The organism is Paraburkholderia phytofirmans (genome assembly GCF_046028095.1).
Classification (GTDB): Bacteria; Pseudomonadota; Gammaproteobacteria; order Burkholderiales; family Burkholderiaceae; genus Paraburkholderia; species Paraburkholderia phytofirmans_A.
On record NZ_JAQQDJ010000004.1, the window covers coordinates 115,343 to 230,685 of the forward strand.

Genomic DNA, 115,343 nt, shown 5'->3' on the forward strand with positions numbered 1-115,343 from the left:
CGTCGTTATAGGAATTGGCGACTTCGTAGTTAAGAACGGCATTGCCCGCGAGCGCCACGACAACGATGGCAACGCATAGCGCGACGACGCGTGCACGAATGGAGGAGAACATGTCGATAAGTCTCTGGGAGATAAGCAGTTGTTCGCAAGGCAACGGGTTTTGTCGCGGCAAGGATGCATTCGTGGGAGCACCGAAAGAACCGCGATCAGTCGTTTGCGCCCCCGAGCGCACTAAAGCGTGTCAGTCTCGACCGACCAGAAAACGTACGATAGAAACACGTGCATGCATACGCCGAGTAGCCGCTTGTAAAGCACCGATGCGTTAATCCGAAATCGCTCTGAAGCACAGTGACCTCGGCTCGCAAGGAGATCGCCCGGTTGCGCAGGCTGGCTGGTCGGCTCGTTCTGCCGCTCATCGCCTTGCCTTCTGGATGGTGTTGTCATGTTGAGGTGATCATGCTGTTGCATACCGCGCCGCAACGTTCAGGAGACAGCCGCTCTCTCCGTTTTCGGTCACTGCTGCGAGCGACCGCCAGGTCGCTCGCAGCACTAAACGCGGGAGGCCAAAACAACAAACCGCGCAGCGGCCTATTTCAGAACCTGTGGCGAATACCAACCCGTACGCCCGACTGGACATCGGAACTCGACGGGTCGCCTAAAGCCGCTTGAACTTGTGCGCCAAAAGCATGATCGTGGGCGAGTGCCGCGACCGCATAGACGTCGGTCCTCTTCGACAGGTTGTAGTCCGCCGTCAGCGTCAGCTGGTTTGCGCTAGCCAGATTGTTGTTCCGTTTCTGGAATTGCAGACCACCTCCTAACTGGAATGCAGGCGTCAGTCGATAGGTCGCGCCCGCTTCCGCTGTCGTCGCGCGAGGTTGATTGCCGCCGCTGAGTCTGACATCCGTTACCAGGCCGAAGATTCGTGCCTGCCCGATGACGTAGGCGGCGCCACCGGCGAACTCTCGCGAATTGCCGCCGCCTGCGACGTTGTGTTGCCCGTAATAGGCGAGTGACGCCATGAAAAATCCGTTGACATAGTTGACGATGAAGCTGGACGTGCTGTTGGTAGCAACGGAGCCGGGCGTGTTGCCGAACCCGAACATGGCACCCGCGGAGAAACCCGCGAACGTGGGCGTTACGTATTTGACAGCGTTGTTAGTCTGGTTGCCCCATACGCGGTTATCCAGTGCATATCCTCCGGCTGCATAGGCTGGCAAGCTCCACGCGAGAAGACCTGCCGGAGTATTCGATGCGACAGCATATGCGGGCATCTGGTCGCCAATAAAGTCGTATTGCCGGCCAAGTGTCAATGCGCCCCACGGGCCGGACAGTCCTACGTAGGCCTGCCTGCCAAATTCCAGGCCACCTTGACCGAGTGCTCCGTTTGACAGCTGGAAACCATTTTCCAGCACGAAATCGACATGCTGTTGTCCGCCAATATCCTCCGTACCTCTCACGCCCCACCGGTCCCCCTGCGCGGAGCCAGACACGAACTGCATGTTCGCGCCGTGCGAGCTATTGTTCTGGACGTTGTTGGTATAAGTGATACCCGCGTCCATCAGACCATACAAGGTCACGGACGATTGGGCAGAGGCGACGCCGGAAACGGTCGAGAAGAAAAAAATTGCAGCGGTCTTTTTCATAGTATGCCTAAACAAGTGGTTTGATTATCGAGGTTGCGAAACTGCCAACATTCATTGTTCGAAGTCAGTTACATCTTTTCGGCTTCGATAAGGGACCGCTTGCTGTTCTTATAACCGTACAGCGAAATCACACCATGTTTCAGGTCGCCGTTTGAGTCGAAACTGGTTTCCCCGACGACACCCCGATAGTTGGCCGATGGCATTGCCGCAACGATTCTGGCTGCCTCGACGGAGTTGGCACGCTTCATTGCATCGACAATGATGTAGACGGCGTCGTAAGTGAACGGGGCGTAGAGCTGAATAGGCTGGCCGAAGCGCTTCTGGAACTTCGCCTGAAACGCGCTGCCGCCTGGCATGCTCTCGAGTGCAGCGCCGGCTTCCGAACAGATCACGTTGTGGACCGCCGCTCCGGCCAGATCGGCGAGCTTATCGCTGCAAAGGCCGTCGCCGCCCAATACCTTTGCACGCAAGCCCAAGTCCCTCGCCTGTTTTGTAAATGGACCACCGGTCGCATCCATGCCACCGTACATCACGGCATCCGGATTCTCACCTTTGATTTTTGTCAGGATCGCCCGAAAGTCGATTGCTTTGTCGTTGGTGGCGTCGTGCGACAGGACGGTCATTCCGGCAGCCTTGGCGGCTTTTTCGAATTCGTTGGCAAGTCCTTGACCGTAAGCGGTGCTGTCGTCAACGATCGCCACCGTTGAAACCTTCAGTTTGTTACGGGCGTACGCCGCGAGCGCAGGACCTTGCTGCGCGTCGGTTGCCACCATCCGATAGGTCGTTTTGAAACCCTGCAGCGTATACGTCGGGTTGGTCGCCGATGGCGAGATCTGGACGATATTCGCGTCACTGTAAATCTTCGATGTCGGTATCGACGTGCCGGAATTCATGTGTCCGACTACGGCGACCACGCGATCGTCGACGAGTCGCTGGGCAACCTGTGTCGCTGTGCGCGGATCCGCTGCGTCGTCTTGCGGATCGAGTTCAAGCCGGACAGCCTCGCCGTTGATGCGCAGCCCCTTCGCATTGATCTCTTCGATCGCGAGGCGCGCTCCATTTTCATTGTCCTTTCCAAGGTGAGCGATGGCGCCGGTAAGCGGCGCAACGTGCCCGATCTTGACGACCGTCTCTGCAATCGCGGAAGTTGAGAATGCAAAAGTGAGCAGGCAGGGGATGCCCGTTGCCAGTAAAGGCTTTTTCATGACGCGTCTCCAATGATATGAATGAGCGGCGTACCTGCCGCCCCTTCAGGTTTTTTCTAGTAACGTCCCGACAACAATTCACCTGCGTTAGGGACATAGGTGCGCAGGCCAAGCTTCTTCAACATTGCATAGGTCGTGCATACCGCCGCGGAAACAACCGGCTTGCCGCATTCGTCCTGTACGGCCTGAATAGCGGCGAGTGAAGGCATTTGTACGCACGCGGAAAGAACCACGGCGTCCGCGTCCGACAGATCGAGTTGTTTGTAGATGGTTCGCAGGGCATTCGGGTCGCGTGCTCCGACCTCGAGGTTGTCGGGAATCTCGAGTGCAAGATGACTCACGACCTTGATGCCCTCCTGTTCGAGATAGTCGACAACCATTTGCGTCAGTGGCTTCATGTACGGTGCAATGAGTGCGATGCGCTGGACGCCGAGTGTGCGCAGACCATCCACCAACGCTCCCGCACTTGTCACGACCGGGGCACGGCACCCGTTCTTCTCAACAACGTTCGTCAGTCGCTCTTCGGAAACGCGATGGTAGCCGTGGCCCATGCTCATGATGGCAACGAGGCAGGCATATCCGAGCACGTCGACCTGGGCGTCCGCGAGCTCTGCCGCGCATCGATCCGAGTCGCGATCCATGGATTCGAGCTCTTCCTTCGTGACTTGCTTCATGCGCATACGGCTCGAATGGAACGTGAAGAGCTCTGGCTCTACCTGTTCCCGCGCATGCAGCATTGCCGGAATCTCCCGTTCCATTGTCACGTTTGAACTAGGGACGATCTGGCCAATACGGAATATTCGATTTGTGTTCATTACGTTGGATCCTCTACACCGCCACGACTGGATTGCGAAGCGTGCCGATCCCTTCGACGTATGCTTCCAGCACGTCGCCCGGCACCATCCACTCCTGAGGGTTGCGTCCCGCGCCGACGCCGGCGGGCGTCCCGGTCGCAATGATGTCGCCGGGCTCCAGCGTGATCGCCGATGCAATGTCGGCGATCAGCGCGGGAATCTTGAAATACATCTGGGACGTGTTGGCCTGTTGCATGACGCGTCCGTTTTTCGTGAGCGACAATTCAAGGCTATGAGGATCGGAAATCTCGTCGGCGGTCACAATGCAGGGGCCCATCGGGCAGTAGGTATCCTGCCCCTTCGAGAAGATCCACTGCCCCGCGCGGCGATTGTCCCGCGCGCTGATGTCGTTAATCACGGTGTAGCCGAAAACGTGCGACATGGCCTGCGCTTCGTCGATGCGTTTTGCGCTGCGCCCGATCACCACCGCAAGTTCAACCTCCCAATCCAGCTGCTGGGTAATCTGGCTGTCGTGCTCGATCGCATCGCCCTGGCCGATGACACTGGTTGGCGGCTTGCTGAAAACAACCGGCTTCTTGGGCATTTCGTTGGCGGTGTCCAGACTGCGGCTCGACTCTTCGACATGGTCCACGTAATTAAGTCCGATGCCAAAGATGTTCTTGCGCGGCTTCGGGATGGGTGCCAGTAGCCTGACATTGTCAATCAAGGTGGTGACACCGACCGGCCACGCGTGCCTGTGCTTGTCGCAAAGAGTTCGGAGAAGCTGGAGCGCGGGAGGCCCCGCGTCGATCAACTCGAGCATGGTCGCCGGAAGATCGGCGTCTTCATGGGCGGCTAGTCTGGCAACATCGACGACGTACTCGTCGATAAGCACACCCGCTCGTGCCGCCTGCTCGCGGGCTCGATCCTGATAGGTTACTAAGCGCATTTGATGTCCTTACTTGCGGTTTAAATGATCTGGTGTCCGTCGTTCGGGACGTAAGCCTCCTCGAGATAGATCGCGAGTGACTTCATGACAGGGAAATCGTTAAAGGAGAAGAGGCAAGCGTCGTCGGAGGAGGAGGCGTTCGCGTGTTCATGCCACGCCCAGGAAGGAACGCAGAAGATGTCGTGCTCTTTCCAGTCAAACCGCTTTCCGCCGATGATCGAATGTCCGCGGCCTTTGGCTACGTGGTAGATCACATTGCCGGTATGGCGGTGGGCGCGCGTCGCTTCTCCTGCCCGAAGCATCTGCATCTGTGCGCCCATTGTCGGCATGACGGCACCGCCGGTGAGCGGATTGATGTATTCCATGACGACGCCGTCGAACGGAGAACCTTCGGTTGTCGCCGCATAAAGACGCAACGCCTCGTAGGTGCTTTCCCAAGTAAATTTGAGCAGCGGCGAATACGGTTTGGACCAGTCGGGCTCGAGCGGCTTGAGGGCGATATTGCCGTATTTGAAATTCGACGCATTCACTGGCCGCGCAACTTCCTGGTGCAGGTCGGGGTGCACCTGATAGAAATTCGCCTCCAGCGCATTGATCAGAGGGATGTCGAGTCCATCCTGCCAGATACACGGCGAATGGCCGCCGTCGTTGCCGTGTTCATGCCAGGTGCCATTGGGCGTGATGACAAAGTCATTCGCCCGCAATGTAAGACGCTCTCCGTTGACGACGGTATAGGCGCCGCTGCCCTCGATGATGAAGCGCAGCGCCGAAGCCATGTGCCGATGCGCCGACGCCGCCTCGCCCGGCTTCATCACCTGGATGCCTGTATAGAGCCAGCCAACGGCCGCGCTCACATCGCGACGTTGCGGATTGGTCAACATAACCACGCGACGGCCGGCGTCCTCCGGCTTCACCAGTTCGAGCGATTTCAGCACGAGGGGTCTCAGCGCCTCGTAGCTCCAATGCATCGGCACTGCGTGCGCCTTGGGCTCCCATGGTTCGATATCGTTTGCCACTGTCCACAACGCACCTGCTTCGTGCTTCGCCAACTCCGCGTAGTACGCGGTCAGTTCTGGCGTGTCGACCACACGGGCGCGGCCGGCAACATTGTCGTCATGCATGGCGTTCCTCGTGATTTTGAACGGGAGAGATGGCGTCTGCGGGCGGTGCGAAAAGATCGACGGCCTCCGCGGATGCGGCCTTTCGTGCACCGGAGAGTTGCTGGATATCAATCGGCTGCTTTGGCCGCTTGTCCACCGCGAGGTTGAACACATCGAACCGGTTGTAGTGACCAACAATGTCGTGCATCTGCTTGGGCTGGATACACCGCATGAGGTCAATTTCCGCGTAGGCAATTCCTTCGCGGTCGATCAGCGGCTCGGTCATCAACCGCCCGTCGGGGCCGAAGATCCCAGAGAACGCGCTGTGCTCGCGTTTCAGAAGTTCGCGCGCGTGGGTATCGTCTCCTGCAACGCAGGCGATGATCTCTTCGGAAATCGCGGAGCAGGACACAATCGAGAAGAGTTTTCCTTCGAAGGAATGCGCCGCTGTTCGAACCTTGATTGCTTCGACCATGTCGTAGTCCTTCGGTGCGACGGGTAACCCGATGTAGTTGGCAACATGGATCAGTTCACCCTGCGCGAGCAGCGAAAAGCGCGCAAGCGTATTGGTGTTTTCGCCGCAGGCCAGCGCGCCGAGGGGGCCGATCTCCGTGTCGTACACGTTGAGCGAACTTCCGTCGCCCCCTGTCCATGTCAGCTTTTCCGCCCACGTGGGCACCAGCTTGCGGTGGCGGCCCAGCAGGCGTCCATCGGCGCCGATAAACAGGACGGTGTTGTAGAGCGTGCCGTAGCTGCGGGCGCCCCGCTCATTCACGCCGATCACGACAAAGCTGTTCGCGGCGCGGGCGGCAGCACAAAGCCGGTCGACGTGAGGGCCCGGGACATCGATTGAGTTCACGTAAAGCCGCTCATACCAGGCGCTTCCCTCGACGGGCGTCATCGTCCAGTTCCAGTACGGGTAACCTGCGACGAACACTTCCGGGAAGGCAATCAGGCGGGCCCCTTCTTTGGCTGCTTCGGCGATCAGCGAGCACGCAAATTCGACGGTCGCATCGGCGTTGAGAAAGATGGGGGCCGCCTGCACGGCTGCCGCAATGAATTTGTTCGGATAGATTTTCATACAGCATCCTTCGCAAGATTGCGCGAGACGGCACGTCCTCTAACGAACGGGAACACCACGCTCAGGACAACAAGAAAGTGGTATGCCAGTCAGCAATGTCATCCGGAACGTGGGCAGGAACAGTGTGGTTGCGATCACGCAGAACATGAGTGCGCCACCCGCGATGGTCAGGAACGGAAACCCCCAGATCCGGAAGCTCAGTGTCGTGCCGGCGCGGTCAGCGACGCGGCGGAAGCGGTAATGCGTGACGAAAATCATGAACCAGGCGAACAGCGCGCCAAACATCGCGATCGACATCATCAGCAGGAACGATCCCTGGGGCACGATGACGCTGCAGACTGCTGCGAATCCGACACCGAAGGTCGAGAAAATGAGCGACCTCAGCGGACTGCCATTCCTGTTCACCTTGCCGAGAAAAGCCGGAGCGTGGCCGGCACGAGACAGACTGAAAATCATGCGCGTTGCTACGTACAGTTGAGCGTTCATCGCGGATAGGGCCGCAGTCAGAACGACAAAATTCATGATGCTTGCGCCAAAGGGAACGCCGAGCAACTGCATGACCAGAACGAACGGACTTTGCCCCGTTCCGGCCGATTGCCAGGGGACAATCGCAACCATCAGTGCGACTGTGAGGATATAAAAGAAGAACAGTCTGAAGAACGCCGATTTGAACGCGCTGCGCGCTGCCTGTTGTGGATGCTTGGCTTCGCCCGCCGCGACGGCGATGAATTCAATACCTATAAAGCTGAATATCGCGATCACTACAGCGAACCAGGTGCCGGACAGACCTTTCGGAAAGAATCCATTCTGGGAAAAGTAGTTGTGAAAGCCGATATTGCTACTGGCTGGCGCGCGGAAAAGCATGTAGCCGCCCACCAGAATGAACGCGACGATAGCGATGACCTTGACGATGGCGAACCAGTACTCGGCCGTCCCGAAGATCTTGACGCTGCTGGCATTCACCAGAATGAGGAGCGCCGAGAAGATCGTGATCCATAGCCATCCTGGAGAACCGGGAAACCAGAACTCCATGTAAACGGCAATGGCGGTAACTTCCGCCCCGATGACAAGGACAACCGACACCCAGTAAGCGTAGCGAACCAGAAATCCCATCCATTCGCCGAGATAATGTTCTGCGTAGGCGCCGAACGACCCGGTCGTGGGGTGGGCTACTACCATCTCGCCGAGGCAAGCCATCAACAGCAAAGCGATGAGCGCGCCGATTGCGTAGCTCAGGATGACGCTGGGCCCAGCCATTTGAATTGCAGCGCCACTACCGAGAAAGAGCCCTGTCCCGATCGCGCTACCGATAGCGATCATCGTCAACTGGGGTTGCGTAAGCCGCTTCTCCAGATCGCCTTCGCGACTGATGATTGCATTAAAATTTTGTTGTACTGACATTATGTCTCCGTCCATCTCTCTTCGATTCCCGGCGCGCCGAACGCGCCGGCATGCTCGTGCTAGGTGAAGTCCCGTCTTTGCTGATATTCGGGCTTGTCCCACGCCCGCTCTTTCATGATCTCGTCGATTGCATCGACAAGCTGGTGAACTTCGTCCTCTGTGTTGTAGAGCGGGGCGAATCCGAATCGCATGTAGTCAGGCATGCGGAAGTCGCCAATGATCTTTCGACGTGAGAGTTCCTGCATGACCGCATAACCTTGCGGGTGGCGCAACGAAACGTGACTGCCCCGGATTGCGGCGTTGCGAGGCGACGCTACGACAAAACCGTGCGTTGCAAGCTGCCGGTCGGCGCCGTCGATGAATAGCTGCGTCAATTGCAGACTTTTTCTTCGGATATCGTCGAGCGAAACGCCTTCAAAAATGTCCAGCGCGCGTGACAGGACTGAAAGACCAAGGACGGGATTGGTACCGCACAGGAAGCGATCAGTGCCTGCCGCCGGCGCATAGTTCTGCACGAAATCGAACGGACGGGCATGCCCGAACCATCCGGCCAGAGGTTGTTCGCAAGCGCTAACATGCCGGGCGGCTACATACAGATAGGCTGGCGCGCCAGGGCCACCGTTCAGGTACTTGTAGCCACAGCCGACCGCAAAGTCGGCTCCGCTTTCGTCGAGCTCGCAAGGCACGGCCCCGGCGGTATGGGACAGGTCCCATACGATCAGTGCGCCGGCGTCATGGGTGGCGCGCGTGAACTCTTCCATGTCGTAGACTTCGGCGCTGCGGTAGTCCACGTGCGTCAGGACGACCGCTGCCACCTCATCGTCGAGTCGCGAAAGGATCTGCTTGGCGGGAACTGCGTCGACCGTTAGTCCGAACAGGCGTGCCACCTGATCCACGATGTAGAGATCGGTCGGAAATGCGTCGGCATCCGTGACGATTTTCTTTCTGCCGGGCCTGAGGCGGACGGCGCTTACGAGCACCTTGAACAGGTTGACCGATGTCGAATCGCAAGCCACCACTTCGTCGGGGCGTGCGCCGATGAGCGCCGCGAGCTTTGCACCGGTCCGCTGCGGCAATGTCCTCCATTCAGCCTCGTGCCAGGAGTTGATCAGCCCGTTGCCCCACTCGTGGGTGATGACATTCGATGCATGAAGCTGAACAACCTTTGGCATCAGCCCCAATGAGTTGCCGTCGAAGTAGCGTACGCCGTCGGGAATGTGGAACCGTTCGCGCGTCTCGGTGAGCGTGTTGCTTTCGGGCATTGCCGATGTATCTGTAAGAGGGGGATTCATCAGGCGCCCAATACGGTCCGGATTGCCCAGAGTTCGGGGAAGAATCGGTGCTCGACTATGTGTTTGAGCCAGCCCACGCCGGCCGATCCGCCGGTCCCGGGCTTGAAGCCAAGAATGCGTTCCACCGACGTGAAATGGCGCCAGCGGTATTGCGAGAACAGGTCGGCGATTTCGATCAGCCCTTCGCCGAGTTGATAGAGATCGTTGTCCGGTGTGGGGTCGGCATAGACCTCGAGCCATGCCTTTTCCACCTCCGGATTTGAAACATACGTCTGGGACCAATTCCGCTGAAGTGCCGAGTCCGGAACGGTGATGCCTCGCCGTTTGAGCAGGGCAAGCACATCGTCGTACAGGCTGGGCGAGTTGAGCGATGCCTTGAGCTGCGGGTAGACGTCGGGATTGTTGGCGTGCGCCTGCGCAAGCCGCACCGACTTGTTACCGAGGATAAACTCGACGTGCCGGTACATGTAAGACTGCTGGCCAGACGAAACACCGAGGCAGTCGCGGAATTCGTTGAATCCACTCGTCGTGATCGTCGACAGGACGTCCCAGGTTTTGACGAGATACTCGAAGAGTCGCTTGATCCGCGGGACGAGCGCGAGCGCGCCGGCCACGTCGTCCGCCTTGATGCGCAGTTGCATGTTGTAGGCTTCGTAGTGAAGCGCTTTGAAAGTGAGCTCCTTGCACTGCGTCATCAGAATGAAGACCATTTCGTCGTGACCATCGCTGCGCATGTGCTGAATGCTGAGCAAGAGATCATTGCGGTGGTAATCGATGAACGGGTTGCTCTTGCCGTCGAACGCGACCAATGGTTCGCCCGCCGTTGTCTTGACGATTTCCTCGCGGCTCTCGTCCGTGGAGATATCCACGCTCCGAACCAGCGACAACTCAAGTACGGGATCGCGAACTTCAGGGATCACGCGCTTGCGCAATGTAGTCATGATTTCTCTCCTAGCAATAGTTCGATGGTTTCGGCGCCGAGTCGGCTAGCCGGATCTGTCAGATCGAAAAGAATGTCGAAATGGTTTCTGCCCGGCACTTCGAAACAGGACACGGACGCACCTGCCTGCCTGAGTTGAGAGGCGTATTCGTGGCTTTGACGTTTGAATTCGCCTGTTTCGTGTTCCCCCCAGCACACCACAGTGGGAATCGCGGCCCGTACCTTTGAGAACGAAGGGCTGATGGCGGTCGCGCTCGAAACATCGAGTCCCAATGGCTTGTTGATATATGTCGTGACGAGGGGACGCAGGTCATAAACGCCGGATAGCAGCACCGCCGCATGGAAGGGCGCCGCGCTCAGCCCGTATTCCTGCCAGTCGGTCGAGATCAGCATTGCCGCGAGATGCGCTCCAGCGGAGCTTCCCGCGATAACAATCCGGGCGTTGGGCCTTAAATCGGCGAGCCTCTTCAATGCTTTTGCACTTTGCGCGACGATGGTGGCAACGGAAGCATGCGGTGCCAACGTGTAGTTCACGGCGGCGTAAGCGATACCTTTGGACAGCAGCGAATCGGCGGGAAAACAGGAGTCTTCAGCGGACAGGTCCTGCCAATATCCACCGTGAAAAAAGACCAGCAGCGAGTCGGCGTCTCCAGCAGGCGGCTCGAACAGAATCACGTACTCGTCGAAAGCCTCGCCGTAACTCAGGAGCATCGACTCCGCACGGGTCAGAGTACAGCCGCTCCTCGCAGCGTAGTCTGCGACTACCTCGCGATAGTTGGCGGCGACTGAACTTGGCGAATACGCCTTGTCCAGATCTTCAGGTGTTAGGGTCTTCCACATTGTTCGCTCCTCCAACTTGCGATCATTGTAGGTATGCAAAAGAGATTTGTTTTTCCGATTTTTGCTGTCAAACTATGAAATATCGGCAAGACATTTCAGTACTTGTCATGTAAAAGACAAGCCATGCCGGGTTATGCGGCTGAACCTTGAAATCAACCCATCCCAAATGAGGGATCCATGGATCAACTACTGTCTGCTGCCGACCGCGACATCCTTGCCTGCCTGCAGGCGGACCCCCGCATATCGATGTCTGCACTTGCTGAAAAGACGAACAGTTCGGCATCGCCATGCTGGCGACGTGTAAAGCGCATGGAGGAGGTCGGCATAATCGACGGTTACAGCCTGCTGCTCAATCGCAAAGCGCTCGGCCTGGGGATAGACGCGTTTGTGTTTGTGAAGATCACGTCTCATCACGAGCGAGATGCTGTGGAATTCGAGCACGCGCTTGAAGCGATCGACCAGGTCTTGTCCTGTTACATCCTGTCTGGCGAGGAAGACTATCTGCTGCGGGTAGTGGCAACAGATCTCGACGCGTTTGCCAATTTCAGCCGGAAGGTACTTGCGGCTTTGCCGCGTGTGCGGGAAGTCAGGAGTGCATTCGTCATGCACACGATCAAGGAATCGCATCGACTGCCGTTGCCAGGTTGATAGTCAATCGATGAGTGACTACGCGGCGATCGTTGAGTCGATGTGCTGGCGGAAAAAAGCTGTGGGGTGACTGCGCCCGGGTCACTCATGTCCGGTCTCCAATGCCGGATTCGGCGAACGCTTGATGCACGGCATCCCGAACTTCCAGTTATCCCCACAAATTGTTCGCAAGCCTGTGGACAACCTGCGCACAGTCCGGCCAAGTGTTTGATCCCACAGTCCTATCCTGTCCCGACGCAACCGCAGGCACCCTTGCCACGGTGTGATAAAAAGTAGTTCCCCGCCACTTATCGAGGCCGAACATGTCGTCCGTCATGGGCTTCAAAGTCGTCCTGCTGTCGCTCGTTGCGATCATCGGTCTCGAACTGCTCGCCAAGCGGCTGCGTCTGCCGCCGGCCGCCGCACTGCTGGTCGGCGGCGCCGCGATGGCTTTCGTGCCCGGTCTGCCGCGTTTCAATCTCGATCCTGAACTGGTCCTGATCGTGTTCCTGCCGCCGCTCCTCATGGACGGCGCGTACTTCTCCGTGTGGGACGAGTTCAAGAGCAATCTCGGCGGCATCCTGCTGCTTGCGATCGGCGCCGTCGCGTTCACCACGCTCACGGTCGGGCTGGTCGTGCATTGGGTCGTGCCCGCCCTGCCATGGGGCGCATGCTTCGCGTTGGATGCGATCGTCTCGCCGCCCGACGCCGTCGCCGCGAAAGCAGTGCTCGAACGTGTCGCGCTGCCGCGCCGCCTGATGGTGCTGCTCGAAGGCGAGAGTCTCCTCAACGACGCAGCCGGACTCGTGCTGTTCCGCTTTGCAGTCGCGGCCGCACTGACCGGCACCTTCAGCGCGCAGCATGCGGCCGGACGCTTCGCCGTGCTCGCCTTGGGTGGCGTGGCAGTGGGCGTGGCGATCGGCTTCGTGGTCGTCAAGCTGCTGCGTTATCTCCACGACGGGTACCTCATCATCACAGCAGCGACCCTGTCCGCGTGGATCAGCTACATCGCCGGCGACACGCTGGACGTGTCGGGCGTGATCGCGACCGTGAGCTGCGGGATGGTGCTCGGCTGGCATCAGCATGAAATCTTTTCGGCGGCGGTACGCATGCGCGGCACGGCCTTCTGGCAGGTCGTGATCTTCCTGATGGAAGCGCTCGTGTTCATTTTGATCGGACTGTCGCTGCGCGGTGTGATCGTGCGGCTAGGTGGCGTCGGCGACGCGCTGACCGCGTTCGCCCCAGCTGTCGGCGCAGTACTCGCGGTGGTCGTGCTGTCGCGCTTCGTGTGGGTCTTCGCGGTGGAATGGTTGAAGGCGCGGGTGTGCAAATTGACAGGCCGCGCGGGCGGCACGCCCGACTGGCGCTCCGCTACTGTCACGAGTTGGGCCGGCATGCGTGGCGTGGTCACGCTGGCCATCGCGCTCTCCTTGCCGGAGGCGATGCCGGGCCGCGATCTGATCCTGGTCGCGTCGTTCGCCGTGATTCTGGTCACGGTGCTCGGTCAAGGCACGACGATCGGACCGCTGATTCGATGGATCAATCCGGACCACGCATCCGAACGAAACGAACGGCATCTGACTGAGCCACAGGCGTGGGCTCGGCTCGAAGCGGCGCAGCTCGCCGCGATTCAGCCGCTCGTGCACGGACCGGATGGCAGCGTGATTCATCCACGCTTGCTGGAACAGTACAGCTATCGTGCCCGCATTACCGCGGCCCATCAGGACGAAGCCGCCTTTCCTCCGAAAGAACGCGCCGCACACTACGACGTGGTGCTGGCCGCCGTTTCGGCGGCACGCGTCGAGCTATTGCATCTGCATCGAACGGGCTTGCTTCACGATAACCTGCTGACCATGCTCGAACACGATCTCGATCTGCAGGAAATCGCGGCGGTGCATGGCAGAGGCTGAAGCGAACGATCTCTACCGCGCGGCTTCCTTGCGTCGCAACGAGTCAGGCAATCCGTACAACACGATCAGCGCACACACCAGGCTCATCGCACCGATCACATACAGGGCCGGTGTCGTACTGCCGGTCAGGTCTCTCACGCGTCCCACCATGATCGGGCTCACAATCCCGCCGAGTTGCCCGAGCGTGTTGATCAACGCGATCCCACCGGCCGCGCCGGCGCCCGTGACGAGCTTCGGCGGCAGCGCCCAGAACGCCGGAATCGAAGCAACCACGCCCGCGCCCATCACAGCCAGCGCGACGACCAGCAACGCCGTCTGCTTGTCGAAGAACCCGGCGGCAAAGAAGCCGAGCGCCGACATGACCAGCAAGCCGAACACGAACTTGCGCCGTTCGCCGCTAGCATCGGACAAGCGTCCGACCACCACCATGCAGATCGCGCCGGCAATATAAGGCACCGCTGTCAGCAAGCCGATCACCGTCGGATTGTTCGTACCCGCCACGTGAATCAGATGCGGCGCCCAGAAGTTCAAACCGTACGACGCCACCTGAATCAGGAAATACACCAACCCCAGCGTGAGAAAGCCCGGCGTCCTGATGGCGCCCATCAACGAATGCCCGGTATCCGGATGACGGCTTTGCTGCGCAATCTGCCCGGACAGAAAGGACTTTTCCGCGGGCGACAGCCAGTCTGCGTCCTCGATACGATCTTTCAGCACCTTCAGCACCAGATAGCCGAGCACGATGCACGGCAACCCACCGAGCAGAAACAGCCAGTGCCAGCCCGGCATGCCGAGCACGCCGTTCATGTGTCCGATCACGAGTCCCGCAAGCGGTGCGCCGACCAGGCCGGAAAACGCGGACGCCAGAAACAGCATCGACGTGATACGCCCGCGATAGCTCGGCGGAAACCACAGCGTCAGGTAGTACAGCACGCCCGGCGCGAAGCCCGCTTCCATGGCGCCGATCACGAAGCGCAGCCCGTAGAACTGCCATTCGCTGCTGACGAACACCATCGCGGCCGTCGCCAGTCCCCACGAGATCATGATCCGCGCAATCCAGCGTCGCGCGCCGACCTTGTACAGAAACAGATTGCTTGGAACCTCGAACAGCACGTAGCCGATCACGAACAGGCTCGCACCGAGACCATAAGCGGTGTCGGACAAGCCGAGGTCGCTCTGCAACTGAAACTTCGCGAAGCTGATGTTGATGCGGTCGAAGAATGCAAACAGATAGCAGATCATGATCAACGGCATCAACCGCCACGCTACTTTGCGGATGATGGCCGCAGCGTCGTTTGCACTGCGCTCGCGGTTGCCGGTTGCGACTGCGCCCAGGTCACTCATGTTCGTCTCCAATGCCGGATTCGGTGAAGCCATCCGGTCGTCTAATCGATTAGGGGTTATCAGATTTGTAGAACGTATTCAGGTACGGGATGCAGGTCGCAGTTACGGCCCGCCTTTGCCAGTTGTCCAGGCACGTCGTGGCCGAGCAACGCGGGCAAGCCGCGCGACAACGCGATCAGTTTTAACAGATCGATTCCGGTGGGAATGCCCATTTCGTCGCACATGTTCACGAGGTCTTCCGTGCAGATGTTGCCGGACGCGCCCGGCGCGAACGGACATCCACCAAGACCACCCAACGCGGCGTCGAAGCGGCGCGCGCCGGCTTCGTATGCCGCCAGCACATTCGCGAGACCCAGCCCACGTGTGTTGTGAAAGTGCAGCGTGAGCGCGGCCGCCGGCAGCCGTTCGAGCACGCGTGTGACGAGACGCGTCACCTGGCGCGGGTTCGCCATGCCGGTCGTGTCGGCGAGCGTGATGCCCTCGATCCCCATCTCGCGATACGTATCGACAATGCCGATCACGCGGTCTTCATCGATCTTGCCTTCGAACGGGCAGCCGAATGTCGTCGCCACCGATCCGTTCAACAGCACGCCCGAGCCCTTCACGTGCCGCACGATATCGCCGAACGCCACCAGCGACGACTCGCAGCTCATCCGCATGTTGGCGCGATTGTGGGTCTGACTCGCGGACATCACGAGGTTCAATTCGTCGGCCCGCGCAGCCAGCGCGCGTTCGGCGCCTTTCAGATTCGGGATCAACGCGACGTAGATCACGCCCGGTTGCCGCTCGATCTGCTGGAACACGGCCTCACCGTCACGCAACGCAGGAATCGCTTTCGGCGAAACGAACGAGCCGCCCTCGATGCGGGTGAAGCCCGCAGTAGATAGCGCGTTAATCAGCGCGATCTTGTCCGCGGTCTCGACCCAGGTGGGTTCGATCTGCAAGCCATCGCGCGGCGCAACTTCCTGCACGATCAGTTTGTCGAATTGCGGGGTGTTCAAAACGCGATTCATTGCACGGCTCCTTCGCGGCGCAGCCGCTCGATATCGTCGTTGGCGAATCCGAGTTCGCTGAGCACGCTGCCGGTATGTTCGCCGAGCGTCGGCCCTTGCCAGCGCACTTCGCCCGGTGTGTCCGAGAGCTTCGGCACGATCCCCGGCATCTTCACGGACGCGCCGCCCGGCAGTTGCGCTTCCAACAACATGTCGCGTGCCTGGTAGTGCGGATCGGCGACGATGTCGGCCACCGAATAAATGCGCCCCGAGGGCACTTCAGCGCGTTCGAGCGCCGCCAGCACATCGTCTGTCGAGTGATGCGAGGTCCACTCGGTGATCGCCTGATCGAGCATCGCGCAGTGCTGAACGCGGCCGTCGTTGCGCGCCAACGCGGGATCGTCGGCGAGATCGGGACGGCCGATCACCTGCATCAGGCGTTTGAAAATCGGATCGCTATTGCCGGCAATCACGACGAAGCCTTCGTCTTCCGTGCGATACGTATTGGACGGCGCGATGCCCGGCAATGCGCCGCCGCTGCGCTCGCGCACATGACCGAGCAGATCGTATTCGGGCACGAGGCTTTCCATCAGATTGAACACGCTTTCGACGAGCGAGACATCGACCACCTGGCCTTCGCCCTGTCCCGTCTTCACGCGCAGCAGCGACATCAGCGCGCCGATCACGCCATGCAGCGACGCGAGCGAATCGCCGAGACTCACGCCTACGCGCGCCGGCGCGCCGTCCACGTCGCCGGTCGTGTAGCGGATGCCGCCCATCGCTTCGCCGATCGCGCCGAAGCCCGGCCGGTCGCGATACGGACCGCTCTGGCCGTAGCCGGAAATGCGGACCATCGTCAGTTTCGGATTGATGGCGTGCAGCACGTCCCAGCCGAGACCGAGCTTTTCGAGCGCGCCAGGACGGAGGTTTTCGATCACGACATCGGCGTCGGCCGCGAGCCGTTTGACGATCTCGACACCGTCCGCCGACTTCAGATTCACGCAGATGGACTTCTTGTTGCGCGACTGCAGATACCACCAGAGCGAGGTGCCTTCATGCAGCTTGCGCCATTTGCGAAGGGGATCGCCGGTTTCGGGCGCTTCGATCTTGATGACGTCGGCGCCGAACTCGGCCATGAGGCGCGCGGCGAACGGCGCGGCGATGAGGGTTCCGATCTCGATGACGCGGATACCCTGAAGGGGTCCACCCATAATGCTGTCTCCGAAGCTGGTTTCGTGTTGAGAGACAGCTTATGAGCGGCGCAGCCGCGGCGTCCAACCGCAATTCGCCAACGACCGTTCGCGAACGGCGAACGCTCATCGTCAAGCGACGGTGGGCGGGGCTTCCGAGGCTTCGATGGTGCGCAGATGATCGAACAGCAGGCGGCTCACCGGCGACAATGCATCGACGTCGCGCACCACCAGCACGAGGCTGCGTGCCGACCACTCGTCTTCGAGCGGCGCGCCGACTAGACCCAGCGGACGGCCCATCAATTGATACACCTTGAGCGGCAACACGCCGACGCCCATGCCGGCCTGCACCATCCGGCAGACCGCATCGAAGCCGGGAACGTGAATGCGCAGCCGCAACGGTTTGCCCGCCTGACGCGCGGCGAGATGCGTGCGGGCATTGATCGAACTCGCGGCGTGCAGACCGACGTGATCGCCGTCCAGCGTTTCGACGAAGGCAACGCTTTCGCGCGAAGCCAACGGATGATCGTCGCGCATCACCAGCACCAGCGAATCGTGCCGATAGTGCTCGACATGCAGGTCGCGCGTATCGGCTTCGCCGGAACAGATGCCGACGTCGACGAGGCTGTCGTCGACGGCTTCGACCACGCCGCCGCTCGGCCGCTCTTCCAGATCGAGCTTGACGCGCTCATGCTGCAACTGGAACGCGCGCAAATCTTCCGGCAGGAATTCGACGATCGCCGACAGGTTGGCCATCATGCGCACATAGCCGCGCACGCCGCTCGCATGACCGGCCAGTTCGATGCCGATGTTCTCGATGTCGCGCATCACGCGGCGCGCGTGGTGCAGCAGGGTTTCGCCTGCCGGCGTGAGCGTCATGCCGCGCGCGTTGCGCTGGAACAGCGTGGCGCCGACCGCCTGTTCGAGTTCGAGCAGACGCTTGCTCGCGGCGGAGACGGCGATCGCCTCGCGCTCGGCTGCACGCGTGAGCGTGCCTTCTTCGTAGACCGCGAGAAAGAGTTGCAGCGTGGTGAGGTCGAGCCTTCGGAGAAGGTTTTTGATTACCATGGCGAGGCGCCGCGTTGTTGTGCGATCCGCCTATTCTGACGCCAGATGCAAAAAATAGGTGCCGAGCCCTCGCGGATTCCGTCCCTCGTCAAAGGAAGTCTTCCGATGCCCACCGTCGCGATCGCGATCTTTTCCGGCGTGCAGGCGCTCGACGTCGCCGGTCCCGTCGACGTGTTTTCCGAAGCCAACCGCTTCATCGCGCCCGCGGATGCTTACGAGGTGAGGTTGCTTAGCGCTGAAGCCGCACCGCTGCGCGCATCCAACGGCATGATGCTGGTCGCCGACGCTACCTTCGACAAAGCACGCGGGCCATTCGATCTTGCATTGGTCGCGGGCGGCCCGGCGCTGCCGGACGTGGCGCCTGATACGCCACTGCTCGAGTGGTTAGCGAACGTCGCCACGAAGTGCGGCCGCTACGGTTCGATCTGCACCGGCGCATTCGCGCTCGGTCACGCGGGCCTGCTCGACGAGCGCAACGTCACGACGCATTGGCAGCACGCTGCGCAACTGGCAGCGCAATTTCCGAAGGCGCACGTCGACTTCGACCGCATCTATCTGCGCGATGGGCAACTCGTCACATCGGCCGGCGTGACTGCGGGCATCGATCTGTCGCTCGCTCTAGTCGCCGAGGATCACGGTCCGCACACGGCGCTCGCCGTCGCCAAACGTCTGGTGGTGTTCGCACAGCGGCAAGGCGGCCAGTCGCAATTCAGCCCCTACCTGACAGCGCCCGCCGACGACACCTCGCCAGTCGCCAAAGTCCAGGCGCACGTCATGGAACGGATTCGCGAGAGCTTCTCGGTGAAACAACTGGCGGATGTCGCGGGCATGAGCGCCCGCAACTTCGCGCGCGTGTTCGTACAGGAGACCGGCGTGACGCCGCATGAGTTCGTCGAGCGCGCCCGTGTAGATGCGGCGCGCAAGCTGCTCGAAAGCAGCGGTGCGGCGCTCAAGGCGATTGCGTACGACTGCGGCTTCGGCACGGCGGACCGCATGCGCATTGTCTTCACGAAACGAATCGGCGCGACGCCGATGCAGTATCGCGAGCGCTTTCGCTCGGCTTGACGTGAAGCGCACGCACTGGTGGCGAAGGCCGCCGCACGCGGAAAAATGTCGCGTGAGAAAATGGCGGCCTTTCCAAGCCAACGATCCCAAGGACCGACATGACCACCTCTTCTCCGATCCGTGCGATCGTCACCGGCCACACACGCGGTCTGGGCGCGGCACTCGCCGAACAACTTCTGGCTCGCGATATCGCCGTGCTGGGATTGTCCCGCTCACGTCATGCCACGCTCAAAGCGCGCTTCCCGGCGCTGCTCGAAGAAACTGAACTGGAACTAGCCGACACCACACGCGTCGCACAATGGATCGCGAGCGATGCGCTGCGTGGATTCGTCAGCGGCGCGCAGACGGTTCTGCTGATCAACAACGCGGGCATGGTGCAGCCCATCGGCCCGATTGAAGGACAAGACGCGGCGTCCATCGCGACCGCCGTGAGCCTGAATGTCGCCACGCCGTTGATGCTGGCCAGCGCGCTCGCCGCGGCCGCCGTCGACGCGAGCGACCGGCGCATCGTGCATATTTCCAGCGGCGCGGCGCGCAATGCGTATCCCGGCTGGAGCATCTATTGCGCGACGAAGGCCGCGCTCGATCATCACGCGCGCGCCGTCGCGCTGGATGCGAATCGTGCGTTGCGCATCTGCAGTCTGGCGCCGGGTGTGATCGATACGAATATGCAGGCGGAGATTCGCGGCAGCGGCGTCGAACAGTTCCCCATGCGCGAGCGATTCGAAGAACTCAAGCGCAACGGCCAACTGTCGACGCCTGAACAATGTGCGACCCAGTTGCTCGATTACGCCTTGAGCGATGCCTTCGGCCAAACGCCGGTCGCGGACATTCGCGAGATCGCAAAGCCGGCGTAATGCGCCGATAACGGAGCAGTAGCGGGGCGCATCGAGCGCTCCCGAAAACTCTCACCTTTAGCCTGATTCTCCGCGGATCTACACGCCGGGCGCGACCATCACACCGCGCTCGGCCGCACCGAGTTCGCCGTGCGGCACGAACACATAGCCGCGTCCCCACACCGTTTGCACATAGCGCGGCTCGGAAGGATCGATCTCGATTAACCGACGCAGCCGCCAGATCGACACGTCCAGACTGCGCCCTTGATGCAAGACGCTATTGCCGCGCAGTTTCTCGTTGAGCTGCACGCGCGTGAGCACGGTCATCGCGTGGTTGACGAAGATCTTCAGCAACGCGAACTCGGAACTGCGCAACGCGAAGTGCTCGTTGTCGCGACGCAATTCGCGCGCGGAGAAGTTGAGTTCGCAGCGTCCGAAGCGATAAGGCGGCCGCGTCTCGGGCGCACCTGGCGCGAGCGAGCCGCGCCGTCGCAGCAGGACGCGAATGCGCGCGAGCAGTTCGGCCGGGTCGGCGGGCTTGCTCATGAAATCGTCGGCGCCGAGTTCGAGACCGATCACGCGATCAATCGCTTTGCTGCTTGCCGATAGCAGGATCACGGGCACGTCGTTGCCGCTCATGCGCAAGTCGCGCAGGACAGCGAGGCCGTCGCCGTGCGGCGCCGAGATGTCGAGCACTAGCAACGAGGGCCGCTCCCTCTCGATCACGTGCTTGAGCCCGGCGGCAGGCGGACGTGCCGACACGCCGCAGCCTTGCCCGCGCAATGATTCGCCCACCACGGCAGTCAAGCCGGCGTCGGCACCCACGAAAAGAATATGCTGACTCATCCAACTGATTCCAGGAGACGATCGTTTTTCAGAGACAGGCATCTGGCAGGCGGATATAGCCGATCCGCGCACCCTGTCGTCCGCGTCGCCATCTTCCCTGCTCGCGGGTGTTCTCAAAACGCGGAACAGCCCCCAAGGTTGCCAATTTCTTCCCAACTCTTTCAACGCGAAACGTGATATGAGTCGGCGCGTGTGGCGCACCGTAGGATTTTTTTGGGTCGGCTCCTGAAAAACCTCACCTTTGACACGGAGCGCTTGGGGTTGGAGGCGAGGTGCGCGTCGGATTGCTCCCGAAAACCCTCACCTTTCGAGCTTGGGGGCAGGCCGCAAAGGCATGCTGGGCGTGGTTTGACTACCTCAAAACAGGCCGCTCCCGCAAACCCTCACCTTTAAAACCGGTGGGGTAATTTGCATACCCAGGTAAGCAGCCGTGCGCGTACTGGCCTTTGGCACGTGATAGAGACGCGAGATTGATGCAAGAGATGCGCGGTATGATCGACTGGTGCCGGCCGTTGCGACACCATCGTGTTGCGCATTGCGCGCGCCTGGTGAGTGCGGACCAATTTCACCACTCACCGTTGTGAAGCTGACGCGCGAAGCGCGGAGAAAGCGGCATGGTCCGCGCATGCCGCGATAAACGAGGCACTTCGGCGAGCAGTCGCATGAATGCGCAGAAGGTCCCGAATATTCTCACCTTTGAGCAAGCAGAGGCCTCCGGAAGCATCGCCTCCATCGCTGCGCCGGCCGGTTAATTGGCGTTTTTCACGTGTTTCGGCAGCTGCGGTGACCGCGAACCAGGCTTAAACACCATCTCGACGCGAGGCTCCCGAAAACCCTCACCTTTGCGCTGGCTTGAAGCGAAAGAGGCATTCAGCTCGCCAGTTTGCGGAACGTTTCCAGCACCGCGTCGCCCTTGAACGGCTTGACGATCCAGCCTTTCACGCCGGCCGCCTTGCCGCGCTCCTTCATCGCCGGGCTGCTCTCGGTCGTCAGCATGATGACGTTGACGGTCTTGTTCGAGAGCTCGCCGCGAATCTTCTCGACCATCGTCAGACCGTCCATGTTCGGCATGTTGACGTCGCTGATCACCAGCTTGATGCCGGGGCTGGCCTTCAGCTTGGCGAGGCCGTCCTTGCCGTCCACGGCCGTGTCGACGTCCAGACCGTTCTTCTTCAGAAAGCCGGCCACTTCGTCGCGCACCGTGCTCGAATCATCCACCACCAGAATTTTCGACATGTTTTTTCCTATGACAACACTTAGAACAGATCCAGTTCGCCTGCCTCGACCATTGCGCCGACGTCGTCCGCGATTTCCTTGAAGTCGTCCGGCGACCAGCTCAGGCTGAACACAAAACGTTGATGCAACTTGACCGCACGGTTCGACTGCGGGTCCTTCAACCAATACGTGAAGCACAGTTGCGGATTGCCGCTGCCGAACGAGATGTACTTATGCTTGTGATTTACCAGCAGCGGCACCTGCACCTGGCTGCGCGCCCAGGCGTCCGCGTCGCCGACATAGCGGTTCTTGAAGGAACCCCAGATCAGATTCGTCACTTCGCCGAGCACGCTGTTCAGATCGCGGAAATCCGCTTCGCCGCGCCGCGCGCTGCCGATCATCTGATAACGATCGAGCAGTTCGAGGATCGGCGTCTCTTCGGCCTGCATCATCATGTAGCCGCGGCACCATGCGCTTTCCAGCGGAATCAGGCTGAACACTTCGCCGAAGATGATGCGGTCGCGCACGATATACGGCGTGTCGCACGTAATGGTCAGATCCTTGAACACATCGCCGAGAATCGCCTGCGTCATGTCGGCGATGCCGCGCACCAGTGCGTTCGGATAATCCAGACTGAAGATGTAGTCGTCGATCACCTGGCGCAGCGGCGCCATATCGTGCGCGACGTACGCGGCGCAGACCACGCGTCGCAGACTCTCCGGCAAGCCGTCCATGCCGGGATCGATATCGCGGCGCATGATGATCGGCAACTCGGGGCGCACCGCGTTGATCCTGATCGCGATCTCGGCGCTCGCTTCCGGCGAGCCGCCGTAACTTTCGGCAAACAGCACCGCACCCAGATCGATGTTCGAGCGCAGCACCGATTGCAGGCGGTTCTTGCCGACTTTCACGCCGACCAGATTGTTCTCGTCGCAAAAACGCTTGAGCGCTTCTTTGTGCGACGGGCAGTCGTCCAGCACCAGCACTTTGCTGACCGGCTTGTTCATGTTCATGTCGCGTTCCTGCTCACAACGGCTATCCATTTCACGGTCAGAACAACTCCAGTTCGCCGCTGGTTTCTTCGACAGCACTGGTATCGGCAACGAAGTCGAGCGGCGCATCTGCGCACACGCACACCGTCGCGGCAAGCCGCACGCTGCCGTCGAGCGCGATCGAATACGACGACAGCAACGCCGGCTTCAGTTCATGCAGATGCGGCAGGCAACGCGCGTTCAGCACATAAGGCGTCGACATGCCGAGGTCGGGGAAATAGCGCAGCAACTCCTGATTCATCGCCCCGCAACACAGATTGCAGATTTCCAGAAGGGCTTCCTGGAAATTGCGTTCTTCTGTGGAGTCTTTCAGGTAGTAGTTGCGCGTGCTGTCGTCTTCGTCGAAATGGAGGATCAGCAGCAGTCTGAACACGATCGACGAAATGGTCAGCACGACCACTTGCGTGTCTTTTGATACGCCGACACTGGCGTCAGCTATTGGCGCGATCTCACACAGATCGCCCGAATCCAACGGCAAGCGCGCCTGTGCCGCCTTGCGGAAAATGCGCTCGAAGCTGTCTTTGGCGTGGGCCGAGATCACACCGCCACCTCGTGCAGCTTCGAATGAAACTGGTGGGCCAGTGATTCGACGCTGGCGAGCGACGCCGCGATCATCTTGCCGCCCGCCTGAATGTCCTGAAACGTGGATGTCGTGGTCAGGTCGTTGCGATGCAGGCTGTCGCGATAGCTCTTCGACAACTCTTCGGAACGCGCGGCGAGCGCGCGGACTTCACTCGCCACCACCGCGAAGCCGCGTCCGGCCGGCCCCGCGCGGGCGGCTTCGATCGACGCGTTCAGCGACACGATCACCACGTGCCGCACGATCGACGACAGCTCCTGGTTCTTCGCGTGCATGTCGTGGTTTTGCGTCATCAGCGAGATCATCTGTTCGTGCCAGCGCTCGAACGTTGCGCCGAGACTCTTCAGACGCTCGGCTTCACCGGCGATCTGACGTGCGTGATGCGCCAGATGGTCCTTGTCTTCGGCGGCCGCTTTCAGTGCGGCGCGCAGTTCGTCGGCGCTGCTTTGCTGCCGCGCGAGTTCCTCACGCAATTGCGTAGTCAAAGCGCGCAGTTCCTGCTCTGCCTGCTCTCGCTCGCGGATGGCTGCGCCGTGATCGGCCCGCTCAGCTTCAAACCTGGAGATGCTGGCGTGCGCTTCGGCGCGCAGCCGTGCCGTCAGCTTCGCGCTATGCAGCCTGTGCGCGGCAAATGCCAGCAGCGCGGTCACCGCGCTGCCTGCTGCCGCCGCCAATACATACTGTTGAATCACAACCGTTCCCTTCGAATTCCGTCGCGACGTACGCCGATGCGGCGCTCAGTCCGCCATCGCGTCGAGTTGCAGTGCGCCGGCTTCGCCACGCGCTTCCACGCCGAGCGTATCGACGGCGACGTTATCCGGCAGGCAGACGATCGTCTGGAACTGACGGAACGCTGCGCCTTTGCGATCGTCGGTGAAGCGCAGTTCGATGCTGCCGTCTGCGCGCTTGAGGAAATCGCGCACGGCGTCCATGCCGACTCCACGGCCCGACAATTCCGTGACCGTTTCCGCGGTCGAAAAGCCCGGCCGGAAAATGAAATCGGCGATGGCTTCGTCGCTCAGCGTGTCATCCTGGCCGATCCAACCGCGCTCCAAGGCGATGCCGCGAATGCGTTCGAGCGCGAGGCCGCGGCCGTCGTCGCTGAGTGTGATCTGCAGCGCGCCGTTGTCCACGCCGACATCGATATCGATCGTGCCGGCCGGCGCCTTGCCGTGGGCGCTGCGCGCCTCGGCGGTTTCGATTCCGTGATCCATCGAATTGCGCAGCAAATGCATGAACACGTTGTTCAGCGTGCCGCCCGCCTCGCCACGCAGACGGTAACCGTTGTCGTCGATACGCACGTTGGGCGCGGGCTTGCCCAACTCGCTCGCGAGCGACGGCAGCGAGTCCAGCACGCCGGAGAGCGCGTCGCGCACGCTTTCGCTGGCCAGTGCGCGCAGCGTGCGGCGCAGCGCATCGCGCATCGACTGGAGTTCATGCAGTTCGCCGGCGTTGGTCTGGTCCAGCATGCTCAGGGTGTGCTGGATATGTTCCTTCGCGACCATCACATAGTGAGCGGAGTTGGCGGCGTCGTTCGTCTGATTCTTGTTCTTGCGGCCAAGGCTCTGTTCGTTGATCTTCGCGTAGCTCTCGATAGCTTCGCGCACGCGCGTCAGTTCGCTCATCAGATGCTCCTGATCCCACGAACGATCCGCGTCCGGTTGGCGCAGCTCGTGATAGCTCTGCTCGGTTTCGTGCACGACGTTGGTCAAATGCTGAAGGTTGTAAGTCCGCGCATTGCCCTTGATGGTGTGCATGTTGCGGAACAGCTCGGCAATCGCCGCGTGATCGGCCTCCGAATGCTTGCGGATGATCCGCTCGTTCTCACTGATAAAGCCCGCCGAACTTTCTATGAAGTGGTGAAACTTCTCCTCGCTGACCGCGAGAATCTCGCCGATCATGTCGAGGCGGCGACGCTGTTCGCTGGCTTCCGCGGCGAGCTTGCGCAATTCGGTGACGTCGCGTACGCACAGCATCAGGCGCCCGATCACGTCGTTTTCATCGGTAATCGCCGACCAGCTCAGGTCGAGAATTTTCACGCGGCCATCGGGCATGCGTTTCGAAATTTCGCCGACCAGCAGATGCTGATTGAACGCGAAGTTGATGCAGTCTTCGCCGAGACACGCATGCGTAGCGGCATCGACTTGTGAGAGCGCGTCCGAACCGAGATCGGTATCAGCGAACACCAGATCCATCAAACCGCGCCCGGCGATATCATTCGTTTCGAAGATGTCTTCCAGATACGCCGAGTACTCGGCGTGGATCACGGCGCCGTCGATCACCGTCAGGATGCCTTGCTGCATGTTCTGCAACATCGCCTGAATGTCGGCGGTTTTCTGCTTGAGTTGCGCCGAGCTTTCCTGAATCTTCTCGATCATGCCGTTAAAGGCGACGATCGAATGGCCGATCTCGTCGAGCCGCCCCACCGGCACGCGCCGCGTGAAGTCCTGGCTCGAAGCGATCTCGCTCATCATGGCTTGCATGCGGCTGAGCGGGCGCGTGATCTGACGATAGAGCAGCGAGCCGATAGATGTCAGCAGAATGATCGCGATGCCCGTAACGACGGCGATTGCCGTGGTCGTAGTCGAGAGCGTGGTGTTCAGCGTGCTGATCGCCTCGTCTTTCTCGCGGTTCTTCTCGACGCGCAAAGTCTCGACGATCCCTTCGAGTTCGTCGCGATACTGCGCGACATTGGCGAACAAATAGGCCTGCGCGAGTTCGTTCTTGCCGTCGGCCTTCATTTTGGCCGTCTCGGCAATCGCGGAGAAATAGTTCTCGAGGCTGTCGTTGGCCTGCGAAACGAGACCCTTCTGGGCGTGGCTCGCGGCATCTTTCGCCTGCAAGGCGAGCGCCTGTTGCAGCGAGGCGCGCTTCTTCTTCAGTTCGTCCTGCGCCTGGGCGACCATGTTGGCGTCGGGCGCGTAGACCAGCGTCATCGTGGCGAGTTGCACATCCTTGACTTGCGACACGAGGTCGGCGGAAGCGAGCGCGCTGGGCACGACGCCTTCCGTTACCTTGCGCACCTCGGCGGCGCTGCCGCGTGTCTGGTAGACGGCGTAGCCGCCGATCGCCGATAAGGCGACGAACATCAAAACAACCAATAGCGTGATGCGATGACGAATAGTCATGTGAACCCCCCGGGGTCTGGCCTTCGCGTCAGCCCTCGTTGGGAGCAGCGCGTTTTATGCAAAATTTGGTCTGACTTGCAGCGCTGCGGAGTATTGCGCAGGCATGTTACTAAGCGATGACTGAAGACTTTTTTAAAGCGCATTCAACGCTCTAAATTAATTGCTAAAGTTTCTGGAGAAAGCGCCGTTATTTAATGCTCTTTTGTTTTTGCGGCTCGTCAACATTTCAACGAACCGCGCGACCAGGCTAAGGCTCCATTCGACGTGATCGAGCCAAACGATGAATGTCAGCGCCCGCAGCTATGTTTGCCCGACACTTGTCCTGCTGGCTTTCGATTGGCCCGGAGGCGGCACGCACGAGCGATTGGTCCTGGCGCCGGATGGATCGTGGGCGAAGATGTATTTCGTTGCGGACAGTCCGGAAGACAAAGCGCGGTTGCGGTTGCGCTTTCGTACGGCGGCGATTGAACCGCGTTCGGGCGAACGTCAGTCGGCCGAAGCACGCGTCAGCGAATCGGCGGAAGATGCTTCGACGCCTCGCGCAAGGTGAGCGGCGAAATGAGGTCGCACGCCTTGATGTCCTTGACGAAGGCGTTGGGCGTCATCGCGGAAAGTGCTCGACGCGAACTTCGCCGCGCCGGCTGACGTCGTGCTCGTGCTTCGCGCGCATGGTGCTCTCCAGCAGGGTTGGACGTCCATTGAATGGAAGCGTGGGCTAGACGTTAACCGGATCGCAATTTCCTGGGAAATGAGCGTCAATGTCACGAAAAAAACCGTTCAATGATCCCGGAGCTCAACCCCCGAATTCCCTCACCTTTGTACCTAAAGTGCGCACACAGGTAGCGATATTCTCACCTCGCCAGCTCCCGAATCTCCTCACCTGTACGCTTTCAGCCCTGCTCCCAACCTCCACCCAACACCTTGTACAAAGTCACGAGATTCGCTTGCCGCGACAGCGTATCCGTCGCGAGTTGCTGTTGCGCGGTGTAGAGCGTGCGCTGCGCATCGAGGAACGTGAGAAAGCTATCCGTGCCCGCTTTGTAACGCGCTTCGGCCAACGTGTAGTACCGCTGCGAGGACGCCACGTATTCGCGATCCGCCTGCACCTGATCGACATAAGTGGCGCGCGCCGTCAGCGCATTCGAAACCTCCTTGAACGCCGTCTGGATCGTGCTCTCATAGTCGGCGACCTCGATCTGCTTCTCGATCTTCGCGACATCGAGCGACGCCTTGTTGCTGCCGTAATCGAAGATCGGCACCGATACGCTCGGCGCAAATGCCCACGCACCGGTGCCGGCCTTGAACAGACTCGAGAGCGTCGAACTCGACGTGCCGGCCGTCGCGGTCAGTTCGATCTTCGGAAAGAACGCGGCGCGCGCGGCGCCGATATTCGCATTCGCCGCTTTCAACGCGTGCTCCGCCTGTACGATGTCAGGACGACGGGTGAGCAGCAGCGACGGCACGCCCGCACCGATGTCGGCGAACATCGACTCGTCGTCGAATGAGCGGGCGGGCGGCAGGTCATCGGGAATCGGCGCGCCAAGCACAGCGACCAAATTGTTGCGATCCTGCGCAACGGCGCGACGGTAAGACGCAAGACTCGCCTTCGCGCTCGCCAACGAGTTCTCGGCCTGTTGCACCTCGAGCAGAGAAGAATTGCCCAACTCCTGGACGCGCTTCGTCACGTCGTAGGTCGACTGATCCGCCTTGACTGTGTCTTCGGTCAACTGCAACAGGCGTTCATCGGACAGCAAGGTCAGATAGTCGGTCGCCACCGTCGCGATCAGACTGATCTGCGTGCTCTGCCGCGATGCATCCGTTGCGAGATAGTTTTCCAGCGCCTGACGCTTGAGGCTGCGCAAACGCCCAAAGAAATCGATTTCCCACGACGTCGTGCCGACGTTGAGGTCGCTGGCACTACTCGTCACGCCTTGGGTCCGCTCACGAGTCAGGCTGCCGCTCGCGCTGATCGACGGCGCGAGCGCCGCGCGCGTGATGCGGTATTGCGCTTCGTATTCGGCGACGTTCAACGCGGCCACGCGCAAGTCGCGGTTGTTCGCGAGCGCGATTTCGATCAATCGTTGCAGGCGTTCGTCGCGGAAGAAATTACGCCATGCAGTATCCACGGCAAGCGGCGATGTGGCGGCCGTAGCGCTCGCGCTGTTTGCAGCCGCGGCCGTGCTCGTGCTTTCGTACGCATCGCCTTGCGGATACGCCACCGCCACCGGCGCCGCCGGGCGTTCATAGTGCGGATCGAGCGTGCAGCCCGCGAGCACGGCGAGCGCAAACGCCACTGCACCGGCACCGAGTTTGAGTCTCATCATTCAACACCTTCCTGTTGCTTGGGGTCGCCGTGTTCGCCGAACAGGCGTCGCACGACGACGAAGAACACCGGCACGAAGAAAATCGCGAGGAACGTCGCGGCGATCATGCCGCCCATCACACCGGTGCCGATCGCATGACGGCTCGCCGAACCGGCGCCGCTGCTGATCACGAGCGGCATGACGCCGAATATGAACGCGAGCGACGTCATCAGAATCGGCCGCAGCCGCAGCCTGGCGGCTTCGACGGTGGCCTCGATCAGTCCACGGCCCTGCGCTTGCAGATCCTTGGCGAATTCGACAATCAGGATCGCGTTCTTGGTGGACAGACCAATGGTCGCGAGCAGGCCGACCTTGAAGTAAATGTCGTCGGAGAGCCCGCGGATATGCGCGCCCAGCACCGCGCCGAGCACGCCGAGCGGCACCACCAGAATCACCGCGATCGGAATGGACCAGCTTTCGTACAGCCCGGCGAGACAGAGGAACACGACGATCAACGAGATCGCATACAGATAGATCGCCTGAGAGCCGGCGATGCGCTCCTGGTACGACTGTCCGGTCCAGTCGATGCCGTAGCCCGCGGGCAGTTTCTTGACGAGTGCGTCGACGGCGTCCATTGCCTGGCCCGTGCTGGTGTTCGCGCCGGTTTGCGCGGTGATTTCCATCGCCAGCGTGCGGTTGAAGCGCTCGATCTGCGGCGGCCCAAAGGTCCATTTGCCGGTGGCGAAGGCGGAGAAGGGCACCATCTCGCCGTCGTAGCCGCTGGTAGTCGTGCTGCTCGTACTGCTCGTCGTGGTGGCCGTACTTGTACTTGTGCTCGTCGAAGCGGTGCTCGACCGCACATACCATCGGCCGATGTCCGACGGCATCATCCGGTACGGTGCGTCGGCTTGCACATAGACCTTTTGAATCCGCCCCGTGTCGACATAGTTGTTCACATACGACGAGCCGAACGCGGTCTGCAATGTGTCGTTCACATCGGCAATGGAAAGCCCGAGCGCGCTCGCCTTCTCACGGTCGATGTCGACATGGAACTGCGGCGTGTCGTCGAGACCGCCGGGGCGCATGCCGGACAGCGCGCTGTCTTTGGCTGCGAGCGCGAGCAGTTGCTGGCGCGCGGCCATCAGCTTGTCGTGACCCTGGCCCGCGCGATCTTCCAGTTCGAAGTCGAGGCCGCTCTGCGTGCCGAGTTCCTGAATGGCCGGCGGATTGAGCGCGAAAATCTGCGCGTCGCGCGTGGCCGCGAAGTGCATGTTGGCGTGCTGGATCAGCGCCGCCGCCGAGCCGTCTTTACCGCGCCGGGTGCTCCAGTCCTTGAGCTGGACGAAGGTCAACGCGTTGTTCTGTCCGGAGCCGTTGAAGCTGAAGCCCGTCAGCGCGATGATCTTGTCGACCTGCGGAAGCCCGAGATAATAAGCTTCGACCTTTTTCACGGTCTCCAGCGTCTGCGCGGCCGGCGTGCCGACGGGCGTGGAAATCGACGTGATGATGATCCCCTGATCCTCGTCCGGCAGGTACGACGACGGCAGTTTCATGAAGAGCAACGCCACGACGCCCGCGATCAATACGTAGATCACCATGTAGCGCATCGTATTGCCGATCACGCGCGAAACCGCCGAGTCGTAGCGATCGGTGCCGCGCGCAAGCACGCGGTTGAACCAGCCGAACACTCCACGCTTCGCGTGATGCTCGACGTCGGCGCGCCGCAGCAAGGTCGCGCACAGCGCCGGCGTGAGTGTCAGCGCGAGGAACACCGAGAGAAGCATCGCCGCGACGATCGTCACGGAGAACTGCCGGTAGATCGCGCCGGTCGAGCCCGAGAAGAACGCCATCGGAATGAACACGGCGATCAGCACCGTCGTAATGCCGACCAGCGCGCCGGTGATCTGCTTCATCGCCTTGCGCGTGGCATCGACGGGCGACAGTCCTTCTTCGGCGATCAATCGTTCAACGTTTTCGACGACCACGATGGCGTCGTCCACCAGCAGGCCGATCGCCAGTACGAGCCCGAACATCGACAGCACGTTGATCGAAAAGCCCACCGCCGACATCACCGCGAACGTGCCGAGCAAAGCGACCGGCACGACAATGGTCGGAATCAGCGTCGCGCGCAGGTTCTGCAAGAACACGTACATCACGACGAACACCAGCATCACCGCTTCGACCAGTGTCTTCACGACTTCTTCGATCGAGATCTTCACGAACGGCGTGGTGTCGTACGGATAGTCGACCACCACGTTGCGCGGCAACTGAGCGCTCATTTCGTCGAGCTTCGCGCGCACGGCCTTCGCCACGCTCATGGCATTCGCGCCGCTCGCGAGCTTGACCGCGAGCGATGCGGCCGGCTTGCCGTTCAGGCGCGAGTCCGTGCTGTAATCGTCGCCGCCCACCTCGACGCGCGCGACGTCCTTGAGCATGACCTTCGAGCCGTCGCTATTCACACGCAACAGAATCGCGCCGAACTGCGCGGGCGTAGTGAGCAGGCTCGACGCGGAAACCGTCGCGTTGATGGCCTGCGTTTTCGTGGACGGCAAGCCGCCAATCTGGCCCACCGAGAGTTGCACGTTCTGATTCGTGATCGCGGTGGTCACGTCGGCGGTGGTCAGTCCGACTGCCTGCAACTTCACCGGGTCGAGCCAGATGCGCATGGCGTGTTGCGCGCCGAACAGCGTGACGTCGCCCACGCCGTCGATCTGCGTGAGCGGGTCCTCGATTTGCGTCGCGATGATATTGCCGAGATCGATGGAATTCATGCTGCCGTCCGTCGACGACAAGGACACGATCATCAGGAACGCGTTGGCCGCTTTCGCGACCTGCACGCCTTGCTCCTGAACCGTCTCCGGCAGCGACGAGCTGGCCTGCTCGACCTTGTTCTGCACCTGCACCTGAGCGATGTCCGCGTTGGTGCCCTGCTGAAATGTCAGCGTGATACGCGCTTGTCCAGACGAACTGCTGGTGGACGACATGTAGAGCAGATGGTCGATGCCGCTCAGCTTCTGCTCGATCACCTGCGTGACGGTCGTCGCGATCGTTTCCGCCGAAGCGCCGGGATACGTCGCGGTGATCTGCACGGAGACCGGCGCCACGCTCGGATACTGTTCGACCGGAAGCGTCCCGATGGAAGCGCCGCCAATCATCATGATGACAATGGCGATGACCCACGCGAGAATCGGTCGGTTGATAAAAAATCCTGCCATGAGAATCTCGCTTTAACTATGTGCTGCCGACGTGTTGTCCGCGGTGGCGGGCGTACCCGATTTGCCCGATGCGTCCGCAATACCTGGACTTTCGACCGGCTTGACGAGCGCGCCTGCGCGCGCCTTCTGCGAGCCCGCGACGATCACGCGATCGCCCGCCTTGAGGCCGCTCGTGACGAGCCAGTCGCTGCCTGATGCGGTGTCGGCGGTCACGGCGGTTTGCGCGACCTTGTTGTCGGCGCCGACGGTGAGCACGCTGGCCGAGCCGTCCGATGCACGCGAAACCGCGAGTTGCGGCACCGTGATCGCCTGCTGATTCACGCCTTCTTCGAGTCGCGCGCGCACGAACATGCCGGGCAGCAACACGCCGTCCGGATTCGGAAATACGCAGCGCAAGGTCACCGAACCGGTGGTGGCGTCGACGGTGATATCGGAGAACAGCAGCTTGCCGGGTTGCGCATAAGTGCTGCCGTCTTCCATCACCAGATGAACGACGGCGCCGTCCGTTCCCGACTGCTGCAATTGCCCGCTCGCGAATTCCTTCTGCAAGCGCAGCCAGTCGGCGGAAGAGCGCGTGACGTCGAGATACATTTCCGCGGTTGCTTGCACAGTTGCGAGCGCGGTGGTCTGTTCGGCGGTCACGAGCGCGCCTTCGGTCACGCTCGATTTGCCGATGCGGCCTGCAATCGGCGCCACGACTTTCGTGTAGCCGAGGTTGATCGCCGCGGTCTTCAACGCGGCGCGATCGGCGACCACGTCGGCTTTTGCTTCGTCCAATGCGGCGACGGCGTCGTCGTAGTCCTGGCGACTCACGCCCTGGATCTTCGAAAGCTCGGCGTAGCGCGCGGCCTTGGTCTGCGCGGCGCTGGCCGTCGCCACTGCTTTGGCCAGCGTGCCGACCGCCTGGTCGTAGGCGGCTTGATAACTGGACGCGTCGATCTGATACAGCACGGCGCCGGCCGCGACTTGCGAGCCCTCGGTGAACAGGCGCTTTCTGACGATGCCTTCAACCTGCGGCCTGACTTCCGCGACGCGAATCGCCGAGAGCCGCCCGGACAATTCAGTGCTCGACACGACGGTATGAGGCGTGATCGTTTCTACGCTGACTTCGGGAACCGACTGCATCGGCCCGTGAGACGCCTGTTCGCCGCAACCCGATAACATGAATGTGGCAGCGGCAACGGCCGCGGCAAGAAGCGTGAACGCCGGCGCGCGCCGCGACGGTTCGACCGCGATGGAGAGAGTGGGCATGCTGTGAGCATCCTTCGACTGGATTCGACCAAGGGCCGTCGGCATGCGCCGTTCGCTCGCGAAGAGCCCACGCAGCGCCGCGCCGGCGGCAAGATGGGGCCCAGCATAGAGAGCAGCGTCTTACGGTGGCTTAGACAGGGATTACGACGTGTAACGCAGCGAGGAGTAACAAGGTGCGGCGACGCGCCAGTTCGCGCAAGCCACTCGAACTGGCGACGCTGCCGTAATAAACTGTAAGCACGGTTAAGAACCCGAAACCGCCGGCGCCGCGCGATTCGATATATTTCGACGAGCGACAGGCGCGCGGAAACGCCGTCAGTCCAATGTCCTCATCGATCAGGGCCCAGCCATGTCAGACACGCCCATCCAGGTTTTACTGGTCGACGACGACGCCGACCTTCGCGACCTGCTCCGAACCTTCTTCCAGCAACGCGGTATCGAGATGTCCGTGCTGCACGACGCCAATCATCTGGCCCGCCGGCTCGAACGCGAGCGGCCGTCCATCATCGTGCTCGATCTGATGATGCCGGGCATCGACGGACTCAGCGCCCTCAAGCAATTGCGCGCCAACGGCGACACGATTCCCGTGATCATGCTGACCGCGCGCGCCGACGGCGTGGATCGCGTGGTCGGTCTCGAACTCGGCGCCGACGACTATCTCGGCAAACCGTTCATGCCGCAGGAATTGCTCGCACGCATTCATGCCGTGCTGCGCCGGCATGCGCAACCGGCGCCTGCCGCGGCAACGCCGGTCGAGAAGCGCGAGGCGCTGCGCTTCGGCCGCTTTCGGCTCGATTTCGCGAGCCGTACGCTGTTTCGCGACGACGAGCCGCTCAAGCTGACCGGCAGCGAATATGCGTTGCTTGAAGTGCTCGCCCTGCATCCCATGGAAACACTGTCGCGCTCGAAGCTCGTCGATCTGCTGCACGGCCCGTATTCAGAAGTGACCGAACGCGGTATCGACGTGCCGGTGTGGCGCCTGCGCCGTCTGCTCGAAGAGGATCCGGCCAATCCGCGCCTGATTCAGACCATACGCGGCACCGGCTACATGTTCGTGCCTGGCGGCAGCGACGATGACCAATCCCTTTAACACGCTGTTTGGCCGGCTCTCGTTGATGACGGTGAGCCTGATCGTGCTGGTGCACATCACCGCCCTGCTGCTCGTGGACCGTGAGCGCGGGCAGATCGATACGAGTCATGCGCGGCAGGCGCTGCTTCTGGCGGTCCAGGCCGAACACGACGGCGCACTGGCCGCGTCGCGCGTTTCGGCGATACTCGGCGTGTCGCATGTCAAGGCGGGCGATGTGATCGCGGCAGGCTGTCCCGCGCCATGTGAGAACACGTCGGGCCCGTTCGAACGGGATCTGCGCGCGAAGTTGCCGCTCGGTAGCCAGGTAGTGGCCGACGCCGATGACGGCACGGTGTGGGTGCACTACGCGGGCTACTCGGACTGGCTCAAACTGCAGAATTCGATGCTGCCGGCACGGCGCTTTCTCGGCGCATCGGCAACCATGCTGGTGCTCGCCGTGATCATCGCGTTGGCTGGCGCCTGGCATCTGCAGCGGCCATTGCATCGGCTCGCGCTTGCGGCGCGCGAATTCCGCATCGGCCATCGCGCGCCGGTCGTCGAGGCGAGCGGTCCGCGCGAGTTGAAGGAATTGATCGGCGACTTCAATCAGATGGTGCATGAGCTCGCGCAGGCCGACCAGGAACGCGCGGTGATGCTCGCTGGCGTGGCGCACGATCTGCGCGCGCCGATCACGCGCATGCAGGTGCGCGCGGATCTTCTGCCCGACGAAGCGAACCGTCGCGGCTTCTTGCGCGATGCGGAGTCGTTATCGCGGATCGTCACGCAGTTTCTGGATTTTGCGCGCGAGACCGCGGACTCCTCGCCGCGCACCAATGTCGACGCGCATTGCCGCCGGCATTACGGCGACAGTCTCGCCGACGATGCGCTCGTGCGTCTGAATCTGCACGCCGGCGACGGCTTCGAGTTGCCGCTCGTCGACCTTGACCGGATTCTGACGAATCTGATCGAGAACGCACTCACCTATGGCGAACCGCCGGTGGAAATCTCGACGTCACGGCATAACGGCCGCTTTACGCTCGAGGTGCGCGATCACGGCGGCGGCATTCCCGGCGGTCAGCTCGACCGCGCGCTGCAACCCTTCGTGCGACTCGACGAAGCACGCAGCGGCGATGCGCATTGTGGCTTGGGCCTCGCGATCGTTCGGCGTCTGGTGCGCTATAACAGCGGCGCTTTTCATGCGGATAATGCGGCCGACGGAGGGTTCGTGGTGTCGATGACGTTTCCGGGGTAGTTGCTCGTGTCATTGCGTAGATAAGCTGTTCGCACGATGGCCGCGCGTGAACTCACGCGCGGCGTGTATCGATCAGGCTCGAGCGACGTTGCCGGGTACGACGATCGCGCCATGAGGCCCATCGCCCCCACCGGGGCCGCCGCCACTGGGGCCTCCGTGACCCGGACCGCCGTCGCCCCAACCCGGAGGCGGTCCCCACCAGCATCCGCTCAAGGTTGCGCTCAAAGCGACCAGCGTCGCGATTGCCAATAACTTCTTCATGCTTTCTCCCTTCGATGAGTCTATGGTCACGCCACGTCGTCGTCCGTGTTTGGAGTGGCGACGTTGTGTGTCATGCGCAACTTATCAACCCGCGAAAGATCATGTTTTACGAAGCCGTTACAAGCTCGGTGGTGAATGGCGCTTGCCGCGAAACGCGTGAGCGCGTGTGTCGCCCGATGGCGCGGACGACGTGGCTTTTTGCAGCGTTGCGCGGGCGAGCCGATGCGTTCACGCTTTGTTTGTATATGGAAGAGGATGTAAGCAGATGGGCGGCATCGGCACTGCACCGATGCCCTTCGAGGTGAGGTGCTTGGGCGCTTGATGCTTCACCGTTGGCGCTATGAATTGAACTCCCTGGAAATCCTCACCTTATCTTCGGTGCGAATTCAGCACCGCGATGACTCACCTCCTGGAATCGCTCACCTTTGCCGGGTTATCTCCTGGAACAGCTCACCTTGACGTCTTTTGTTTTTGATCAAGGTGCGGCTCCCGCTCCTGGGACTGCTCACCTCTCAGCAAGTTTTGAGCTGTCTGTCTCCTGGAAAGCTTCACCGTTGAACGTGATGAAGTGATCTCCTGGAATTCCTCACCTTTGATCGTGGTGGTGCCGTCTCCTGGAATTCCTCACCATTCACCGGTGCGGCGCTATCTCCTGGAATTCCTCACCATCCTGGAACGGCTCACCTCAACGAGCGACCCTATCGGCAAGCCAGACGACTGCTCTGACTGCGGCGTCGAGTGCTTCTTCCTTCGAAGCAAACACAGCACCCGAATAGTATTGGACCGGCGTCCAGGCTCCGCCGTCTTCAGCATCGCGGCGAAACTCTTCGAATCCGTACGTGTTGTCTGAACGCAGGAACAGATCCACGCACCGGTTGTGCTCATCGTTTTCGATGCTGTCGAACACCAGCGAAGACTTGTCGATACGTGATGACATTGCGGATCTCCACTCGCAGACCGGATTCACACTTCGTCGTTGTCACGACTTGCTCGTCGGGATGCTATCACCGCAGGCGACTCCCTGTTTTCGGCCATCCGCAGACCATTCGTAGTCGGCCTTTTTAAGTGCCGGGATGCCCGGAAAGCGCCATGGGCCGCGCTCCCGTCCATTGTTCGGTTTGTAGCAACTGTGATTTCACGCTATCGGCATAGAAAAAAGATAGGCGCCATCTAAACTGCATCTTGTCAGCAGCGCGCGTCTCACCCGACTCGCGGTGCTCCTAAAAAAATCGCATTGGAGGTTCATCATGAAAACCAAACTTCTTGCAGCCTTGCTCGTCGCAGCCACTACCGCTTTCGCAGCTCCCGCATTTGCCAGCGGCTACGGTCCGGCGCCTTCGTATCGTCCGTCTGTCGGTGCTCCCGCTTCGCAGCGCGGCCAAAGCGCGCAAACCGTCGCAGCAGAACGCAACGACGCAGTCGGTTCAGTCAATAGTTCGTACGGTGGCGTCGTGACGTCGTCTTCGGAATCCGGCAGCCGTCAACCGGACCAGTCTTTTGGTCGCGTGTACGCAGGTCACTAATCTGAAGGTCGTGTGCGCAGCAAGGCGGTAGCGAGGTGTCGACATGTTGAAGATTATCGAAGGTGCAGCGGTTCTGGGTGCGCTGATGCTGTATCTGGCGCCCGCAATGATTGCGGACGCCAGAGAACGGAAAGACGCCTTTGCGGTGACCATGGTGAACATCCTGCTCGGATGGACGGTGATCGGTTGGTTCGCGGCGCTGATCTGGGCGCGGCATCCTGTGACCGATCGTCGTCTGAAGCATTTCACGAAGCGGGCGCAACGCGCAGTTGCGCGAGTCACTATCGATTCAATCGTCGCTCGGGCTGAGTGTCGCGGTAGTTCGATCCCGGCGTTGAATCCGCGTGTGGTGCCGATCGTTGCGCGTATTGCGGCGAGAAGTAGCCGCCGGAGTTAGTCTTCATGCGCGAACGGCTTCGTCGTCCGCCGAGCGCGTAAGTTTGGCCATGCCACCGCTCGTCATTGAGCTATTAGTCTTTTAGTGTGGTCGGCAGCCCCCGCACAACGGCTATAGCGGGGGTTGGCGTTGCAGTTTCCGGAAAGTTGATGGCGCCTCAGTCGTCACAAGGAAGATTGAAGTTGCCCGCCGTGCATTGCCGCTGATGTCGCCAAGGCCCGGTTACAGCCCCAGCAGCTTGGTTTCCAGGTCCAGCCGTTGTTTCTCGCGGAACTGGAGTTCGCTCCAGACGTCGTCATTAATTCGGTAGTTGCTCGATATCCCCGGAATGAGGGTTTGATAAGATTCCTTACCATTGTCCAGATTGACCGTCGCCTGCCAGACGGGCTTACCGCCGAGTGTTCGCACTTCGAGCCGGCTGGGACTGGTAGCGACCGCGTAAAAGCCGTCCGGGAAGATCCAGGCTGCATTTTTCGAAAGCAGCTCCTGAATTACCTGATTGGCGCTACGGTTTTGGTTTACGTAGTCGATAAAGTCCAGAAACTTGCCTTGGAAAGTTTCAATCAGCAGTTGCGTGAGAAACTGCGTCGTACCCGGCGGCAAAATGGAATCCGGATCCCGATCGAACTCGTACAGCTGTTCGCGCGTGCCGGCCGTGCTTTGCAAATGAGAGTTTTTGTTTGAGGCGGGCGGTGTGACTTTGTTGCCGCGTGGATCCGTCAGCTGCCAGCTTGACCTATATCCGGTGTCGTGGTCAGTGACAAAGGGTGTCGACACAGTCCTGCCGACAGTCAAGTATTTCCCGTCCTCGGCATGAACTAGATGGAACGGGTTATTGCCGGTGGACCGAAAAACACCGTTCAGGTTGTGTGAATCCGTGGGGATCGTGCCCACATAAAGGTAATTGTCGCGACCGACACGTAGGACCTTGTTGTAGTCGCTCGCAAAGTGGAAACGACCGTCCTCGCCCATTGTGAATTGCCTCGTGCTTCCCGATGTGCTGGAGGCGTAGGACTCGGAATAGACGTAGACGTTGTTCTGCCCGTCGGCATAAAGTATGTATGGCCATTGTCCGCCATAAGCACGCAGGGTCATCGCCCCGGGATAGTCTTTACCAGCTGACTGCCGGGCCGCCAGCCAATGGACTTTCTGCCTGGCGTTGAGATAAAACGTGGCCTGTGTCAGATTGGGGTTTTGCTTTGGGGCGACGCCGACTTGCTGTCCGTTGCGCGTGACCGGCGACGAGAACGGCTTGTAAGCCGGCTCCTGCCAGGCAGGGCTGCCCTTCGGGAAGCGGGCCAACTGAGGCTGCGCTCCGGCGGTTCGCGTCCGCCGGTACACGTCCCAGCGGAACGCTGGCTTGTATGTAAAGTTCGATAGTCCTCGTTTTTTTTGCAGGTCTCCCGTCCGCCACCAGCCCATTATCTGCGTATTGTCGATGTATCCCATTGCAGCGAATTCGCGGTTTTCTGGCTTGAGGGTGTGCCCGCCGAGACTGGCGTTCACACTCACCATATTGGGGGACGGCGCGATAGCGTATATGTAGCCATCAGCGGACTGACTCTGCTGGCGGCGGATGGCGGCCGATGGTGTTTCGAATGTTCCGAGGTAGCCGGCGCTGTCCGTCTCCCCTTCATGGGACGCGATGTCGAAATTGTGCATTTGCAGGTCGACGTCCCGCAGCGGTGTGTTTCCGGCACTGAAACCGCCTCTTTTTGCGACTTCGGCCGGCGTGTCCGTCGATGGACGAAAGAGCACCCATGGATCGGCGGTCGATTGCGAATCGCTCGAACGCTTTAACTCGACGTGCTGCGCAAAATTCTGAAGCGAAGGACGGTTGTCGGCCGGTGCGGCTGGCAGGTCCGCACGTGGTGGTACGAGCGGAGCAGCCGACGCCGGGGCGCCCATTGGTTCAAGTTGGGCCAGACTGACGTCTCGTGCGAGGTGCCTGTCGCCTGGCCTCACAATTTCGGCTTCGTGGGCGAACCACGTGGTCGTGGCGTGGTCGATTCCGCCGTCGGCGCTATATCCAGTAGCGTAGATGCGACGCAGAGCGGCAGACAGATCCTGAAAATTATTGTACGTATAGGTCCCGAAATTGGGATCGTAAAGCTCGTAGTGATCGCGCGCAACGTCAGCATCGACATGGAGCCGCTGCACGACGATCGGGCGGCTGGGCTCTCGTCTGGACGTTCCGGCGGCCTGCGAGTTCAGCGACAGATCGATGACCACGAAGTCGTTGCGCAATGGGGCACGTGCGCTGTCGCTCACGTAAGGTTCTCCAAAGTTTGTTCTCAGATCGCTGACGAGATCGTCTTCTGTTTTAATATTGTGCGAGCCGCTGTGCCGGACGTGATCCGTGAGATCGGTGGTCGAGGCCCCCTGAGAATACTGATGAAAGTGATTCGAACGCTCGACGAAATCCGCGCGTGCCCTCGCATCGCCCGGCAATCTGCGTAAGCTGTTCGTGGCGCCGCTGAGCGTTGCCACTGCCCCGTCTGCGACTTGCCGTAGCACAAAGGATCCCAAGCTCTCGGCCGGGCTACGGAGACCGGACCGCTCCGCGCCGCCCGGAAAGAGTCTATCAAGCGATAGTCCGTCTGAGGACGCTGCATGCCCTCGGTAGTTCAGATCTTCACAGTCGGGCTCGGGCGGTCCATAACCGGCGGTCCCCTGTCGCGCCTCGAGAACTTGCGCTGGCGTGTGGTTTGCGTGCGGCGTCGGTGAGTACACTTGCAGTCTGAGCGGCATGAGTTGATATTCGCTCCCCGTTCCGGAAGCGGGCAGCTCGTTGAAAGGGCTGCGGATCCTGAAGGCGGAATCCAGATACCGGTTTAACGCTTGTTCTGTGTTGCCCCAGTTCGCATATTCGAATGCGCCATTATTAGGATCGAAGATCGTGTAATGATTGTTCCGTCCCATCTGAATGAGAATTGCGTGCCCATAGTCCTTTTTATCAGTCGACGACTCCAGGCTCAGCTGGACATGCGCGATGTCGTTGGGATTGCGCAGCAAACTGTGCAGTTGGACGAGAAAGCGGCTGATCCGCACATCGCGCGGTTCGTTGCGGACCTTGAATGTGACCGACGGCCGCGGCGCGTAGTGGCTATAGCCAAGCGTAGTGCTGTCGGTCTGGAATCTCGCGATGCGACCGAACATCTCTTTGCGCGGGACCGAAGTACCGGTGTCTACGCGCATGTCGTGTACGGCAGAGCTTAGCGGCGACGAGGACGGATTCGAAGATCCAGTTGTCGTTGGCTGATCGCTCCAGGCGCGATCGATCCGGCGCATGGCCTCTCTAACCATTCCTCCGCATAGGCCGCCGCTCGCCTGTCCGCGGCTTTCCGGATAATCGCCTTGATCGAATCGTTCGGATGCAATGGCGTTCTGCGCCAACGCGTCGCCGCCACGATCCCTGATGCATTTGCTGGAAGCCGGACCGCGTTTGACCCGCCGCCCTTGATTGCCGGACTCGTCAGCGTGCTGGACGGCGGTTGGCATGATCGAGCCGAGATGGTCCTCATTTCCGGCGCTGACTTTCCCTGTTGCCGGAGCGGCTTCGCTGGGCAACGTGCTTACGTCGCAAGCGGCATAGGCGGACTGGCCGGCGTGTTGATTTGCGTTGCTATTCGTCATGACGTCTGCCGGAAGAGCGATTCCAGTCCGCCTGTTCGGCAGCGCCTCGTGGGTGTCGCCTGTATCGTTGGCGGTTCGCTGCAAGCGGTTGTCTGCGTTCTTCCGGCCGCGCATTGACCCGTTGCCGCGTGCGCCATTTGGGCTAACGGCGTGTACACGCCGTTGCCTGCCGCTGTCCTGGGCGGCGGCTGAACTGGACGCGGCGCTGTCGGCGTTCTGCTCATCGATTGATTGGTCGTTGCTGCCGCTGGTGAGGTAGCTTTGGTTGACTCCGGAGACGCGCATGTTCGATGCTCCTGGAAATGAAAAGCCAAGGGGTATTTCGGGGATCAGGAGATCCTTGCTGAAGATCGTAGGCATGACAGTTGGCCCCCTGGTGGTATCGGGGTATGGCATGTCGGAGTGGTCATCACGGGGTAGGAAGCATCGCTTGTCGGGCCGTTTCCACCGGTCACCAGGCGCGATATCTCAGCCAAACGGCATTCGGCCGTCGCCAGATTTCTTGCGCGCACGCGGGGCGCTTCGGCGCACTTGCGCTTGTTCGTATATGGAAGAGGACGCAAGAAGATTGAGGGGCGCGGTATCACGCCGCTCCTCTCCACTTCAGTGGTATGAGCTGCAGGGCAAAGGAGAGGGATATGTCACCGTCGGCAATCACGGCGAGGACTCCTGGAAATGCTCACCGTCGGCTCAGACAAGGTGCAGGTACGCTCGAATCCTGGTGATCTGTCACCTCCAGGAACGTCTCACCTTGCGGGCTGTGTGCCGCGAGTCGCGGTGCTGTCTAAACGCCTTAAACGCCTCGCTTTTACGGGATTCTCGATATCCTGCGCTGACGTGCCTTGCCTGCCGACGTTGCGGATTGCGAAAGAGAGAGTCGCCACTTATATGTCACGAATAGGGTCTCTCTGGAAAGTCGCAACTTACTTGTGAAGTGGCAATTCGGTTAGAACTTCACCTTCAACTGAAAGCCAATGGTGAACGGAAGATCATCCGATGGAATTGGCGGAATCACGATGAAGTTCGCGCCCACACGTTTGTACTCGAGCATGACGATCGGCGCGACCACCGGCCCGATCGTGTGGTCGCGGCCCAAGCCCCAGTTGCCGTAGTTATATCCCGAGATAATCCCGCCGATGGCCGCGATCCGCACAATGCCCCAGTGCGCGAATTCCGGCGCCCATACCCCACCACCGTAATAGGAAGGCCGGCGCAACGAGTTGCGAAAGCCGCCGGCAGTCAACGCCCATTGGTTATTGAGCCAGCATTCGACGCCGAGGCCCGGATTGAACTGCTCGAAATGCGTGTTCGGGTCGGGGTTGATGTGATACGAACCCAGCATGGCGTCGACCCATACGCCGCCCTCGCACCAGTTGCCGGCATGCGCGGCGGACGCAGCGGCGAAGCTGGCAACAAGCGCCACTGCGGTCCGTCGGATGTTCTTGTTGATCTGCCGAAAATGCATGTCCTCTCCGCCACCGGTCGAGCGCCGGCGTCATCTACGTTCTGATTTGGCTTGCTTGCCGTCCGTCGCGCACTGTACCTCAAGCCGCACACGCGATGTTGAGGACACGCTCGGGCGCGCGGGCACACGACGTGCCCGGTAGCGCAGACACAACAGTAACGGAGAACCGATGGCAGAGCGGTGAACGCGCATCACGCGTTCGCCCGCGGAAGGGTCAAAGACCGAGATCTGACAGGCTCGGATGGTCGTCGGGCCGGCGGCCGAGCGGCCAGTGATAAAGACGGTCGGCTTCGCGAATCGGCATATCGTTGATGCTCGCGTGACGGCGCGCCATCAGCCCGTGCTCGTCGAATTCCCAATTCTCGTTGCCGTACGAGCGGAACCAGTTGTTCGAATCGTCGTGCCATTCATAGGCAAAACGCACGGCGATGCGGTTATCGGTGAACGCCCACAGTTCCTTGATCAAACGGTAGTCGAGTTCTCTCGCCCATTTACGGCGCAACAAGCCGACAATCTCCGCGCGACCCTTCGTGAATTCGGCGCGATTGCGCCAGACGCTATCCACGGTGTACGCGAGCGACACCCGCTCGGGGTCGCGGGTATTCCAGCCGTCTTCGGCGGCACGCACTTTCTGGATCGCGGTTTCGCGTGTGAAGGGAGGCAGCGGCGGGCGGGTTTCGATTGTGTCGGCCATGATAGTTCCTCAGTCAGGGGTTGCGGTTCGCCGAGACGGCGGTCGTTTGCTTGGCGGTATGCCTGGCTCGCCCGCACATTCCGCGTCGAGCAGGACTTGGGCTGCAGCTTGGGCGTCTAGAGCGGCATCGGGCTCGCCGCTCACCAGCGCCACGGCAATGGCGCCGTCGAGCAGGATCAGCCATTGACGCGACAGGCGCGCCGAGCGACGGGTGTCGAGCTCCGACTCCGCCGCGAATGCATCGCATTCGGTTCGCACGAACGCCAGCAGGCGTTCCTTGTGATGGCGCGCGACGATCCGGATCGGGTCGTCCGCGGAGGCAATCTCACCGGACGCATTCAGAAACGCGCAGCCGTGAAAATCCTCCGATGCAAACCATTCGCGCAGCACTTCGAACATGCCGAGCAGGCGTTTGCGCGCCGTTTTGCCATGCCGTTGGGTGCCGGCGATGAACCAGTTCATCCAGCGCTCGTCGCGCCGGTCGAGCGCGGCCGCCACGAGCGCATCTTTCGATTCGAAATGCGTGTAAAAGCTTTTGCGCGCCGTGCCGGACTGCTTGACGATCGCGTCCACGCCCGTTGCGTGAATGCCGCCGGCGTAGATCAGCGCCTCAGCCGCGTCCAGCAGCCGCTCGCGCGCGCTGCCGGGTGTGACTGATTCAGTGTGAGTTTCGGTAGCCATGGACGAAGGGTAGAACGATCATTCTCCCTCGTCAAGTCTTTTGCGTTTTTGCAGCCGGAAGGTGCGAACTGCTATCTTGTGCACGATCGGTCAACGGGAACGAACTTCATGAGCACACTGACTCTCCGCGCCACGATCGCGCGCGCCTTGCTCAGCGCAACGCTACTGACAGCGACGGCCTGCACGCCTGTGCAAGTGCTTACGCACACGGTCAGCCAGAACGAGACGCGCGTGCCACCTGGCCGTTACGAAATCGATCCGGATCACTGCAGCATTACCTTCGACATCGATCACTTCAAGTATTCGCGCTTCACGGCGCGCTTCGATCGCAAGAAGGGAGAGCTCGACTGGAACGAAGGCGGGCTGGACAAGAGCACGGCATCGGTGACGATCGACGCCGCGAGCATCGATACGAATGTGCCGTTGCTGGACAAGATGGTGAAGAGCGGCAACATGCTCGACGTGGAGCGCTATCCGGAGATCCGCTTCGTCAGCACGCGTTTTGAGCGCACCGGTGAATCGCGCGGCACGTTGACTGGCGATCTGACCATTCGCGGCGTCACGCAACCGGTCACGCTCGACGTCACCTTCAACGGATTTGCCCCCGATCCGCTCACGAAAAAAGACACGCTCGGCTTTTCCGCTGAGGGCCATTTCAGTCGCGCGAAGTTCGGTTTGGCGACGTGGTATCCGGCCGTCGGCGATGATATTCATGTGCGCATTCAGGCCGAGTTCGTTAAAACGCCCGCAGGCGGGTGAGCGCGGTGCGGGCGTTTGGAACTGGGCGTTTGCGCTTTGCGCGCGTCAAGCATGTTCACCGCGTGTTAACTCACGCGGCCGTCCAGTCGAGAATCACCTTGCCGCTCTCGCCGGAGAGCATCGTGGCGAACGCTTCCTGATAATCGTCGACCTTGAAATGGTGCGTGAGGATCGGCGAGAGATCCAGGCCGCTTTGCAGCATCGCGACCATCTTGTACCAGGTCTCGAACATCTCGCGCCCATAAATGCCCTTGATTTCGAGGCCTTTGAAGATCACCTGGGTCCAGTCGATCGCCGTCTGCGCGGGCGGAATGCCGAGCAGTGCAATCTTGCCGCCGTGGTTCATCGCTTCGAGCATGCTGGTGAAGGCGCTCGGCACGCCGGACATTTCCAGCCCGACGTCGAAACCTTCGGTCATGTGCAGATCCGCCATCACGTCGCGCAACGATTCGCGCGAGACGTTGACCGCGCGCGTCGCGCCCATTTTGCGCGCGAGTTCGAGGCGATAGTCGTTGACGTCGGTGATCACGACATTGCGCGCGCCCACATGTTTCGCGATCGCCACCGCCATGATGCCGATGGGTCCGGCGCCGGTAATCAACACGTCCTCGCCGACCAGATTGAACGACAGCGCAGTGTGCGTGGCGTTGCCGAACGGATCGAAAATTGCGGCGAGGTCGTCGGAAATCTCGGGGGGAATCTTGAAGGCGTTGAACGCCGGAATCACCAGATACTCGGCAAACGCGCCTTCGCGATTCACGCCGACGCCCACGGTATTGCGGCACAAATGCCGGCGGCCCGCGCGACAGTTGCGACAGAAACCGCAGGTGATATGTCCTTCACCCGACACGCGATCGCCGATCGCAAAGCCGCGCACTTCCTGGCCCATTTCGACGATTTCGCCCACGTATTCGTGACCGACGTGCATCGGCACGGGAATCGTTTTTTGCGCCCAGTCGTCCCACTTCCAGATGTGAATATCGGTGCCGCAAATCGCGGTGCGCGTGATGCGGATCATCACGTCGTTGTGGCCGACTTCGGGTTTCTTGACGTCCGTGAGCGTGAGGCCGGGAGCGCGTTCGAGTTTTGCCAATGCTTTCATGTGCGCCTCCGTATTAAATGACGCCGAGTTCGCGGCCGACGCGCGCGAATGCATCCACCGCGCGGTCGATCTGTTCGGGCGTATGCGCGGCGCTCATCTGCGTGCGAATGCGTGCGCGGCCTTTCGGCACCACCGGGAACGAGAAGCCGATCACGTACACGCCTTCTTTCAACAGGGCGTCGGCCATTTTCGAGGCGAGTTGCGCGTCGCCAAGCATGACCGGAATGATCGGATGTTCGCCGGGCACGAGCGTGAAGCCGAGCGCGCTCATCTTGCGGCGGAAGTGCGCGCCGTTTTCGCGCACACGTGCGCGCAGTTGCGCGCCTTCATCGCTTGCCAGCAGTTCGAGCACTTTCAGCGAAGCGGCAGCAATGCTCGGCGTCAGCGTGTTCGAGAACAGATAGGGACGCGAGCGCTGCCGCAGCAACTCCACGATTTCCTTGCGCGCGGCCACGTAGCCGCCCGATGCGCCGCCCAATGCTTTACCCAGCGTGCCGGTAATGATGTCGACACGCGACAGCACACCACAATGTTCCGGCGTGCCGCGCCCATGTTCGCCGACAAAACCCACCGCGTGCGAGTCGTCGACCATCACGAGCGCGCCGTAACGGTCGGCCAGATCGCAGATGCCGGCGAGATTGGCGATGATGCCGTCCATGGAAAACACGCCGTCGGTCGCGATCAGCGAGAAGCGCGCGCCGGCGGCCTTCGCTTCTACGAGTTTCGCTTCGAGGTCGGCGAGGTCGTTGTTCTTGTAGCGAAAGCGCTTCGCCTTCGAAAGCCGCACGCCGTCGATGATGCTCGCGTGGTTCAGTTCGTCACTGATGATCGCGTCGTTTTCGTCGAGCAAAGTTTCGAACAGGCCGCCGTTTGCATCGAAGCAGCTGGAGTAGAGGATGCAATCATCGGTTTGCAGGAACGCGGCGAGCGCGTGCTCTAGATCTTTATGCACGGTTTGCGTGCCGCAGATGAAACGCACCGACGCCATGCCGAAGCCGTCGTTGTCGAGCCCTTGCTTGGCGGCGTCGATCAGCCGCGCGTCGTCGGCGAGACCGAGGTAATTGTTCGCGCAGAAGTTCAGCACGTCCGTGCCGTTAGCCAGACGAATGTCAGCCGATTGTGGGCTGGCGATCACGCGCTCGCTCTTGTAAAAGCCGTCAGCGCGAATCTGCTCGAGTGTGCCGCGCAGATGGGCGAGATAAAGGTCACGCATGAACCAGACTCCTGAGATGGGTGATAGCGCCTGTGTCAGCGTGTTCCGCATGTGCGACCACGAGGCGGCCTGTTATAGTCGGCTGTCAGTTTTATCGGATATTTTCGTTTTTCCGAACTAAAATCCGGTATGTCGAACAACTCTAAACGATGGGTCAGGAAATGGCAAGTTCGGGTATCCGCCGCGCCGCAGCCAACGCGGCGCCCACTTCAGGCGCAACGTCGGTGCCGGCAGTCGCGGCGCCGCCGCGCGTCGGCGAACAGATTCAGCGTTTGCGCGCCGAACGGCGCATGACGCTCGACGATCTGTCGCGCGCGGCCGGCGTGTCGAAATCGATGCTCTCGGAGATCGAGCGCGACAAGGCCAATCCGACCATCGCGGTCGCCTGGCGTCTGACCAACGCGCTCGGCGTCAGCCTCGACTCGCTGTTCGCGCCGCAAAAGACGCCGGAAGCGATCGCCGTCTCTGGTCCGCACGAGATTCCCACGTTGAGTGGACACGACGCCAGGTATCAGTTGCGCGTGTGGGGGCCGATCGAGTTGGCCGGCAAGTTCGAATGGTACGAGTTGACGCTGCAGCCGGGCGGGGCGCTGGTGTCCAATGCGCACGAACCCGGAACGCGCGAGCATCTGACCGTGCTGCAAGGGTCGATCGAAATCGAGGCGGCCGGCACGACGAAACGGCTGAAGGCAGCGGATACCGCGCGCTATGTCGCCGACGAACCGCACGCGATCCGCAACGCCGGAAAGGGCGAGGCGAAGGCGCTGCTAGTGGTGATTCACGGCTGATTGTTCGGCGCACCGTGGCTAGCAGTTGGCGGAATCGACACTTCGGCCGAGGTTGCATCCGACACTGTATATTTGTACAGTACAGGGTATCGACTGGAGCCGATCATGAACAACCTGACAACCGACTCGACCGACCACGCTCTGGCCGCGCTGCGCTATCAAACCGCGGCGCGCGATCTCGAACGCATCGTGCGCAATATTGCTGCGCGCTACATCGTTCAGCAGGTACCGCTCACCTGGCGTTTGCTGCATGCCATCGAAGCCGAAGCGCTGGCTGACCTCGGCTTTGCCAGTCGGCACGACGCAGTGATGCTGGGCCTTTTTCAACGGCCGTCAGATCTGCCGTATCCGGAAACGGACGAGGCGGTGGATTTCGGCACGTCCACGGCACTGCCGGCGGTGTTCGCGTTCGCGGTCAGTGCCTATGAAGAGGCGGCACGTCGCGCGGCGCGACCGTCGTCGGAGAACGCGCCTCTCAAGCGTGCACGCGCCTGGGGCGACTGACTGAAAAGCTGCATTTCCATCGGTTGCCACCTACAATACGTGCAACTAACAGAAAGATAACGTATGTCACCTCCTCACCTAACCGACCCGGTTCCACGTCCCGCGCCGTCCACGGATCTCTTCGATCAGCAACGTGAAGACTGGCGTCGCGACCCGCAAATCGCTTTCGACGCCTGGCTTGCCAAACAGAATTTCCGCCGTTCCTCCGCTGAGGTCTATCAGGCTCAATGGGGGCTTTTTCTGGAATGGCTGAGCGTGCGCCAGAAAAGTCTCGTCACGGTCGATGCTCACGCGATTGCCGAGTTCGTCGCGGGTCTCGACGTCAAAAAGACCCAAAGGGTGCGGTATTTACGACTGATCGAGCGGGTGCTCGATCATGTGCGCGAAATCGAATCCGCTTCGACCAATCCGGCGCGCTTCATTGCTCAGGATGGCGAAGCAGCGTGGCGAAACGCACGCGATAACGAGCCGACCGGGTTTCTCAACCACGCCGAACGAACGGCGCTGATCGCGCATCTGTTTTCGCCATTGCCGGAGTTGTCTGCCGCGCAACGTTGGAGGGAACGGCGTGACCGCGCTTTGATCGCTGTGTTTCTAGGTGGCGGATTGAAGACGGGCGAAGCCGCTGCGCTTACGGTTAGTTGCGTGAATGCCGGAACGCCCTTGGTGACGATCGAGTCAGCCAACCCGATGCTCACACGGCGCACCCGGCTCGCGCCGTTTGCCGCGGCCATTTTCGACGCGTGGCTTGCGGAACGGCGGTTGTCGGAACTGGCGGGCAATCTGGTGTTTCCCGCATCGCCTTCCGGAAGGCCCATGCATAAAGCGACCATGCTGCGCGCGGTCGACGCCTTGATCGACGGAGCCGAGATCGCCGAGTCGCGGGCGTCGCGTGCCAGTCCGCAAACATTGCGGAATACGTTCGCCGCGGATCTGTTCGAAAGCGGAGTCGAGGCGGAACTGGTCGGTCAATGGCTGGGATTTGTGCAGGCGGTGTCGGCGAACCGTTTGTATCGCGCGTGGCAAAACTGGATGGATCAGCAGGATTCTCCCGCCACCGACGTTCCGGATCCGGCGGTTCGGCCTTTGGCCGCACCTAGACGCGACGGGCGTTTGACGAGGAAAAGGGGAGCCAGCGAGTCCTGAAATTCCTCACCTTTCGAGTCCCGAATTTCCTCACCTTTGCCGATTTATCCGCTATTGCACCGCGTCAAACGTCATGCCGACGCCGCAATCGGGTCGCTCGACAGAAACCGGCTAACCGCCTCCAGCCTTGATTCACCTAGGCCCGACGAGTGATCGCACTCCGGACATTGCAGTTCGAAACGGTGATCCACTTGCGACAGTTCCGGCTCACCTTCCTCACATTTTGGGCACCGCAGCGGAAGGGCGACGTGACCATCCGCCGCCGTGCCGATCGCTTTTAGTTCGTCGCCTGTCAAGCGACCTGCTTCGACTAGCGAGCAGAGCAGACTCGCAATCGCCGGATCAATCCCTTGCTGAGCGCGCAGAACGGCGACTTCTTTCGTAAGCGCGTCCACTTCATCAGATTGCTCGCGCAGTTGGGCGTCGAGCCGGTCGCCGCGCGCCTTGGCCGCGGCGATTTGCTGAATAAACTCAAATTCCTTGCGGCTCGCGTCGCGCACCCCGGACTGATAAGTGGCCGCCATACTGCGCAATGAATCGAGTTCGACCAGCATCGGCTTGACACGCCGCTCGGCTTCGGCGACTGCGTCCTTGATCTGTTGCGCATAGTGTTCGGTGCTTTGGCGCAATTCGACGTGCAATGCATCGATCCGGTCCCGCAGCGTCGCGTTGTTCGCGAATTCGTTGTCGAGTCGCTGACGAAGCGCTTCGTTTTCGTGATCGAGCCGGCGTACCGTTGCCTGCAAACCTTCTTGGTGAGCATTTCCGTGTGTGGCCGCGCTCGACAACTCGGTTTCGAGTGCGCGAACACGCTCCCAAGCCGCCTCTGCTCGCAACTCGCTGCGTTTGATCGCGTCTTCCGAGGCCTGATGGCGAATTTCCGCTTCTCGAGCGCGTTGATCAGCGGCGGTGATTTGCGCACGAATTTCTTGGCGCTCGTCGTCGAGAGTGGTGCGCGCATGTGAAACGGCTTCTTCAAAAAGTGCGCCCAGCAATTCGCCGGCTCTGTCTTCAAGTGCTTTCGGGATAGCGCCCGCGCCGACTTTTACACGCGACACATTCCGGATGCGCTCCCAGAAGTGGTCGATGTCCTTTGGAATGTCGCTCGCGCTGCCGGTTTGGGTCAGATCACGAACCGCGGCCATGGATGGGCGAATGCCCAGATCAAAGAACAGCCGCTTGCAAGCGTGCAGCGAAAGTTCTTGTCGCCGTGCCCCGTTAGCTCGCAGCGCTTCAAGCTCGTTGCGAATGGATTGCCGTTCCTGATCCAGATTCATGTATACCTCGATGTCGCTCGAATTGGATGAATCATAACAATTTACGTACTGTTTGCTACGTATTTGTTGGTCCAAGATACGGAATGGAGAAAAGGGCTGTTTTGCTACCGAACGTGGGGCGGCGGATTTGTGCTAGCTGGTTTATTCCGTGAAACAAAACGAAGAATAGCTAATAAGGTCTTGTAAAGAAAGAGTTTTTAAAGACTTTCGGACGATCGCGCACTGTTTCACGAACGCGTCATTTTGGCGACTTGGGTTGAAGTCTCTGTCCGAAGGACGCGCGGGGGAAATTCTAGAGAGTAATAAAAGTAAACACCTTTGAACCCATGTTAAAAACGTTAACGCCACGGCAAAGCCTTATCTGGCAAGGGTTCCAGCGCGGTAAGGTGAAGCTTTGCGGGAGAGGTGGTGAGGTCTTGCGGGACTGTCGAGTGATGAGGTTCGGGGGCCTCGGTGAGCGGGTCCGGGACAGAACGTGAGCGGGTTCAGGAACCACCCCAAAAGTGCGGCTTGGCCAAAGGTGAGGTTTTGCAGGACCTGAATGCCTTGGATCGCCCGGCAGCACTCGAAAGTCAGTTCGAGGCCGGATTAGGGCGAAGGTGAGCGCTTTCGGGATGCGTTCGTCAGGCCATTTTCGACTTTATTTTGAGCTCGTTAACCCCTTTGGTGAGTCAAATCAGGAGAAAACGCTAGCCGAAGGTGAGGCTTTACGGGGCAGAGGTGGCGTTTTCGCCTCATTTTTGTGCATTTGACGCCTAAGGTGAGCGTTTTCGGGAGCGGGCTTGGGTTTCGGCCTGAATGCGGTGGTCGACTCAGATGACCTGGCCGATCGCCGCCGCCAAAGGTGAGGAAATTCGGGAGGTCAGGTTTTGGGCCGTCTGCCGTCCTTGAAATGCACCTGGTTTGGGTCAAAGGTGAGGTTTTTCGGGAGACGTTTAGGAGCTTGACGATCGTTAAGGTGAGAAAATACAGGACCAAAACGGCTTTCACTGGCCGGAAAAGCCCTGCTGGCGCTGCCGAATCCGTTCGCGCTTCAGGGTCGCAAAAATCCAACGGTGAGATTTTTCAGGACCATGGCGACTGCGATCAGAAATGCCCGGATTTGACTGAAACGGGCGTTAAGGTGAGACTTTTCGGGAGTATTGGCGGCTATGGTCGCGTTTTAAAGAATGCAAACCATTGAAATCATTGGATATTTTTCGATATTTTTGTAAAGGTGAGGTTTTTCGGGGGCTCATAACTGAGGTGATTGGGGACCCTCAGATGCCTCTATGGTGAGGTTTTTCGGGACTGATTTTCAGTGCTTTTGGAGCACCACACGGCTGAAGGCCGCGTCGTTTCGAGCGCTCCGCTAGCCTTAAGGTGAGGTTTTTCGGGGGCCGTGAGATAGGAGAGCCGAGCCCATCGGCTCAAGACGTCTTGGTCGGCACCATCTGTCGCCGTAGCACAAGTGGTAATTGCATCGATGCACGAACTAGGGCGTTGCCGATCTGGGCCGGGTACGCGGTTGGAAAGCTTGCGACGTCTGCAGTGAGAACGCTCCTGAGGCTGCATTGCGACTACGCGGGGGCCTTCGGGTGGGCGGGCCCATGAACGCAGGCTGCCGCTTGTACCTGTGCTTAGCGGGCTCTTCGCATGTCGTCGCACATATACGGGGGCGTTGCTCGTTAAGGTGGCATCGATTCGATGGTGCGCATGTCGGCGTCTCACGTTGCACCTGCACACCATTGCCCTCCTGCCAAATAATGCTTAAAACTTGTTCATCGATCTGATCGGCCGTATGAGCGCCTAGCCGGCAGCTGCACGCCCGTCAAAATTCACCAGATTTTTTTGAGGTGAGAAGATTCGGGATTGAATGGCCTGCCTTCGCGCTCGCACCAGAAATGCTCCGAATTTGCCAGGCCCGCGACCTGCAAGGACGGCCCGAACCTGGGACGAAACGGCTGAGGTGAGGGTTTTCGGGAGTTGCTCGAGGTGAGTTGCGCCTCGTAAACTCGCTTCACCCGCAACGGTGAGATCCACGCTATAGACGCGTATCACCGCAGCCGGTATGCTCTCGCCAAATCCCTCCTCGACCAGACGCATGGCCACGAAGCGCGCGAAGAAGACCGACGTAGTCAGCCCGAGCTCGGCCGAATTGCGCAAAGCCGTCGAGGCGATCGCGATTCAGCCCAAAAGCGGCAAAATCACGCTCCTTACCCGTAAGCTGTTCAACGTGCTCCTGGCCGTCGCTCAGCAAGCGGATGAATCTGGCGACACGTATCGGGCCTTGCTGTCCGACATCGTCGCGAACTCCGCGTTTGATTCCAACGACACCGCGCTCGTCAAGGAGCACTTGCGGCGCATGGTGTCGGTGCAGGTTGAATGGAGCACAGGCACGTCCAGTCAGAAGCCGGGCCGCAAATGGGGTATTTCCACGCTGATTGCCGACGCGGAAATTCTCGAAGACCCGACTACTCGGCGTGTCTGGGTGGAATTCTCATTTGCGCCGAAGATCAAGAAGAAGCTGCTCGATCCGGTCCAGTACGCCCGCCTGAGTCTCCAGTTCCAGAGCCAGTTGCGCAGTAGCGCAGGTCTCGCGCTGTACGAGATTTGTGTGCGCTATCTGACCAACCCGAGCCATCTGACGATGCGCGAGACGTGGGAATGGTGGCGCCCTATCCTCTCCGGCACGCCGGACACAGAGGCGGGCGATGAAGCGAAGCGCGAATATAAATACTTCAAGCGTGATTACTTGCGCCCGGCCATCGCCGAGGTCAACGCCGTCACCAACATCTTTGTCGAACTGATCGAACATCGCGAGGGGCGACGGGTCGCCGAGATCCAGTTCCGCGTGACCGAACGCAAGCAGCCGATGCTCGCGCTCGACGAACATCCGAACGTGTTCGACAGTACGCTGGTCGACCGGATGGTGAAGATCGGCATCCCGCTGAAAGAAGCGCAAACGCTCTACGCCGACAGCGAAGAAAATCGCATTCGGGCCGCACTCCAGATGACCGAGCAGCGTATGCGCAGCACGTCGTTGCCGCCGGTGCGCAGCGCGCCGGCGCTGTTCAAGGACGCATTGAAGAAAGGTTACGCGCCGCCGGTCGAAGCGCTGCCGTCGGGTAGCGGCGGCAAGGCCGCGGTTGCCGCGCCGGCCGACGACCTCAAGGCGCGCCTGCTTGGCGAGTACTCCGCGTTTCGTCGCAAGGAAGCTCGCGAGTTGTACGACGAACAAGGTGAGTCCGAGCGGAATATCGCGCGGCAGTCGTTTGAAGAAGATGAATTGCCGGGACTCGGCACTCACATGCGCGACGACTGGCGTCGTCGTGGGCTGGATTCGAAGATCGTCGAAACGGCATTCTTCGATTGGCTGGCTCGCAAGACCTGGGGTGAGCCTACAGACGGTGATCTGCTTGCCTTCACGCTGAGCCAATCGCGCGCGGCGTAATTCCTGATGGGGCGCGGCTATCGGCCGCCGCTCCGCCCCATCGCTCTACAGTCGTTCCTACTTCAACATCTTTTCAATCTGCCGAAGGATGTCGTCGCGCTTTTCGCGCGTGAGCCCCTTCAAGCGCAGTTCGATTCGATCATCCCCGTACGATTTGAGATCGCCGACTGACACGCCATCGAGTTTGATTTCCAGACGCTGAGCGTAGCGTTGCCGGCCCGCAGGTTTGGTGCTTTCCTGGCCGGTCGCTCTTCCTTTAACGATGTCCGCGACTTGCCGCGTACTCAGGTCGTCCGAGAGGATCTTGTTGATCAGGCGTAGCGTCGCGTCGGCGCCGCGGGCGGTGTGATAACGACCCACCTGATACGCCATGTTCGAGCCGAAGCGGTCCGGTCGCGCGACCATCTCGTGCATTACGACTTCAGGTAATTTGGCGATCGACAAGGCGACCGCAACGGTGGACTCGTCTAGCCCGAGGTGTTCGGCAAGTTCCTTCTGACTCTGGAAATGCCGGTCGTCGAGAAAGCGTTTCCATACGACCGCGTTGTCGAACACCGTCTGCGAATCGCGCTGGACGTTGAGGTCGTAGCCGAGTTTGTAGCTCTGGATACCGATCGGCAGATCAATGACGATCGCCTTCACCGTTTCCTTGTTCGCCTCTTTCAGCGCCCGTACCCGCCGGCCGCCATCGCTAACGTAGTAGGTGCCGGGATTGTCGTAATCCGGGATAACGTGAATCGCCTGTTGCTGCCCCTGCTTGGCCAGATTGACAGCGAGCTCGGCGATCGACGACTTCAGATAGAAATGTCGCGGATTGAACGGGCTCGGCTTGATCGTCTTGAGCGCCAGCTCGATGACCTGGCCTGGCCGGTAGCCGTGCTCGTTCCGCCACGTGCGATAGGCCGCCGACTCATTGGCTGCGTCAGCGGCGTCGACTTCGGCAACGCTCTGCGACGGCGCGACGGGCGCGATGGTGCGCCTCACCGCCTCGCTAGTCTTTGGATCATTCTTGACCAGGCCGTCGATGGCGTTCAGTCGATCGAGCGCGGTTCGCTTTTCGCTGCTGGTTGAGTCAGGACGTGCTTGAAAGCCTTTGGCGAATTGGGAGGGTTTCATTCAGGGTCCTTTATGCGCATAAATTTCACGGGAGCAAGGCGGCGATCTCATTCGCGCACGCCCGTACTTCGATGGCGGCCAATTTGGCGCCGCGATCATTCATTTGAAGCACTGTTTGTCCTAACGCCATGGCCTGCTTGTAGGCCTCGCGTGTTGGGATCTGTGTCTTGAGCAGCGGGAACCCGAGCTCTTCCAACGCGCGCTTCAGTTCGCGCGTAAGCATCCGTTTTTCTTCGGTCTTATTGAGCAGGAAGACCGCACGAAGATCCTCATTCATCACCTGAGCCTGCTGGACGAGCTTCACCAATCCGATGCTCGACCAATAGTCGGCGGGCGATGACGATGTCGGGATCACCGCGACGCTTGCGGCGAGAAGGACGACGCCGGAGACTTTCTCGGTGATAGAAGGCGGGCAGTCGACGACGATGATGTCGTAGTCGGACACGAACTTCTTGATCTCGCGATGGATCTGGCTGCCTGCTTCGGAGAGGTTGACGACGGGAAAAGGGATACCCGTGTCGCCGTCTGATGACGCACTGGCCCAGTGGATCAGCGTGTTTTGACCGTCTGCGTCCACGACGAGGACGCGTTTGCCTTTCTCATGAAACGCAGCGCCGAGGTGCATCGCGATTGTGCTCTTCCCGACCCCGCCCTTTTGCTGAGTTACCGCGATGATTTCTGCTGCCAATCTTCACCTCCTCTTTTAGACGCAGATGGATTTTACCTGGATGAATTTGTATTTCAATCGTTTTGTGTAAACACGAGACGGATTAGCCGTTCGGGATAGGTTTATGCGCATAAAGGACGCGGACGCTGCTGCGGGACGCTGCCGTGGCTAAGAAAGGCTGCGGAGCGCGATGTGTTGGCTGACCGGTTTGGGCGTGCGTGCTCCAGTGGCTCAAAGTGGCAGCGAATTGACAACTGCTTCAGCGCTCAAAGGCTCCAAGAGGTTTGGTGAGTGCGGCGTCAATTCGAGCGGGATTTGCCGTGTCGGATCGCTGTATCTAACAGCGCAGACGTCGTTGGCTACGTGGCGTGCGTCGGCGGTGGACGCGCGATAGGTCGATGAAACGGGCCGCGAGATTTATGCGCATAAAGTCGTCGCAGCAGGGCCCGTTGTTATAACGTTGCCAGAGCGAGCCGGCCGGTAGCTTAGTGAGTCGAAGCAGTGAGCCGGGAGTCGGGAGTCGGGAGCCGGGAGCCGGGAGCCGGGAGCACCAGATACACCCACGAGCGCGGAGTACGCTCGTAGACGGCGTGCGTAGATTGGAGACCGCGGCGCTTGAGGAGCAGGCTGTCGCTAAATGCAAGTCGCACGGTTTATGCGCATAACCCGCGAAATCGAGCCACCAAGGACTGTGGCGCGGTTCAACACTCAACCGCCTAGCCAACCCATTGGACCACCGTTCGCCCTCGCCGGCAGTTCATGGATCTGCGCCTTGGCGCCCCCGCTTTTCGGACGCTCGCCACGCATGGCACGTGATCGATAAGGCCCGAGCATGACCGGCCGCGCCCAATACCATGTCGTAGACGGGCAATAAACTCGGGAATGAACGAACAGAAAAATACCTCATCACCGCAGAAGCCGGCCGGGCGTGGACACCACGCGTGCCGCGCGATTACACAAGCGTTTCCCCTCTCGAACGGACCCATATCCACTGCGTACCGATCAACCCAGCAAATACATAACGCTCTACAGCAACGCATCAACCAACCGACTCCGCACCCGCTAAAATCCTACCCAACTGCCGCCGTATCCGCCCGCATCGAAACCACACCCACCACCCCCAAACCCATGATCACGATCTACCACAACCCCCGTTGCTCAAAATCGCGCGCCACATTCGAGCTAATCACCACCACCTACAACAGCGCGAACGAAGCCACAGAAATCGTCGAATATCTGAACCATCCACTCACGGCCGAACAACTCAAGCAACTCAACGCGCAACTAGGCTGCACCGTCCGTGAAATGATTCGCGACACCGAAGCCGAATACAAGGAACTCCAGCTTTCCGACACCGCATGGACTGACACTCAGTTATACGAAGCTTTGGCAAAACATCCGATCCTTCTGCAGCGGCCGATCGTCGTGCGAAACGGGCGAGCCGTAATCGGCCGCCCGCCGGAAAACGTCGCCGCGTTATTCGCCTGAATGGCGTAACGAAGCGCTCAAATCGAAGCAGAGTATCTAGCCAGCAAACTAGACTTTGCTACCCGGCAACGCCGCATCCTTGGTAACGATCTTCGTCGGAATGATGCGCAACTCGCTGAAGGTATCGGCGATACGTTGCTGTTCCGCAAGCACATTCGCATCGACGGGTTTGTACACGTGCGCGTAGTGCCGCAAACCCGCTTCGATCACGCCCGCGTCGAGTCCCTGAATCGGCGCGAGTTGCGCGGCGGCCTCGCTGTAATGCCCGCGAACCCATGCGCCTTCTTTGCCCACTTCATCCATCGTGATGGCGAGCACATCGGCGTTCTGTTCCGCGAACGACCGCGCACTCAGGAAGAACTGGTGATGGCTCACAATGCCGTCGGCATCCGCAAGCAAGCGCGCGTTCGACTGCCGCTTCGCCGCTTCGAGGAACGGATCCCAGATCGCCCATGCATCGATCGCACCGCGTTCGAAGGCGGCGCGTGCATCCGCTGGCGCCAGATAGACTGGCTGAATCTCGCTGTACTTCACGCCGGCTTTCTGTAGCGCAGCGACCAGAAACCAGTGAACATCCGAACCTTTGTTGAAGGCGATTTTCTTGCCCTTCAGATCGGCCAGCGTTTTGATCGGCGCATCCTGATGCACGAGGATGCCTTCGGCATGCGGCGTCGGGACCTCGTAGGCGACGTAGACGAAGTTCGCGCCGGCGGCCTGCGCGAACACGGGCGGCGCCTCGCCGACATAGCCGAAGTCGATGGCGCCGACATTCATTCCCTCCAGCAACTGCGGTCCGGCAGGAAACTCGGTCCATTTGACGGTGATGCCGAGCGGCGCGAGCCGTTTTTCGAGTGTACCGTGCGCCTTGAGCAACACGAGCGTGTTGGCGGCTTTCTGGTAACCGATGCGGAATTCCTTGGCATGCGCCTCGGCGGCAAAAGCGGACGTGGAAATGACGGGCAGCGTGGCGGCGGCGAGCGTTGCGCCCACGCCGGCAATGAATGCGCGGCGCGTGAGCAGCGGATGACGTGACATGAGAGGGCTCGTAAAAAAAGACGGACGCAAAACGGACCGATTGGCTCCGACGATAATTCGTCTGCAAGCCTGGACGAACCGATAGATTCGCATAAGCAAATCACGCGGATAAAACGAAGCAGGACGGTCTGCGTTTTGCCCGCCTAACTGCGTCGAATCTGAAGCGGCCGCTACAATTCGTGATCCGCGCCCGGCCGCGGCTGCGTCATTCGACAAAAAGGAACACCGTGCATCTGACGACAACACATGCGCCGTGGTCATCCCACGACACCCAACTCATTCTGTCGTGCGTGCTCGGGCTCGCACTGATCATCGTTTTCATCAGTGTGCTGAAACTGGCGCCGTTCCTGTCGATCCTGGTCGGCACGTTCGCCGCGGGTTTTGCAGCCGGCCTGCCGCTCGAGGCCGTCGCCAGCGCTTTCAGTAAAGGCGCCGGCGCGCTGCTCGGCGACGTCGGCATCATCATCGCGCTCGGCGCCATGCTCGGCGCGCTCATGGCGGAATCCGGCGCTGCCGACCGGCTCGTCTCGACGATTCTCAAACACTCCACGCCTCGCACGCTGCCGTGGATGATGGCGGTCGTCGCGCTGATCATCGGCTTGCCGCTCTTCTTCGAAGTCGGCCTTGTGATGATGGTGCCGATCATCTTCGTGATGGCCCGCCGTTCGCAGCAGCCGATCCTGCGCATCGCGATTCCGGCGCTGGCCGGCATGACCACGCTGCATGCACTTTTGCCGCCGCATCCGGGTCCGCTGATCGCGGTGAGCGCGCTGCATGCCGATCTCGGCCTGACGCTCGGGCTTGGTCTGATCGTCGCGATTCCCGCCGTGATTCTCGCGGGTCCGCTGTATGGCATCTGGTTGTCCAAGCGGATGCATGTGGTCGAACCGGAGGAAATGGGCAAGCTCTTCAGCGCCAAACAAGACACCGGCGAGCCGCCGAGTTTCGCGATCTCGCTCATCACGATTCTGTTGCCCGTCGTGTTGATGCTAGGGCGCACGGTCGCCAAACTGCTGCTCCAACCCGAAACGTTCCTGTTCAACACGTTGAATTTCCTGGGGGAGCCGCTGATCGCGCTCGGCCTCACCGTGCTGTTCGCCGTGGTGGCGCTGGGATGGTCGCGGGGCATGGCACGCGAGCGCGTCGGTGGGATTCTGCGCAAGAGCTTGCCGCCGATCGCCGCGCTGCTGCTGACCATCGGCGCCGGCGGCGGTCTCAAGCAGGCGCTCGTGGTGGCGGGCATCAGCTCGACTATCGGCAAGATCGCGGTCGGCGCGCACATGCCGCTGATTCTGCTGGCGTGGCTGATCGCCGTCGCGCTGCGCCAGGCGACGGGCTCGGCAACCGTTGCCACGACGACGACGGCCGGCATCGTCGCGCCAGTCGTCGCCGGTCTGAGCACGACGCACAATTCGCTGATGGCGCTCGCCATCGGCGCGGGTTCGGTGTTCTTCTGCCACGTGAACGATGCGGGCTTCTGGATGGTCCGCGAGTATTTCGGCCTGCAATTGAAGCAGACGGTACTAGTCTGGTCGGTCTTGCAGACGATCGTGTCCGTCGTTGGGCTCGCGCTTACGCTTGTGTTGTGGACCGTGCTGACTTGACGCCGCACCAGGCTCTCGCGGCATTGGCAGGAATTGATGCGCGTCTGTCAATTCCGGGCGGCCGGCGCCGCTTACACTGCCCGGCAGGCGAACTGCGATCTCGCAGCGCGCTTCCTGAAACGCGGAGCCACCATGCTAGAACTGAGACCGTCCTGTGAAGGATGCGGCAAGTCACTGCCGCCGAACGCGTCCGACGCCATGATCTGCACGTACGAGTGCACCTTCTGCGAAGTGTGCGCGCTCACCACGCTGCGCAACGTGTGTCCGAATTGCGGCGGCAATTTCCAGCATCGACCGATTCGTACGCGCGCGCAGCTTGAGAAACATCCGGCCGGCGCCACGCCGCATCCCGTTTCGATCGACGAAGCGTCGCACGCGCGTTTCTTCGAGCGCTATCGGGACACGCCGCCCGGCGAGCGCTAGACCAGACGACGTGCTCACAGGCGCAGCGACGACTAACCACGGCACACCGCGCGTGCCGTACTCGCCGAGCCGCGTTTCAATCGTCGCTATTCACCGCGCCCGGCGCCGCGATTCCGCTGACGGTATGCGCCGCCACGCGCAGCAGACGGATCTGCTTTCGATAGTTGCGGCAGCCACTGCAGGTCGGCAGATGCAGACGGATCGCGACCCACTCGCCGGTCGTCAAGGAGCGGTCGAGCGCGTCGGACAACAAGCGCGTGATGTGCTTACATTTCCCCATTGGCGTCCTCGCTGGATAGGCCCTTTTCGCTCAGGCAAGTGCGCAAGCGCAGCCGCGCGCGGTAGATCAGCACGCTGCAGTGATTGGCGGTCATCTGCAACTCGGCGCAAATCGCCTCGGTTTCGAGGTCGAGGAATTCGCGCATCATGAACACGCGTCCGATGTGCTCGGGCAAGCGTTCCAGGCACATCTCGAACAAGGTCCAGAACTGTTGCTGACGCAGCACGGTTTCAGGCGTCGGCCACGGGTGCGGCTTGCTTTCGCGCGACCAATGGCCGTTGTCCTTGAACAGCTCGCGGTCGAGCAAGCCTTCACCGTCGAGCTCGGACTCGAGCGCCGACAGGTTGATCGTGCGTCGCCGGGCACGCAGGGTGTCGACGAGTTTGTGCCGCAGGATGCCGAACACCCAGGTCTTATGTTCCGATTGCGCGGCGAATCGATCGGCTTGCGTCCATGCCGCGGCGAGCGCTTCCTGGACGGCGTCTTCCGCGGCGGCGGCATCGCGCAGTTGCAAACGGGCGAAGCGCACTAGGTCGCGCCGCAGTTGCGTCAGATAAACGGGATCGTCGAGCGCCGGCCCGCCTACTTGCGCCATGGACGGCCCCGTTGGCACAACGCTGCCTGGCGCATGTTTTTTGTTGGATCGTGGCGATTCATAAGCCGGTGGTTTTCCTCGAACTGTGGCTAAGCTTGTGCGCCATTCTCCCGCGAGCGCCTGTGCAATCGAATCGGTATTGAACATAGGCTCGACCATAAGCGATGACCAGATGAACTTAGTCGCGCTGCGTGGGCAGGTATGACAACGACAATAGATTATTGCGAAAATTGAAATCACCGGCGGGCGGTTTGGGCTGTGCACTGCCGTGCAAGGTTTGCCCACGGCCGATGGAGGCTCGAAATTGCGCCAGACAGTCGACCGGTTTATTTCAGGATTTGAAATAAAGTCTTATTGTCTTTGCTGTTTTTCGGCGGACGCTCAGTCGATATTCTTCAGTCCATCGATCGCACCAGATCGCGAACCAAACGCTGAGGAGCAGCACCATGAAACGCATTCTTTCCGCCCTGATCGCTTCCGTCGCCCTGTTTGCAGCCGCTTCCGGCGCAGCTCACGCTGCCGCTCCGTCGCAATGCAACGGCCCGGCGTCGTACTGCAACGTGTTCTTCGGCAACTGATCGGCTGACGGGCACGGACCCGTCGACGAGGAAGCTTTCGAAGTCAAAAAGAAGGGCGCCAATTTTGGCGCCCTTTGCTTTTGGGCAAGAAAATCAGACCTGCAGCGTAATGCTGGCGTGAAGTCTTCCGCGTAGCGCGGCGAACGCTCGGATCAACGCGACAAATGCCTTCGGCCAATAAAATCGAGAAAACACATGGTCCAAGGGAAGCAACACAGTAGACGAGCGGAAAACAATACCCGGCACTCCGAAGCAACAGTCGCGCCCGGCGCGCAAATGCGCTCAACGCTCACCCTACTAACGTGTTACAGTGGGTCAACAGCTTGCAGTTCTCCTGCGCACCACGCGCAGTCCCTGACGCAAACGCCTCGCATCACAGCGCCCTGAACCGAACAGGGTCCCTTCCTCCTAAGCAGCTCCGCGGTGTCGTCAACATGGCCTGATTGCTTCGGCCGTTCTTTACGCACATCGTCGATCAACACCACGTTTCGCTGGTTCGCCGCGATCTGGCGGGCATTGCGCCCGACAACCAGGCCGCGTTCCACGAAAGCCATCACCGGAGACGAGCATCATGGGCAATACGATCAGAAGTTATCGAGGTCTTGAGATCTATCCGTTGGTGTATCCGCACCAGCCGAGCGGTCTGGACGGCATCCGCCACTACGATTCGGGTTTCGATGCTGCCGTGCGAATCTGCCGCCGCGGCACCGACGACACAATGACCAGCAGCCGCGTGTTTCGCGTGCCGAGTCGTTCGCCGTTCGGCGCGGCCGGCGACGCGCGCATTGCTTCGACCAGTTATGCAGAGCAGGTCATCGACGGCATGGTTGCCGGCCAGTCGATCGCTGGACTCTGATGCGCTCGCCAATGGCAAGTCAAGCTTCCAGGCGCTCACAGAGCGCGAATCTGCCGGCTCTCACGGGCCGCGCCAACTATCAGGTGATGGCGTCGTCGCGCCGTACTTCGAGCGGCACCGTGCCGACGCTGAAGGTGATTCGCTTGAGCGACGAACGGGTGATCTACCCGTTCCAGGGCCACGCCGACATGCCCTTTTTCGAACACGCCGAAGCGGCGCAGTCGTTCGCCGAAACCTATGGCTGGCAACTAGTAGATGGCGACATCGCAGTGCCGGAATGACGCACTGAATGCGCAGCGAGGCCATCTCGTGATGCAGCGGCAATGGAGCGGCAAGACACATCGCCACGCTTCAGTGGCCGGGCAAGCCGCCACCTCACCGCCGCAAATCACCCATCACCAAGGCTAGCGTAGCGGCGCAAGACAACAGGCCCGCCGCGCTACCGGCCACTAAATCTTCCCGCCGCCATCCATGCCGCTACCGCGGCGCCACACTTCCTTGCCGCGTTCGGACAACTCGCCGCTGCTATGCGTGGCGTCCGCCTCGGTACCGTCGACCGCCATCTCGCCCCCGGCCTGTTCCTGTGCCCGCTGCTTTTCCTTGTTGCGAGCAGCGACTGCTTCGTCGTGGGATTTACCTGCGTAATTCGAATTCATGGCTCGTTCCTCCATCAATTGGACGTGCTCATGTGGCGCACGTCACCGGTCATTTATGCCTGGCGCGTCTATTTCGGCCCGAACGGGACAGTAGCGAACACCCGTTTGCCTCAAAACGTCCTAGGCCGAAAGCATGCTTGATTGACAAGGCAAAAGTACCAGTTATCCACAAGGTTATTCAGCGAATCTGTGGATAACTTTGTGCGATGCAAACTTATCCACAGCGCCTTTCTTCGTCGTACCTGCCCCAATAGTCGTGGTGCCGGTATTTCGGCGCCCGCCATCACCGCCCGCCCTGGCTTTTGCCTATGATGGACAGTTCGTACCCTCTTGCGCCTCGAGCGCCTCACATAAGGAAGCGAATCATGGCCTATCACATTGCAGTGGTCGTTGGCAGCTTGCGTCGAGAGTCGTTCAACCGGCAGTTGGCGCAAGCGGTCATTTCGCTGGCGCCGTCAGACTTCAACTTCGAATTCATCGATATCGGCTCATTGCCGCTCTACAACCAGGACTACGACGCCGACTACCCGGAAGCCGGCAAGCACCTGAAGCAGCGCATTGAAGCGGCCGACGGCCTGCTGTTCGTCACCCCCGAATACAACCGTTCCATACCCGGCGTGCTGAAAAATGCGCTCGATTGGGGATCGCGCCCGTGGGGCACCAACTCTTGGGGCGGCAAACCCGGCGCCGTGATCGGCACGTCGGTGGGCGCAACCGGCACGGCGCTGGCGCAACAGCATCTGCGCAACGTGCTGGCGTATCTCGATGTCGCGGTGCTCGGGCAACCCGAGGTGTTCATCAAGCACGATGCGACGGTCATCAACGAAAAAGGCGAGATCCTGAACGACGGTACGCGCAAGTTTTTACAAACTTTCGTCGATCGCTACGTTGCGTGGGTCAAGCGTCTGGGTGCCGCTTGATGCGGCCGGCGCGGTAACAGGGCGAGACAGAAGCAGGCCGACCGCCAGACGGAAGGCGGTGGCATGCCGTAGCCGCACGGCCTGCCGCCGCGAACGCTCTCAGACTCAGACGTGATGGTGCCCGGTCACCCGCTCCCAGCCGTGGCGCACAGCTAGCTTGAAACGCTCCCATGTGCTGTCCGGCGAGGTGCTTTCCCAATGGCGTCGTGCTTCCGGTTCGACGTCATCCCACGGCTGGTCGCGATAGCGCATGTCCTTGCCGATCTCCGCGCCATAGCGGTAGGCCGGCACGTAGTCTTCGTAACGTGCGTTTTCGGCGGCGTACTGCTCGTCGTAGTGCGCGCGGAAATCTTCCTCGTACTCGAGATATTCGTTCGGCATCTGCGAGCCTAGACCGGCAGTCGGCTGACCTGCTTCGGAAACGACTTCGGACGGCTGCATGACCGCACCCGAGCCCGGCATCGACCCCGCGGCGATCGCGCTACGGCCCACGTCGCCGACCAGCGGATCCGTGACCGGTTCGTTGATCGGATCCATCACGGGCCGCTCGCTGAGCGGCGGCGGCACGAACGGCTCGGCGTCGGTGCTGCCCGGCGGCACCGTGTAGCGCGGGTCAGCCATCGTGGCAGGCCGTTCATACGCGGCAGCGTCCGCCGCGGCTGCAGTCGCCGCCTGCTTCGATACGCTGGATGTACGCGGCGTACCCGGCGTCACGGCGCCGATGCCAAGTTCATCGAGGACAGAATGCTCGCGGCCGGTTTCGTCGATTGGTGTGTCCCAATCGGGCGCGCGTTCGCCGATGTCGGTCGCGCCTAGTCTGGTCAAGGTATCGCGAGCGAGGTCCGCATGGGCTTCACTCACCGCGTTGACGCACACCAGCACAGCGCCGCGGCGTACAGCCTCGGCGTAGCGCGCCGTTTCCGTGGCACGCGGACCGCTAGCAAACAGGCTCGACAGGAAGCGTTCGATATTCGCCAGCATGCCCGAACTGGCGACTTCGTCGGTTGCGGAGCCGACCGACGGTTCCGGATTCGCCTGCAATTCGATCGTTTCGCGGCCGAAACCGGTCTGGACGAGCGAATCGCGCGCGGCTTCCGCTTGAGCGTAGGTGTCGAATAAACCAATCACGGTGTGTCGCATGGCTGTCTCCCGACGTAATTTAGGCACAACGGACGACGCGCCAACGCGTCGCCCCTCCCTGCCGGTATTCGCCGCAACGATCATGCCGGGGCCGAGTGTGGCGGGCCTAGGCGCCTGCTGGCGCGGACCGGCACGCGGCTTCCACAAAAAAAGCGCGGCGTGGCGCTGCCGCGCTTTTACAACCACCGGTAAATGCCAGACTGGGACCAACGTTCGGCGACGCCCGCCTTACTCCGCTGTATGCGCCGCCGGGTCGGCGCCCGTCTGCGTCAGATCGCGCTGGATCGTCTGCAGAAGTTCATCCAGCAGACCGATATCGAAAGGCTTGGACAGCACGCGCACGTCGACATGGCGCGCCCGGTCGAGTTCTTCGGCGTAGCCGGTGACCAGAATGACCGGCAGTTTGGTGTCGAATGCAAGCACCGCTTCGGCCAGATCGATGCCGTTCATGGTGCCGGGCATGTGGATGTCGGACAGCACCAGATCGAACGGCAGCGGTTCGCCGGTGCGCGCTTGCCGCGCGTGGGCGTCGTCGAACAGGCGCAGCGCCGTGTCGGCGTTGAAGACGCACGTGACCTGATGGCCCATCATCTGCAGCAGCGCTTCGGTGCCGGCGGCCACTTCCTCATTGTCCTCGACCAGCAGAATGCGCAAACCCGGCGGCGCGCCGCTCTCCTCAGCGCCGGAGTCCGACTGCCCGTCGACCTCCGCCTCAGCCGCGGCGCGCGGCAAATAGAGACGTACGGACGTGCCCGCGCCGACTGCGCTGTCGATCGCGGCGAGGCCGCCGGAGCGCTCGCAGAACGCGAAAACCTGCGGCAAGCCGAGGCCCGTGCCCATGCCTTTCGGCTTGGTCGTGAACAGCGGTTCGAAGGCGCGCGCGAGCACCTCGGGCGCCATGCCCGCGCCGGTGTCTTCGAGCGAGAGTTGCACGAAGTCGCCCGTCAGCGGGAAGCCTTCTTCGTGCCGGAAATGGATGTTGGTGGCGCGCACCGTGAAGCGCCCGCCGTTGGGCATGGCATCGCGCGCGTTCACCGCGACGTTGATGAGCGCCAGCTCCAGTTCGGCGACGTCTACGCGCATCGGCCAGATCTCGACGCCGATGTCGATCACCAGCGATACCTTCGCGCCGAGCGAGGCGCGCAGCAACTCGCGGCACGCCGGCAGCCAGCGTTCGAGCGACAGCGTCTCGTTGCGCAGCGGCTGCTTGCGCGCCACGCCGAGCAATTGCCGCGTCAGCGACTGGCCGCTCTTGAGCGCCCGCTCCATCGCCGACAATTCGCGGTCCAGACCCGTTACGCCGCGCCGCCGCGCGATCTGCACGTTGGCCGAGAGGATCATCAGCAGATTGTTGAAGTCGTGCGCGACGCTGCCGACCAGCGTGCCCAGCGCTTCCATCTTGCGCGACTGGCGATACGCCGATTCGATCGAACGGCGCATGGACGCTTCGGCTTGCCAGCGCTCCCACGCCTCCTGCTCGGCGCCGAGGCGGCGCAGCGACAGCCAGATCACGCACCATAGCGCGATGGACGGCGTGAACATCGACAGGATCAGCACGCCTAGGTGCCGGTACCACGCGGCCCAGATCGCCGACGCACGATAGCCGCACACCACGTACACGGGATACGAACCGACATGGCGGAACGCGAGAATCAGGTCTTCACCGTCGACGTTCGAATGCATGCGCACCACGCCGGCCCGCCGTCCTTGCGCGAGGGCTTCGGCGAATGGCGTTTGCGGGGCCATGGCGTTGGGCTCGCGCGGCGTGCGCGGATAGTGCGCGAGGATCGAGCCGTCTGCGCGGACGAGGCTCATGGTCATCGGCGTGCCGTTGCTGCTGCCGCTGCCGCCGAGCAGTTCGCGGTAGAACGCGTCGAAATAGCTCGGCCGCAGCGCGACGGAGACCACGCCGGCGAACGAGCCGTCGGCGCCAAGCCGTTCGACGCCCATATTGAACACCTGCTCGCCGGCCACGTGCCCCGTCATGACCTTCGACACATGCTCGAGATCCTTGCCGTCGCGAATGCCAATGAAATCTTCACGCTCGCCGACCGAGACGGCCGGCGCCGGCAGGTAGCGGCTGCTGGCGAGCAAGGCGCCGTCGCGCCCGAAGATCGACACCGCGGCCACTTGCGGATAGCCGCCGCCCATCACGCGCAGCTTCTCGTGAATGGCGGCTTCGCGGGCGCGAATGCCGTCGTCGTCCAGTCCCTCGGTCAGATCGACGATGCGCGCGTCGAGCGTTTCGTTCATATCGAACACTTTCAGCGCGTGCTCTTCGGCGATCCGCACGGTGCGCAGCGTCATGTCGGTGGCGTCGGCATCGCGCGCGCGCAAATCGCTAATGGCCATGGCCGCGACATACACGCATGGCAGGACGATCGCCACGATCAGCAGCGCGATCAGCGTGATGCGCCGCACATGAAAGTTCTGTTCCGGCACGGCAGGGAACAACGCCTCATCCTGCCGGCTAGCGGCAAGGCGGCTCGCGGGCGGCGGTTCGAACCGGTCTGGTGTCATTGTCGATAAAGCAAAGGTCGTTCGGGACTCAGAGGCCGGGAGTCAGCATCATACGAGAAGCATAGACACGGCGCGGCGGTAGAAGTTACCAGCGGCAAAGAGACCCGCCGTGAGGGCCGCTCGCGGCGCCGCGGCGGCTGTTGACTCATTTGTCTGCTTTTTAAAACAGCGACGAATCGAGAAGCGCAAACGTACACAAAAGCATGGAAGCAGGAAATTCCTTCCGAATCTACCAAAATATTTTCATAAATAGAATTTAATGAGAAAATCTCTTTAATGAAAGTGAAATTGGCGAGTTGCCTTTCCGCCGTTTTGCTTCGAGAATCAACGCCATGATAAAAATGCGTCCGCCATGTTCGGACGCATCTGCCGCGAGGGCACCCAGCCAAACCACGCGTACAACGCGTGGCGGAAGGCGCTCGCGGAATCACGTGCGCGGCGAGGGACCAGCCCGATCCACGAGGCCGCGCAGATTCACCTACGGGGGTAGGTTTCGAACATGCCGGTCATCGCCGTCGTCCACCGTGCGCGTACGCTTTCAGGCGTGCCCACCGGTCCCGTCCATCGCGCCTCGCCGCGTGCGCTCCCCGCTCGCCTGCAATCCGGATTTCAGCAAGCTTCAGCCCGCTTTGCCGCTGGTCGACAGACTTCGCGCTAAAGAATCCGCCTTGATCCGCCGTTAACGCGAATGAGCTAATTCCGCTTTCCGACCCGCCCATGCCTTTGCCTATTGTGATCGCCGATGATTCGTTGCTTGCACGCAAAGTGCTCACCAAGGCATTGCCGCCGGACTGGGAGGTCGACGTGTCTTACGCATCGAACGGGCGCGAAGCGCTTGCTTTGTATCGTGAAGGCAAAGCGTCGGTGATGTTCCTCGATCTGACCATGCCGGACATGACCGGCTATCAGGTGCTGGAAGCGCTGCAGCACGAGGATCTGAACACCTTCGTCATCGTCGTCTCCGCCGATGTTCAGCCGATGGCCCAGTCGCGCGTGCGCGCGCTCGGCGCCGTGGCGTTCATCGCGAAGCCCGTGACGCCCGAGGCGGTACTACCCATCCTCAAGGAGTACGGGTTGTATGTCTGAGCCAGTCCTCAACGAAGATCAGCGCGACGCGCTGCAGGAGGTCGCCAATCTGGCGATGGGCCAAGCCGCGACGCGTCTTGCGCGGCTGCTCGATGCGTTCATCGAATTGTCGGTGCCGCGCGTGAGGGTGGTGGAGGTCAGCGAGGCGGCGCAGGCGCTGCGGGAGATGACCGGGATCGAGGACACGGTGAGCGCGGTGCGCCAGGGTTTTCGCTCCGATATCAAGGGCGAGGCGCTGGTGATCTGCCGCAGCGACAGCATCGAGCAACTGTGTGCGCTCGTCAGCGATCCGTACTCGCGCTCGGCTTACGAGGCGGTGAGCCAGACAGAGCTGGTGTTCGACGTGGCCAACGTGCTGACCGGCGCCTGCGTGTCGTGCATTCTGGACCAGCTCGGCCGCACGCCGATCTTCTCCGCGCCGGGCTTGCTCGGCGAAGCCATGACGCTCGACGAAGTCTTCCAGCCCGGCGTGCTGCAGTGGGAAGTGGCTTTGCTGGTGGAAGTGAATTTCGCGCTCGAAGACCAGAGCTTCCGCGCGCACCTCGTCATGCTGATGGCCGAGGAATCGATTCGCCACATGAACGGGGCGCTCGACGCGCTGCTGTCGAGCCTATGAATGTGCCCGTGGACTCGTTGAGCGATCTGGTGATCGAACGTGTCGGTTTCGGCATCTTCGTGCTCGACCGCGACATGAACGTGCTCATGTGGAATCGCTTCATGCAGGATCACAGCGGATTGACGCCGGATCAGGTGGTCGGCAAGTCGCTGTACACGCATTTTCCGGAACTGCCGCGCGTGTGGCTGTCGCGCAAGATCGAAAGCGTGTTTCAGCTCGGCAGCTTTGCGTTCAGTTCATGGGAACAGCGCCCGTATCTCTTCAAGTTCGATCACGACCGGCCGATTACCGGCGGCGTCGATTTCATGCAGCAGGACTGCACGTTCATGCCGCTCATGCGCGAGCGCGAAGTGGTGGCCGTATGCGTCACCATTTCCGATGTCACGCACGTGAGCATCGTGCAGCGTGAACGCGAGGAAGCGGTCGCGAAGCTGCAGGAATATGCCGATCGCGACGGCCTGACGGGCATCGCCAACCGCCGTTTCTTCGAAGCGCGCCTGCGCGACGAATACACGCGCTGGCAGCGCTACGGCGGCGATATGTCGGTGCTGCTGTTCGATCTTGATCACTTCAAGAAAATCAACGACCAGTTCGGCCACGGTGTCGGCGACACGGTGTTGCGCGTGATGGCGCAGCGCGTCGCCGAGGTAGTGCGGGCGCAGGACACCTTCGGGCGCTTCGGCGGCGAGGAGTTTGCGTTGCTGCTGCCGTGCACGCCGCTCGACGACGCGATGCGCGTCGCGGAAAAGATCCGCTGCACGATCGCCGACACGCCGGTCGAAGTGCATGGCACCGGCGTGCCCGTGACGGCGAGCGTCGGCGGCGCGTCGGCGCGGGTCGGCGTGCCTTCGTACGACGTGCTCATCAACGAGGCCGACGCCGCGCTCTATAGCGCGAAGCGCCAAGGACGCAACCGCTCGGTCGCGTTCGTCTGAAGACGTCGCACGGCAGCAGTGTTGCACCTCGCACGAGGCGCGTTCCAAGCCTTGCAACAAGCTGCCTGACGCGCCGCTCCACCGCCGCCAGACTTCCTTCCGGCCCCATATCCGCCGACGAAACTGCGGCATCTCACAAACGTTGATATACTTTTCGCCGTTTCCGGCCTCCCAGCCGGGTGTTTCGCGCGTGTCCGCGCGCGCGTGCCACCGGTCCTGCGGGTGGCCATCAAACTTCTTGAACGCCTTTCAGCGGGCGCCTCCAGCGGAGATCGTCTTGGCTGTTTCCAATCTTGTCGTGGACGATACAGAAATCGACGCCGCTGCCGCCACGTCCGGCAGCTCGTTCTATCTCGCCATGCGCATCCTGCCGGCCGCGCAGCGCGATGCGATGTATCAGGTCTACGCCTTCTGCCGCGCCGTCGACGATATCGCCGACAGCGACCTGCCGCGCGCCGAACGCGCCGCCGCGCTCGAGCGCTGGCGCGCCGATATCGACGCGTGCTACGCCGGCGCGCCGCGCGCTTCGCTGCGCGCGCTGACGCGGCACATTCACACGTTTCATCTGCAACGCGAAGATTTTCACGCGATGATCGACGGCATGGCGATGGACGCCGCCGAAGACATCTGCGCCCCCGACGAAACCACGCTCGACCTCTATTGCGACCGCGTCGCCAGCGCGGCGGGCCGTCTATCGGTGAGGATATTCGGGATGCAGGACGAGCCCGGCCGTTTGCTCGCGCATCATCTGGGCCGCGCGCTGCAGCTCACCAACATCCTGCGCGATATCGACGAAGATGCCGGCATCAACCGCTGCTATCTGCCGCACGAATTGCTGGCGCGCGAAGGCATCGCGGTAACGAATCCCACGCAGATCGCCGACGACCCGTCGCTGCCGCGCGTGTGCGCGACGCTCGCCGAGCGGGCCAAGGAGCACTTCGCCGCCTCCGACGCGATCATGGACCGCGAGCCGCGCAACCACGTGCGTGCGCCGCGCATCATGTCGGGCGTGTATCGCCTGCTGCTCGAACGGACGCTGGAACGCGGCTTCGACATTCCGCGCACGAAGGTCAGCAAGCCGAAGCTCCGCATGCTGTGGATCGTGGCGCGTTACGCGCTCTTCTGAGCTGATGCAAAAGCTCGTACATGTGGTCGGCGCAGGCCTTGCCGGCCTGGCCGCCGCAGTGCAGCTGCAGCGGCGCGGCGCGCACGTCGTGCTGCATGAAGCGGCTGCCCAGGCGGGCGGCCGTTGCCGCTCGTACTACGATGCCAAGCTGGGCGCGACGCTCGACACCGGCAATCACATGGTGGTGTCGGGCAATGCCGCGACCCTCAACTACGCGCGGGCGATCGGCGCCGCCGACGAACTGGTCGGCCCGGCCCAGCCCGAATATCCGTTCGTGGATCTGGCCACGCGGGCTCGCTGGACCGTGCGCCTCTCGCCGGGACATCTGCCGTGGTGGGTCTTCGACCCGAACGCGCGCGTGCCGAACACCGGACCGGGCGATTATCTGGCGCTCGCGCCGCTTCTGTTCGCCAGACCCGGACGCAGCGTCGCGCAAACCATGCGTTGCAACGGCCCGTTGTGGGACCGCCTGCTGCGGCCGCTGTTTCACGCAATGCTAAACGTCGAGCCGCGCGATGCGTCGGCGGAATTGACGGGCGCCATGGTGCGCGAAGCGCTGCTTGCCGGCGGTCTCGCGTGCCGGCCGCTGGTGGCGCGCAACGGCCTTGGCAGCGCGTTCGTCGATCCGGCCTTGCGCCTGCTGCAACACGGCGGCGCGGCGATCAAGCTGGGTTCGCGCCTGGACCGGATCGTCTTTGCCGCCGACAACCGCTGCGTGCAAGCGCTGCATTTCGCCGACGAGAGCGTCACGCTCGACGCGAACCATGCCGTGATTCTCGCGGTGCCGCCTGACATCGCGCAGACGCTCGTGCAAGGTTTGCGCGCACCGACGCGCTTTGCTGCCACCGTCAACGTGCATTTCGCGGTCGAGCCGCCGTTTGGCTTGCCGCAGGTCACCGGGCTGCTCAACGGCACGGCCGAGTGGCTGTTCGCCTTTGAAGGCCGCTTGTCGGTGACGGTGAACGGCGCTGAGCGCTTGCTCGACACGCCGCATGAAGCGCTCGCGGCGACCGTCTGGGCCGAAGTGGCGCAGGCGGCCAGCTTGCCGCCCGCGCCGATGCCGGCCTGGCAAGTCGTCGTGGAAAGACGTGCGACCTTCGCCGCGCTGCCAAATCAGGAAACGCGGCGGCCCGGCACGCGCACTCGCTGGAATAATCTCATGCTCGCGGGCGACTGGACGGCTACCGGCCTGCCCGCGACGATTGAAGGCGCGATCCGCTCCGGCCAGAAGGCCGCGGATACGTTGCTGAATGAACCGATGGAACGCCGATGAACGACTTATCTCAAGCCCAGCCGCTGGACGCCGTCCTGCCCGATTTCGCCCACGCAGCGCCGAGCGCGCCCGCGCCGGCCGTTACGGGCGAGGTGCCCACGGCATCGCTCGACGCCGCGATCGCGCGCGCGACCGATGCGATTCTCGCCGCGCAGAAGCCGGACGGCCACTGGGTCTACGAACTCGAAGCCGACGCGACGATTCCCGCCGAATACGTGCTGCTGGTTCACTATCTCGGCGAAACGCCGAACCTGGAACTGGAACAGAAGATCGCGCGCTATCTGCGGCGTATCCAGTTGCCCGACGGCGGCTGGCCGCTGTTCACCGACGGCGCGCTCGACATCAGCGCCAGTGTGAAAGCGTATTTCGCACTGAAGATGATCGGCGACCCGGCCGACGCCGAGCACATGGTTCGCGCGCGCGAGGCGATTCTCGCCAACGGCGGCGCCGAAACCGTGAACGTCTTCACACGGATTCTGCTCGCGCTGTTCGGCGTGGTGTCGTGGCGCGCGGTGCCGATGATGCCCGTCGAGATCATGCTGTTGCCCATGTGGTTCCCGTTTCATCTGTCGAAGGTGTCGTACTGGGCGCGGACCGTGATCGTGCCGCTGCTCGTGCTCAATGCGAAGCGGCCGGTGGCGCGCAACCCGCGCCGCGTGCGCATCGACGAGCTGTTCCGCGGCGCGCCGGTCAACACCGGCCCGCGCGATCGGGCGCCGCATCAGCACGCCGGCTGGTTCCGGTTTTTCAGCGGCGTGGACGTGCTGCTGCGCGCTGTCGATGGATTGTTCCCGAAGGCCACGCGCGAGCGTGCGGTGCGGCAGGCGGTGGCCTTCGTCGATGAACGGCTCAATGGCGAAGACGGCCTCGGCGCGATTTTCCCCGCGATGGCGAACTCGGTGATGATGTACGACGTGCTCGGTTATCCGGCCGACCATCCGAATCGCGCGATTGCTCGCCAGTCGATCGACAAGCTGCTCGTCATCAAGGATGACGAAGCATATTGCCAGCCGTGTCTGTCGCCGGTGTGGGACACGTCGCTCGCGGCGCATGCACTGCTCGAAACCGGCGAGGCGCACGCCGAACAGGCCGCCGAACGCGGGCTCGCGTGGCTGCGTCCGCTGCAGATTCTCGACGTGCGCGGCGACTGGATTTCGCGTCGTCCGAATGTGCGGCCGGGCGGTTGGGCGTTCCAGTACAACAACGCGCATTACCCGGACGTCGACGATACGGCGGTGGTCGTCATGGCGATGCAGCGCTCGGCAACGGTGACGCAATCGGCTGTGGATCGCGATGCCATTGCGCGGGCGCGTGAATGGGTGGTCGGCATGCAGAGCAGCGATGGCGGCTGGGGCGCGTTCGAGCCGGAAAACACGCAGTACTACCTGAACAACATTCCGTTCTCCGATCACGGCGCACTGCTCGATCCGGCGACCGCGGACGTCTCGGGCCGCTGCCTGTCGATGCTCGCCCAACTCGGCGAACTGCCGCAGAACAGCGAGCCGGCGCAACGTGCGTTCGACTACATGCTGAAGGAGCAGGAATCGGACGGCAGCTGGTACGGCCGCTGGGGCTTGAACTACATCTACGGCACGTGGACCGCGCTGTGTTCGCTGAACGCCGCCGGCCTGCCACACGACGACCCGCGCATGAAGCGCGCGGCGCAGTGGCTCCTGTCGATCCAGAACGAAGACGGCGGCTGGGGCGAGGGCGGCGAGAGCTACAAGCTCGACTACCACGGCTACGAGCGCGCGCCGAGCACGGCTTCGCAAACCGCGTGGGCTCTCATGGGCCTGATGGCGGCGGGCGAGGTCAATCACGAAGCGGTGGCGCGTGGCGTCGCGTACCTCGAGCGCGAACAGCGCGAGCACGGTCTCTGGGACGAAACACGTTTCACCGCGACCGGCTTCCCGCGCGTGTTCTATCTGCGTTATCACGGCTATCGCAAGTTCTTCCCGTTGTGGGCGCTGGCGCGCTTCCGTCATCTGAAGCGCAACGGCCTCACGCGCGTCGCGGTCGGGATGTAACGGATGCCGCTTTCCACAAGCCTGTCAGCCGATGACGGCCGCAGTCCCTTGCCGGTGATCGTGGTGACGGGCATGGCGTTCGAGGCGCGCATCGCCCGGGGCGAAGGCGTCGAGGTCGTCTACGCGGCGCGCGCCGATCTGCTGGAGCGCGCGTTGAGCGCGGCGGTCGAGCGCGGCTGTTCGGGTATCGTCAGTTTTGGCACGGCGGGCGGTTTGGCGCCGGACCTGGAGCCGGGCTCGCTGATCGTCGCGGATGCGGTCGAGGGGCCGTTTGGGCGCCTCCAGACCGATCGGCCATGGTCGGACAGGCTCGCGGCCGCGCTGGCGGCCGGGCCGCTCTCAACGCGTCTGCGGCGCGGCCTCATGGCGGCTGTCACCGCGCCTCTGGTGAGCGCAGGCGACAAGGACGTGTTGCATCGCTCGAACGGCGCGTTGGCGGTGGATATGGAGTCGCACATCGCCGGGGCGAAGGCCGCCGCGCATGGAGTGCCGTTTGCCGTGTGCCGCGCGATTGTCGATCCGGCGTGGCGCACGCTGCCTTCGGCGGCGACCGCCGGCCTGCGCGACGACGGCAGCACGGCGCTGGGGCCGATTCTGCGGGAATTGATGCGACAGCCGTCGCAACTCGGCGCGCTGATCCAGGTTGCCGTCGACGCCCGGGCCGCGCGGCTCTCGCTGGTCCAGGCACGGCGGGCGATCGGCGAGGCGGGCGCTTTTCGCATGGCCATCGCCTGAAACACGCGTGACTCTGGGACTTTCCCTCTTATTCAGCGGGTATTGAAATATTAGGGAAAACCCTTATGTTTGGTACAATGTCAGTGTTAACCCTAGGTCGTGACGCAAGCTTGCACGCCTGGGCGCCTCGAACACGGAGTACCAAATGAATTTTCACACCAGAAAGTGGGTTAAGCCCGAAGATCTGAACCCGAACGGCACGTTGTTCGGCGGCAGCCTCCTGCGCTGGATCGACGAAGAAGCCGCGATCTACGCCATCTGCCAGATGGACAATCAGCGGGTCGTGACCAAGTTCATGTCCGAGATCAATTTCGTCAGTTCGGCGCGGCAGGGCGACATCATTGAACTCGGTATGACGGCCACGCATTTCGGCCGCACGTCGATTACGCTGCGCTGCGAAGTGCGCAACAAGATCACGCGCAAAAGCATCCTGACCGTCGAGAAGATGGTGTTCGTCAATCTCGACGAGAACGGTGAGCCAGCGCCTCACGGGCGTACGCAGATCCGTTATGCGGATGAAGCGTTCGCCCGCTATCGCGACAATTCGCGGCCGGTGCCGCAAGGCGCGGTTGCCGTTGAAGAGGAGCGGGTTGCGTCGCGTGCCGAGGTGGATAGCCTGCATTGAGCCGGTTGATTGGCTCTAACCCCGGTTGCGGCGCGTTGCGCGCCGAAGCGGTAAGCGGTAACTCGGCCGGTTCTGTGCCAGCGTCGAGTTCGGCTTTACGGGGCGCCCGTTCTGGGCGCCCCGTCTAAATCCCAATACTTATTGCGTCACCGGCGCTGAAGCCGGTTGTGCGCTGTCGGCCGGCGCGGCGGGCGTCGAACCTGCTGCGCCGCTCGCGGGCGTTTCGCCCGGATCGCTGTAGTTGGGCACGCCCGCCGGGGCGCCCGTGGCAGCGCCAGACGCGGCATTCGGGGCTTCCGCGGCGTCGCCTGGATCCGCGTAGTTCGGCAGCGCGCCAGCCGCCGGCGCGCCTGCCGCGGGTGCCTCCGAGGCGCCGGAATCGCCTTGATCGTCATAGTTCGGCAGCGGCGCTGCGTTGTCGCTCGTGCCGCGCAGACGCGCACGGCGTTGCTGCGTGTAGGCATCGCGTACGAACGAGTACTTGTCCAGCGCGGCCTGTTGCAACAGGTCCGACGCACCCAGCAGGTCTGAACGCACGCTCACGAACTGCAGCACGTACAGCGGATTGCGCACCGCCGGCTCCATGTAGTTCAGCGGGTTGAACTTCACGTCGACGATCAGCCCCATGCTGTCACGCACCGTGCTCGGCCCGAACAGCGGCAGCACGATATACGGGCCCGACGGAATGCCCCAGTGACCCAGCGTCAGGCCGAAATCCTGATGATGCTTGGGCAGGCCAGCCGGCGTCGCCCAATCGAGCAGGCCGCCCAGGCCGAAGGTCGAATTGAACGCGAAACGGACGAAGTCCTCGGTCGCGTCGGTGAACTTCAACTGCAGCAGCGCGTTCGCAGCGTTGGACAGATCGCCCAGATTCGAGAAGAAGTTGCTCACGGCGGTGCGCAACGGTTGCGGCGTCACCTTCTGGTAACCCTTCGCCACCGGAACGGCGACGTAGCGGTCCAAGCCGTCGTTGAAATTGAACACGGCCCGGTTCACCGGTTCGAACGGGTCGCCGGGTTTGCGGTCGGGGCCGGTGGCGCAGCCAGAGATCAAACCGGTGGCGACGAGTGCCAGCGCGGCGTTACGCAGCTTCATGCTTATATTCCTTTTTGCTTCGCGCGACGTGAGCGCGGCTTGCCCATCAACACGGGTTGAAACACCACTGCGCCGACCAGTGTGCAGAACAGCGAGAGCGCCAGCAAGCGCCCCATGCTGGACGTCCCCGGATGGTGCGACAGCCAGAGGCTGCCGAACGCTGTCGCCGTGGTCGCCGCGCTGAACAGCACAGCGTGGGTCAGGCTCGACTGCAGTAGACCAGTCTGACCGTGGCGCCACGCCATCACGAAGTAGATCTTGAACGCTACGCCGACGCCGAGCATCAGCGGCAAAGCGATGATATTCGCAAAGTTTAGCGGCATGCCGAATACCACGCACAACTCGAGCGTCACGAGCGCCGATACCAGCAGCGGCACCAGCGTGCGCAGCATGTCGCCGACGCGCCGCAGCGCGATCCACAGCAGGATCGCAATCGATACGAGCGCGTAGCCGGCGGCCTGCAGGAACGCCTTGATGATGGTGTCGGCCGAATGCAGGATCGAGATCGGACCGCCGATCGCGCCCGGCTCCGCCTTCTTCACCGCATGCGCGAAGTGGGCGAGCATGACGTCGTCGTTCGAATCGGTGCCGGGTGTTACCTTCGGCGAGATATCGACGAGGGCGCGGCCGTCTTTCGAGACCCAGGCCTTGGAGATTTCCTTCGGGAGATTCTCGTGGGTGATCTCGGTGGGTTGCAGTAGGTTGGCCAGCTGCTTCAACGCGATGCGCAGCGTCTCGGACATCGCGGTTTCGGCGCGATCGCGCGTGGCGGCATCGGCGGCGGCTAACTTCTGCAATGTGGCGGACAGATGCTTGGCTTCGGCGGCGCCGGGGCCCGGGTGATCGTCGGCGGCGAGCGAGAGCTGGTTGGACGCGCGCTTGAGCGCGGCGACGCGCACGGCGTCCGTCGCCTGTTGCGCGGGCTGTTGCTGCAGCGCGGGCAATAGCTGCTGGGCGGCGCTCGCGATCAGCATCAGCTTCTGCTGCTGGTCGGCGGGAACGAAGGTGTCGAGCGTGTTGACGCGGCCCACTTCCGGCAACGTGCGCAGATGGGCCGCCATGCGGTCGGCGTCGGCAAGCGAGGGCGCCAGCACATGCACGTTGTTGACCGCGGCTTCCGGCGAATCCTTCAGCGACAACAGCGTCGCCATCGACTCCGTATGCGGGTCCTTCAGATGCAGCGGGTTGAAGTCGAAGCGCAGATGCGTGAGCAAAGGCGTAGCGCCGATCACGACGATCAGCGTGCCGATCAGCACCGGCTTGCGGTGGTGGGCGAGAAAGTCGTCCACGGGTGCGAGCTGCTTGAAGCCCGGCGAACCGGCTTCGCCCGGCGGCCTGAAGATCTTCAGCAGGGCCGGCAGCAACGTCATGTTGGTGAAGTACGCGACGAACATGCCGACGCCCGCGATTTCGCCCAACTCCGACACGCCCCGGTAAGCCGTCGGCAGGAACGAGAAGAAGCTCAACGCGACCGCGACCGCGGCGAGCGTGAGCGGCACGCCGATACTGTGCGACGTGTGCATCAGCGCGGCGGAAAGCCGGTTGTCGCGATTGCGCTCCTCACGATACTTCACGCCGAACTGCACGCCGAAATCGACCCCGAGCCCGACGAACAGCACCATGAAGGCGACCGAAATCATGTTGAGCGCGCCCACCAGCATCAAGCCGAGCGCCGCGGTGATTGCGAGCCCGACGAACAGCGTGATGAACACGGCGATGATCATGCGACCCGAGCGCAGCGCAAGCCACAAAATAATCAGCACGACGATGAAGGTGCCGATACCGTTGAGCACCGCGCCGTCCTTGACCGAAGCGAACTCTTCGTCCGCGAGCGGCTGTTCGCCGGTCAGACGGACGGTGGCGCCGTAGCGCGAATCGAGGTGCAGCGCGGCGGCGGTGTCGCGGATCGACTTCGACGCCGAAGCGCCCGGCTCCAGCGCATCGTAGTTCACGACCGGCTGCACGATGACGAAGGCGCGCGCGGGCTCGGCGGCCGCGCTCTTGTCGACCAGCGCGCGCCACGAGAACGCGGCCGGCTGGCCGGCCAGCACGCGGTCGAGCGTGCTTGCGCTTTGCGACAGCAGATGGCTCATGTCGCCGAGCTTCACCTGGCCGAGCTGAAGCGGCAGCAACAGACTCGTGGTCAGCGTGCCGGCAAGGCCGGTCAGGCTCGGATCGTGGGCGAGGGCGTTGACTAGCGGGCGCGACTGGACGAGCTGCGAGGTGGTCGACATGACCTCGTCGAGGGACGGGAACAGCAGGCCATTATGTTCGAAGAACGGGCCGCCAGCGGGCTGCGATACAGCTACGAATTCCTTGGGATCAGCCTTAAGGGCGGTGGTCAGGGCTTGCGCAGCGGCATCGGCGAATTCCGGCGCGCGCGCTTCAACGACCACCAGCACGGTCTGGCCGCGATCGGGAAAGGCCTCGTCCACAGCGTGTTCGAGCGCCGACCATTGCTTGTCGTTCTCGATGAGACGGCTGATGTCCGTGTTGATCTTGAAGTTAAAGGCAACGTAGAAACCGCTCAGAACGGCGAGCACGAGCGACAGCGCGACGATCCTCATCGGATGACGCACAGAATAGGCGACGAGACGGACAATAGATGACTTCAGCATGTAGGCGAACGTGGCCTTATCACAGTTGTTGTTTTTGACGAAAGTGCACAAGTATACAGAGCCGGAGGGCTCAGTCTCCGGTTCGGTAGCAAGTGCGGCTCCCGCACACGCTCTGCGGGGCGGGAACGCAATCTCGGTATACTGGTCTATCCTGCTCTCGCCGCGTGCTTGCAAGCCCGGCGGCGCTTACTTCTTTCAGGTCCTGTCGAGCGTATGAAACGTTATCTGTCTGCTTTTCTGGCTGCGGCCTTGGTGTCCACTGCGGCATATGCGCAAAGCGCGCCCGACGCGGTGGTAAAAAGTGCTGTCGAGGGCACGGTGGCCGCGATGAAGGCTGACCCGCAGGCGCGCGGCGGCGACATGGCCAAGATTACCCAACTGGTCGAGTCGCGCTTCCTGCCGGCCACGGACTTTCAGCGCACCACGCGCATTGCGGTCGGCAAGGCATGGTCCACCGCGACGCCCGACCAGCAAAAGCAACTGTACGAGCAGTTTACGCTGCTGCTCACGCGCACTTACGCAGCCTCGTTGTCGCAGCTGCGTGACCAGGACGTGAAGTTCAAGTTCGCGCCGGTCAACGTGCCGGCCGGCGCCAAAGACGTGGTCGTGCAATCGCACGTGCTGAGCAATGGCGGCGACGACGCGATCGACTATCGCATGACCAAAGGTGCCGCCGGCTGGAAGGTCTACGACATCAACATGATGGGCGCTTGGCTGATCCAGGTGTATCAGACGCAATTCGCCGATCAGATTTCCAAAGGCGGCATCGACGGGCTGATCAAGTTTTTGACCGCTCACAATGCGCGTGGCGCTGGGTAACGGTTGATTCCCTCGCGTCGCAACGAGTGAGGCATGAGGCATAAAAAAAGCGCGGTGGCTGGATGGCCACCGCGCTTTTTTGCATACAGGTTGAAGGGCGCCGCGAGGCCGCCCGTTCGACCGCTCAGGTTGCAGCCGTCGCCGTCTGCACTTTCTTGCCCTTGCCCGACACCTTGATCTCTTCCAGCTTGATCTCGACGTGGCGGGAGAAGACATACTCGGCAGGACGTTGCTTATCCAAAGGAATGTCCTTCGTGAAAGCGCCCGACGTCTTCGGACCGCGCAGGCTGACCTTCAGTGCCTTCAGCGGATGCGTGACCGTATCCATCACGGCGGTCGCTTCGAAACCGCAGTGCACCATGCAGTCCGCGCACTTCTCGTAGTTACCCGTGCCGTATTTTTCCCACTCCGTGGTTTCCATCAGTTCCTTGAAGGTCTTCACGTAACCTTCGCCGACCAGATAGCACGGCTTTTGCCAGCCGAACACGGTACGCGCGGGGTTGCCCCACGGCGTGCATTCGTACGTCTGATTGCCGGCCAGGAAGTCGAGGAACATGCTCGACTGACTGAACGACCAGTTCTTGCCGTTGTTGCCGCGCTTGAAAATTTCGCGGAACAGGTGCTTGGTTTTGTCGCGGTTCAGGAAGTGCTGCTGATCCGGCGCGCGTTCGTACGCGTAACCCGGCGAGACGGTGATGCCGTCCACGCCCATCGGGCCCAGCGTGTCGAAGAACGCAGCGACGCGTTCCGGCACGGCGTCGTTGAACAACGTGCAGTTGATGTTCACGCGGAAACCGCGGCGCTTCGCTTCCTTGATGGCCGCGACAGCCTTGTCGTACACGCCTTCCTGCGACACCGAGTGATCGTGCGCCTGCTGATCGCCGTCGAGGTGAACCGACCAGACGAAGTACGGATTCGGCTCGTAGTCGTCCATCTTCTTTTCCATCAGCAGCGCGTTCGTGCACAGGTACACGAACTTCTTGCGCGCCATGATGCCCTTCACGATCTGCGGCATTTCCTTGTGCAGCAGCGGTTCGCCGCCTGCGATCGAGACCACCGGCGCATTGCATTCGTCGACGGCTTCAAGGCATTCTTGCAGCGACAGACGCTGATTCAAGATGGGATCCGGATAATCGATCTTGCCGCAGCCATTGCAGGCGAGGTTGCAGCGGAACAGCGGCTCCAGCATCAGGGCGAGCGGGTAGCGTTTGTTACCGGACAGATGCTGACGCATGATGTATGCGCCGACCCGGACTTTCTGTAGCAGCGGAATAGACAAGACGTCCTCCTTAAACTTCGCGTGCAGCGAGTGGTTGCATCAGCTTCGATGGCAACTTGAATTCGACCTTTTCTTCACGGCCCGCCATCGTCGTGACATCGACAGGCCCCAATGCGCTCAGCGCATCGATTACGTTCTTGACCATCTCTTCCGGCGCCGAAGCACCGGCCGTGATGCCGACGGTCTGCACGTTCGCAAACCATTCCGGCTTCACTTCCGAACCGTCGGCGACGAGATAGCTCGCCACGCCGCTTTCGCTGCCGATCTCGCGCAGCCGGTTCGAGTTCGAACTATTGGTTGCGCCCACCACCAGCAGCACGTCGACCTGTTTGCTCAACTCGCGCACGGCGGCCTGGCGGTTTTGCGTGGCGTAGCAGATGTCGCGTGTATCAGGACCGACGATGTCGGTGAAGCGGCGCAGCAGCGCGTCGATAATGCCACGCGTGTCATCCACCGACAGCGTGGTCTGCGTGACATAAGCGAGCGGCGTGTCGAGCGGCAGGTCCAGATGCGCGACTTCGGCCTCGCTCTGCACCAGCAGCACTTTGCCTGGAATCTGGCCGATCGTGCCTTCCACTTCCGGATGCCCGGCGTGGCCGATCAGAATCAGCGTGCGGCCGGCACCGACGTACTGGCGGCCCTGCACATGCACTTTGGTGACCAGCGGGCAGGTCGCGTCGAGCACGTCGAGACCTCGTGCTTCCGCGTCGCGCTCAACGGTCTGAGCAACACCGTGCGCGCTGAAAATCGCCACGGCGCCTTGCGGCACTTCATCGAGTTCCTCGACGAAGCGCGCGCCTTTCTGGCGCAGATTGTCGACCACGTGCCGATTGTGAACAATCTCGTGGCGGACATACACGGGTGCGCCGTGTTGCTGTAACGCGCGATCGACGATCTCGATGGCGCGAACAACACCCGCACAAAAGCCGCGGGGTTGAGCAAGGATGACTCGCATAAGTTGGCGAACTCCGACTGACGCGGGTTTCGAAGAAGTCGGTAAATCTGACTTTATCGCCGCGATCATCTAATTAGTTGACGTCTTGAGCCCCGGCGACGTGCCGGTACAGCAAAACCAAACGCGCATTCTAACGCTATCAGCCGGGCTTTGCTTTGGCGCCGCCCGGCGGGTGTTGGTCAGGCGCCGCAGCAGCCGAACGGTGCCCGGCGCGGCAAGCAACGAGTACGGCAATGCGGATGCGGTAATGATTGCACGCTGCAGCGGTTTGACGGAACCCTTAAACTACGTAGTCCCGCGGCGCCAGGCGCCCGCATTACAAAAGGGTTTCGAGGCTCGCTGGATGGACGTCGATCAATACGAAAACTTTCCGGTCGCGAGCGTGTTGCTGCCCAAGGCGCTGCGCGCGCCCATCGGCATAATCTATCAGGTTGTCCGCACGGCGGGCGACATTGCCGACGAAGGCGACTGGAGCGCAACCGAGCGCCACGCCCGTCTCGCCGACTTCCGCGCCGGCCTCGACGCGGTAGCGGAGCGGCGCGCGGCGCCGGTCCATCCGCTTCTGTTCGGCAAGCTCGCCGGCGTGGTTGCCCAGTATAAACTGCCGCTCGCGCCGTTCTACGATCTGCTTCACGCGTGCGGCCAGGACATCGACATCAATCGGTACGCCGACCGCGCCGCGCTGCTCGACTATTGCCGGCACTCGGCCAATCCGCTCGGGCATCTGATGCTGCATCTGATCGGCGCGGCCACGCCGGAGAATCTTGCCGACGCCGACGCGATCTGCACGGCGTCGCAGTTGATCAGCTTCTGGCTGGACGTCTCCGCCGACTGGAAAAAGGACCGTGTGTACCTGCCGCTCGCCGATATGCGGCGCTTCAACGTGACCGAGGCCCACATCGCCAACGGCGTCGCCGATCACGACTGGCAAGCACTCATGGCGCACGAAGTGTCGTTCGTGCGTGAGATGCTGGTGCGCGGCGCGCCGCTCGCGTTGCGAATTCCGGGGCGGCTGGGCATCGAGTTGTGCGGTGCCGTTCACGGCGGCCTGCGCTTTCTCGAACGCATCGAGAACGCGGGCTACGACGTGTTTCACGAGCGGCCGGTGCTCAATACGTTTGACTGGTGCGTGGTCGCGGCCCGCACGGTGGTGATGTGGCTGTCGCGTCGCGTCGGCGGGCAAGCGCGTTCAATCGAGGGTAATGCTTAATGGCGGTGGTTCTGTTTCTTCTGTCGTGTCTCTCCTTGCTGATCTGGTGTGTGCTGCTGTTCGCGCGCGGTGGTTTCTGGCGCGCGCGTCCCGCCGCGCCGCTGACCATCGCGCCGCGCGCAACGTGGCCCGTCGTGGCCGCCGTGGTGCCGGCCCGCAATGAAGTCGACGTGATCGCCGAGGCGGTCACCACGCTGCTTCAGCAGGACTATGCAGGCGAATTCCACGTGATCGTCGTCGACGACCACAGCACGGACGGCACCGCCGACGCCGCTCGCGCGGCCGCTTTGCAGTTGCAATGCCCGGACCGTCTGACCGTGTTGAGCGCGAAGCCGCTGCCGCCGGGCTGGTCGGGCAAGGTGTGGGCGCAGTCGCAAGGTATCGAGGCCGTGCGCACGCTCGGCTTGTCCGCGGATTTCCTTCTGCTGACCGACGCCGACATCGGCCATCCCGCCGATGCAGTCGCGCAACTCGTCGCGCGCGCGGACGCGGAACAGCGCGATCTCGTCTCGCTGATGGTGCGTTTGCGCTGCGATTCGTTCTGGGAAAAGGCGCTGATTCCCGCTTTCGTGTTCTTCTTCGCCAAGCTGTATCCGTTCTCGTGGGTCAACAACCCGCGCAATCGCACGGCGGCGGCCGCGGGCGGCTGCATGCTGGTGCGCCGTAGCGCGCTGGAAGAAGCGGGCGGTATCGAGTCGATCCGCGCCGAGTTGATCGACGACTGCAGCCTCGCCGCGCGCATCAAGCATCGCGGCGCGGGGCGTCATCCGATCCGGCTGGATGTGGCGGCGCGCAGCGTGTCGCTGCGTCCGTACGACAGCTGGCGTGAGATCTGGAACATGATCGCGCGCACGGCCTTCACACAGTTGCGCTACTCGCCGCTGCTGTTGGCGGGCACGCTGGCCGGCATGACGATCATTTACCTGATGCCGCCGGTCGCCGCGCTAGTGCTCGGTCCGACGGGTTGGCCGGCATGGCTCGCGTGGGCGGCCATGTGCTGCGCTTATGCGCCGATGCTTAGCTATTACCGCCGCTCGCCATTGTGGGCGCCGTTTCTGCCGCTGATCGCGTTGTTCTATGTCGGCGCGACGTTCGCGTCGGCGGTGCGCTACTGGCGCGGCAAGGGCGGACAGTGGAAGGCGCGGGTTCAGGCGCCGGTGCAGGAACGCTGAAGCAACACGCTGGAGCGCGGTCAGAAATCGCGGTGGAATGCAAAAGCGGCGCTTAGGCGCCGCTTTTTTTACTTGGTGAGCATCATGTAAAGCTGGATCACCATATCGGGCGAGAACGTGAACGGCACCCAGCCGTGGCCGGTGTGGCGCATGACCAGCAAACGGTCGCCATTCGACTGCTTCTGCACCGCCATGACCGGATTCTTGGTGGACACGAAGCGCCAGCCCGGCGGAATGCCCGGCGGCGGTTCTGGCGTCATCGACGCGCGCGCGTTCGACAGTTCCTCGATCAATTGGCCGATCTGCTCCGCGCGCAGCGCGACGGTCTGGCCGCCGATCGTCATGGTGATCTCGTTCTGCGCGGGGCGATTGATTTCGAGCGTGGGCTGACGCTGCGGAGCCGGAGCCTCGCCTTCGACAACGGCCGCCTCGGTCTCAGCCGCTTGAGCATTGGATTCGGACGCGACCTGATCCGCTGACGCCGGCGCGTGCGGCGCAACGTTCTCTGCGGGTGTCTCGGGGATGTTTTCGGCCTGCGGGGCCACGACAGCCTGAATGAGCTGATCGACGCCCATTTCCAGTGCGCCGAGCTGTTCGTGAAGATTCATGCGAGGTTTCTCTGGTAAGACCCACGATTTTAACTGCTGCGCGTAGGCTTTTACCTTTCGCTAACACAGTGACGTTGTAACAAAATGCTTGCAGCCCAGCCGGACCGCCGGACACAGGCCGCTTATTCAAGCAAAGATCACCGCTTCAGATAGCCCGCTTGCCGGAACCAGTCGAGTGCGTCGCTCAAGCCCTCGCGATAGGGCCGCGCGCGATAGCCGAGCTCGCGTTCCGCTTTCGCCGACGTGAAGTACATCTTGTTCTTCGACATTTTCAAGCCGTCGACGGTGACGAACGGTTCGCGTTTCGTGATCTTGGCGACGGCTTCGGCGCCCATGGCCAGCGGATAGAGCGGCCAGCGCGGCAGGCTCAGCGTCGGCGCCTTGCGGCCGGTCAGCGCCGCGATATCCGCGAGCATCTGTTGAAGCGGCAGATTTTCGCCGCCGAGAATATAGCGCTCGCCGATCTTGCCGCGTTCGAGCGCGAGGAAATGGCCGGCCGCGACGTCATCCACGTGCACGAGATTCAGGCCAGTATCGACGAACGCCGGAATCTTGCCGAGTGCCGCTTCCACGATGATGCGCCCGGTCGGCGTCGGCTTGACGTCGCGCGGTCCGATCGGCGTGGACGGATTGACGATCACCGCCGGCAAGCCGTCTTCGGCGATCATCCGCTCCACCGCGCGCTCGGCCAGCACCTTGCTGCGCTTGTACACGCCGATCGCCTGATCGGCTTTGAGCGGCGAGGTTTCGTCGGCGGACTGGCCGGAACTGGTGACTTTCAGCGTGGCCACACTGCTCGTGTAGACAATGCGCTCGACGCCTTCCTTCAACGCCGCGCGCATGGTCGCCTCGGTGCCTTCGAGGTTCGAGCGCTCGATCTCGCTCGGGTCAGGCGCCCACAGCCGATAGTCGGCGGCCACGTGCAGCAGATAGCGCACGCCGCGAAGTGCATTGCGCATCGACGCTTCGTCGCGCATATCGCCAATTACAATTTCCGCGTCCAGCGACTCGACGTTCTGACGCGGACTCGTGGCGCGCACCAGCACGCGCACCTTGAAACCCTTCTGTTGCGCGATGCGCGCCACCGACGAGCCGACAAAGCCGGAAGCGCCGGTCACGAGCACGAGATCGCGATTCTGTTCGGTCATTCTGTTTCCATTCCCTGCATGACAGTCGACGGATTGTACGTGGCGCGCGCGCCGTGTGTCGCGTCGGCGGTCCCATGCGAACAATCAGATGCACGCTTTGCCGAGCAAGCTCGCCGCGACCCGACTAGAATGCCCGCTTGAAAGATTGTGAAGAGAGAGGACGGCATGGCCCCGGATCTGGATCAGCGGATCGAAACGTATTACGTGCGCGTGCGCGGCACCGTGCAGGGCGTTGGCTTTCGCCACGCGACCGTGCGGCAGGCTCACGCGCTCGGTATCAAGGGATGGGTGGCGAATCTCGACGACGGTTCCGTCGAGGCGATGTTGCAGGGCTCGGCCAACCAGGTCGACCGGATGCTGTCGTGGCTGCGTCACGGGCCGCCGGCGGCGCGCGTGACCGAAGTGGCCGGCGAAGAGCGCGCCACCGAAAAGCGCTACGAACGTTTCGAGCAGCACTGAGCGGCTGCACGTAGAACGCGCTAATCAGGCAAAACAAAGGCGGCGCGCCATCATGCGCGATGGTGCGCCGCCTTGCCGTGTTTGCGTGGCCTTTCTTCAGTCAGCGGCCCGCCACGCTCATTGCGCTCATCGCGCCACGAGCAGGCTCTCCGCAAAGCCCCACTCGTCTTCAATCCATTGATGGCTGCACACGAAGCCGGCGTCGTCGGCAATCGCGGGCATCTCTTCCGCGCGATATTTGTGGCTGCTCTCGGTCCAGATCGTTTCGCCCGCCTTGAGCGACACCGTCAATTGCGCCGCACCGACGCGCGCGGTGATATCGCGCTTCGCCCGCAGATGCATTTCGATGCTGCGCGCGTCCGGGTTGAAGCGCGCGACGTGCTCGAACGCCTCGAGCGGAAAGTCGCCGTCGAGTTCGCGATTGATCCGCGCCAGCAGGTTCAGATTGAACGACGCAGTGACGCCGATCGAATCGTCGTAGGCGGCGACCAGGACGGGCGTCGGCTTGATCAGGTCCGTGCCGAGCAGCAACGCGTCGCCGGGAGCGAGCATGTTGCGGATATCGCGCAGGAAACGCGTTGCCGCGAGTCTGCCGAAATTACCGATCGTACTGCCAAGGAACAGTACGAGTAACCGCTCGTCGGCCGCGCGCTCCTTGCTCACTTCAGCGAGGCCAGCCAGGTAATCGCGTTCATACCCAACAATCGAGATGCGCTCGATGTCGCCGAGTTCGCGTCTGCACAACTGCAAAGCGCTGCGCGAAATTTCAATCGGGCAGTAAGAAGTGGGGCGCTTTTTACACAGCGCTTCCAGAATGCGCCGTGTTTTACGGCCGCTGCCGCTGCCGAGTTCGGCGACCGTCACGTCGTGCGGCAAGTGCGCGACGATGTCCGCGGCATGTCTGGTCAGCAGACGTTCTTCGGCGCGCGTCACGCCGTATTCGGGCAACACGGTGATCACTTCGAACAGCGCGGAGCCCACTTCGTCATACAGATACTTCGACGGCAGCTCTTTCTGCGGCGTATGGGTGAGGCCTGCGCGAACGTCGGCGGCAAAGGCGGAGCGTAGGTCGGGCGATGCGTCGTGCGATAGGGCTGGCTGGGTCATGCTGGCTCCAGTAGTCACATTCGATGAGCGGGATTGCTGCCGGGCGTCGGCACGCGCGATGAAACGCAGTTGAGGCGTGCCGTGGGAAGAAGGGCGGGCTCGGTCCGTTGGACTGCCATCGCCGGCCCGGCTCATGGATGCTGCACATGCTGTCCCCGCGGGGGACTTCCCGGGGGCGTTGCGAACGGTAATGCAAGCAGCGTCGCAAGACTGGTTAGCAAGATTCGCGCTTGAGCCGCTTGGCGCGAGACGATATGCCGCGTTGCCGATGAGAAGTCCGGCGATGTTGGCCGCACGTGAAGTTATGTTCTAGTCCATCGAAGTGTGATGCGCACGGAATAAATTGCAGCTGATTGATGACTGCCCGCAGACGCATGCGGAGGCGCGAACGGATAGCCCGTTTAGAATGCCACCTTCGTATCGCTTACCGAAGCAAAAGACGCAGGGGCCGATGCGCACTGCCCGCTTGTGAGATTCCACTTCCAATGACAACAACGAATGCCGGGCGGCTGAATGCTGCACTGCAAACAAAACTGCCCGCGCACGCGCCGGTATCGTTTGCCGAAGCGCCTGGCGAACGGGTCGCTCGATGAACCAGTATGACCTAAAGCGGGGGATCGCGTTGTCGGTGTGCGCGACCACCACGTTTGCATTACTGTCCGCTTACGCGACGCTGCTCGCGCCGCTTAGCGGCCTGGACATTTTCGCCTGGCGCGTCGTCTGGACTGTGCCGGGTGCATTGCTGCTGGTGGCGTTGAGAAAGCGCCTGCCCATTCTGCGGCAGCTTCTTTACCGCATGGTGACTGTGCCAAAACTCGGCATGGCGATGATCGCGAGCGCGGCGTTGCTCGGCGCGCAACTGTGGGTGTTTCTGTGGGCGCCGCTACATGGCCGGATGCTCGAAGTCTCGCTCGGCTATTTCCTGATGCCGCTGACTATGGTGCTTGTCGGGCGCTTTTATTATCACGAGCGTCTGGACGGTTTGCAGTGGCTGGCCGTTGCGTGCGCGGCGGTGGGCGTCGGCCATGAACTGTGGGTGACGGGCGCATTTTCGTGGCCGACCTTGCTGGTCTCGCTCGGCTATCCGCCGTATTTCGTTTTGCGTCGCAAGATCAATCACGACTCGCTCGCGATGTTCACCGTGGAAATGGCGCTGCTGTTGCCGCCGGCCATCGCGCTGGTTTTCAACGGTGGCTCGCTGGCGATGATCGCCGGCCATCCTGGCCGGTGGTGGTTACTGTTGCCGGGTCTCGGCGCGCTGAGCACCATTGCGCTCGCGTCGTATCTCAAGGCGAGCCGATTGTTGCCGGTCGCGTTGTTCGGCATTCTCGGCTACGTCGAGCCTGTGTTGCTGGTGCTGATCTCGATCACGTTGCTCGGTGAAACGCTGAGCGTCGCACAGTTGGCGACCTACGTCCCCATCTGGATCGCAGTCGCGCTGACGGCATTGCATAGCGTGCGGCTCGTTCGTCTTGCACCAGACTGAGTCGCATCGAACAGGCAGTCGATGAAGCGGCGGCGTGCTTCAGCGATGCGCGGCCGTACGGTCCGCATTGATACGCGTCGGACCGACCTGCGCCTCGATCGCTGCGCGCAGCGCGGGCCGCCAGCCGAAGCCGAACAACGCTTCGGCCAGCACGAACAGCGGTCCGATCAGCAGGCCGATCACATCATCCACAAAGGCCGGCTTGCGGTGTTCGTAGGCAACGTGTCCGACGAACTGAAACACCCAGCCGACCAGAAAGAGCCCGACGCCGATCACGAGCCACGCGAAAGTGGATTGCGTGGCTGTCCACTGACCGAACGCGACGCAGAGCGCGGACACGAATGCCATCATCACGCCGAGCGGCACGTCGAGCACGAGGTAATACAGCGTGGCCGCGACGAATAACACCCACGCGGGAGATAGCGTCAGCGGCCAGGCGCCGACAGCAAAAGCAGGCCGGCTCAACAACACCGCCAGGGCCAGCACGATCATCGGAATGCCGATGAAATGCGTGGCGATATTGCGCCGGTCACGATGGTAGGCCGCATATTGCGTAAGCTGTTGCGTCAGCGTTCTCATGGATGCCGCTCCTCTTTCAAAGTCAGCATAATCGCGGGCAGCAGAATTTGAAACCATCGGGTAGCCGACAATCGGGCACGAGTGCCATTCTATGACTGCGAGTTTTCCATCGAATGAGCTTGCCGCGCTGCTTGGATGCAGCGCGTGGTTTCGCTCGGCGCCGGCCGCCATGCAGGCGCAGTTGATCGAAGCGGGGCGTGTCGAACGGCTTGCTGCCGGTCAGCGGCTCTTCACGCGCGGTGATTCCGACGACGGCCTCTACTGCGTGCTCGATGGCCTGGTGAGAATAGGCGCGGCCAGTTCGGCGGGCAAGGAGGCTTTGCTTGCCGTCATCGAGCCGGTGAACTGGTTCGGCGAGATCGCGCTGTTCGACAACCGGCCGCGAACTCACGACGCGTATGCCGAACGCGATTCCGAGCTGTTTCATGTGCCGCGCGCCGCACTCGCCGCGCTACTCGAACGCACGCCCGCTTATTGGCATCTGTTCGGTTTGCTGTTGACGCAAAAGCTGCGTCTTGCTTTCGACGCGATCGAAGAAGCCGCTTTGCTGCCCGCAGCGCAGCGCGTGGCGCGCCGCTTGTTACTGATGGCAGGCGGCTACGGCGAGCCCGGTGCACTGCGGCGCGTGCTCAGAGTCCCGCAAGAAGATCTCGCGATGATGCTGGCGCTGTCCCGGCAAACGATCAATCAGGTGCTGAAGCAGTTTGAAACGCAAGGCGCGCTGAAGCTCGGTTATGCGGAAATCGAAATTGCCGATGTGCAGAAGCTGGCTGCATTGGCTGAGTTGAATCCCGCAGCGGACTGATTGCGGTGCTTTTGCTATTTACCGTTCGCCTGCTTACGAGAAGAATGCGAACGGCAGCGTGGCGGCGAGATAAACCGCGATGCCCATCGACGGCAAGCCCACCGCAATAGCGATCGCTGCAACGGCGCTGCTCGCAACGGTCAGCGCAAGCGTGCGCCGACGAGCCGTTTTCCGCCCGGCGAGCGATGCGCGCTGCAGGGTGTCGCGGGTGTCGTCAAGCGATAGGGCGGCGTGCTGGCGAATGTTCAGACTGGACATGATGACTTTCCATTGATCGGTCATTGGAGTCTGACATTTCCGCCATATCGAACGGCTCAATAACGCGTCGCCCGGCGCAAAAGAAATGTATACGGCCGCCGCAATCCACTACGCGGCTCTGGAATCTTTATAAGCATTTTACGGCGCGCCCCTGTTTCTTTTGCGATTCGCTACATCCAGCCCGGTAAGGTCGAGACACCCCGGTCAGGAAGCGAAAATATGCATGGAAATAGCATTCTGGATGGTGTGCCAGTACAACGAAAAGCTGGCCTCTTTCCGGCCTTCAGCTTGACGATCATGCTTGCAGCGATCTTCGTCTCATTCCCCGTTGCCGCGCATGCCGCTGACGCGCTGTCGGTTGCACAGGCACCCATCGTCGCGAGCGACGCGGCTTCAGACAACAGCTTGCCGGCGCTCAGCAATATCACCGCCGTGCTGCGCGCGCAATTTCGCGTGGCGCCGATGGAATCGCTGAAGATTGCGCGCGCAGTGTTGATCGAAGCCGATCGCCACGCGATCTCGCCCGTCTTGCTGCTTGCGGTAATGGCGGTTGAATCGAGCTTCGATCGCAATGCGGTTAGCGTCGCGGGCGCACGAGGGCTCATGCAGGTTCTGCCCGCCGCGCATCCGCAATTGATCGCGACCGCGACCGATCTATCCGATCCGGCAATCAACGTGCGAATCGGCTCGACCATTCTGCGCCGCTACCTCGACGAAAGCGGCGGCGATCTCGATGCCGCATTGCTTCGCTACAGCGGCGGCGGACGCGGCTACGCGCGACGTGTCGTGTTGAATATGCAGCGTTTCGACGCAAGCTTGCGCCGCGAATGAAGTCTTCATTCGCGGCGCAGTAAGAAGAGATCGAACAGGATGGGCTAGTTCATCACGCCGGCAAACTCGGCGCGCAGATCTTGCAGCCGGTCGCGCGCGGTGCTCAGACGCTCGACGAGTTGCGCCGAAGCACGCGAGATCGGCATGCGTGTTTCGTCGCTGAGCGAATGATCGAAGGCCAGCATGGCTTTGATTGCGGACGGATTCGGCGCGGCGAACAGGAGTCGCAACACCGGCAGCAAGCTGGCGAACAGATTGCGCGCGTCCACGTCGCGTTCAGCACCCAGCAGGTCCTGGTACGCGACCAGCAGATCCGCGCAGACGTGCGCACTCGCGAGAATGCCGCCGGTTCCGCCATGACGCAGACAATCGTCCAAGGCTTCATCCGTGCCGCACAGGACGTTGATCGGCAGGTCGCTCAACTTGTCGAAATGCTCTTTCACGCACTCCTTGATCGCGACAATGTTGCCGCACTCGACGAGCCGCGCGACGGTATCCGGCGCGATCGTCACGCCGGTTCGGTGCGGCACGTCATACAGGACGATGGGACGCTCGGTCGCGAGCGCGGCCTGCTCGAAGTGCCACTGCACACCTGCCTGATCCGGACACACGTATGACGGCGCGGAGACCAGATAGCCCGCGCACTCCCAGCGCTCGTAGCGCTGGATATCGCGCAACACGTCGCGTGTATTAGATCCGCCGACGCCGATCAGCATCGGCAGACGGGAGCCGGTCACTTCGGTCAGCGCCTGCAAGACGGTAATGCGCTCGGCTTCCTGTAGCAAAGCGGCTTCGCCCGTCGTGCTCAACGCAACGATGCCGCTGATCTCCGTGCGCAAATAGTATTCCGCGAGACGCTGCAATGAATCGAGATCGACTTCGCCGTTACGCAGCGGCGTAACGATGGGCAACCAGATACCTGAGAACATGATTAGCGCGCCTTCGCATTTGCAGCCACGCTGCGGCGCCTTAACGGTCCGATCGTCGCGGCGGGAAGTGTCGAAATCAACGTGTGCAGTGTGAAGTCGAGGTCGTCGGGGGCGATGTCGAGTTGCACGCGGATTTCCTGGCGAACCGCCTGCGTGGCGACGACATAAACACCGAGAGGAGAATGAAGCAGGGCGCGAAGCTGGGTGCCTGGAAGTTCGTACGGCCGATGAGGCAGCGTTATCTGCAAGCGGACGCGTGCCGCGGGGAAAGGAATGACGTTGTTGCGTTGAACGTGCGACTCGTTGACCGGCTGAGTGGCGAAACTGTCGATTGATTGTGTGAGAGCCATGTGATGCGGCGTTCGTCGACGCCATGGTTGATCAAGACAGTTCGAGATTAGACGTCCGCGGGTAAACGCGGTGCAAAAATTGGGGTGTGCGTTGGAAAAATCATACGAGGTTGCCTGAAGCGGACACACTCGACGCGATACGAGCCGCGCATAAAAAAAGGCGAGTCATATGACTCGCCCTCCCTGAACGGCACAGTTCGGCTTCGATTACTTACGCATGCCTGGCCGGTGCGTGCCGAAACCGATCACGTGTTATTGCGTTTTTGTCGTGTCGGTCTTTGCGCCGTCGGCTTTTACCGGGGCATTGCTGGCCTCTTTCGCGCTCTCCGTTTTAGTCGTGGCGGCACTCGTTTCAGCCGCGGCCTTCTTGGTGGTCTTGTGGGCTTTTGCCGTGTGATGGGCGGAAGTCTTTTTCACGTGCGCTTTGGTCGCGGCTTTGGCCGGCGCTTTCGTTGCTGCGGCGCCGTCGTCCGTGGCGCCCGTTTGCACGGCGGTGCTCGCCTTCAGGTTCGCCTGGCCGGCGGGTTGCGTTTGCGCGGGCTGCGCGGCGGACGGTGCGGCCGTTTGAGCGAAAGCGGTCGACACGAGCAGAGCGGAAGCGAGAGCGGCGAAAAGCGTCTTCATGGTTTAACTCCTGGTTTAGCCGGTTGATTCTTGTGTCGCGGCTGAAATGTTTCAGCGCTGCCGGTTTAACGTTGACGGGAAGACAGGAGTTGACGTCGCTCTGGTGACAAAACGTAACCGCTGAAACATATTGGGGATCCCGAAGCAGTTTCGGCTACACGGGCCATGGCACGTGAACGGTGCCGGATATGGCGAATGTGCTAGCTGCGGTGATTGAGAAATGTGAAACTGCGCGCAAAAGGCGAAGGCGGCGAAAAGTCTTCGCGCCTCCGCATCGCTGTGTTGCGTCAGCGCTTCATTGAAACGGGTTCTGGACAACTCCCGGCTTCGCATCCGGTTCATCCTTGACCTTCGCGGGCAAATTGCTCTGTGCCTGCAAGCTGGCCACGATCGCATCCACCGCTTCTTTCAGTGCCAACGCCGCCTTCAATCCACGCTGGTCCTGCGTCAGTTCCAGCGTGCCGTTCAGCACGATGCGCGTCGTGCCGTTACTCACCGTCAACGCGTCGCCCTGAATGTTGAGCACGTCGTCGTCGTTCGAATAGGGTTTAAACACCTTTCAGTCCTCCCGGTCGCTGGTCTTTGAGGTCTTCCGGAATGCCCGGAAAACGGATGCCTGATGCTGCTTCGAGTTCGTGAATCGTCTTGATGTCGTAACGGTTCGTCGACACATTGTCCACCACCACGGCGAACGCGATCTTCCGCGACGGCACGTAGACCACCTTGAACAACTGCGTCGGCACGAACACGCGCTTCGGTCCGATAGTCTGCAACTGCTGGCCGTTGAAGATCGGGCCGGTGATCACATAGGTATCGTCGTACGACACCGCGATCTTGCGCACGGAGGTCTCGATGCGCGCCCAAAGGACCCCACCCCATGGATATACTAATCTTAAAAAATCAGTGTGTTAGCGCGTTATATACTGATTTCGTATAATCAAATTAGCTGTGTTAGAGGGCAGCTAGTTTGTCCATAACATCCTTGAAACCGGGGGGTAGGACCGTAACGCCTATGTCATCCGTTACGGACCCATCAGAGTTGGCGGTCCAGCCGTTCTCTGCGAAGCGCGAAGCGTCGAAGCTCTTCTTTAGTAGCTCTATTTCGAAAGCAGACAGCCATGGCTGCGTTGCAACGGTCACTGGAGGGGGCGCCTGAACTCGTGTGTTAGGGGCGTAGACGCGCAAGGCTTTAAACGCTGACTTCAACTCGTTCACTTGGCGCTGCAGCAACTTGTTTTCTTCGACCATCTGGCGCGCCCAACTGCGCAACTGAATGTCGGGGATTCCATCAATCCAGTCGGCTTGCGCAGCGCCGCGCGGTTTAGAATCGGTGCTTTTTCCGCAGACGTCGACAGCAAACGCTGCAATAAGGCGTCTATAGTCCTTCCCGCTACTGTTTCGTAGAGATTGAGTCCGAAGGCCACCGACGCGCTCAAGTCGCGCCCCTACTTTGGCAAGCGTGTAGTCGTTTATTCCCGCGCGTCGCATATCTTGCAACACGGTCCAGAGGCGCTCCAACTCGACTTGTTTGGACTTTCTGGCAGTAGCCTGGAGCTCTCGGAACAAGCGTTCCGAATTACTTAGGTCCGCGCCTCCGGCGTCTGGGTTGGTCATTTTTTGGGTCTCATTCGATTTCAGTGTGAGGTGGCTTCCAGGAGTTTAAGCGGACACCAATCGCCTTTTCGGCAAGATGCTTAAAGTCAGTCGCTACACCAAGTCGAGACAAGGTCGTTTGCCCGAGCATCAGACGTTGACTATTGGCTCTGCCAATCTTTGCATATAGAAGCTTACTCAACTGATTCCCAGCTGCTAGTGCCTGCTGCTCATCCATCTCAAAGAAGCAGGGCGATAGCCCCTCCTTACTCAACATCGCGTCGAACGTCCTCATTCGAAGCAGGTTTGGAACTGCGGCGTCGATGCCAGGGAAAAATACGGAGGTTTGGCAAACGCGGTCTGCTAGCTCAAATTCAGTCGACTCCTCAAGAACGGCCTCAACGGTTGAGGTTCCGCCTATTGCGACAAGAGGAAATAATTCCTCTGAACTTCCAGCCTTTCCTTCTTCATGTCGCTTGCTAATCGCAAGACATTGACCTATGAGACGATACGTCGCGTGCCATGATAGCGCCTTATCATCAACTGTATGCGTGTCTTGCTCGTAGATGCCAGCCGCATGTTCGAGTTCCCGAACCTTGGATGCTGGAACCGGTTCGGCGCGCTCGCGTAGCGCGCGAATATTCGATTCCAGTCGCTCGTAGTTACCTTTACTGACCTGATATCGACGGCTTGAATCTCGGAGCTGAAACCCGACCATATCGAAATGCGCTTGTAGTCCGAGCAGGAAAGCCGGTCCAGTGATAAAAAATCGGCAACGAACGCAGTTGCTGGCGCCCCCGGGCACACTCGCGTGCTTCTTATATGCTTTTGTGTCTACGACCAGCGGACCGCCCTCGTGACAACGCGCACAGGCGACAGGACAAATCCCGTGGTCGCGCACTATCCACGTCGAAGGTGACGACTTCGCGAGCGCTTCGATTGCATCTAGGTGGCCGTACGCAGCAGCAGCAATGAGCGTTGCTTGCGCTTGACCGGAAAGCCACACGACCCACTCGTCTTGCACGCGCTTCGCGTCCGCGAAGGTCCTTTCATTCAATGTGTCGCTAATATGTGCGGGGGTGACTTTGACATAGTGCACCGCCATGGCTACCGATTTATGGTCAACGACCTTCATTATGATATGAATGGGAATGCCAGCTTCCGCAAAAGCGGTTATGTGGGTGACTCGCAGTGTGTGGAGGTCGTAGGAAGCCGCGGTTGGTATTCCTTCGTGGTTCCTTTTAACAAGACGAATAGGCTTGCCGTCTTTTCCGACTTCCCCTGAATCCTGAAGACGTTTCTCCAGTTCCGCATTGAGATTTAGCCAGAACGTGTTAATACGCATATCAGTCACGGGTTGTTCCTTGAACGGTGCGCAAGCGTCGCGAAACAAGAAGCAAGTACTCCCACGCAACGAAAGAACTTCTTTGGACTGGGCAGCGCTGATGCTGACTTCCTTTATCGATGTCCATGGGGTGGGCGCGTGGATTGGGTTGTATTTCATTTGCCAATCTCGAAGATACGCAAGGGCGTCCAAGACTTCGGGATGCTGCCATTGCATCACGTAGCCTTGCTCATTCGCGTCTTTTCCGATATCACCTGTTTTGCTTGTGTTGAAATACAGAAACGTATATATCGACCCGTCCTGGTCGATATGTTTGTAGAAGACACCACGTCTCGCTCCAGCTTTGTTTGATTTGGCTAACGGATGAACGTTCGGCCCCCAACCCTTTTCGGTCCCGTAAAACGTTTCGCGGTCAGCCTCGCCGCTGTCAAGTACACGTACCTGAAATGTCCGAGGTGGGAGCTTCAGCTTCACTAGTATGGAAATTGCTCTTACCGGGGACCAAACTTGCTCCTGTTGCTTAGTTTTTGCATTCCAAACATTTATGTAGTCGCCCCCTTTGCGATTCCAACGTGAAACTCCGTATTCACGTGCCCACTGAAAGTTGTTTTCCGTTAATAGCTCTGCCAGCCTACGAACCAAAGGCATTGGCATTGGGTCGCGCGGTGTTTCATTAGGGCGTTTGCGCTTCTCTTGATTCTCTGTAATGGGATTTTCATAGCCGGGTAATGTTGCCTTCTTTCCGTACTCGTCCTCGTAGACGCAGATATTGTCCAGAACCCACTCAAAGATATCCCGAGCCCGCTCCTTTTTCCTGAAGCTATCAAATTCCAATGGGATGGGCGCTACGTAATTGACATGCAAAAACTCGATTGGATTTCGAGTGACGTCCCGATTTGCTATCAAGAAATCAAGAATCGTATTCCATGCGGTCCGAGCGGCTGTAAGGTTTCGGTGTTTTTCCGCCATGTATCGGCTAGCGACGTCAACCCAGCTGACAAGACTTGAGTCGATATTCAACGACCATGCAAAAGTATTGTCTGACCGTTTCGCATTCCTTACGACAGAGCCAAAATCAAGGATAGAATGAGTGACCTTTCCTTTATGCTCTCTTTTCTGTATGTTGATGATGTCTAGTACAGTGCTAGCTCGAACACCTTTGGGGACCATGTGATTGGTGAAGTAGTCGCCGCAAGCTTCTGGCACGAGGTCGCCAATACTTCGCAGGCCACCTCTGGAAAGCAAGAGCAATCGGAAGCCGCGAAGTCTGGATTCACTGCTGCCGTCGCTCTTCTGAAGTCTCGTAAACTTTGCAATCATCGAGGTTGACTCGTCGTCCCACGGGAGCGCTCCATTGAAAGTCAACTTGAATTGCTCGTTCGTAGATTGAGGAAAAATCAGGCACCCTTCAGTCCAAAGGATGACAAATAGGTCTCTAATTCTTGCACCTTCCCACGTCTTGTTAGCATCCAGAGATTGCCTTTGACGCACAATTTCCGTGATTTCTCGGGCGATATGTTCCACCGTTCCCGCCTTTTCGAGGCGCTCCACCATGGTAGTCATGAGATTGTTACGGCCACGCCTGCTTACTTGAGCCGCAAGCTGCTCAGAGAATCTTGCGAGTGCTTTCTTATACCTCTTCATTTCGAACGTTGGAGGTATCAGAAAACCGGGAGAGTCATTGAGGATAACCTCACGGTTGGTCAGATAGGACGTAATTACACGGTATGGGCTGAAATAGACGATTTGATTTTTCATGGGGGTCATCCTGCGGCAAACTCAGCGTGGAAATCGAATGTCGACACGGGCTCAGCCATGGCGCGCATAGCTTGATGGACCTCTGGAACGGTGGGCATCGTGTAGTCGTTTTGAGACTGGGGTGAGGAGTGGTGCATGCAAACCATGATTTCCTTATCTGACATTCCAACTTTCTTGAGTAAGTGACCATAGGCGTGGCGGTGCCCGTGAGAAGCGGTGCCTTCTTCCCTTGAGGGCCGGAGGCCAATCTTCCTAACGGCCCGGTTACGGCTCTTTCTAAACGCTTCAGGGGCCATTGGGTCGCCGGATTCAGTTACAAGCAAAAATGGATGATTCAGGGAGACGGGGCGCACGTGCGCGATATAGATTCGATACAGGTGCAGAAAGAGAGCAGCTGCATTGAGGGAGGACCAAACCACTTCGAAAGCGTTATACGCCGGCCTAGTGAGTAAAGAGTTTTTCCACCCAACATGGCGCTTCCCTGTCAGCAGAGTGAGGGGCGACATGTTGTAGTGGTAACGCAAGTACGCGGCGCGCGTGACGTTTGTGGGGGGGCCGCCCGGAGCATGGACTTTGCCGTCAGACGGGTGATGAACGAGAACCACCGGAATACCTGGTTTTTCTTCGGTTACGAAGACATCATCGACCCAAAGATGAAAGGGCTCGGAGACGCGCAGACCACCATAATGCAGGAGCAACGTGACCAAGATGTCGCGTATGTTCCACCGCTCCCAAATCGGAAGGGTGGCGTCGTCGACATTGGTTGCGAAACCTATGAGCAGAAGGTCCCGCATCCTTTCGCCTGGAAATTGTGATTTAGTGTTGGGAGTTGGTGGTTGCCCGCGTGGGAGCGAGTCGCGCCGCGCAAGCTTTGACTTAGTTTCCGCCTCTTTGCGCCCCACGAGATGAGAGAGCAATTGCGAAGCGGTCTTCGTGTTCCATCGGCGCCAAAATGCGATTTGCTCGGAGAGAGTGGCCGGCCGAGTGAACGGATTGATGGCAATAGCCTCGTACTTGTCCGCAAGCCAATCGCTCACAGTGCAAACGCTGTGGAGCAATTTGCGCGTACGACGAATAGAGCGCGGGTACCACCAAAGGCTCGTAGGGTCGTCACCGTCGCGAACGGTACCGAATAAGACCGCACCGGCGAACGCCTGGAAAAAACCGGTTCTCGCTTCTACACCTTGGAATTCGTGACCTCTAGCAGCGATAAAGTCTACGAGCATGCCAATTCCTTGCGCGTAGACTTTTTCTCCTGAAAGCTCCATTAGATGGGCTTTGAAAAACTGCCAGATGGGCCAAACGAAATCACTGTTGGCAATGAGAAGATACTCGTGACGGCCCACACGGTCCCAGTCTTCGACCATGACCCAGACGTGATGATGTCCATGAAGGGAACGCATTGGTGCCAACCTCTTCGGCTTCGTTTGCATGGACTTATGATTGACTCAGAGCGCTGGGGCCGCTAGCTAGGGCTGTTTCGCATTCACATGCGATTCTGATAAAATTCCGATGTGCTTTTCGTTTTGTATGTTTTCCGATATAGCCGCTGTAGATATGCAAACAGCACATGTTCATAGGGATTAACGCGAAAAGTCCGTATGTAGGACCTTGGCACACAACTTGCGGAAAATAGGACTTTGCTCAGGTCTCGCGTCAAGTTGCGCAAGATGTTGCTTACGTGATACACGCGACAATGCCGGCTCTACATCGTTTTTTCTGAGGACATGAGCCAGGGCAAAACTCGGCACGGGGAAGGATTGCGCTCGACGCCCGCACCGCCTCGAACGTTTGACAGCACGAGCCATATCTATTGCCCTCACAAAAAAAGGGCTCCTCAAACATCAAGTTCCACCCTCGGTGGATAGATAAGTATGAAGCGCCGTTTCACCTTGCTTACCGCCGTCTGTTTAGCAGTGGTCGTTGCAGTCCCTTGTCTCGTTCGTCCGGTCCTTGCTAGGTACGAAGGTTTCGCCGGCCTGTTCGAAAACGAAACCCATGCCTTCTCGAAGGCGGCCAGCTACCAACTGTGCTTCGTGCCTGACGGTAAGAGTTGCCAAAGCCTAATCATTTCCGCAATTGACGGCACTCAGAAGAAGTTGCGAATTCAGGCCTACTCGTTCACGAGCACGCCTATTGCGGCCGCCGTCAAACGAGCAAAAACTCGCGGCGTAGACGTAAAGGTCATTCTCGACAAGAGCCAGGCATCGCCCAGATACGCCGTTGCAACGTACCTGCGAAATGCCGACATCAATGTCGTCATTGATACCAAGCCAGCGATAGCTCACAACAAAGTCATGATTTTCGACGACTCTGCGGTATTCACTGGCTCCTTCAACTTTACGAAGTCGGCACAGGAGCGGAACGCAGAAAATGGCATCCTCATTCAAGGCGATGCGAACATCGTGAGGTCGTATTCGGACAACTGGTCAGCGCGATACAAGGTCTCGACGCCCTATCAGTGACAAGCTGTCCCGCATGTTCCTTGAGGGCGTGCTTACTCTATGCGTTACGACAAGGTTCTATCGAGGAACTCACCAAGCGTCGTTCCGTCAACCAAGGTGTACTCGTCGGGGCTACTGTCGTAGAGAAAGTGAATCCCCTGTGTTCCAGCAAAACGCCGGCGTGCTCCGCGTCTGATTTCACTTCGCCTAGCAACACAAGACAGAGAATTGTGCCTTCGTCAACTCGTTTCGACCGATAGTGAAATAGCCGGCCAATTGCTTTGGACATGCTCCCCGCACTCGTTGTCGCCAGGACGGTCTGCGCGCAAGTCAGCCGGTCGAGCGCACGCCGCAGCCGTTCTACCATTTCGTTGGGGAGGCCGAGTTCCCGCGTGACGACCTCGACGTCGGTTGCAGCGTCTGACAGCAGAAGTTCTAGCAGGAGGCCAGAAGGTATTGCCGGGATAGGGGCGGGTGCGCGACCGACGTTAGCTTGTGCTGATAGCTCATGCATTCACCCTGTAGTCGCGGGGTTTAAACGGTGGAGTGAAGCGAGGCCGTACGGCTGATGCGGGATTCGCAACGGGCGCCCAATCGCTTATGAACCATTCGTCGACTCACGGTCTTCGATTTGGGTGGCAAAGAAACCTTCTGCTGCGGCTCGCTGCTTCGATTTGTATTCGAGAATGTCAGACCTTCGAAGCATTCCGTCTTTCGCGGTTAGCTTGCCTTCATCGATGAGTTTTGAAATGTGGGCATGAGCGACGAAAAGTAGTTTCGCACCCGCCGCGAGCGAGATGAGTTCTTCAGGCATGCTTGTCAGCTCCGTCGGGCGATGGTAACGGAGCGGCTCTTCCGAGTAGTGTAGCTCCGCCGTCAGGGAACCACCCACCGCCTCTCGCATGCGCAACGCCCCGTCGTCTTGCTCGCCCCCACGCTCCCAGCCCTCACTGTTTCCAAAACCGATTGCGCGCAGCTAACCCGGTCAACCGCCCGGCGCAGCACCACGAAGCTGGCGTCAGAAATCCCTGCTTCTTGAGCCGCTACCTCGGCGTCCATGACGACATCTGTCAGCACACATTCCGTGAGCCAATCGTCTTTTCAGGCCAGGTCGCCTGTGGTCAGGCGCCCTTGGTCGTCGAGCCAAGGTTTGAGCTTCCTTTGCGCAGCGGCAACTGCTTCAGGTTTGAAATGCTCGGTGTGGCGCAATACAACGAACTCGAAAGTTTGGTCAACAAACCCGCAGCTTCCATCCGTGCAAATCCTTCAGTTGCCGGCTTGAGAACGATAACTTCGACGCCGCCGACCGCACCGTGATTGCGGACGGCTTTGCGTGTGTTGCCTGCTTTGAAGTTCTTGTCATGCGTCAGGTACAGCACTTCTTCATAGGCGTAGACGCCTCCCCAGATGTCAGGTAACAGGGGGGCGGTAAAACCTTGTTTGTCGAGCAACAGTTCGATTCCATGACGGCGGGCCGCCATGGCGAGGTCTGGCTGCGCCACTTCTACGTTTTTCGCAAACTGGACACATTCCGCGCGGGTTTTCAGCCGGGTCATGCGATTCGAATCTTCAGGGCTCAACAGCTCTGGCTCGTTCATGCTTTGTTCTCCCGGGGATTACCAGTTAATTGACACCGACGTTGCGCCACGCCGCTTCAGCTCTGCGACGATTTCGTCGATAGGGGCGTCTCGAAGAAACCGGCCGCCGGACTGTTCTTGATTTGCGGGCTCGCTGTTCGCAGAGGCAGGCGTCGCAGCAACTTCTGCCTCGCCAACCGGAAACAGAACTGCATTGAGCTTTTCCCAAGTTTGCAGGCCGGGGAGTGTCGCATTGCTGTGCTCGGGATTCTCATATCTAGACGGCATCACCTCGTGAATTCCCACGCGCTTTGCCAGTTCTCGGAAGCTCAATTTGGCGGCGAGACGAGCGTCCTTGAGCGCCGTCCGGAAAGTTGGGTCTGTGACCTTGGGTAGTTGCTTGACCATCGTGAATTAGCTCTTGTAACTAGGGAGTTTGCGTAGGTTAGTATGAGTTAGTTTGAAATGCAAGTATAGGTTATCCTGGTTAGCTCGATGTCGAGTTGCCTTCCTTTCGACCACAAATGGCGCCGCCCGCGCCCTCCTTACGTCTAGCTTGCTTGGCGGAACGGTCTGCAGCGCTTCAACGCACTTGCGCGTCGGGCTATGAGTAGGAATAACGGCAGCGAAAGCGGGCAATCTGGTAGGAACCAGTCCGCAGGTAGCGGTTCGAAGGCGGGTCGGTCATATCCCGCACCATCCTCTCACTCCCCAGATTTTTGGTGCAGCGAGATTCGAGGCCGGCTTAGCGCAATAGGCTTGTCTTGGCAATGCTCGACTACTGGTCGCCTTGCGGATGGAAACTGCAATTGCTCACAAAATCGCGGACTTTGTCGCGGACACCACTGATATCCGCAGGGCCTGTATGCCCAACGGCTCCATCTGCAGCGACCCAAGCCGTAATTGTCGTCGAGGCCAACAGTTTCTGGACTTCCGCGGGCGTGAGAACACGTGTTACCCAAATTGTTGAGTCATTCGGCATAAGGCCGTCGTCCGCGCTGCCCTTCCGCTTCGTTTGTATCGTCTGCTGGTCGAGCGTGAAGAAGGACTGCGTAGCCAAGTCGTAAACCTGCTTCGCATCTTGCAAGTTGGTAACGATGCCACCCATCAATAGAATCCTGTCGCGGCGAGCGCAGTTGAAAATGAAGCGAGCGCTGTAGCTCGTATATTTCTGCTCAATGCGAAGGTACGTCAAGCCGTTGACCTGCTTGGGCTCTGCAGTCGTTGGCTCTATTCCGTTGTTAGAAAAGTGAAGCTTGTTGGCTTCCGCTGCGCTCAACCAGAGAATGTCATTTGGCATCAACCGATGCCGAAGCAGAGAATGCCGATGCATCAACACCCATCCGGTGAAGGTATGCAACCAGCAACCCGCTGACTTCCTGACTGGTCCCATTGCCAATGTCACCACCCTCCGAATAGTATTGGTGAATACCGAGCCTTGTGTTGCGGCCTGAATCGTATCGGCCCCGGCCGCCAGCCAACGCATATGCGCACGCACTCGCGCAGATGCCGCTTGTCACCCTCCCCCCCTTGAACATACGTCGCAATACCGGTGTGGAATCCCAGTTTCCTGATGGTGTTGCCTAGGGCACCCCCTCCCATAAGCGAACCGCCTGGTGAGTTAAATAACACCATGCCACGCTCAATGTGATTTGTGCGAACGAACCGTTCCAACTCGCTGGCGCTGGAAGTGGTTATCTCACCCCCCCGCATAGATTCGCGTCGTGTCGCCGTGTTGGTCCATCCACGTAGCGACATCAGGGAGGTTATGTTTGGGCGCAGTGAACGACATCGCATTTGCGTCGCTACCAGCGAGGCCGAAAATTAGGAGGATTAGGCTGAGTGCTTTCATGTCTTCTGTACCCCGTATTGCCCTCAAATTTCGCGCTAGCGCCGGCGACACCGCTGCCGGCCATTGTTCTTTTCCTGGCCGGTGAGGCGACTTTCTGGAACACCGGCAACTTGGTCCTTATCTTATATTTGTCGATTCCGCTTGCCTAGAATTGGGACGCTTTGGAGGAACTGAACACAAGCGCACAAACTTGCCGTCCTGCGCCAAGTACATGCGTGTCATCTGCTTCCTCGTCGAGTCCGTGGTGTCGTCGCTGCAAACTACGCGCTCTGGCTGGCAGACGCGCTCCCTAGCGGCCGCCGCGCTACGCGCTGCTCTAATCCTGCCCACGATGTCAGAAAGCGTAAGCCCAACGTCGCGCAGGACGAAAAGGAAAATTTGACGCTCGCCGCGGTACAAAAACCGATGCGACCTCAAACTCGCGACATGCCGACGCGGTCAGCTCAACTTTCAGGGCGCGCACCTCGAGCACCTGCAGCCAGTCGCCGCGCAACTCGGCAATGAGTGTTCTGAAGAGGGCGCAGGGCTGCAGACCGAACAAGCTCTCTTCAGCCAACGCTATCTCTTTCGCGTCCACTCGCGCGCTAATCTGCCCTACTATTGCTTCCAGCCGTGCGACGTGGTTATGGGCCGCTGCATTGCAAGGCTCAGCAGCTCCGCTCATGCAGACCACCGAGGCCCTTAAGGTCAACTCTGTGGGCAAATCCGACGCCGACGGGGTGTCCGAGGGCCCCGCAGTGTTCGAGTCTGACTCGCTCCTGTACTGCTCGCGCACTGAGTTCTCACGAATCCAGCGCTCAGCCTCTCGCAACGCCTCATTAAGAATATGAAGTCCCGCCAATTCCCGGAGCGTCATTTCGCCGAGTTCGCAAACGCCTGTGTTCTTCTGTCGCATCTCTTCCAAATTCCATTAAGTTGCCAGCTGGGACGGATGATTGCGAGCCAGCGGGACATTTCCTGTCCCACTAACTATCCGTTGTATTGAGTAGGAGAGACTGAAGGAACACTTTTTTTAAAGGGGTATTCATATCGGGACACATTTTGTCCCGAGCAAATTCCACCATCGTGACTTCCAGTTTGAGCCACATATCTTTTGTGTGACTCGTCTGTGCTGGTTATCTGGTACGGCCTAAAGTTTGTTACGCCTCGTGCCGTTAGCCGGATGGGGTCCCTTTGCGTCGCAATCGGCCGCGCGAAGTGAACGATGCAAGCGCAGTACGTGCTAAACGCGATACGCCGGCTCGGGGTTGCCGCCGCGTTGAGGAAGACAAGATTAAGAACGGAGAGATACATGCTGAACAGAGAGAATGCGTCAAATGCTCGTAATCAACTTGAAGCGGCAGCTAAGGACTATGACAAACGCCAGAACGAAGTCCAGATGTTGGCCACGGGGCTTTACAACCTGCGTCGCGAGAGCAGTGAACTGCTGATTGGCGATGTCGAAGCGTACGTTAATGGTCTTACTTCGACACCGAAAGAATTCAGCCGTGCGTTTGCTGAATACAAGGTCGAGTACCACACGTTCGAAGGTGTCATCGCAGAAGTCGACCGGCAACTGCATGACATCAACGTGACGGGCGGTGCGGCCGCAGGCGTGGGCGTAGCTGCCGGTGCGTCGACAGCATTGTTGGCTCCGGCAGCCGCCATGGCCGTTGCCACGACATTCGGCACTGCGTCTACGGGTACCGCCATCGCCTCCCTGTCCGGTGCAGCCGCGACGAACGCGGCACTGGCGTGGCTTGGTGGCGGCGCGCTGGCGGCGGGCGGTGGCGGAATGTCCGCCGGCGGCGCACTGCTTGCACTGGCAGGCCCGGTCGGTTGGACTCTTGCGGGTGCGGCGGTCGTCGGGGGCGGACTCTTCGTGTGGCACTCAAATGGAAAGGTCGCTGAGGAAGCTCACGCCAAGCGAGTGCCCATTGAGAAGGGCGTCGCGTCGCTCAAGATGGCCGCAGCCGAAATCGAAATCCTCAAGCATCTGACGCTCACGCACACCATCGGGATGAAGTCGCTTCTTGGGAAGCTCAAGCGGACTGCGCCCACGGACTACGGTCAGTTTTCTGCGGAAAACAAGGACGCCCTGGGCTCGCTCATCAACCACGTGCGCTCGCTGTCGTCGCTGCTGAACAAAACCATTATGTCGAACGCTTCCTGAGGCCCGACATGACTATCGACTCCACAATCGGGGTATCCGGGGCCGCTGCATTTCATGGCGGGCCGGCGGTAGCAACCACGGCTTCGCTGGCCGACCAGGCTGCGGGTATCGTGGTCGACGCAGTCAATGGCGCGCGCGTGGCGGCTGAGGCTGTTCTGCAGTCCGCGCAGGACAAGGCGTTCGAAAACGCAATGGCTGCGATGGCGGGGCTGCGCGAATTCATCGGTGAGCCCGGCAAGATTTTAGGCCGCATGGACACCAAGCACGGTGAGGTCGCCGAGCAGGTCGAGGTTGCCGTGCGTCGTTCGCGCGACTATCTCGCCCAAATTATGCCCGGGGCGACGTTCGAGGGGGTAGGACGTACGGCGCCCATGGACTACCGCATCGACGGAATCGACGTCCAGTCGAAGTTCATCAACGGCGCCAATAACAGCCTCAAACATGTCCTTGAACACATGGATACGTACAAGGACTTCGGCAAGGACGGCTTTTATCACATCCCCAAGAACCAGCACACGCAGATTCTTGAAGTTTTAAAGGGTAATCAGGGCGAGCTCAGTGAAAAGACCGTACGCGCCATTCACGAGAAGGTCGCCCAAATCGAACTTGCGACTGGCAAGCCGTTCACTGAAGTCGTGCAGCCTTCCGTGTCGACATACGGCGAAGTGCAACTCGGCAAGGTGGGTGAAACGGTCGACCATCACGAGCAGGACCTCAAGCAGCAGAATGAGGCGCTCAAGGACCAGATTGCCCTTGAGCACGAACCATCGTTGGCCGAAGGATTGAAGGCAGCGGGCGGGGCCGCGGCAGTCGGTGCTGCACTCAGCCTGACAATGAACGTGTGGAAGAAGTATCGCGATGGAAAAAACGTCTTCGCAGGGGACTTTACCTTGGAGGACTGGAAGGAAGTCGGCCTTTCCACCGTCAAGGGTGCCGCTGGCGGCGCCATTGCGGGTGGCGCCATCTACGCGCTGACCAACTGCGCTGAGATGGCCGCCCCTTTCGCTGGTGCATTCGTAAGCGCGGCTAAAGGGATGGCGTCGCTCGTCGCTGACTACCATGCCGGCAAGCTTTCGCTGGACGCGCTCATCGACAACGGGATGTTCGTGTGCAGCGATGCAGCCATCGTGGGCCTGTGTACCGCCGCCGGTCAGACACTTATCCCGGTGCCCGTGCTTGGTGCCGTGCTGGGCTCCATCGCCGGCAAGTTTTTGTCGACTTTCATTGGCAAGAAAGCCCGGGAAGTTACCGACCGGCTGGCGGAACGGATGAACCGCATCGTAGCGGCACTCGATGATGAGGTGCGCAAGGTCCTCAACTTCCTGGAGGAGGAATTCGACCGCCTGGGCGAGCTCACGACGATTGCGTTCGACCTGTCGGCCAATGTGCGCCTGCTTGATGCGAGCCTCGCGCTGGCACGTGCACATGGCGTGCATGAAGCTCTTCTCATCAAGAACGAGTCAGACCTCGATGCATTCATGACTGGCGCCTGAGCCCGATTCAACCCGATTGGGCTATCGGACCTAATGGAGATATTCAGATGACGATTTTCTGGACTGCACTCACCGCCGCGCTCTATGGTTGCCTGGAGATTCTGGGCACGTTGCTCGGCACCGCTCTAGCCGCTTCCTTTGTGTGCTTTCTCGTCGCAGCGTTACTAGCCGCCGTGGTCGAGATATTCAGACAGCAAATCGCGACCGCCTGAGCGGCGCGACCCTTTTTCAGTGGCCGCACGGCGCGGCCCACGAAATACCGCGCACACGCTGCGTATCAAGACACAGGGGTTGAAATTGGACACTGCATTTTTGAAAGATTCAGGGGACCTCGCGGCACTGCTACAGGTCGCTGACGCTGATGACCTCGACGCGCTGGTCGACTACATCACGGACAATGGCAACGGGCGCGTGGCACTCGCCAAGGATGTGCGCGAGCGGTTTGTCACTTGCAAGAATGCCCGCAACTACCGCGCGGCTGACCGCGGTGCCATTGCCAGTGAAATACTGCTTTTCGGTGGTAACTCGATTGCCAACCTGTTCCGGGGCGGCAAGGGTGTGTCCTACAACGAGCTCGCGAGCGATGTCGGCAGCCACCTGAAGGTCACTTTCGCCAAAGGTGCCGACGCGCGGACGATAGAGGAAGCCATCATTGCAAAACTGTACAACGACACGGTCCGAGTAATGTCGGCCCACGACCTGCGAGAGTTCACTGCGTCAATGGGCGGCTTTGGAGCAACGAGAGCAGGGTCGGGGATGGCTGCCGGGATGAGTGTGTACGCAATGTCGATGGTCGTCGCGAGCGCCATGGCCTCTACGGTAATTGGCCGCGGGTTGCCGCTTGCCATGAGCGTCATCGCTTCGCGCGGCGCGGGCGTGCTTCTTGGCCCCTTCGGCGTAGCCCTCTCCGGCATATGGACGGTTGCCGAGCTCGCCAGTGCCGCCTATCGTGTCACTGTTCCGTGCGTCGTGCAAATTGCACACATTCGGCAGAAGGCCCTGCAAAGGGCTCTGGAATGCCGCTGCAGCAAATGTACGAAAATCAACACACCGGAGGCGAAATTCTGCTCTGAGTGCGGCAATCCCATGCCTCGGAAGACCGCCCCGTCAACAGCGCTCACAACTTCCAGTTTTTAAGATGGAATAAGACGCTAACGCGCTATGTGAAAGGCGCACCCCGATGCTGTCGTGGGTGCGCCTTTTGTTCCTGAAAGCTGCGTCGCACGAGTGCAAAAGGCCTTTTCTTGCGACGGTCTCCGTTGCCCGGTTATTGTGGCAGGAGACAGCCGCGGTTCAGTCCTCGCACGGTGCGTCCTGTGCCTCTGCCAGCAGTTTCGGCAAACGTGCAACACGTGCCCGCTGCCCGGGCGTTAGTCCTGATGTCACGCCAATTTGCGCCACGCTCGCGTGCCAATAATGCCGCCCGAGCACCGCCGTCGCCCCGGCGGCTGACGCACGCGCTCGAGATGCGCGAGGGCCTCGTCTATGTTCTTCGCGGTGTATGGACTGACCGCGGCCGCGGGCCGCGCAATGTTCGGATTCGTTGGAATTTTCTGCCCCTGTTGAGTCGCAACAAGGGTATTCTTCCTACCCATCGGGACAAAACCTGTCCGCCGAGATGGGGTCGTCTGGAAGGCCGAAATGCCAGTGGAAGGAGGCCGGCGAAACAGCGGGCAGAGAGGACTAGGCGCCATAGCGCATGGCGAGTCTGTGGTATTCGGCGGCAAATTCGTGGCGCAGGGCGACCGGAGCGAGGATTTCAACGCTCGCGCCGAACGAGCGCAACCACCAGCGCAACTTCAGACTCGGGATGACGGTACCGGCTACCATCATCCGCCCGTCGGCGAGCATCTCGATTCGCTGGTCCTTCGACATGGGTGTTTCGCGGAGATGGTTTCCAGCCTGGCCATCAAAGGCAATACTCAACTGGACCGCCGGCTCGGTCAAAAAGTTAAACGCCTGCTCGCTCTCGATATAGTCGCGCAGACTGAAGTCCTCGGGGTAGACGAACGTTTTGCCGGACTCAGTCGCCGACACAACCCGGTCGAGCCGGAACAGGCTTCGCAGCCATTGAATCTTCGGCTTGTCCTTGCGCGGTTCGAAGGACGGGTCCTGCGCAACCATATACATGATGCCGGCGGATTCAACGAGCGCAAGGGGCCACAGGGTCTTAGGCTTGAGCTCTTCTGTCTCGGGCTTTCCAGCAGGACGGTACCGCACAGACATTTCTCTTTCGAAGAAAGTCGCGGTTGTAATCGCATGGAATATGTCTTCGCGCAGATTCGGCCGGATAAGGGAAAAGGTGCCGTCGACTGAGTCAACCTTGTCGGGCCACTCCCGGTAAATCCGGCTGTCCGCCTTTTCTTGGGAGAGGCGGACTTCCGCGGCCGCGAAGAGCGGTTCTATATCGCGAGTAACGGCCGCAGGTAGCTTGTTGCCGGCAAAGCGCTGCATGATATGAAATGCCACGGCCTCGGACGCGCCCATGCGGCTTGCGCTGTCGCGCGCGCCCTGCAACCACGGTTTGCGTTGCCACAGCAACTCGCGCCCAGTTGTCGTGGATAGAACGAGTTTTTCCTTTTCCAGTCTCGCCAGCTCGCGCAAGACCTTTTTCGAATAGCAAGTGCGGTGTCCGCGCTCCTCAAGCTGCTGCCGCACTTCCGATGTGCCCATCCATGCAATCGCATCGCGCTCCGTCGGTAGAATGCGCAGGATTGCTTCCTCCAGGCCCGTGGTCATTTTCTTGCTCTCTTTTCCTGAATGCGTTTCGTCTCGGGCGTTTGTTCCCCGCGCCCGTAGCATGCTAAGCCGGGATTCTACGATGCAATTGAGCAAAGGGTGGTGGGCGCGGTCGGTGGCGCAGCCGCGCAGGGCTATGAGCGCTGCAGGGTCCCATACCCGGGAGGACAACCCCTCCGTAGGAGACGCTAACATGGGCTCATACAACACCATGCGTTACATGACGTGCTTCCTCAGACGCGCGTTCTGCTCGGCGATGACGCCAGTCAGGTGGGCATAGAGCTTTTGCACATGCGCTGATGCCGTACCCGCTGCGTTGCAGACGGGACACGTTTCTTCCCACTCGTTGAAGTCGGATTCGGCGAACCGCCGGCTGGCGGTCAAGGTGCCTTGCCCGTTGCAGGTCTCGCACGCGGTGGGCCACTGTCTCGTGATGAAACTGCGCGCTCCGGTGCGGACTGATTTCAACCGTTGTTTGTTTCTGGTTATCATCACGTTCGGCCAAGTCAGGCCGCGAAAACAAACGAAAGCTGAGAGACCCCAGATGGACGCAAACGCGATTGCATTGCTTGACATCTTCGAACGGAAGATGCGACTCGAAATCCCAATGTTTCAGCGGCAGTATGTATGGGGAAAGGAACATCAGTGGGAACCTCTCTGGGAAGACATATCACGGAAATTCACTGAGTTCATTGAGGACCGTCGAGACGCGCCCGTGCATTTCCTGGGTGCGATGGTGCTGGACCAGAAGCAGACGCACGTTGGTCGAGTCGAGCGGCGGAGCGTAATCGACGGGCAACAGCGCCTGACCACACTACAGATTTTTCTTGTCGCATTCCGTGACTTTTGCCGCGAGGAGAGTCTGGAAGAGTTCGCCGAGGAGTGTGAGAAGTACACTCTGAATTCGGGAAGGATGGCCGAACCTGAAGTGGAGAAATTCAAGGTCTGGCCGACTCTCTCTGACCGTCCTCAGTTCATGGACGTGCTCACAGCTGGTTCAAAATCCTCCCTCGAGAAGATTCACCCACTGACCCGTCGACCGTATGCAAGAAGGTTCAATCCACGGCCACGAATGGTAGAGGCATACCTCTTCTTCCATGAGCAGATTTCTGCCTACTTCAAGGGTATGTCTGACGAGCCGCCGGTCGGCGACGATATCGCGATGGAACATCGCGTTGAAGCATGCTTCGAAGCGCTCAAAACTGCGTTGAAGGTTGTGGCGATTGACCTGGGCGATGGCGACGACGCCCAGGTCATTTTCGAAACGCTTAATGCGAGGGGCGAGCCGCTTCTGCCGGCAGACCTGCTCCGAAATTACATCTTCCTGCGGGCCGCCCGACATGGCGAACAACAGGAACAGCTTTACGAGCGGTACTGGTCCACTTTCGACGACCCGTTCTGGCGTGAAGAGGTGACGCAAGGCCGACTTCGTCGACCCCGCAGCGACCTTTTCATCCAGCACTACCTTACGAGCAAGCAGGCCCGAGATATCCCAATCAAGCATCTTTTCGTCGAGTACAAGCATTGGGTTGAGCGTGAGAAGCCTTTCTCAAGCGTCGAGCAAGAGCTATCTGAGCTTGCTCGACAGCGCGACCATTTCCGGACGCTTTCGGTTTCTCACGAGTCTCCTCTACTTGGCGAACTGGCGCATTTTCTGAATCTCTTCGACGTCAGCACGGCCTATCCGCCGCTTCTGGCAATGCTCGACCTGGGCGCCGGTGATGTCGACATGTCCGAAACTGCTGACATGCTGGAGAGTTATTTTGTGCGTCGAGCGATTTGCGGCAATGAGACGAAGGCGTATAACAGAATTTTCATGGGCCTCACGCGGGCCATTCGCACCAAGGGGGCTAGCGCCGAGGTCGTCCGCGAGTACCTGACGTCGCTCAAAAGCGCAACTGATGTATGGCCGAGCGACGACGCTGTGTCCGACGCCTGGATGAGTAGCAGCGCATACCACTCCCTCAACAATCTGCGACTGACACACGTTCTGTGGCGCATCAGCGAAACGTATCGGTCGTCGAAATCGGAGAACGTTAGCACCAACGCGCCGCTCACGGTCGAACACATCATGCCGCAAGGCTGGGTGCCTCACTGGCCGCTACCGGACGGCTCGACGGGTGTTGAGCACGCGTGGTTTGCGAAAGAGGAGACGCCAGGAGTTGCCCAGAGCCGTCGGCGCAACGAATTGGTCCAAACTTTCGGTAACCTGACGCTTATCACCGGAAGCCTCAACAGCTCGATGAAGAACAGCGCGTGGGCAACGAAGCGTGATGCGATTCTCACACACTCTGTGTCGCCGATAAACGGTGTGCTCAATCGCTTCGATAGTTGGGACGAGTCAACAATCGAAACACGCGGTCGCGAGTTGCTGGGACGTGCATTGAAGCTTTGGAGCAGAGGCTAACCAACAAATTGTTCCGGCAGCGGCGTACTTGCTGCCGGGGGTGGTTTCAGGACGGTTGCCCTCGAAAGACGGACGTCACATCTCGTCGTCGGCTGCGGTTTCCAGCACAAGCCACTCCACCGCCCCGGCCGGGTAATCCTCCGGCCACCCCCTTGCCAGCAATCCCACCGCTTCACTCATCCGCAACCCGGCCGCTGAGCGGTCGATTCCTGCCGCTGTGCCATCTGTCCTCATTGATTCCAAGACGCTTTGTGCGCAGGCCATCCGGTCGAGCGCGCGTCGC

The 115,343-nt window shown here is 60.7% G+C and carries 103 protein-coding genes and 2 pseudogenes (2 of these 105 running past the window's edge); 41 read left to right on the top strand and 64 right to left on the bottom strand.

The window, feature by feature from the left end; all coding sequences use genetic code 11:
* From PQR54_RS13165 to PQR54_RS13215, 11 genes and pseudogenes are all read right to left on the bottom strand, one after another.
* Positions 1-112: the 5' portion of a methyl-accepting chemotaxis protein gene (locus PQR54_RS13165; RefSeq protein WP_408246248.1), read on the bottom strand. Its footprint begins 1,688 nt before the window's first position; 112 of the gene's 1,800 nt are visible here — the first part of the coding sequence; the start codon lies at positions 110-112; its stop codon lies off the left edge, out of view.
* Positions 113-593: 481 nt separating this feature from the next.
* The gene (locus PQR54_RS13170) at positions 594-1,643 is read right to left on the bottom strand and encodes a porin (RefSeq protein ID WP_408246250.1); all 1,050 of its coding nucleotides are present in this window, start codon (positions 1,641-1,643) and stop codon (positions 594-596) included.
* Positions 1,644-1,711: 68 nt separating this feature from the next.
* Positions 1,712-2,848, bottom strand: a complete 1,137-nt coding sequence (locus PQR54_RS13175; RefSeq protein WP_408246252.1) for a branched-chain amino acid ABC transporter substrate-binding protein — start codon at positions 2,846-2,848, stop codon at positions 1,712-1,714.
* Positions 2,849-2,904: 56 nt separating this feature from the next.
* On the bottom strand, positions 2,905-3,663 hold the full coding sequence (locus tag PQR54_RS13180; protein WP_408246254.1) for a maleate cis-trans isomerase family protein: 759 nt from the start codon (positions 3,661-3,663) through the stop codon (positions 2,905-2,907).
* A gap of 13 nt (positions 3,664-3,676) precedes the next feature.
* Positions 3,677-4,591, bottom strand: a complete 915-nt coding sequence (locus PQR54_RS13185; protein ID WP_408246256.1) for a fumarylacetoacetate hydrolase family protein — start codon at positions 4,589-4,591, stop codon at positions 3,677-3,679.
* Between the two features lie 20 nt (positions 4,592-4,611).
* Positions 4,612-5,712, bottom strand: a complete 1,101-nt coding sequence (locus tag PQR54_RS13190; RefSeq protein ID WP_408246258.1) for a cupin domain-containing protein — start codon at positions 5,710-5,712, stop codon at positions 4,612-4,614.
* Complete coding sequence (locus PQR54_RS13195) at positions 5,705-6,772, bottom strand: carbon-nitrogen hydrolase family protein (protein WP_408246260.1); 1,068 nt, start codon at positions 6,770-6,772, stop codon at positions 5,705-5,707. The genes PQR54_RS13190 and PQR54_RS13195 overlap by 8 nt, the downstream gene beginning before the upstream one ends.
* Positions 6,769-8,173 (bottom strand): annotated as a pseudogene (locus tag PQR54_RS13200) (amino acid permease). The gene PQR54_RS13195 and the pseudogene PQR54_RS13200 overlap by 4 nt, the downstream one beginning before the upstream one ends.
* A gap of 59 nt (positions 8,174-8,232) precedes the next feature.
* A complete protein-coding gene (gene kynU, locus PQR54_RS13205) occupies positions 8,233-9,435 on the bottom strand; it encodes a kynureninase (protein WP_408246262.1) in 1,203 nt (400 codons plus the stop codon).
* Between the two features lie 29 nt (positions 9,436-9,464).
* The gene (locus PQR54_RS13210; protein ID WP_408246264.1) at positions 9,465-10,406 is read right to left on the bottom strand and encodes a tryptophan 2,3-dioxygenase; all 942 of its coding nucleotides are present in this window, start codon (positions 10,404-10,406) and stop codon (positions 9,465-9,467) included.
* Positions 10,403-11,245, bottom strand: a complete 843-nt coding sequence (locus tag PQR54_RS13215; protein ID WP_408246266.1) for an alpha/beta hydrolase — start codon at positions 11,243-11,245, stop codon at positions 10,403-10,405. Before PQR54_RS13215 ends, PQR54_RS13210 begins: the two co-directional genes overlap by 4 nt.
* Before the next feature lie 177 nt (positions 11,246-11,422).
* Between PQR54_RS13215 and PQR54_RS13220 the strand changes: the two genes are divergently transcribed.
* Positions 11,423-11,893, top strand: a complete 471-nt coding sequence (locus tag PQR54_RS13220) for an Lrp/AsnC family transcriptional regulator (protein ID WP_408246268.1) — start codon at positions 11,423-11,425, stop codon at positions 11,891-11,893.
* 302 nt (positions 11,894-12,195) lie between these two features.
* On the top strand, positions 12,196-13,782 hold the full coding sequence (locus tag PQR54_RS13225; protein ID WP_408246270.1) for a Na+/H+ antiporter: 1,587 nt from the start codon (positions 12,196-12,198) through the stop codon (positions 13,780-13,782).
* A 12-nt stretch (positions 13,783-13,794) separates the two neighbouring features.
* On the opposite strand, the gene PQR54_RS13230 is transcribed toward PQR54_RS13225, so the two are convergent.
* The 4 genes from PQR54_RS13230 to PQR54_RS13245 form a co-directional block, all read right to left on the bottom strand.
* A complete protein-coding gene (locus PQR54_RS13230) occupies positions 13,795-15,126 on the bottom strand; it encodes an MFS transporter (protein ID WP_408246272.1) in 1,332 nt (443 codons plus the stop codon).
* Between the two features lie 59 nt (positions 15,127-15,185).
* Positions 15,186-16,139, bottom strand: a complete 954-nt coding sequence (locus tag PQR54_RS13235) for a hydroxymethylglutaryl-CoA lyase (RefSeq protein ID WP_408246274.1) — start codon at positions 16,137-16,139, stop codon at positions 15,186-15,188.
* Positions 16,136-17,329 carry a CaiB/BaiF CoA transferase family protein gene (locus PQR54_RS13240; protein ID WP_408246276.1) on the bottom strand — a complete coding sequence of 398 codons (1,194 nt, stop codon included), beginning with the start codon at positions 17,327-17,329 and terminating at the stop codon, positions 16,136-16,138. Before PQR54_RS13240 ends, PQR54_RS13235 begins: the two co-directional genes overlap by 4 nt.
* 111 nt (positions 17,330-17,440) lie before the next feature.
* Positions 17,441-18,376, bottom strand: coding sequence for a LysR family transcriptional regulator (locus tag PQR54_RS13245; RefSeq protein WP_408246277.1), 936 nt, complete (start codon positions 18,374-18,376; stop codon positions 17,441-17,443).
* 105 nt (positions 18,377-18,481) lie between these two features.
* On the opposite strand from PQR54_RS13245, the gene PQR54_RS13250 reads away from it, so the two are divergent.
* Complete coding sequence (locus PQR54_RS13250; protein ID WP_408246279.1) at positions 18,482-19,441, top strand: GlxA family transcriptional regulator; 960 nt, start codon at positions 18,482-18,484, stop codon at positions 19,439-19,441.
* A 98-nt stretch (positions 19,442-19,539) separates the two neighbouring features.
* Complete coding sequence (locus PQR54_RS13255; protein ID WP_408246281.1) at positions 19,540-20,298, top strand: SDR family oxidoreductase; 759 nt, start codon at positions 19,540-19,542, stop codon at positions 20,296-20,298.
* Between the two features lie 78 nt (positions 20,299-20,376).
* Here the strand turns inward: PQR54_RS13255 and PQR54_RS13260 are convergent, their stop codons facing one another.
* The 9 genes from PQR54_RS13260 to PQR54_RS13300 form a co-directional block, all read right to left on the bottom strand.
* Positions 20,377-21,123 carry a winged helix-turn-helix domain-containing protein gene (locus PQR54_RS13260; protein ID WP_408246284.1) on the bottom strand — a complete coding sequence of 249 codons (747 nt, stop codon included), beginning with the start codon at positions 21,121-21,123 and terminating at the stop codon, positions 20,377-20,379.
* A gap of 870 nt (positions 21,124-21,993) precedes the next feature.
* Positions 21,994-22,359, bottom strand: coding sequence for a response regulator (locus tag PQR54_RS13265; protein WP_408246286.1), 366 nt, complete (start codon positions 22,357-22,359; stop codon positions 21,994-21,996).
* A 20-nt stretch (positions 22,360-22,379) separates the two neighbouring features.
* Positions 22,380-23,351, bottom strand: coding sequence for a chemotaxis protein CheX (locus tag PQR54_RS13270; protein ID WP_408246288.1), 972 nt, complete (start codon positions 23,349-23,351; stop codon positions 22,380-22,382).
* Positions 23,352-23,388: 37 nt separating this feature from the next.
* Positions 23,389-23,931 (bottom strand): hypothetical protein, encoded by a 543-nt coding sequence (locus PQR54_RS13275; protein ID WP_408246290.1) that lies wholly within the window; start codon positions 23,929-23,931, stop codon positions 23,389-23,391.
* Positions 23,928-24,662: a methyl-accepting chemotaxis protein gene (locus PQR54_RS13280; protein WP_408246292.1), complete on the bottom strand. Its 735-nt coding sequence runs from the start codon at positions 24,660-24,662 to the stop codon at positions 23,928-23,930. The genes PQR54_RS13275 and PQR54_RS13280 overlap by 4 nt, the downstream gene beginning before the upstream one ends.
* A 45-nt stretch (positions 24,663-24,707) precedes the next feature.
* The gene (locus tag PQR54_RS13285) at positions 24,708-27,098 is read right to left on the bottom strand and encodes a HAMP domain-containing protein (RefSeq protein ID WP_408246294.1); all 2,391 of its coding nucleotides are present in this window, start codon (positions 27,096-27,098) and stop codon (positions 24,708-24,710) included.
* Positions 27,099-27,988: 890 nt separating this feature from the next.
* Positions 27,989-29,422, bottom strand: a complete 1,434-nt coding sequence (locus tag PQR54_RS13290; protein ID WP_408246296.1) for an efflux transporter outer membrane subunit — start codon at positions 29,420-29,422, stop codon at positions 27,989-27,991.
* Positions 29,419-32,616: an efflux RND transporter permease subunit gene (locus PQR54_RS13295; protein ID WP_408246298.1), complete on the bottom strand. Its 3,198-nt coding sequence runs from the start codon at positions 32,614-32,616 to the stop codon at positions 29,419-29,421. The genes PQR54_RS13290 and PQR54_RS13295 overlap by 4 nt, the downstream gene beginning before the upstream one ends.
* A gap of 12 nt (positions 32,617-32,628) precedes the next feature.
* The gene (locus PQR54_RS13300) at positions 32,629-33,867 is read right to left on the bottom strand and encodes an efflux RND transporter periplasmic adaptor subunit (RefSeq protein ID WP_408246300.1); all 1,239 of its coding nucleotides are present in this window, start codon (positions 33,865-33,867) and stop codon (positions 32,629-32,631) included.
* 349 nt (positions 33,868-34,216) lie between these two features.
* Here PQR54_RS13300 and PQR54_RS13305 point away from each other — a divergent pair, with 349 nt between their 5' ends.
* Positions 34,217-34,957: a response regulator gene (locus PQR54_RS13305; RefSeq protein ID WP_106299655.1), complete on the top strand. Its 741-nt coding sequence runs from the start codon at positions 34,217-34,219 to the stop codon at positions 34,955-34,957.
* Entirely contained in the window at positions 34,941-36,188 is a 1,248-nt protein-coding gene (locus PQR54_RS13310) for an ATP-binding protein (RefSeq protein WP_408246303.1), read from the top strand. Before PQR54_RS13305 ends, PQR54_RS13310 begins: the two co-directional genes overlap by 17 nt.
* Before the next feature lie 946 nt (positions 36,189-37,134).
* Here the strand turns inward: PQR54_RS13310 and PQR54_RS13315 are convergent.
* Entirely contained in the window at positions 37,135-37,386 is a 252-nt protein-coding gene (locus tag PQR54_RS13315) for a hypothetical protein (protein WP_408246305.1), read from the bottom strand.
* Between the two features lie 310 nt (positions 37,387-37,696).
* On the opposite strand from PQR54_RS13315, the gene PQR54_RS13320 reads away from it, so the two are divergent.
* On the top strand, positions 37,697-37,972 hold the full coding sequence (locus PQR54_RS13320) for a hypothetical protein (RefSeq protein WP_408246307.1): 276 nt from the start codon (positions 37,697-37,699) through the stop codon (positions 37,970-37,972).
* Positions 37,973-38,015: 43 nt separating this feature from the next.
* Complete coding sequence (locus PQR54_RS13325) at positions 38,016-38,369, top strand: superinfection immunity protein (protein WP_408246309.1); 354 nt, start codon at positions 38,016-38,018, stop codon at positions 38,367-38,369.
* A gap of 222 nt (positions 38,370-38,591) precedes the next feature.
* On the opposite strand, the gene PQR54_RS13330 is transcribed toward PQR54_RS13325, so the two are convergent.
* The 4 genes from PQR54_RS13330 to PQR54_RS13345 all read right to left on the bottom strand — a co-directional run bounded on the left by PQR54_RS13330 (position 38,592) and on the right by PQR54_RS13345 (position 44,845).
* Complete coding sequence (locus PQR54_RS13330) at positions 38,592-42,365, bottom strand: enterotoxin A family protein (protein ID WP_408246311.1); 3,774 nt, start codon at positions 42,363-42,365, stop codon at positions 38,592-38,594.
* 586 nt (positions 42,366-42,951) lie between these two features.
* On the bottom strand, positions 42,952-43,470 hold the full coding sequence (locus tag PQR54_RS13335; protein WP_408246313.1) for a hypothetical protein: 519 nt from the start codon (positions 43,468-43,470) through the stop codon (positions 42,952-42,954).
* Between the two features lie 214 nt (positions 43,471-43,684).
* Entirely contained in the window at positions 43,685-44,164 is a 480-nt protein-coding gene (locus tag PQR54_RS13340; RefSeq protein ID WP_408246315.1) for a nuclear transport factor 2 family protein, read from the bottom strand.
* Positions 44,165-44,173: 9 nt separating this feature from the next.
* Positions 44,174-44,845, bottom strand: a complete 672-nt coding sequence (locus PQR54_RS13345; protein ID WP_408246317.1) for a TetR/AcrR family transcriptional regulator — start codon at positions 44,843-44,845, stop codon at positions 44,174-44,176.
* A gap of 108 nt (positions 44,846-44,953) precedes the next feature.
* Here PQR54_RS13345 and PQR54_RS13350 point away from each other — a divergent pair, with 108 nt between their 5' ends.
* Positions 44,954-45,604: a YceI family protein gene (locus tag PQR54_RS13350; RefSeq protein ID WP_408246319.1), complete on the top strand. Its 651-nt coding sequence runs from the start codon at positions 44,954-44,956 to the stop codon at positions 45,602-45,604.
* A gap of 70 nt (positions 45,605-45,674) precedes the next feature.
* On the opposite strand, the gene tdh is transcribed toward PQR54_RS13350, so the two are convergent.
* Positions 45,675-46,706 carry an L-threonine 3-dehydrogenase gene (gene tdh / locus PQR54_RS13355; protein WP_012428787.1) on the bottom strand — a complete coding sequence of 344 codons (1,032 nt, stop codon included), beginning with the start codon at positions 46,704-46,706 and terminating at the stop codon, positions 45,675-45,677.
* A 13-nt stretch (positions 46,707-46,719) separates the two neighbouring features.
* On the bottom strand, positions 46,720-47,919 hold the full coding sequence (locus tag PQR54_RS13360) for a glycine C-acetyltransferase (protein WP_408246321.1): 1,200 nt from the start codon (positions 47,917-47,919) through the stop codon (positions 46,720-46,722).
* Positions 47,920-48,068: 149 nt separating this feature from the next.
* Between PQR54_RS13360 and PQR54_RS13365 the strand changes: the two genes are divergently transcribed.
* The 3 genes from PQR54_RS13365 to PQR54_RS13375 all read left to right on the top strand — a co-directional run bounded on the left by PQR54_RS13365 (position 48,069) and on the right by PQR54_RS13375 (position 50,357).
* On the top strand, positions 48,069-48,707 hold the full coding sequence (locus tag PQR54_RS13365) for a helix-turn-helix domain-containing protein (RefSeq protein WP_408246323.1): 639 nt from the start codon (positions 48,069-48,071) through the stop codon (positions 48,705-48,707).
* 105 nt (positions 48,708-48,812) lie between these two features.
* Positions 48,813-49,211 carry a DUF2471 domain-containing protein gene (locus PQR54_RS13370; protein WP_408246325.1) on the top strand — a complete coding sequence of 133 codons (399 nt, stop codon included), beginning with the start codon at positions 48,813-48,815 and terminating at the stop codon, positions 49,209-49,211.
* A gap of 63 nt (positions 49,212-49,274) precedes the next feature.
* Positions 49,275-50,357, top strand: a complete 1,083-nt coding sequence (locus PQR54_RS13375; RefSeq protein WP_408246327.1) for a tyrosine-type recombinase/integrase — start codon at positions 49,275-49,277, stop codon at positions 50,355-50,357.
* A 71-nt stretch (positions 50,358-50,428) separates the two neighbouring features.
* Here the strand turns inward: PQR54_RS13375 and PQR54_RS13380 are convergent, their stop codons facing one another.
* Entirely contained in the window at positions 50,429-51,634 is a 1,206-nt protein-coding gene (locus PQR54_RS13380; RefSeq protein WP_408246329.1) for a DNA-binding protein, read from the bottom strand.
* A gap of 2,083 nt (positions 51,635-53,717) precedes the next feature.
* Here PQR54_RS13380 and PQR54_RS13385 point away from each other — a divergent pair.
* The gene (locus tag PQR54_RS13385) at positions 53,718-55,067 is read left to right on the top strand and encodes a replication initiation protein (protein ID WP_408246331.1); all 1,350 of its coding nucleotides are present in this window, start codon (positions 53,718-53,720) and stop codon (positions 55,065-55,067) included.
* A gap of 57 nt (positions 55,068-55,124) precedes the next feature.
* Here PQR54_RS13385 and PQR54_RS13390 read toward each other — a convergent pair whose 3' ends face one another.
* Positions 55,125-56,183, bottom strand: coding sequence for a ParB/RepB/Spo0J family partition protein (locus PQR54_RS13390; protein WP_408246333.1), 1,059 nt, complete (start codon positions 56,181-56,183; stop codon positions 55,125-55,127).
* Between the two features lie 25 nt (positions 56,184-56,208).
* Positions 56,209-56,871, bottom strand: coding sequence for a ParA family partition ATPase (gene parA, locus PQR54_RS13395; protein WP_012428795.1), 663 nt, complete (start codon positions 56,869-56,871; stop codon positions 56,209-56,211).
* 1,107 nt (positions 56,872-57,978) lie between these two features.
* Here parA and arsC point away from each other — a divergent pair.
* Positions 57,979-58,338, top strand: a complete 360-nt coding sequence (arsC, locus tag PQR54_RS13400) for an arsenate reductase (glutaredoxin) (RefSeq protein ID WP_408247150.1) — start codon at positions 57,979-57,981, stop codon at positions 58,336-58,338.
* A 48-nt stretch (positions 58,339-58,386) separates the two neighbouring features.
* Here arsC and PQR54_RS13405 read toward each other — a convergent pair whose 3' ends face one another.
* Positions 58,387-59,373, bottom strand: coding sequence for a sulfonate ABC transporter substrate-binding protein (locus PQR54_RS13405; protein ID WP_408246335.1), 987 nt, complete (start codon positions 59,371-59,373; stop codon positions 58,387-58,389).
* Positions 59,374-59,600: 227 nt separating this feature from the next.
* Between PQR54_RS13405 and PQR54_RS13410 the strand changes: the two genes are divergently transcribed.
* Together PQR54_RS13410 and PQR54_RS13415 are read left to right on the top strand one after the other, a co-directional pair.
* On the top strand, positions 59,601-60,977 hold the full coding sequence (locus PQR54_RS13410) for a GntT/GntP/DsdX family permease (RefSeq protein WP_408246337.1): 1,377 nt from the start codon (positions 59,601-59,603) through the stop codon (positions 60,975-60,977).
* A gap of 132 nt (positions 60,978-61,109) precedes the next feature.
* Positions 61,110-61,400 carry a DUF1272 domain-containing protein gene (locus PQR54_RS13415; protein WP_168789135.1) on the top strand — a complete coding sequence of 97 codons (291 nt, stop codon included), beginning with the start codon at positions 61,110-61,112 and terminating at the stop codon, positions 61,398-61,400.
* A 76-nt stretch (positions 61,401-61,476) separates the two neighbouring features.
* Here the strand turns inward: PQR54_RS13415 and PQR54_RS13420 are convergent, their stop codons facing one another.
* Positions 61,477-61,680: a zf-HC2 domain-containing protein gene (locus PQR54_RS13420; protein WP_408246339.1), complete on the bottom strand. Its 204-nt coding sequence runs from the start codon at positions 61,678-61,680 to the stop codon at positions 61,477-61,479.
* Positions 61,667-62,275: an RNA polymerase factor sigma-70 gene (locus PQR54_RS13425; RefSeq protein ID WP_408246341.1), complete on the bottom strand. Its 609-nt coding sequence runs from the start codon at positions 62,273-62,275 to the stop codon at positions 61,667-61,669. The genes PQR54_RS13420 and PQR54_RS13425 overlap by 14 nt, the downstream gene beginning before the upstream one ends.
* A gap of 446 nt (positions 62,276-62,721) precedes the next feature.
* Here PQR54_RS13425 and PQR54_RS13430 point away from each other — a divergent pair, with 446 nt between their 5' ends.
* From PQR54_RS13430 to PQR54_RS13440, 3 genes are all read left to right on the top strand, one after another.
* Positions 62,722-62,853 carry a hypothetical protein gene (locus tag PQR54_RS13430; RefSeq protein ID WP_013341997.1) on the top strand — a complete coding sequence of 44 codons (132 nt, stop codon included), beginning with the start codon at positions 62,722-62,724 and terminating at the stop codon, positions 62,851-62,853.
* A gap of 571 nt (positions 62,854-63,424) precedes the next feature.
* A complete protein-coding gene (locus PQR54_RS13435) occupies positions 63,425-63,709 on the top strand; it encodes a hypothetical protein (RefSeq protein WP_106281496.1) in 285 nt (94 codons plus the stop codon).
* 11 nt (positions 63,710-63,720) lie between these two features.
* Positions 63,721-63,990 carry a DUF6723 family protein gene (locus PQR54_RS13440; protein ID WP_408246344.1) on the top strand — a complete coding sequence of 90 codons (270 nt, stop codon included), beginning with the start codon at positions 63,721-63,723 and terminating at the stop codon, positions 63,988-63,990.
* Between the two features lie 168 nt (positions 63,991-64,158).
* Here the strand turns inward: PQR54_RS13440 and PQR54_RS13445 are convergent, their stop codons facing one another.
* Positions 64,159-64,365 carry a hypothetical protein gene (locus tag PQR54_RS13445; RefSeq protein WP_408246346.1) on the bottom strand — a complete coding sequence of 69 codons (207 nt, stop codon included), beginning with the start codon at positions 64,363-64,365 and terminating at the stop codon, positions 64,159-64,161.
* Between the two features lie 365 nt (positions 64,366-64,730).
* Between PQR54_RS13445 and PQR54_RS13450 the strand changes: the two genes are divergently transcribed.
* Positions 64,731-65,285, top strand: coding sequence for an NADPH-dependent FMN reductase (locus PQR54_RS13450; protein WP_408246348.1), 555 nt, complete (start codon positions 64,731-64,733; stop codon positions 65,283-65,285).
* A 105-nt stretch (positions 65,286-65,390) separates the two neighbouring features.
* Here PQR54_RS13450 and PQR54_RS13455 read toward each other — a convergent pair whose 3' ends face one another.
* Positions 65,391-66,425, bottom strand: a complete 1,035-nt coding sequence (locus tag PQR54_RS13455; RefSeq protein WP_408246350.1) for a hypothetical protein — start codon at positions 66,423-66,425, stop codon at positions 65,391-65,393.
* A gap of 228 nt (positions 66,426-66,653) precedes the next feature.
* Positions 66,654-68,945 (bottom strand): hybrid sensor histidine kinase/response regulator family protein, encoded by a 2,292-nt coding sequence (locus PQR54_RS13460; RefSeq protein ID WP_408246352.1) that lies wholly within the window; start codon positions 68,943-68,945, stop codon positions 66,654-66,656.
* Positions 68,946-69,662: 717 nt separating this feature from the next.
* On the opposite strand from PQR54_RS13460, the gene PQR54_RS13465 reads away from it, so the two are divergent.
* The 8 genes from PQR54_RS13465 (at position 69,663) to PQR54_RS13500 (ending at position 77,368) form a co-directional block, all read left to right on the top strand.
* Complete coding sequence (locus PQR54_RS13465) at positions 69,663-70,031, top strand: response regulator (protein WP_132383375.1); 369 nt, start codon at positions 69,663-69,665, stop codon at positions 70,029-70,031.
* Positions 70,024-70,647: a chemotaxis protein CheC gene (locus tag PQR54_RS13470; RefSeq protein WP_408246354.1), complete on the top strand. Its 624-nt coding sequence runs from the start codon at positions 70,024-70,026 to the stop codon at positions 70,645-70,647. Before PQR54_RS13465 ends, PQR54_RS13470 begins: the two co-directional genes overlap by 8 nt.
* The gene (locus PQR54_RS13475; RefSeq protein WP_408246356.1) at positions 70,644-71,582 is read left to right on the top strand and encodes a sensor domain-containing diguanylate cyclase; all 939 of its coding nucleotides are present in this window, start codon (positions 70,644-70,646) and stop codon (positions 71,580-71,582) included. The genes PQR54_RS13470 and PQR54_RS13475 overlap by 4 nt, the downstream gene beginning before the upstream one ends.
* A 277-nt stretch (positions 71,583-71,859) precedes the next feature.
* On the top strand, positions 71,860-72,708 hold the full coding sequence (gene hpnD, locus PQR54_RS13480) for a presqualene diphosphate synthase HpnD (RefSeq protein WP_408246358.1): 849 nt from the start codon (positions 71,860-71,862) through the stop codon (positions 72,706-72,708).
* A gap of 4 nt (positions 72,709-72,712) precedes the next feature.
* A complete protein-coding gene (hpnE, locus tag PQR54_RS13485) occupies positions 72,713-73,981 on the top strand; it encodes a hydroxysqualene dehydroxylase HpnE (protein WP_408246360.1) in 1,269 nt (422 codons plus the stop codon).
* Positions 73,978-76,008, top strand: coding sequence for a squalene--hopene cyclase (gene shc, locus PQR54_RS13490; RefSeq protein WP_408246362.1), 2,031 nt, complete (start codon positions 73,978-73,980; stop codon positions 76,006-76,008). Before hpnE ends, shc begins: the two co-directional genes overlap by 4 nt.
* A gap of 3 nt (positions 76,009-76,011) precedes the next feature.
* Positions 76,012-76,743, top strand: coding sequence for a phosphorylase (locus PQR54_RS13495; RefSeq protein ID WP_408246364.1), 732 nt, complete (start codon positions 76,012-76,014; stop codon positions 76,741-76,743).
* A gap of 145 nt (positions 76,744-76,888) precedes the next feature.
* Positions 76,889-77,368, top strand: a complete 480-nt coding sequence (locus tag PQR54_RS13500) for an acyl-CoA thioesterase (protein ID WP_408246366.1) — start codon at positions 76,889-76,891, stop codon at positions 77,366-77,368.
* Positions 77,369-77,506: 138 nt separating this feature from the next.
* Here PQR54_RS13500 and PQR54_RS13505 read toward each other — a convergent pair whose 3' ends face one another.
* Positions 77,507-78,463 (bottom strand): MlaA family lipoprotein, encoded by a 957-nt coding sequence (locus PQR54_RS13505; RefSeq protein ID WP_408246368.1) that lies wholly within the window; start codon positions 78,461-78,463, stop codon positions 77,507-77,509.
* 2 nt (positions 78,464-78,465) lie between these two features.
* On the bottom strand, positions 78,466-81,081 hold the full coding sequence (gene hpnN / locus PQR54_RS13510) for a hopanoid transporter HpnN (protein ID WP_408246370.1): 2,616 nt from the start codon (positions 81,079-81,081) through the stop codon (positions 78,466-78,468).
* 213 nt (positions 81,082-81,294) lie between these two features.
* Between hpnN and PQR54_RS13515 the strand changes: the two genes are divergently transcribed.
* A complete protein-coding gene (locus PQR54_RS13515) occupies positions 81,295-81,900 on the top strand; it encodes an MlaC/ttg2D family ABC transporter substrate-binding protein (protein WP_408246372.1) in 606 nt (201 codons plus the stop codon).
* 124 nt (positions 81,901-82,024) lie between these two features.
* On the opposite strand, the gene hpnH is transcribed toward PQR54_RS13515, so the two are convergent.
* Positions 82,025-83,179 carry an adenosyl-hopene transferase HpnH gene (gene hpnH, locus PQR54_RS13520; RefSeq protein WP_408246374.1) on the bottom strand — a complete coding sequence of 385 codons (1,155 nt, stop codon included), beginning with the start codon at positions 83,177-83,179 and terminating at the stop codon, positions 82,025-82,027.
* Positions 83,180-83,189: 10 nt separating this feature from the next.
* Positions 83,190-84,134, bottom strand: coding sequence for a 4-hydroxy-3-methylbut-2-enyl diphosphate reductase (ispH, locus tag PQR54_RS13525; protein WP_073429661.1), 945 nt, complete (start codon positions 84,132-84,134; stop codon positions 83,190-83,192).
* A 343-nt stretch (positions 84,135-84,477) separates the two neighbouring features.
* On the opposite strand from ispH, the gene hpnC reads away from it, so the two are divergent.
* Positions 84,478-85,344: a squalene synthase HpnC gene (gene hpnC / locus PQR54_RS13530; RefSeq protein WP_408246376.1), complete on the top strand. Its 867-nt coding sequence runs from the start codon at positions 84,478-84,480 to the stop codon at positions 85,342-85,344.
* A complete protein-coding gene (locus PQR54_RS13535) occupies positions 85,344-86,516 on the top strand; it encodes a glycosyltransferase (RefSeq protein WP_408246378.1) in 1,173 nt (390 codons plus the stop codon). The genes hpnC and PQR54_RS13535 overlap by 1 nt, the downstream gene beginning before the upstream one ends.
* 68 nt (positions 86,517-86,584) lie before the next feature.
* Here PQR54_RS13535 and PQR54_RS13540 read toward each other — a convergent pair whose 3' ends face one another.
* Positions 86,585-87,124: a hypothetical protein gene (locus PQR54_RS13540; protein ID WP_408246380.1), complete on the bottom strand. Its 540-nt coding sequence runs from the start codon at positions 87,122-87,124 to the stop codon at positions 86,585-86,587.
* 137 nt (positions 87,125-87,261) lie between these two features.
* Positions 87,262-88,272 (bottom strand): hopanoid-associated sugar epimerase, encoded by a 1,011-nt coding sequence (hpnA, locus tag PQR54_RS13545; RefSeq protein ID WP_408246382.1) that lies wholly within the window; start codon positions 88,270-88,272, stop codon positions 87,262-87,264.
* Between the two features lie 165 nt (positions 88,273-88,437).
* On the opposite strand from hpnA, the gene PQR54_RS13550 reads away from it, so the two are divergent.
* A complete protein-coding gene (locus tag PQR54_RS13550) occupies positions 88,438-88,731 on the top strand; it encodes an acylphosphatase (protein ID WP_012428825.1) in 294 nt (97 codons plus the stop codon).
* A gap of 126 nt (positions 88,732-88,857) precedes the next feature.
* Here PQR54_RS13550 and egtD read toward each other — a convergent pair whose 3' ends face one another.
* On the bottom strand, positions 88,858-89,838 hold the full coding sequence (gene egtD / locus PQR54_RS13555) for an L-histidine N(alpha)-methyltransferase (RefSeq protein WP_408246384.1): 981 nt from the start codon (positions 89,836-89,838) through the stop codon (positions 88,858-88,860).
* Between the two features lie 589 nt (positions 89,839-90,427).
* On the opposite strand from egtD, the gene rarD reads away from it, so the two are divergent.
* Positions 90,428-91,324: an EamA family transporter RarD gene (rarD, locus tag PQR54_RS13560; protein ID WP_408246386.1), complete on the top strand. Its 897-nt coding sequence runs from the start codon at positions 90,428-90,430 to the stop codon at positions 91,322-91,324.
* 39 nt (positions 91,325-91,363) lie between these two features.
* On the opposite strand, the gene PQR54_RS13565 is transcribed toward rarD, so the two are convergent.
* Positions 91,364-91,903 (bottom strand): Mpo1 family 2-hydroxy fatty acid dioxygenase, encoded by a 540-nt coding sequence (locus PQR54_RS13565; RefSeq protein WP_408246388.1) that lies wholly within the window; start codon positions 91,901-91,903, stop codon positions 91,364-91,366.
* A gap of 91 nt (positions 91,904-91,994) precedes the next feature.
* On the opposite strand from PQR54_RS13565, the gene PQR54_RS13570 reads away from it, so the two are divergent.
* The gene (locus PQR54_RS13570; protein ID WP_408246390.1) at positions 91,995-92,708 is read left to right on the top strand and encodes a Crp/Fnr family transcriptional regulator; all 714 of its coding nucleotides are present in this window, start codon (positions 91,995-91,997) and stop codon (positions 92,706-92,708) included.
* A gap of 33 nt (positions 92,709-92,741) precedes the next feature.
* Here the strand turns inward: PQR54_RS13570 and PQR54_RS13575 are convergent, their stop codons facing one another.
* Positions 92,742-92,966: a hypothetical protein gene (locus PQR54_RS13575; RefSeq protein WP_408246391.1), complete on the bottom strand. Its 225-nt coding sequence runs from the start codon at positions 92,964-92,966 to the stop codon at positions 92,742-92,744.
* A 297-nt stretch (positions 92,967-93,263) separates the two neighbouring features.
* Here PQR54_RS13575 and PQR54_RS13580 point away from each other — a divergent pair, with 297 nt between their 5' ends.
* Positions 93,264-93,797, top strand: coding sequence for a lytic transglycosylase domain-containing protein (locus PQR54_RS13580; protein WP_408246393.1), 534 nt, complete (start codon positions 93,264-93,266; stop codon positions 93,795-93,797).
* 44 nt (positions 93,798-93,841) lie between these two features.
* Here the strand turns inward: PQR54_RS13580 and PQR54_RS13585 are convergent, their stop codons facing one another.
* The 8 genes and pseudogenes from PQR54_RS13585 to gmtY form a co-directional block, all read right to left on the bottom strand.
* On the bottom strand, positions 93,842-94,726 hold the full coding sequence (locus PQR54_RS13585; protein WP_408246395.1) for a 4-hydroxy-tetrahydrodipicolinate synthase family protein: 885 nt from the start codon (positions 94,724-94,726) through the stop codon (positions 93,842-93,844).
* A gap of 2 nt (positions 94,727-94,728) precedes the next feature.
* The gene (locus tag PQR54_RS13590; protein ID WP_408246397.1) at positions 94,729-95,076 is read right to left on the bottom strand and encodes a hypothetical protein; all 348 of its coding nucleotides are present in this window, start codon (positions 95,074-95,076) and stop codon (positions 94,729-94,731) included.
* A 252-nt stretch (positions 95,077-95,328) separates the two neighbouring features.
* Positions 95,329-95,700, bottom strand: coding sequence for a hypothetical protein (locus PQR54_RS13595; RefSeq protein WP_012428831.1), 372 nt, complete (start codon positions 95,698-95,700; stop codon positions 95,329-95,331).
* A 295-nt stretch (positions 95,701-95,995) separates the two neighbouring features.
* Positions 95,996-96,256, bottom strand: a complete 261-nt coding sequence (locus PQR54_RS13600; protein ID WP_408246399.1) for a hypothetical protein — start codon at positions 96,254-96,256, stop codon at positions 95,996-95,998.
* Positions 96,249-96,566: pseudogene (locus PQR54_RS13605) on the bottom strand (DNA/RNA non-specific endonuclease); the annotation flags it as partial. The pseudogene PQR54_RS13605 and the gene PQR54_RS13600, both read right to left, overlap by 8 nt.
* 85 nt (positions 96,567-96,651) lie before the next feature.
* Positions 96,652-97,314, bottom strand: coding sequence for a gamma-mobile-trio protein GmtX (gmtX, locus tag PQR54_RS13610; protein ID WP_408246401.1), 663 nt, complete (start codon positions 97,312-97,314; stop codon positions 96,652-96,654).
* Positions 97,315-97,324: 10 nt separating this feature from the next.
* Entirely contained in the window at positions 97,325-100,396 is a 3,072-nt protein-coding gene (gmtZ, locus tag PQR54_RS13615; RefSeq protein WP_408246403.1) for a gamma-mobile-trio integrase GmtZ, read from the bottom strand.
* 5 nt (positions 100,397-100,401) lie between these two features.
* Positions 100,402-101,829, bottom strand: a complete 1,428-nt coding sequence (gmtY, locus tag PQR54_RS13620; protein WP_408246405.1) for a gamma-mobile-trio recombinase GmtY — start codon at positions 101,827-101,829, stop codon at positions 100,402-100,404.
* Positions 101,830-102,270: 441 nt separating this feature from the next.
* Between gmtY and PQR54_RS13625 the strand changes: the two genes are divergently transcribed.
* Entirely contained in the window at positions 102,271-102,861 is a 591-nt protein-coding gene (locus PQR54_RS13625; RefSeq protein ID WP_408246407.1) for a phospholipase D family nuclease, read from the top strand.
* Between the two features lie 577 nt (positions 102,862-103,438).
* Here PQR54_RS13625 and PQR54_RS13630 read toward each other — a convergent pair.
* The 5 genes from PQR54_RS13630 to PQR54_RS13650 form a co-directional block, all read right to left on the bottom strand.
* Positions 103,439-103,654: a hypothetical protein gene (locus tag PQR54_RS13630; protein WP_408246409.1), complete on the bottom strand. Its 216-nt coding sequence runs from the start codon at positions 103,652-103,654 to the stop codon at positions 103,439-103,441.
* 307 nt (positions 103,655-103,961) lie between these two features.
* Complete coding sequence (locus tag PQR54_RS13635; protein WP_408246411.1) at positions 103,962-104,438, bottom strand: hypothetical protein; 477 nt, start codon at positions 104,436-104,438, stop codon at positions 103,962-103,964.
* An 18-nt stretch (positions 104,439-104,456) separates the two neighbouring features.
* Positions 104,457-104,825, bottom strand: coding sequence for a helix-turn-helix domain-containing protein (locus PQR54_RS13640; RefSeq protein ID WP_408246413.1), 369 nt, complete (start codon positions 104,823-104,825; stop codon positions 104,457-104,459).
* 370 nt (positions 104,826-105,195) lie between these two features.
* The gene (locus PQR54_RS13645) at positions 105,196-105,903 is read right to left on the bottom strand and encodes a hypothetical protein (protein WP_408246415.1); all 708 of its coding nucleotides are present in this window, start codon (positions 105,901-105,903) and stop codon (positions 105,196-105,198) included.
* A gap of 700 nt (positions 105,904-106,603) precedes the next feature.
* On the bottom strand, positions 106,604-107,164 hold the full coding sequence (locus PQR54_RS13650) for a hypothetical protein (RefSeq protein ID WP_408246417.1): 561 nt from the start codon (positions 107,162-107,164) through the stop codon (positions 106,604-106,606).
* A 396-nt stretch (positions 107,165-107,560) separates the two neighbouring features.
* On the opposite strand from PQR54_RS13650, the gene PQR54_RS13655 reads away from it, so the two are divergent.
* The 4 genes from PQR54_RS13655 (at position 107,561) to PQR54_RS13670 (ending at position 111,051) form a co-directional block, all read left to right on the top strand.
* On the top strand, positions 107,561-108,421 hold the full coding sequence (locus PQR54_RS13655; protein ID WP_408246419.1) for a hypothetical protein: 861 nt from the start codon (positions 107,561-107,563) through the stop codon (positions 108,419-108,421).
* 8 nt (positions 108,422-108,429) lie between these two features.
* Positions 108,430-109,914 carry a hypothetical protein gene (locus PQR54_RS13660; RefSeq protein WP_408246421.1) on the top strand — a complete coding sequence of 495 codons (1,485 nt, stop codon included), beginning with the start codon at positions 108,430-108,432 and terminating at the stop codon, positions 109,912-109,914.
* A 47-nt stretch (positions 109,915-109,961) separates the two neighbouring features.
* Positions 109,962-110,126: a hypothetical protein gene (locus PQR54_RS13665; RefSeq protein WP_408246422.1), complete on the top strand. Its 165-nt coding sequence runs from the start codon at positions 109,962-109,964 to the stop codon at positions 110,124-110,126.
* An 85-nt stretch (positions 110,127-110,211) separates the two neighbouring features.
* On the top strand, positions 110,212-111,051 hold the full coding sequence (locus PQR54_RS13670; protein WP_408246424.1) for a hypothetical protein: 840 nt from the start codon (positions 110,212-110,214) through the stop codon (positions 111,049-111,051).
* Positions 111,052-111,597: 546 nt separating this feature from the next.
* Here PQR54_RS13670 and PQR54_RS13675 read toward each other — a convergent pair.
* A complete protein-coding gene (locus PQR54_RS13675) occupies positions 111,598-112,653 on the bottom strand; it encodes a helix-turn-helix transcriptional regulator (RefSeq protein ID WP_408246426.1) in 1,056 nt (351 codons plus the stop codon).
* A 346-nt stretch (positions 112,654-112,999) separates the two neighbouring features.
* Between PQR54_RS13675 and PQR54_RS13680 the strand changes: the two genes are divergently transcribed.
* A complete protein-coding gene (locus PQR54_RS13680) occupies positions 113,000-115,060 on the top strand; it encodes a DUF262 domain-containing protein (RefSeq protein ID WP_408246428.1) in 2,061 nt (686 codons plus the stop codon).
* Between the two features lie 75 nt (positions 115,061-115,135).
* Here the strand turns inward: PQR54_RS13680 and PQR54_RS13685 are convergent, their stop codons facing one another.
* Positions 115,136-115,343: the 3' portion of a hypothetical protein gene (locus PQR54_RS13685; RefSeq protein WP_408246430.1), read on the bottom strand. The gene runs 161 nt beyond the window's last position; only the last 208 of its 369 coding nucleotides appear in the window; its start codon lies beyond the right edge, outside the window — the gene reads right to left on this strand; the stop codon is at positions 115,136-115,138.

Bases quoted from the DNA above. Each gene is read 5' to 3' on its own strand.
- gmtZ (WP_408246403.1), bottom strand. From the start codon at position 100,396: ATGAAAAATCAAATCGTCTATTTCAGCCCATACCGTGTAATTACGTCC.
- PQR54_RS13225 (WP_408246270.1), top strand. From the start codon at position 12,196: ATGTCGTCCGTCATGGGCTTCAAAGTCGTCCTGCTGTCGCTCGTTGCG.
- PQR54_RS13325 (WP_408246309.1), top strand. From the start codon at position 38,016: ATGTTGAAGATTATCGAAGGTGCAGCGGTTCTGGGTGCGCTGATGCTG.
- hpnN (WP_408246370.1), bottom strand. From the start codon at position 81,081: ATGCTGAAGTCATCTATTGTCCGTCTCGTCGCCTATTCTGTGCGTCAT.
- PQR54_RS13655 (WP_408246419.1), top strand. From the start codon at position 107,561: ATGCTGAACAGAGAGAATGCGTCAAATGCTCGTAATCAACTTGAAGCG.
- PQR54_RS13320 (WP_408246307.1), top strand. From the start codon at position 37,697: ATGAAAACCAAACTTCTTGCAGCCTTGCTCGTCGCAGCCACTACCGCT.
- PQR54_RS13310 (WP_408246303.1), top strand. From the start codon at position 34,941: ATGACCAATCCCTTTAACACGCTGTTTGGCCGGCTCTCGTTGATGACG.
- PQR54_RS13665 (WP_408246422.1), top strand. From the start codon at position 109,962: ATGACGATTTTCTGGACTGCACTCACCGCCGCGCTCTATGGTTGCCTG.
- PQR54_RS13180 (WP_408246254.1), bottom strand. From the start codon at position 3,663: ATGAACACAAATCGAATATTCCGTATTGGCCAGATCGTCCCTAGTTCA.
- PQR54_RS13245 (WP_408246277.1), bottom strand. From the start codon at position 18,376: ATGGTAATCAAAAACCTTCTCCGAAGGCTCGACCTCACCACGCTGCAA.
- PQR54_RS13315 (WP_408246305.1), bottom strand. From the start codon at position 37,386: ATGTCATCACGTATCGACAAGTCTTCGCTGGTGTTCGACAGCATCGAA.
- PQR54_RS13340 (WP_408246315.1), bottom strand. From the start codon at position 44,164: ATGGCCGACACAATCGAAACCCGCCCGCCGCTGCCTCCCTTCACACGC.
- PQR54_RS13515 (WP_408246372.1), top strand. From the start codon at position 81,295: ATGAAACGTTATCTGTCTGCTTTTCTGGCTGCGGCCTTGGTGTCCACT.
- PQR54_RS13465 (WP_132383375.1), top strand. From the start codon at position 69,663: ATGCCTTTGCCTATTGTGATCGCCGATGATTCGTTGCTTGCACGCAAA.
- PQR54_RS13295 (WP_408246298.1), bottom strand. From the start codon at position 32,616: ATGGCAGGATTTTTTATCAACCGACCGATTCTCGCGTGGGTCATCGCC.
- PQR54_RS13260 (WP_408246284.1), bottom strand. From the start codon at position 21,123: ATGAGTCAGCATATTCTTTTCGTGGGTGCCGACGCCGGCTTGACTGCC.
- PQR54_RS13535 (WP_408246378.1), top strand. From the start codon at position 85,344: ATGGCGGTGGTTCTGTTTCTTCTGTCGTGTCTCTCCTTGCTGATCTGG.
- PQR54_RS13565 (WP_408246388.1), bottom strand. From the start codon at position 91,903: ATGAGAACGCTGACGCAACAGCTTACGCAATATGCGGCCTACCATCGT.
- PQR54_RS13250 (WP_408246279.1), top strand. From the start codon at position 18,482: ATGCCCACCGTCGCGATCGCGATCTTTTCCGGCGTGCAGGCGCTCGAC.
- hpnA (WP_408246382.1), bottom strand. From the start codon at position 88,272: ATGACCGAACAGAATCGCGATCTCGTGCTCGTGACCGGCGCTTCCGGC.
- PQR54_RS13345 (WP_408246317.1), bottom strand. From the start codon at position 44,845: ATGGCTACCGAAACTCACACTGAATCAGTCACACCCGGCAGCGCGCGC.
- PQR54_RS13540 (WP_408246380.1), bottom strand. From the start codon at position 87,124: ATGAATCTTCACGAACAGCTCGGCGCACTGGAAATGGGCGTCGATCAG.
- PQR54_RS13405 (WP_408246335.1), bottom strand. From the start codon at position 59,373: ATGTCACGTCATCCGCTGCTCACGCGCCGCGCATTCATTGCCGGCGTG.
- PQR54_RS13450 (WP_408246348.1), top strand. From the start codon at position 64,731: ATGGCCTATCACATTGCAGTGGTCGTTGGCAGCTTGCGTCGAGAGTCG.
- PQR54_RS13185 (WP_408246256.1), bottom strand. From the start codon at position 4,591: ATGCGCTTAGTAACCTATCAGGATCGAGCCCGCGAGCAGGCGGCACGA.
- PQR54_RS13370 (WP_408246325.1), top strand. From the start codon at position 48,813: ATGAACAACCTGACAACCGACTCGACCGACCACGCTCTGGCCGCGCTG.
- PQR54_RS13595 (WP_012428831.1), bottom strand. From the start codon at position 95,700: ATGAAGACGCTTTTCGCCGCTCTCGCTTCCGCTCTGCTCGTGTCGACC.
- egtD (WP_408246384.1), bottom strand. From the start codon at position 89,838: ATGACCCAGCCAGCCCTATCGCACGACGCATCGCCCGACCTACGCTCC.
- PQR54_RS13335 (WP_408246313.1), bottom strand. From the start codon at position 43,470: ATGCATTTTCGGCAGATCAACAAGAACATCCGACGGACCGCAGTGGCG.
- PQR54_RS13590 (WP_408246397.1), bottom strand. From the start codon at position 95,076: ATGGCTCTCACACAATCAATCGACAGTTTCGCCACTCAGCCGGTCAAC.
- PQR54_RS13300 (WP_408246300.1), bottom strand. From the start codon at position 33,867: ATGCCCACTCTCTCCATCGCGGTCGAACCGTCGCGGCGCGCGCCGGCG.
- PQR54_RS13390 (WP_408246333.1), bottom strand. From the start codon at position 56,183: ATGAAACCCTCCCAATTCGCCAAAGGCTTTCAAGCACGTCCTGACTCA.
- PQR54_RS13650 (WP_408246417.1), bottom strand. From the start codon at position 107,164: ATGCGACAGAAGAACACAGGCGTTTGCGAACTCGGCGAAATGACGCTC.
- PQR54_RS13675 (WP_408246426.1), bottom strand. From the start codon at position 112,653: ATGACCACGGGCCTGGAGGAAGCAATCCTGCGCATTCTACCGACGGAG.
- PQR54_RS13445 (WP_408246346.1), bottom strand. From the start codon at position 64,365: ATGAATTCGAATTACGCAGGTAAATCCCACGACGAAGCAGTCGCTGCT.
- PQR54_RS13550 (WP_012428825.1), top strand. From the start codon at position 88,438: ATGGCCCCGGATCTGGATCAGCGGATCGAAACGTATTACGTGCGCGTG.
- PQR54_RS13625 (WP_408246407.1), top strand. From the start codon at position 102,271: ATGAAGCGCCGTTTCACCTTGCTTACCGCCGTCTGTTTAGCAGTGGTC.
- PQR54_RS13430 (WP_013341997.1), top strand. From the start codon at position 62,722: ATGAAACGCATTCTTTCCGCCCTGATCGCTTCCGTCGCCCTGTTTGCA.
- PQR54_RS13220 (WP_408246268.1), top strand. From the start codon at position 11,423: ATGGATCAACTACTGTCTGCTGCCGACCGCGACATCCTTGCCTGCCTG.
- PQR54_RS13350 (WP_408246319.1), top strand. From the start codon at position 44,954: ATGAGCACACTGACTCTCCGCGCCACGATCGCGCGCGCCTTGCTCAGC.
- gmtX (WP_408246401.1), bottom strand. From the start codon at position 97,314: ATGACCAACCCAGACGCCGGAGGCGCGGACCTAAGTAATTCGGAACGC.
- shc (WP_408246362.1), top strand. From the start codon at position 73,978: ATGAACGACTTATCTCAAGCCCAGCCGCTGGACGCCGTCCTGCCCGAT.
- PQR54_RS13285 (WP_408246294.1), bottom strand. From the start codon at position 27,098: ATGACTATTCGTCATCGCATCACGCTATTGGTTGTTTTGATGTTCGTC.
- PQR54_RS13265 (WP_408246286.1), bottom strand. From the start codon at position 22,359: ATGTCGAAAATTCTGGTGGTGGATGATTCGAGCACGGTGCGCGACGAA.
- PQR54_RS13255 (WP_408246281.1), top strand. From the start codon at position 19,540: ATGACCACCTCTTCTCCGATCCGTGCGATCGTCACCGGCCACACACGC.
- PQR54_RS13380 (WP_408246329.1), bottom strand. From the start codon at position 51,634: ATGAATCTGGATCAGGAACGGCAATCCATTCGCAACGAGCTTGAAGCG.
- PQR54_RS13570 (WP_408246390.1), top strand. From the start codon at position 91,995: ATGACTGCGAGTTTTCCATCGAATGAGCTTGCCGCGCTGCTTGGATGC.
- tdh (WP_012428787.1), bottom strand. From the start codon at position 46,706: ATGAAAGCATTGGCAAAACTCGAACGCGCTCCCGGCCTCACGCTCACG.
- PQR54_RS13640 (WP_408246413.1), bottom strand. From the start codon at position 104,825: ATGGTCAAGCAACTACCCAAGGTCACAGACCCAACTTTCCGGACGGCG.
- PQR54_RS13475 (WP_408246356.1), top strand. From the start codon at position 70,644: ATGAATGTGCCCGTGGACTCGTTGAGCGATCTGGTGATCGAACGTGTC.
- PQR54_RS13660 (WP_408246421.1), top strand. From the start codon at position 108,430: ATGACTATCGACTCCACAATCGGGGTATCCGGGGCCGCTGCATTTCAT.
- PQR54_RS13215 (WP_408246266.1), bottom strand. From the start codon at position 11,245: ATGTGGAAGACCCTAACACCTGAAGATCTGGACAAGGCGTATTCGCCA.
- PQR54_RS13500 (WP_408246366.1), top strand. From the start codon at position 76,889: ATGAATTTTCACACCAGAAAGTGGGTTAAGCCCGAAGATCTGAACCCG.
- PQR54_RS13440 (WP_408246344.1), top strand. From the start codon at position 63,721: ATGGCAAGTCAAGCTTCCAGGCGCTCACAGAGCGCGAATCTGCCGGCT.
- PQR54_RS13580 (WP_408246393.1), top strand. From the start codon at position 93,264: ATGCTTGCAGCGATCTTCGTCTCATTCCCCGTTGCCGCGCATGCCGCT.
- PQR54_RS13190 (WP_408246258.1), bottom strand. From the start codon at position 5,712: ATGCATGACGACAATGTTGCCGGCCGCGCCCGTGTGGTCGACACGCCA.
- PQR54_RS13240 (WP_408246276.1), bottom strand. From the start codon at position 17,329: ATGGGTGGACCCCTTCAGGGTATCCGCGTCATCGAGATCGGAACCCTC.
- PQR54_RS13305 (WP_106299655.1), top strand. From the start codon at position 34,217: ATGTCAGACACGCCCATCCAGGTTTTACTGGTCGACGACGACGCCGAC.
- PQR54_RS13415 (WP_168789135.1), top strand. From the start codon at position 61,110: ATGCTAGAACTGAGACCGTCCTGTGAAGGATGCGGCAAGTCACTGCCG.
- PQR54_RS13635 (WP_408246411.1), bottom strand. From the start codon at position 104,438: ATGAACGAGCCAGAGCTGTTGAGCCCTGAAGATTCGAATCGCATGACC.
- PQR54_RS13210 (WP_408246264.1), bottom strand. From the start codon at position 10,406: ATGACTACATTGCGCAAGCGCGTGATCCCTGAAGTTCGCGATCCCGTA.
- PQR54_RS13495 (WP_408246364.1), top strand. From the start codon at position 76,012: ATGCCGCTTTCCACAAGCCTGTCAGCCGATGACGGCCGCAGTCCCTTG.
- PQR54_RS13175 (WP_408246252.1), bottom strand. From the start codon at position 2,848: ATGAAAAAGCCTTTACTGGCAACGGGCATCCCCTGCCTGCTCACTTTT.
- rarD (WP_408246386.1), top strand. From the start codon at position 90,428: ATGAACCAGTATGACCTAAAGCGGGGGATCGCGTTGTCGGTGTGCGCG.
- PQR54_RS13630 (WP_408246409.1), bottom strand. From the start codon at position 103,654: ATGCCTGAAGAACTCATCTCGCTCGCGGCGGGTGCGAAACTACTTTTC.
- PQR54_RS13575 (WP_408246391.1), bottom strand. From the start codon at position 92,966: ATGTCCAGTCTGAACATTCGCCAGCACGCCGCCCTATCGCTTGACGAC.
- PQR54_RS13330 (WP_408246311.1), bottom strand. From the start codon at position 42,365: ATGCCTACGATCTTCAGCAAGGATCTCCTGATCCCCGAAATACCCCTT.
- ispH (WP_073429661.1), bottom strand. From the start codon at position 84,134: ATGCGAGTCATCCTTGCTCAACCCCGCGGCTTTTGTGCGGGTGTTGTT.
- PQR54_RS13195 (WP_408246260.1), bottom strand. From the start codon at position 6,772: ATGAAAATCTATCCGAACAAATTCATTGCGGCAGCCGTGCAGGCGGCC.
- PQR54_RS13585 (WP_408246395.1), bottom strand. From the start codon at position 94,726: ATGTTCTCAGGTATCTGGTTGCCCATCGTTACGCCGCTGCGTAACGGC.
- PQR54_RS13385 (WP_408246331.1), top strand. From the start codon at position 53,718: ATGGCCACGAAGCGCGCGAAGAAGACCGACGTAGTCAGCCCGAGCTCG.
- PQR54_RS13460 (WP_408246352.1), bottom strand. From the start codon at position 68,945: ATGACACCAGACCGGTTCGAACCGCCGCCCGCGAGCCGCCTTGCCGCT.
- PQR54_RS13230 (WP_408246272.1), bottom strand. From the start codon at position 15,126: ATGAGTGACCTGGGCGCAGTCGCAACCGGCAACCGCGAGCGCAGTGCA.
- PQR54_RS13235 (WP_408246274.1), bottom strand. From the start codon at position 16,139: ATGAATCGCGTTTTGAACACCCCGCAATTCGACAAACTGATCGTGCAG.
- PQR54_RS13290 (WP_408246296.1), bottom strand. From the start codon at position 29,422: ATGATGAGACTCAAACTCGGTGCCGGTGCAGTGGCGTTTGCGCTCGCC.
- PQR54_RS13365 (WP_408246323.1), top strand. From the start codon at position 48,069: ATGGGTCAGGAAATGGCAAGTTCGGGTATCCGCCGCGCCGCAGCCAAC.
- PQR54_RS13645 (WP_408246415.1), bottom strand. From the start codon at position 105,903: ATGCGTTGGCTGGCGGCCGGGGCCGATACGATTCAGGCCGCAACACAA.
- hpnC (WP_408246376.1), top strand. From the start codon at position 84,478: ATGGACGTCGATCAATACGAAAACTTTCCGGTCGCGAGCGTGTTGCTG.
- arsC (WP_408247150.1), top strand. From the start codon at position 57,979: ATGATCACGATCTACCACAACCCCCGTTGCTCAAAATCGCGCGCCACA.
- PQR54_RS13505 (WP_408246368.1), bottom strand. From the start codon at position 78,463: ATGAAGCTGCGTAACGCCGCGCTGGCACTCGTCGCCACCGGTTTGATC.
- kynU (WP_408246262.1), bottom strand. From the start codon at position 9,435: ATGCCCGAAAGCAACACGCTCACCGAGACGCGCGAACGGTTCCACATT.
- PQR54_RS13360 (WP_408246321.1), bottom strand. From the start codon at position 47,919: ATGCGTGACCTTTATCTCGCCCATCTGCGCGGCACACTCGAGCAGATT.
- PQR54_RS13420 (WP_408246339.1), bottom strand. From the start codon at position 61,680: ATGGGGAAATGTAAGCACATCACGCGCTTGTTGTCCGACGCGCTCGAC.
- PQR54_RS13455 (WP_408246350.1), bottom strand. From the start codon at position 66,425: ATGCGACACACCGTGATTGGTTTATTCGACACCTACGCTCAAGCGGAA.
- gmtY (WP_408246405.1), bottom strand. From the start codon at position 101,829: ATGCAAACGAAGCCGAAGAGGTTGGCACCAATGCGTTCCCTTCATGGA.
- PQR54_RS13435 (WP_106281496.1), top strand. From the start codon at position 63,425: ATGGGCAATACGATCAGAAGTTATCGAGGTCTTGAGATCTATCCGTTG.
- PQR54_RS13270 (WP_408246288.1), bottom strand. From the start codon at position 23,351: ATGAACATGAACAAGCCGGTCAGCAAAGTGCTGGTGCTGGACGACTGC.
- PQR54_RS13375 (WP_408246327.1), top strand. From the start codon at position 49,275: ATGTCACCTCCTCACCTAACCGACCCGGTTCCACGTCCCGCGCCGTCC.
- hpnE (WP_408246360.1), top strand. From the start codon at position 72,713: ATGCAAAAGCTCGTACATGTGGTCGGCGCAGGCCTTGCCGGCCTGGCC.
- PQR54_RS13425 (WP_408246341.1), bottom strand. From the start codon at position 62,275: ATGGCGCAAGTAGGCGGGCCGGCGCTCGACGATCCCGTTTATCTGACG.
- PQR54_RS13170 (WP_408246250.1), bottom strand. From the start codon at position 1,643: ATGAAAAAGACCGCTGCAATTTTTTTCTTCTCGACCGTTTCCGGCGTC.
- PQR54_RS13470 (WP_408246354.1), top strand. From the start codon at position 70,024: ATGTCTGAGCCAGTCCTCAACGAAGATCAGCGCGACGCGCTGCAGGAG.